The organism is Serratia sp. 22278, assembly GCF_052045405.1.
Lineage (GTDB): Bacteria > Pseudomonadota > Gammaproteobacteria > Enterobacterales > Enterobacteriaceae > Serratia > Serratia marcescens.
On the sequence record NZ_JBQEOW010000011.1, the window covers coordinates 1 to 112797 of the forward strand.

The window sequence follows — 112797 nt, forward strand, 5'->3', positions numbered from 1 at the left end:
GATCTGATCGGCTTTACCACCACGGACGATCGCAACGCCTTTCTCAGCTGCCTGTCAGTCGAGTTCCTGCTGGAGATACAGCCGCCGCGCCCGCGCCAGGGCAACCGCCTGGGCATCGATCCGGTCGCCTATCAGTCCGCTCAGCGGCAGCACGCCGCCGCGCCGAGTGGCGACGCATTGGAGGGGCCGTTGCTGGCGGCGCTGCTGCAAGGTATCGGTCTCGACGATCTGCAACCGCAGCCGCACTTTGACGAACAACAGATCCGCCTGGCCGGTCGCCTGCTGAGCCTGTTCTCGCAAGGCACCGTCGCCCTACTCTCATCCCGCTCGATCCTCAAGCGCGGCGTGAAGGCCGAGATGACCATGATCCTCGACGAAGCCAACAACCCGTTCAAGCTGCTGCCTTCGGGAAAAACGGTGCTGATGCAGATGTTCGGCAGCCAAATGCCGGGCTTTATGTCGCCGGAGCAGGCGGTGCGCGACGCGCTGATCGACCTGCAGGCGCACCAGCTGGGGATGATCGCCGGTATTCGCGCCATCATCGCCGCCATGCTGCAGTCGTTCAACCCGGAGCGCCTCGAAGAGGAAGCGCGCAAGGAAGGCGTGGCGCCGCGCCTGTCGCTGCCCGCCAACCGCAAGGCTGCGCTGTGGGACTACTTCGTGAAGAACTATCAGCAAACCTCCGGCGAGATCGAGGACGATTTCCACACCCTGTTTGGCGAAGCTTTCCTGCACGCCTATGACGTTGAAGTGAATCAATACAAAGACTCACAGACCAAACCGGACGCGTAATGAATATCACCATAGCCTCTACTTCCAACCAGGGCGGCCGCGCCTCCAACCAGGATCAGACCGGCGAGGTGCTCGGCAACCGCGCCGCCTGCTTCGTGGTGTGCGACGGCATCGCCGGTTTTCCGGGCGGCGATATCGCCGCCAAACTGGCGCGCGACACCATTTTGCAAAACTTTGACGGCGAAAAGCACCTGAACGCCCAGAGCATTCGTCAGCACATCACGCGCGCCAACGCCGCCATCCACCAGCAGCAGCGGCAGTCGGACGAATACAGCAAGATGGGCACCACGCTGGTCAGTCTGTTTATCGATCGCGATTACCAGCTGGCCTACTGGGCGCACGCCGGCGACAGCCGCCTGTACCTGTTCCGCCGCGGCTACCTGCATGCCGTCACCACCGACCACAGCCTGATCCAACAGATGCAGGACGCCGGCTATCAGACCAACGGCATCAACAGCAACCTGCTGTATTTCGCGCTGGGGCTCAACGAAGAGCGCGACGCCACCTACAGCGACGTGCTGCAGCTGGAGGACGGCGACGTTTTCCTGCTGTGCACCGACGGCTTCTGGCACAGCTTCAGCCAGGCCGAACTGGAACAGTCGCTGCATATGGTCAACTCCCCCAGCGAGTGGATCGCCCTGATGCAACAGGCATGGAAGAAAAACAATAACAGCGATAACTACAGCGCTATCGCCGTCTGGATTGGCTCACCGCAGGAAACCACCCTGCTGCATTCGCTGGCGGATGCGGAGCGGTTTCTGAGCCGCGACTGAGCAGCGCACATTCACAGCAAGGTTCACTATGAAATATTGGATGCCAGGGCTCGTTGCCCTGATGGCGGTACCGACCGCGCAGGCGATGAACTATCGCCTGGTTTACTCCCCCAGCCAGAAGCTGGAAGTGTTTATCGATGACGTCAAAAACAGCAATCCGGCAAGCTGGTGCGGCAAAAGCATCCCGCTGCGTATCGTCTCGGCGCAAAGCCAGGATCCGGCGGTGCTGAACGACTTTCTGCCGCGCGTCGGCAATCTGTTGGAAAAGCAGTGTCCGAAAGCCGGCCACCTGCCCTGGACGCTGACCGACAAGCGCGGAGAGAAACTGGCCAGCGGCGAAGCCGCCAAAGCGCGCGGCTGGAAACCGGTGGTCAAACAAGAGGCCTCCGAGCCGCCGGAAACCCCACCGCAACCGGCGATCCCTGCGGCGGTGGCCGTGACGTCTCCGCAGGCGGACAGCGCGCCGGCTCAGCGTTTCAGCCTGCCGCAGGGCTGCCACTTCCGCACCTACTGGCGTGACGAGGCCAACGGCGGCGCGCTGTTCATTCCCGCCGGCGCTGCGCTGCGCTGCGGCGAGGACGGCTGGCTGCAGGGCCGCAGCGCGGTCACGTTGCAACAAGGCGGCCAAACCCTCTCGCCGACGCTGTGGTTCCTGCAAGGTTACCCGCTGGCGCAGGTTAACGGCGGCGATCGCGCGCTGACCGTCGTCAGCGCCAACGCCCAACGTCTGGTTCTGGGCGGCAACCCGCAGGCGCCGGGCAGCTTCCTGCTGCTGAGCTTCGAACCGAAGCTGCACGCCTGGGTGTTCAACGGTGAAGCGATCGTTGAAATGCCGCGCGTCGACGCCGCCGATGAGAACAAGATCAAACAGCGCGTGCAGCAGGCGCAAACCGCCTGGCAGCCGCTGCTGAGCGCCCCCGCCCCGCTGACTTTCAAGCTGGTGGAAAAGCTGGCCACAGACCGCGTTGATCCCGCCAGCGGCAGCTACCTGTCGGTTAACGGCGCCCCTCACTGATTATAAGGAAAGCCTGTGAAATCATTAGCAAGCATGCTGCAAGGCCAGTCGATCGGCGCGGCCATCACCACCGTCGAAAACGATATCAAGGCGAAACCGGCGGATGCCGACCTGCGCGCCGCGCTGGTGCAACTGCTGTGCCTGAGCGGCAACTGGACGCGCGCCAACGCGCAGCTGAAATCCTGGCAGGCGCTGAAACCGATCGCCCAACCGACCACGCTGCTGCTGATGCAGTCAGTCAACGCCGAGCTGCAACGCCAGGCGGTGTTTGCCGGCACGGCCGCGCCGGCGCTGCTGCGGCAGGATCAGCCTTGGCTGAAACTGATGGTTCAGGCGCTGCATCAGGATGCGCAAGGGGCGGCCGAACAGGCCCAGGCGCTGCGTGATGAAGCGCTGGAGGCCGCCCCGGCCGGCGCCGGGCGGTTAACGCTGGCCGAAGGCGAACAAGAACGGCAGCTGCGTTTCGACTGGCTGACCGACGGTGACGGCCGCCTCGGGCCGGTATGCGAACTGGCGCTGAACGGCGTTTACTACTGGCTGCCGTTTGCCGACATCGCCGCGATCCAGTTCCAGGCGCCGCAGAGCGCCATCGACCTGGTGTGGAGCCATGCGCTGGTGCGCCTGACCGATGGCCGCGAACAGGTGTGTCAACTGCCCGCCCGTTACCCGCTGGCAGAAGGCAGCGACGACGCGCTGCTGCTCGGCAAGCGCACCGAATGGCAACCGCTGGGCGACGGCACCCACTATGCGGGGCTGGGCCTGAAAACCTGGCTCAGCGAAAGCGATGAATTCCCACTGCACAGCCTGCGGCAGCTGAGCTTCGACGCGAGCGCCTGACCATGAACGATAAGCGCCCACCCCACTACGACGGCAGCGATCTACGCCACCAGGGCTATCGCTATCGTCAGGACAGCGAACGCCTGACCTCGCGCGACAAAATGCAGCCGGTGCTGCTCGATATGCTGACCGACGACGAACCGCAGAAAAAGCAGGAGGCGCAGGCGCGCAACCTGGTGTCGCACAGCGAGCTGCGCCGCCGGGTATTGCGCGATCTGCAGTGGCTGTTCAACTGCGTCAACAGCGAATCCAATCTGGATCTCGGCGATTTTCCGCAGGTGCGGCGCTCCACCCTGAATTACGGCATCGCCTCGCTGGCGGGCAAGCGCATGTCGGACATCGAATGGCTCGACATTCAGCGCGCGCTGACCGAATCCATTCTGCATTTCGAGCCGCGTATTTTGCCCGAGGGGCTGCAGGTGCGCTGCATCTCGGATACCGGCTCGCTGGAGCTGCACAACGTGCTGTCGATCGAAATCAAGGGCCGCCTGTGGTGCGTGCCCTATCCGCTGGAGTTTCTGTTCCGTACCGACGTGGATCTGGAAAATGGCCACTTCGATCTGAAAGACATAGGGTAAGGCGATGGACAGTAAACTGTTAGATTATTACAACCGCGAGCTGGCCTATCTGCGTGAGATGGGCGCCGAGTTCGCCGAACAGTACCCGAAGGTTGCGGGCCGCCTCGGCATGCGCGGCATCGACGTGGCGGACCCTTATATCGAGCGCCTGATGGAAGGCTTTGCCTTCCTCACCTCGCGCGTGCAGCTGAAAATGGACGCCGAGTTCCCGCGCTTTTCTCAGCGCTTGCTGGAGATCATCTACCCCAACTACCTGTCACCGACGCCGTCGATGGCGATCGCCGAGCTGCAGCCGGACAGCAGCAAAGGCGACATCAGCAACGGCTTCGTGGTGCCGCGCGGTACCATGATGGACAGCCAGACGCTGAAGAAAAGCGGCATCACCTGCAGTTACACCACGGCGCATGACGTCACGCTGCAGCCGGTGCGCATCGCCGGCGTCGAGCTGGGCGGCATTCCGGCCGATATCCCGCTGGCCTCGCTGGGGCTGCAGCACAGCGGCTGCGTCAGCGCGCTGCGCATTCGTCTTGAGTGCTACGAAAGCGTGACGCTCAACAATCTGCAGCTGGATCAATTGATGTTTTACCTGGCCGGGCCGGACATGCAGGCGCAGCAGCTGCTGGAGTTGCTGATGCAGCACAGCGTCGGGCTTGTCTGCCAAACGGTGGAGGCTCAGCCGCAGCGGCGGGCGCTGGCGTTGGACGGGCTGCGACAGGAGGGCTTCGCTGCCGATCAGGCGCTGCTGCCCAACGATCTGCGCAACTTCGAAGGCTACCGGCTGCTGCAGGAGTATTTCGCCTTCCCGGCGCGCTTCCAGTTCTTCAGCGTCAACGGCCTGCGTCCGCTGCTGCAGAGCGTGCGCGAAGGGAAAAAGGGGCTGCGCCAGTTCGAGATCGTGGTGCTGCTGGATCGACACGACGCCGCGCTGGAACGGGTGGTCGACGCCGCCCATTTGGCGCTGCACTGCACGCCGGTGATCAACCTGTTTCCGAAGGTCGCCGAACGCATCGCGATCAACGAAAAAAACCACGAATACCATCTGGTGGTCGACAATATCCGGCCGCTGGATTACGAAGTGTTTTCAGTGCAGCGGCTCGGCGGCAGCGCCAGCGAAAAACGCTACGAGCAAGAGTTTCGGCCGTTTTACAGCACCCTGAGCGCGGACGACGGCAACTATGGCGCCTACTTCTCGCTGCGGCGCGAACAGCGCACGCTGTCGGAGCACGCCCGCCGCTACGGCACCCGCACCGGCTACGCCGGTTCGGAAGTGTTCGTGTCGCTGGTGGACGAGCGGCAATCGCCGTGGCACAGCGATCTGAAATACCTCACCGCCGACGTGCTGTGCACCAGCCGCGACCTGCCATTGATGTTGCTGCAGCAGGATCAGGGCAACTTCGTGATGCCCGATTCGATCCCGATTAAGCAGGTCTCGCTGCGCAAAGGCCCCACCCCGCCACGCCCGGCGCTGGCCGAAGGGATGATCACCTGGCGGTTGATCAGTCAGCTGCAGCTGAATTACCTCAGCATGATGGACGGCGATCCGGAACAGGGCGCCGCCAGCCTGCGCCAGCTGCTGGGGCTGTACGGCAACCTGAGCGAGCCGGCGATCGCCAAACAGATCCAGGGCGTGCGCCACTGCAACCTGCGGCCGGTCTATCGGCGAGTGCCTGAACCCGGCCCCATCGTATTCGCGCGCGGCATCGCCATCGATCTGACGGTCGATGAGCAGGCGTTCTCCGGCAACAGCCCTTACCTGCTCGGCAGCGTGCTGGAGCGCCTGTTCTCGCGCCTGGTGGCGATGAACACCTTCACCGAGATGACGCTCTCCAGCCAGCAGCGCGGCGAGATCGCCCACTGGCAGGCGCGCATGGGCAAAAGGACGCTGATATGAGCGCGGAGATGATCGCCACCGAACTGGCGCCGCCGCAGATCAACGCGCTGTATCGCCTGCCGGACGACTTCTGGCCGCGGCTGCGCAGCGCGCCTTACAAGCACGATCTGTTTCAGCTGCTGCGCCGCATCGACGCCCAGGGCGGCCAGCCCTACCTGCTGGGGCGCGCGCCGCTGCCGCGCCACGAGATGCTGCGCCTGGGCCAGGAGCCGTCGCTATCGTTCGCGCCCTCCACGCTGGCGCAGGTGACGCCGCGCGCCAACGGCCCGCTGCACGACGTTTCGATCTTCAGTTTCGGCCTGTTCGGCCCCAACGGGCCGCTGCCGCTGCACCTGACCGAATACGTGCGCGAACGGGTATACCACCATCAGGACACCACCCTGCTGGCGTTCACCAACCTGTTCCATCACCGCCTGACGCTGCTGTTTTATCGCGCCTGGGCCGACGCACAGCCGACGGTATCGCTGGATCGCCCGGACAACCGGCGCTTCGACGAGTACCTGTCGAGCCTGATCGGCATCGGCCAGCCGGCGCAGCAGGAACGCGACAGCATCAACGCCCACGCCAAGCATTTTATGGCCGGTCATCTGATTCGCCACAGCCGCGATCCGGAAGGCCTGAGCAAAATTTTGCAGCAGTATTTCAAGGTGCCGGTGCGCATCGTCGAAAACGTGCCGCACTGGCTGCGGGTGGAGCCGCGCGAGCAGGCGCGGCTCAAGGCCGGGCGCGGTGCGCCGCGGCTCGGCGAGTCGGCCTTTCTCGGCATCGCGGTGCGCGATATTCAGCACAAATTCCGCATCGAGCTGGGGCCGATGCCGCAGCAGGACTATGACCGTTTCTTGCCGGGCGCAGACCTGTGCCGGCAACTGCGCGACTGGGTGCGCCAATATCTGGGCATCGAGTTCGTCTGGGAAGTGCGCCTGATCCTGGCGAAGGAACAGGCGCACGGCATCCAGCTCGGCGGCGCGCAGCGATTGGGCCTGAGCAGTTGGCTGGCCAACCATCGGCGACAGCGCGATCTCGACGATCTGATCTTCAGCCCTGAACCGCTGGAAAATCCGTTCTGACCCTATTTCGGCCGACGCCCCGCGGCGTCAGGCCACCCTGAGACCTGAGGAAAACCATGTCTGAAATCAGCCGCTCGGTATTATTTGGCAAACTGGATAGCCTGTTATTCACCTCTCTGGAAAGTGCGACGGCGTTTTGCAAGCTGCGCGGTAACCCCTACGTCGAATTGGCGCACTGGCTGCATCAGCTGATGCAATCGCCGGACGGCGATCTGCAGCAGATCGTTCGCCACTTCGCGTTGGACGAGGCGCAGCTGGCGCGCGACATCGTCGAGGCGCTCGATCGCCTGCCGCGCGGCGCCAGCGCCATCTCCGATCTGTCCGAGCACATCGACAGCGCGGTAGAGCGCGCCTGGGTCTATGGCTCATTGAAATTCGGCGCGTCGCGCATCCGCGGCGGCCACCTGCTGCTCGGCATTCTGAAAACCTACAGCCTGCGCCATCTGCTGAAGGCCATTTCCCCGCAGTTCGAGCGCATCAACGCCGATCTGTTGATGGAGCAGTTCGCCGCCATTACCGCTCACTCGGCGGAAAACGCCCAGGATGCGCCGGCGGAAAGCCACGCCGAGAACGCATCCGGCGCGGCGCGCAGCGGTGAAAGCGTGCTGGCGCAGTATGCCCAGGATCTGACCGCCAGAGCGCGTGACGGCGAGATCGACCCGGTGGCCGGCCGCGATGAGGAGATCCGGCAAATCATCGATATCCTGATGCGCCGCCGCCAGAACAACCCGCTGCTGACCGGCGAGGCCGGCGTCGGCAAAACCGCGGTGGTGGAAGGCCTGGCGCTGCGCATCGTGGCCGGCGACGTGCCGCCGCAGCTGCGCGACGTGAAGCTGTGCCTGCTGGACATCGGCATGCTGCAGGCCGGCGCCGGCGTTAAGGGTGAGTTTGAAAAACGGCTGCAGGCGGTGATCGACGAAGTGCAGTCCAGCCCGACGCCAATCATCCTGTTTATCGACGAAATTCACACCCTGATCGGCGCCGGCGGCGCCCAGGGCACCGGCGACGCGGCCAACCTGCTGAAACCGGCGCTGGCGCGCGGCCAACTGCGCACCATTGGCGCCACCACCTGGTCGGAATACAAGAAATACATCGAGAAAGACCCGGCGCTCACCCGCCGTTTCCAGGTGGTGCAGGTACACGAACCGAGCGAAGACAAAGCGCTGTTGATGCTGCGCAGTACCGTCAGCCCGCTGGAGCAACACCACCGCGTGCTGCTGCTGGATGAAGCGGTGGACGCCGCGGTGCGGCTGTCCCATCGCTATATTCCAGCCCGCCAGTTGCCGGACAAGGCGGTAGCGCTGCTGGATACCGCCTGTGCGCGCGTGGCGGTCAGCCAACACGCCGAGCCCGCCCAGGTCGAAGACTGCCGCCACCGCATCGATGCGCTGCAGATCGAATTGGATATCGCCCGCCGCGAAGCCAAGGTCGGCATTGGCGATCCCCTGCGCCCGCAGGAGATTGAAACCCAGCTGACCGCGCTGCGCCAGGAGTTGGAACAGCTGACCGACCGCTGGCAGCAGGAGCTGGCGCTGATCCAAGAGATCATCACGCTGCGCGCGCAGTTGCACCGGCAGGAAGCGGAGCCTGCCGGCGAAGAAACGGAGGCGGCCCCTGACGCCGACGCGCTGCGCACCCAGCTGGGCGAACTGCAGCAGCAGCTGAGCGCGCTGCAGGGTGAAGCGCCGCTGATCTTCGCCGCCGTCGACGCCAACATCGTGGCGGCGGTGGTGGCCGACTGGACCGGCATCCCGCTGGGCCGCATGGTGAAAAACGAGATTGAAGCGGTGCTGCAGCTCTCCGACACCCTGAATCAGCGCGTGATCGGCCAACGCCATGCGCTGGATCTGATCGCCCGCCGGGTGCGCACTTCGCGGGCGCGGCTGGACGATCCGAACAAGCCGGTCGGGGTGTTCCTGCTGGCCGGGCCATCCGGCGTCGGCAAGACCGAAACCGCGCTGGCGCTGGCGGAAACCCTGTACGGCGGCGAGCAGAACGTCATCACCATCAACATGAGCGAATTCCAGGAGTCGCACACCGTTTCGACGCTGAAAGGCGCGCCCCCCGGCTATGTCGGCTACGGCGAAGGCGGCGTGCTGACCGAGGCGGTGCGCCGCCGTCCATACAGCGTGGTGCTGTTGGACGAGATCGAGAAGGCGCACCCGGACGTGCATGAAATCTTCTTCCAGGTGTTCGACAAGGGCTGGATGGAGGACGGCGAAGGCCGCCATATCGATTTCCGCAACACCATCATCATCCTGACCTCCAACGTCGGCACCGATCTGATCGCCGGGCTGTGCAGCGATCCGGAGCTGCTGCCGGAGCCGGAGGCGCTGAGCGGCGCGCTGCGCCAGCCGCTGCTGTCGGTGTTTCCGGCCGCCTTGCTCGGCCGTCTGCTGGTGGTGCCGTATTACCCGCTGACCGACGCCACGCTGGGCAACATCGTGCGCCTGCAGCTGGGCCGCATCCAGCGTCGCCTGGCGGAGAATCACGACATCGTCTGCACCTTCGACGACGCGGTCATCGAGCAGATCGTCAGCCGCTGCACCGAAGTGGAGTCCGGCGGCCGCATGGTCGACGCCATCCTGACCAACACCCTGCTGCCGCAGATCAGCCACACCCTGCTGACCGGCAGCGCCAACGACCAGCGCTATCGCCAGCTGCACATCGCGCTGCAGAACCACGAATTCATTTGTCAATTTCAGGCATAACGCCGCGGCCGCCGAGACGGCGGCCCTTTGAATACAGAGAGTCATCACTATGTCGGGAACCGGGATAACCAAACCGAATTCGAACAGCCTGCCGAGCGGCTATCGATTCAACGAATTCGAGATCCAGGAAGCGATCGGCGAAGGCGGCTTCGGCATCGTCTACCGCGCCTACGATCACCAACTGGAACGCACCATCGCCATCAAGGAGTACATGCCGACCTCGCTGGCGAAACGCAACGACGATCTCAGCATCGGGCTGCGCGGCGAGCGCTTCGGCAAAACCTTCCAGGCCGGGCTGAACAGCTTTATTCAGGAGGCGCGTCTGCTGGCGCGCTTCTCGCATCCCGGCCTGCTGCACGTGTTGCGCTTCTGGGAAGAGAACGGCACCGCCTACATGGGCACCCAGTTTTACAGCGGCACCACGCTGAAAAACCTGCAGGCGCAGCAGCCGGAGAAAATCGACGAGGCGTGGATCCGTCGGCTGCTGCCGCCGCTGTTCAGCGCCATCAACACCATCCATCAGGAAGGCTACCTGCACCGCGACATTTCGCTGGATAACATCCAAATCCAGGAGAGCCAGCTGCCGGTGTTGCTGGACTTTGGATCGGCGCGCAAAGAGATCGGCAACCTGTCGGACGAAACGGAGATCATGCTCAAACCGGGCTTCGCGCCGATCGAGCAGTACACCGAGAACAGCGACGGCGAACAGGGGCCGTGGACCGATATCTACGCGCTGGGCGCCGTGCTGCACACGCTGATCGTCGGTTCGCCGCCGCCGGTCAGCGTGGTGCGCAGCATCGAAGACAGCTACCAGCCGCTGGCCGAGCGCCGCCCCGCCGGCTACTCGCCGGAGCTGTTGCGCACCGTCGATCGCGCGCTGGCGCTGAAGCCGGAAGACCGCCCGCAGACCATCGATGAAATGGCCGAGCTGTTGCATCTGCCGATCGCCGATGAAAACGAAATCATCAGCACCCCGGCCGCCGCGCCGGAGAACTTGCTGGTCGCCGCCAACCCGGCTGCCGCTGCGGCCGCCGCCGGCGCCGTTACCGCACGCGGCACCCAATTCTCGCGCCCGATGATGGCCGGCGCCGGCGTCGCCGCGTTGCTGGTGATCGGCGCGATCGCCTGGCTGAGCGGCGGCAAGGACGATGCCCAGGCCGTCGCCCAAAACACCGTGGCGTCACCGGCACAGAAAACCCTGACGGAGCAACCGAGCGCGCCGCAAACCGCGCAGCCTGCAGCGGCGGAACCTGAAAAAGCGGCGCCACCACCGCAGCCGGTGGCGCTGGTGTACTTCAAACTGCAGCCGGGTGAGCAGGTCAGCCTCGACGGCAAGCCGCAGCAGGTGACGCCGGGCGAAAACGGCTTCGCCAGCCTGAACCTGGCGCCGGGCCGTTATCAGTTGGAGATCCGCCACAACGATCGGCTGCGCCGCCAACAGCTCAGCATCGACACCGCCGGCACCTGGCTGGTCAACCCGGCCACCGCCGGCTGATGCCGGATTTGAAGCCCGCCGTGGCGGGTTTCTCCCTATTTCATGAGACTGACGCATGCGTCAATCACAGAGGACGTTCTCATGTTGGATCGCATTATTGCGCACACGCCGCTGGGCCAGGAGCAACTGCTGTTCCGCTCGCTGGACGGCATCGAAGCGCTTTCCACTCCTTTCGACTTCCATATTGAATTGCTGAGCACCGACGCGCGGCTCGATCGCAAAGCGCTGCTCGGCCAACCGCTGACGCTGGAGATCCCGACCCAGGGCTTTCTCAGCGCCCCGCGCTACCTGAACGGCAAGATCACCACCATCGCCGTCAGCAGCGAAGAGATCGGCGGCACGCGCTACGCGGTGTATAACCTGCACGTGCAGCCGGATCTGTGGCCGATGACCAAAGACCGCAACTTCCGCATCTTCCAGGAACAGACGGTGCCGCAGATCGTCAAGACCCTGCTGGCGGAGCACAACGTGCAGCTGGAAGATCAGCTGACCGGCGACTATCGCCTGTGGGGCTACTGCGTGCAGTACAACGAAAGCAGCTTCAACTTCATCAGCCGCCTGATGGAGCTGGAGGGCATCTATTACTATTTCAAACACGAGATGGGCAAACACACGCTGGTGCTCGGGGATGCGCCCCACCACCACCAGCCCTATCCCGGCTACGAGATGATCCCCTACCACCTGACGCCGTCCGGCGGCAGCACCAGCGAGGAAGGCATCAGCCAGTGGACGTTGTCCGATCGCGTCACGCCGGGCATCTACAGCTTGGACGACTACGATTTTCGCAAACCAAACGCCTGGCTGTTCCAGGCGCGGCAAAATCCGGTTTCGCCGACGCCGGGGCAGATCGACGTTTACGACTGGCCAGGCCGCTACACCGAGCATCAGCAGGGGGAGTTCTACGCCCGCGTGCGCCAGGAGGCCTGGCAGGCCGAGCATCAGCAGATCCGGGGCACCGCCACCGCGTTGGGCATCGCTCCCGGCAGCACCTTTACGTTGTATAACGCCCCGCACGCCGACGACAACCGCGAGTACCTGACGCTGCAGGCCAACTACCATCTGAAAGAGAACCGCTACGCCAGCGGCGACGATCAGAGCAGTGAACACCGCATTGACTTCACCGTGCTGCCGGCGGACGTGCCCTGGCACCCGCCGCAGCAGGCCAGCTGGCCGAAAACCCACGGGCCGCAGACCGCCCGGGTGGTCGGTCCGGCCGGCGAATCGATCTGGACCGATAAATACGGCCGCATCAAGGTGAAATTCCACTGGGATCGCTTCGGGCCGAAAGACGACGGCAGCTCCTGCTGGGTGCGTGTCTCCAGCGCCTGGGCCGGCCAGGGCTACGGCGGCGTGCAGATCCCGCGCGTCAACGACGAAGTGGTGGTGGACTTTATCAACGGCGATCCGGATCGGCCGATCGTCACCGGGCGCGTCTATAACGAAGCCAGCATGCCGCCGTGGGCGCTGCCGGCCGCCGCCACCCAGATGGGCTTTATGAGCCGCACCAAGGACGGCACAGCCGACAACGCCAACGCCCTGCGTTTCGAAGACAAGGCCGGCGCCGAACAGGTGTGGATCCAGGCGGAACGCAACATGGACACCCAGGTGAAAAACGATGAAAGCCACACCATCGCTAACGACCACACGCATCTGGTGGGCGGTAACCAGATCAAACGGGTGGTGCTCAATCAGGCGACCGGCGTCAAAGGCGAATCCTCCGCGCTGACCGGCAAAACGCGCAGCGACGCCGTAGTCAACGCATTTACCCTCGGCTCCGGCGAATCGCTGCGGCTGGAGTGCGGCGAAAGCGTGATCGAGCTACTGGCGAACGGCCAAATCAACATCACCGGCACCAGCTTCAATATCACGGTGAAAGAGGACGGGGAGATCAACACCGGCGGCCAGCTGGATCTCAACCAGCCTGGCGGCGCCGCGCGCACCGCCGCACCGGGTGGCGGCCATCAGGCGACAATCCAGAGCGCCGTCGATCAGCTGTTCCCGAAATCCTGATGCCGACGCGGCCCTGCGCCGCGTCCTTTCCCCCTGATTACTTGCAAGGACATCCATGGATTACCTTTTCCAGGAAGGCTATTTCACCCTACCCGCCATCGCCTGGCAGGACTGCACGGTCAATATTCTCAAAAACCCGCAAACCGGCGCCTCGCTGGTCATCACCCGCGGCATCATTCCACAAGGTGCCACGCTGGAGGACGAATTCGAGAAGCAGTGGCAAGCACTGCTGCCACAGATCAGCGATTTGCAACAGTCGCCGCGCCGGCGCATCAGCGCCGGGCCGCAGGGCCATCTCAAGGCGATTGAAGTCACCAGTCGCTTTATCCGCGCCGGACACCACCATCATCAGCATCAGTTGACGGTGCAGCCGGACGAGAGCCAGACGTTACTGATCGTCACCTATGCCGCCATGCGCCCCTTCACCCCCGAGGATGACGCTCACTGGCAGCAGGTGAAAGCGTCGCTGGTCTTGACCGAACACAGTGAACGATAGCCATGGCTGAGATCTGGGCAGCAAGAAAGGATGACGAACTGATCCACACCAGCGCGTTGGCGGACATCGCCAGCGCCGTCGCGGAAGTCGCGGTATATGCGGTAGCGACCGCCGCCGTGTCCGCAGCAGCCGCCGCCGCAGCGCCGGCATTGGCAGGGGTGGCGGTGCTCGGCGCAGCGGCGACGGCGGCCTCCGGCTGCGTCGGCGCCGGGCTAATCGTCGGTTTTGTCACCAGCCTGACCGGCGTCGGAGAACATATCAGCAACGGCTGCGACGCCGTGGCCAACTGGCTCTTCCCGCCTTCCGTCTCCGGCGTCATTCTCACGGGCTCCCCCAACGTCTTCACCAACGCCAAACCGGCGGCACGCGCCGCCGGTCGCTTACTCACGCCCGCAGAGATCAAAGCGTTACCGGCGCCACAGCCGCCGCAAAGCTTCTGGGATTATGGCGCCGAGCTGCTGGCCGCCGGCGGTAATATCCTCTCGCAGCTATGGCAGCCCGGTGTCGCCGGCCCCAGCCAGCCCAGCCAACCGCTGGAAGAAGATAAAATCAGCTGCGACAAACACCCGCTTCCGCAATACCTGGCGGAAGGCTCCCGTAAAGTATTTATCAACGGCCAACCGGCCGTACGCAGCAATGACCGTTCAACCTGCGAGGCGAAAGTCTCGACCGACGTCTCCAAAAATGTGCAGATCGGCGGCGGCACGGCGGTGGTACGCGACATCAAGAGCGGCAAGCTGCCGGGTATCGGTTTGGCGCTGACCGTGCTGCCGCTGCTGCTCGGTAATCCGGCCAAGCTGGTTAAGAACCTGCCTTGCATGATCGGCGGCGGTCTGGCGGCGGCGGGCGTTAACGCCCTCGGCGAAGCGATCCACGCCGCCTTTAACCCGGTGCATGCCGCCACCGGCGCCAAGGTATTGAACGGCGAAGAAGATCTGGACCTGTTGCTGCCGGCGCGCTTTCCGCTGGTCTGGCAGCGCAATTACAACAGCCGCAATGGCTATCAGGGACTGTTTGGCCACGGCTGGCGCACGCCTTTTGAAATTTGGGTCGATCTTAACGACCGGGACGGCGTCGTTGAGTGTTGCCTGCATGATGAAACCGGTCGTGAGCTACGCTTCCCGCTGCCTGAGGTGAACCAGCCGAGCTTCAGCGCCGGTGAAGGGCTGATGTTCCGCCGCGGTGAAGAGGGACAGCTGCTGATCGCCGACACCGACGGCAGCGTCTGGCGCCTGTTCGTGCCGCTGCCGCAGAACCCTTCCCGCCTGCGGCTAGTGTCGTTGAGCGATGAGTACGATAACGCGCTGCTGCTGAACTACGACGAACGACAGCGCCTGAGCAGTATCACCGATAGCGCCGGCGCCATGACATTGCGGCTGGAATACGGCGATCCGCGCTTCGACGATCGCGTCACCGCCTTGCGGCATAACGACGAAGCACGCGTACGCTACCGTTATGACGACGGCGGCGATCTGCATCAGGTGATCGACGCCGGCGGCTTGGTCACGCGTGAATTTCACTATAACGCCCAACATCTGTTGACCCGCCACCAACAGGCCGGTGGGCCCAGCTTCGAGTATCGCTGGGCGATGTTCGACGACTGGCGCGTGGTGGAACACCGCGACAGCGCCGGCGGCGGCTGCACAATCGACTACGATTTGGCCACCGGGTTAACGACGGTCACCGAGTATGACGGCTTGCGGCACCAGCACCGCTGGAACGCCCAACGGCTGATCGTCGAATATACCGACGAGCGTGGTGAGGTCTGGCATTATCAATGGAATGACGAAGACATGCTGATCGCCACGCGCGATCCGCTCGGCCACGGCTGGCATTTCCGCTACGATGAAGCCGGCAATCTGGTCGAGGAAGAGGATCCGCTCGGCCATATTCGCCTCACCGGTTGGCTACCGCAGCGCGCGCTGCCGATCAGCGTCAAGGAGCCCAACGGCGCCACACAGCATTTCTACTACGACGAGCGCCATGCCTTGATTGCCGAGATCGATGCGCTCGGCCATACCCAGCGCTACCTGCGCGATGGCTATGGCCAGGTGGTGCAAGCCGTCGACGCCAACGGCGGCATCAGCCATTTCGCTTATGATGAGCACGGGCAATTATTGCGCGCCCGCGATTGCTCCGGCAAACAAACCCTCTACAAATATACGGCTCAAGGCTGGCTCAGCGAGGTAACCGACGCCGCCGGCGAACGCGTTCATTACCGCTACGATGCCGCCGGTCGCCTGACACAGCTGCAGCGCGCCGAGGGCTGGCAAGAGACGCTGAGCTGGAACGCGCAGGGCCAGTTGGATCGCTATCAGGGGGCCAATGGGCGCCTGACGCATTATCGCTATGACGCAGCCGGCCGCCTGCTGGCCACGCGCAATCCGCTCGATGGCGAGGTGGTGCGCCACTACGACGCCCGCGGCAGATTAACGGCGCTGCGCAACGAGAATGCCGAAAGCTACCTGTTCCATTGGACGGCCTGCAACTTGTTGCAGGAAGAAATCGGATTGGACGGCGTCAGCACCCGTTATCGTTACGACGAATGCCGCCGGGTCGTCGAGCGCCGCTTCGCCGCCAATACCTCCGCCTCCTTCTCGCACTATTTCAGCCATGACGCCGCCGGCCAACTGGTGAGCAAACAAACGCCCGATGGAGAAACCCGCTACCGCTACAGCCCGATCGGCCAACTGCTGCATGCCGCCAGTGACCGCGGCAACGCATGGCATGACGAGCCGACAACGGCTCAGAGCGAGGTCAGTTTTGACTATGACTTGCTGGGGCGGGTAACCCGTGAACAAGGTGCCAACGGTACGCTGCGCTATGATTACGATCCGATGGGTAACCGCACGCAAACCACATTGCCCGACGGACGCGCGCTGCGCGCGCTGTACTATGGCAGCGGCCACCTGCTGCAGCTGGCGCTGGACGATATCACCCTCAGCGAGTTCGAACGCGACAATCTGCACCGCGAGCTGAGCCGTACGCAGGGTCGCCTGACCAGCCGAGTGCATTATGACCGGCTGGGGCGCAAAGACCGGCGGGAGATCTTCAATGACAACCGCCAGCGCCCGGCGCCGGCCAGCAGCTCGCGCCAATGGACCTACGACTATCAAAACAACCTGACGCGCGAAGAACACAACGCCAACCCGTTCTCCTACCAGCGTTATCAGTACGATGCCTCCGGTCGATTGCTGAACCGGGACGGCACGCTGCCGGATACCGAGCGCTACCGGTACGATCCGGCATCCAACCTGCTGGATGAGGGGCAATTCCGCCAGCGGCACAACCGCGTACTGCATTATCAGGGCGTTGATTATCGGTACGATGTCTTTGGCCGCACGGTGGAAAAACGCAAAGGCCACTACCGTTGGCAATATCTCTACGACGCCGATCATCGCCTCTGCGAGGTGGTGCGCTACAGCCAGCATCGCAGCGAAGCACAGCAGCATGTGCAGTTCCACTATGATCCGCTCGGGCGGCGCACGCAAAAGCGGGTGTGGCAGCAAAGTCAGGATCTGCGCCAACCGGCCGGCAAATGCCAAACCACCACGTTTTTGTGGGAAGGTTTCCGGCTGCTGCAGGAAACTCGCGACGGCATGCCCCTCACCTATGTCTATGCCGATCAGGGCAGCTATGAACCTTTGGCGCGCATCGACGGCCACGCGCCGGCCCAAGTATTTTACTTCCACACGGCGCCGAACGGCGAACCGGAAAGCCTGACCGACAGCGACGGAACGCTGCGCTGGCAGAGCCACAGCAGCGCCTGGGGCCGCATAAAGTATGAGGAAAATCAGCAAGATCTGGATTACTCCCAAAACCTGCGCCTGCAGGGTCAATACCTGGATCGGGAAACGGGATTGCACTACAATTTGTTCCGCTATTACGATCCGGATATCGGCAGATTTACCCAGCACGATCCGATAGGTTTGGCCGGCGGGATCAACCTGTACCAATACGCGCCGAACTCGCTGGGTTGGGTGGATCCGTTGGGGTTGAGTTGCGGCAATTCCTGGAATAATTTTCAATCGAAGTCGAAAGGTGTTTTTGCATCCAGAAGCCAGGCATCTAAAGCTTATAATCTGTGGAAAAAACAAGATTGGGCGGCCTTAGAAAAATTCATGGGGCATGGCTCATGGCCTCCCAATAGAGGTTTTGTACAAGCAACGCCTACTACTCTTATGCCTGGAGCAAAAATTGATAGATACGGTGGCTGGACAAATAATGGCGTATTCAACGACCGAGGTACCTTTGTCTCTCCTGCTGGAGCCTCTTTTGGCAGCCGGGCATTACCGTTAGATACACTGGAAAAACCGTATCGAGTATATGAGGTGGTTAAACCAATCCAAGCAGATATGGGGCCTGCTATACCGTGGTTTAACCAAGCTGGTGGAGGAACACAATTTGAACTGTCCAAATCCATCAGTCAACTTCTTGCAGAAGGCCGAATCCGGCCAATTTGAGGAATTATGAGCGAAAAATACGTTAGCGTGAAGAAAGATAAGCAACTGTTTGATGGTAACGAAGAGCAGTTTCGCTTATTTAAAAAAGAAGTATCCATCCCTAACTCTAACGAAAAAGTACTTTATGATAACAGCTCTGCGATACCCATATGGGATATAGATGAAAACATCAGGAAGGCGATCGCAGAAAAAATAAGCGGAATAAAAGTCATAGAGTACCCATATGACCCAATACCTTCATATAAAAATGAAAATCTGGATATCTATGTTCAACCAGTAGAGTCGGACATGCACAAAAAAAGAATAACAATAATCACGGCGACGGGTGAATCACAACCAGCAAGATATAAGATAAAGTTGCTGGGTTTCATTTTTCACTAGCATTCTATTAAGTTCGCTTACTGCAAACAATAGATTTTATAAAAAACCTTAAACATACATTCTATGATATAGACATGGAATAATTATTCTTATGACTTTTCCTCTTTTAAATGAGTCTTTAAATACCCCATCAAAAGGCTCCCAAAGAGCCTTTTGATACGCTACCGCGCCGTTAGCCCCCTCACCACTTCTTCACCGTCTGGTAAATATCGAGGTCGAAATAGCCGTCGGCTTCGCAGTCGTTGAGATAGTGCTCATAGCTCACCCCCTCAACCGGCTGGTAGCCGCTGGCCGGCAGCAGCTTCTGATAGAACTCGCCCCACACCCGCTCGAAATCGCCATCGCTGATGCGCACGTGGTAGACCGCATACTGCCCGGCGGGCAGCGTCTGCACGGTAACGCCCTCGCTGCCCGCCGGCAGCGCGAAATCGTCCGCCACGCTCATCACCACGTCGGCGCGCAGCTTTTCCGGCGCCACTTCCGCCGGATCGTCCCAATACAGCACTAGCCATTTGCCAAACGGCACGCCGTGGCGCTGCCGCCATGCCAGCAGTTGCTGCGAGCCCTGCGGGATCGTCTGCGGATACGGCCCCACGACTCTGACACCCACCACCCTCTCCGCCGCCTTATCGATAATCCTCACGCTCATCGCCCTTATCCTCTTTCGTTATCTCAGGCGCCGATTTCGGTGCGCACATCCAGCAGCTCGGGGAAAAAGGTCAGATCCAATGCCTTTTTCAGGAAGCTGACGCCGCTGGAACCGCCGGTGCCCGACTTAAAGCCGATGATCCGCTCCACCGTTTTCATATGGCGGAAACGCCACAGGTGAAAACTCTCTTCGATATCCACCAGCTTCTCCGCCATTTCATAGGCTTCCCAGTAGGTCTGCGGGTTGTCGTAGATCACTTTAAACGCCGGCAGCAGATCCGGGTTGCGCTGGTAGGGCTGCGTCCAGTCGCGCTTGAGGCACTCCTGCGGGATCGGCAGGCCGTGGCGCGCCAGGTACAGCAAGTATTCGTCGTACAGGCTCGGCGCTTCGAGGATTGCCTTCAGCGCGGCGTGCTTTTCCGCGTCGTTGCTGAACACCGCCAGCATCGCCGCATTCTTGTTGCCGAGCAGGAACTCGATCGACCGGTATTGGTGCGACTGGAAGCCCGATGAGCTGCCCAGCACGTCGCGAAACTCGACGTACTCCGACGGCGTCAGCGTTTCCAGCACCGCCCACTGCTCGAACAGCAGCCGCTGGATCTGTTTAACGCGCGCGAGGATTTTGAAACAGTGGCTGAGTTTGTCCTGCTGCACCAGCCGCAACGCCGCCTGCAGCTCGTGCAGCATCAGTTTCATCCACAGTTCGGAGGTTTGATGCTGTATCACGAACAGCATTTCGTCATGATGCGGCGGGTTGGAGAGCGGGTGCTGGCAGTCCAGCAGTTGGTCCAGGCACAGGTAGTCGCCATAGCTCATGCGTTTGGAAAAATCGGTGACAATCGCGCTTTCTAATTCCCGTTTGTTCATCTGTGATCTCCGTTGCGCCCAGCGCCCCATCGGCCTGGAACGTGCCGCAAAGAGAAAACAATAGTACAGAACCCGCCGCCCCGAAGGGCGATAAACGAGAGATGCTTCGCAGATCTCACTCATCTGCGTTAACACAGTGCCCCCACCCCCGCTGTTGTTTAGTAAACAACACGGCTGCCGCCTGACGACTCTCACAAATGCGCAATCCCATGCGCGCGGCGCCCCGGTTGCGGCTTGCCTGCGGCCGGCTTCCCTTATAGATTGCAGGCTAACGGCAGGCAGCAAGGTATCGGCAAATGGCAAATATTCGTGATGTGGCGCGGTTGGCCGGCGTGTCCATCAGCAGCGTGTCGAACCTGCTGAACAATCGCAGCCACCAGATGAGCGCGCAGACCCGTGAGCGCATCGAACGGGCGATGGAAACCCTGGGATACCGGCCGGCCCGAGCGGCGGCGCCCGCGCCGCAGGCGAAGATCATCGGCCTGCTGCTGCCGTCGATCGTCAACCCGAGCTTTTCGGCGCTGGCGCATGCGGTCGACGGCGCGGCGCGGGCTCACCGTTACCGCGTCTTGCTCGGCAACGCCTACCGCCAGGAACAGGAAGAAGCCGCGTTTATCGACGATATGTTCCTGCACGGCGTGCGCGGCATCATCGTGGCGGCGAGCGACATTCGCCAGACTCATTTTGTTCGGGCCGCCGAGCGAGGCATGAAGATTGTCAGCTACGACAGCCCGTTCGCCGAGCCGATGGCCACCGATACCCGGTTGTTCGACAGCGTGTCGATGGACAATATCGCCGCCGGGCGCCTGGCCGCGCAGCACCTGCTCGAGCGCGGCTGCCGACACATCGTGTTCGCCACCGAAGCGACGCTGACCGTCGGGCGCAGCCACAAGATCGACGGTTTTCTGAGCGCGCTGGGGCACAGCCTAAGCGAACGCCAACGGGTGATCGAAGGCAAAGCCACCAGCGCCTACGGCGACACGGAAATGTTCGAATTGGGGCTGACGCTGGCGCCGCGCGTTCTCGCGTTGGCGCCGCGCCCGGACGGCATCGTGGCGATTAACGATGCGTTGGGCATCGGCCTGATGGTGGGCCTGCGCGCCGCCAGCGTCCAGGTGCCCGCAGAGATCTCGGTGATCGGCATCGACAATATCGCGCTGGCCGGCCTGGCCGAACCGGGGTTGACGTCGATTGGCCCGCCGCTGGCGGAGATGGCGCAGCTGATGGTCGAACGCCTGATCGGCCGCATCAACAATGATTCGAAACCGCCCGGCGAGTTTCTCTTTCCGCCGACGGTCATCAGCCGGCGCTCGGTCAAAGCCGCCGGTTAATACGGTAAAAACGACTTTCCCAGACGATGCGCAGTCGGCATCGTCCGGATCGCCACAGCTAAAAGCAGAAAAAATAGAATCGTCGCAATAAATAAACGGCGCGACGCTTTTATGCACGCAACGTTGTTATTCAGCTCTCCGCTCATGGCTTTGGGCCGGGACGCTATTATTCCGATTAACCACATGGGAAAAACCATGATGAAAAAAACAATGCCAAAGGATATTGAACGCAGCGCCATCAGGAAATTGACGCTGCATATTGTGCCCCTCATGATATTGTTGTATTTCCTGGCCTTTCTCGACCGCAACAATATGGCCTACGCCGCCAAAGCGCTGGAAGATAATTTGGGATTGACCGCCTCGGCTTTCGGCTTCGCCTCCGGAATTTTCTTTATCGGCTATTTCCTGTTTGAAATACCCAGCAACGCCGGCACCATTAAATTTGGCCCGCGCATCTGGTTCGCCAGAATATTAATTTCCTGGGGCATCTTCGCGACCCTGCTCGGTTTTGTGCGCACGCCGCTGGAGCTGTATATTTGCCGTTTTATGCTGGGCGTGTGCGAAGCCGGTTTCTTTCCCTCGGTGGTGTATTACTTCACGGTCTTCTTCCCGGAAAAGTACCGCACTAAAATTCTCGGCATGTTTATCATCGTCCAGCCGCTGTCCAACGCCGTCGGCTCGCCGATTTCCGGCTTTATTCTCAATATTCAGCATGACTGGTTCGGATTCGCCCCCTGGCAGTTGCTGTTCATCCTCGAAGGGTTGCCGCCGATCGTCATCGGCCTGCTGATCCCGTTCCTGATCAAGAACTCGCCCAAGGATGTCGGTTATCTGAACGTGGAGGAAAAGGCCTGGCTGATGAGCAACGCCGGCCGCTCCAAATCCGGCTCTAAAATCACGCTGGCCGACTTCCTGAAAGGGATTAAAAACAAGAAATACCTGCTCTACGCGCTGCTCAACTTCGGCATGGTGTGCGGCATTTACGGCTTCGGCACCTGGCTGCCGTCGATCATCAGCGCCCTCTCCGGCGGCGATATCTTCCGCGTCAGCCTGCTGGCGCTCATTCCCTACGGCCTGGCTGCGCTGTTGGTGTATCCGTGGAGCCTGTGGGCCAGCAAAACCAAAAAACTCGGCGTGTTTGCCGGCCTCAGCATGGTGGTCGCCGCCATCGGCCTGATGGGGGCGGTGACGTTTTTTAAATACGACCCGCTCGTCGCGCTGTCGTTCCTATGCATCGCCGCCATCGGCATCTACACCGCCGTGCCGCCGTTTTTATCCATGCCCGCCAATATCTCCACCGGCGCGGCCGCGGCCGCCGGGCTGGCGGTGGTCAGCTGCATCGGCAATATCGGCGGTTTCGTCGCCCCCTATGCGGTGGGCGTGCTGAACGATCTGACCGGCAGCAGCGCGCCGGGGCTGTTTTTCCTGGCCTCGTGCCTGCTGGCCACCGGGCTGATCTGCATTTTCTACTGCGCCAAACAGCGTGAAGGCGTCATCAATTCTTAACGAACCAATAAGGAGTCAATCATGGGCGATCTTGCGGGCAAAAAGGTCTTTATCACCGGGGCGGAACAGGGCATCGGCCGCGCCACCGCGGAGCGGCTGATCAAGGCCGGGTGCGACATCTATTTTCACTATCACAGCGACGAAAGCGGCCCCAAGGCGCTGGTGGCGCTGGCCCATTCACTCGGACAAAAGGCCGCCTACGGCTACGCCGATCTCATCGACACCGACGAAACGCAGCGCTGCGTCTCGGCCGGCGCCGAGTTTCTCGGCGGCATCGATATCCTGATCAATAACGTCGGCGGCATCGTCGGGCGCAAATGGCTGGGCGAGATCGACCGCGCCTTCTGGCAAACCGTGATCGACGTGAACATGACCACCATGCTGAACGTCACCCAGAGCGCGCTGCCGCATCTGAAAGCGGCGCCGGACGGCGCCAGCATCGTTAACCTGGCCTCACAGGCGGGCCGCGCCGGCGGGCACTCCGGCTCGCTGGTCTATTCCGCCACCAAGGGCGCGGTACTCACCTGGACGCGCTCGCTGGCGGCGGAGCTGGGCGAGCACGGCATCCGGGTGAATGCGGTCGCGCCCGGCCTGATCCTCGGCACCCGTTTCCACAATCGCCACACTACCCAGGCATCGGCGGAGGAAACCGTTCGCGCCATCCCGCTGGGCCGCGCAGGCGCACCGGACGACGTGGCGCGCGCCATCGCCTTCCTGGCGGCGGAATACGACGGCTTCATCTCCGGCTCGACTCTCGACATCAACGGCGGCATCTACCGCATGTAATTCAGCTGCGGGCGGCGCGCTTGCCGCCCGCCCATTCAGGAATCGCTTTATGATCAAATCCGCCATCACTCACCCGTCGCTGCTTGCCGCGCTGGCGCAATGCGGGCATAAAACCCAGGTGTTGATCGCCGACGGCAACTACGCCTGCGTGACCCACGCGCCGAAAGACGCCACCGTGGTCTATCTGAACCTGGCGCCCGGCACGCTCGCCGCCCCGCCGATCCTGGAAAAACTGCTGGCCTGCATCAACGTGGAAAGCGCGGCGCTGATGGCCTGCCCGCCGGACTTCACCAACACCATCGAAGCCGAATACCGGCAGCTGCTGCCAGAGCATTGCCCGATAGAATACCTGCCGCGCGAGGCATTTTACGCCGCGGTCAAATCGGATCGGACGCTGCTGGTGATCGCCTCCGGCGAACAACGCCGTTTCGCCAACCTGCTGCTGACGGTGGCGCCGGTGGTGTGAAAGAGGTAGAGGGTGTGAGGGGTAAAATGAGGGGGCCAGCCCCCTCATGCCGTTACAGGTCAACGACCCACTTCTCCAGCTCCCCCGCACGTTCCGCATCGATATAGCTGGTGGCCCAGCCAAACAGGTAAGCGAAGGCGAAAATGCCCACCGTCGACGACACCAGCGTCGGCGCGAAAAACGCGGCGATAGCGGAAAGCGTATACCCTGCGCCGATCGACAACCCGAGCGCTTCGAGCTGGTTGCGGAACGCTTTCCAGTTGCCGGTAGAGAAACCTTCAATCGCGGCGTTTACCAGATCCGCGCCTTTGATCGCCCAGTCCACCCCGGTGAAGACCTTGCCCAATACCCGCGCATTGCGGGCATACTGTTCCGCATCGATCATTTTCAGCCAGGCGACAATCGCCGCTTTGTCCTGCGCCTTGAGCTTTTTGTTCAGGCCCTTCGTCAATTGCTCGTAGGTTTTCTCCGCATCTTGCACGTTGCGGATATATTTTCCTTGAATTCCCGCCTCCAAATCCTTGGCGAGTTTGGCGTATTTCGCGCCGATCTTTTCCGCGATATCTTTATTGATACCTGCGGCCAGGCTGACGCCATCCTTGATGGCTTTTAATTCCGCATTTTGATATTCGACGAACTCCTTAACGATCGTTTTTACCGAGCCGGGCGATTTTACCGGCTTGCCGTTGGCATATTTCACCTCCATGGCATTCAGGTTATCCCCTCTCACCACGGCGATAAACGCGGGCCGGTTCTTATTGGCCTTATAGTAGAGGTTGTAGGTCGCCACTCCGTCTTGCTTTTCCACCTTCAAATGATGAAAACCGTAGTAACTCCCGGTCGTGCGGGTCGTCGAGAATTCGCCGGTTTTGCCGTTGCCATGCCAGCCGCTGACGGGCCGATCGCGATGCGAGTCTGTCACGAAACTGCCTAACGAAGAGGCGCCGATCTGCCCGGCATTCAGGCCATTGTTGCCGCCTTTACCAGGGGGTGAGGGCTTGCGCGCATGGCCGGTTTCGATATCCCCGATCGCCACTGTCACCCCCTTGGCGTTGACCCCCATCACCAGCCCCCCCAGGCCAATGTGCTTCGCCTGATCGGCCGTCAAACCGGTGGCGGAAAGGCTCAGCGTGCCGGATGGGCTGACGCTTTCAATATGCAATTTCGCATCCGGGTTAATTCTGCGCGCCGCCTTAATCACCGCCTCCAGTTTCATGCGCAGCGCCGGATCGTTTTGGATCGCCGCTATCTGTTGCTGTTCCGGGCTGTTGCCAACGCCGGCACCGCCGCGATCGCGATCGCCGGAATGGCCTTTATCGCCGCCCCCCGGCTCAGGGCCCGTACCGCGTTCAGAACTCCAGTTAGTTCCATCTCCTTTACCGCCATAATTAAATCCAGGCATATGCTTTCATCCTTATTTCGTTTTATTTTTAAGATGCCGATATTCTCGTTTAACGCGGATTGACACGCGCATTATCCCTATCGGCAAACCGTTTTTAGCTGCCCGTCATTTATAAAAAGCCGCAGAAATAAGGACAACGGATGGCGGCTGTCTGGTCGGTGAAACAAATAGGATCGCGTCTGCATAACCTGAATATATCGCCGCGGGTCACGCCTGGATGGCTGCGACCTGTTCAGAAGTCATTGGCACACGCCGTGAATTGCAATTACAATCATCGCACTTGCAACTTAAAAGGAATGCTCCGCATGTCGCCTCAACGTATAACAATGCCTGCCGCCTCCGCCAGGACCAGAACTCTGGCCGAAGCCTGTATCCGCAAGATGGCCTCCGTCAGCCAGAACGCCGGCGCGTCGCTTCCCTCTTCCACCGCTTGGACGGCGGAAGCCTTGAGCGAACTCAACGCCAGCGGCGACATCTGGCTTATCGACGGCAGAAGGCGCGCCGAGCCGCCGAGTTCCCGCTACGCCACCGCCTGGCCGCTCTGGTTTGGCCATCAATCAGAGCGTTATGAGAAGCCGTTGTTTTACTGCGTCAACACGCCCTCGGTGGACATGCTCCGCGGGCTTGAGCCGGAAACCAATCGCAAGGGGATTTTCATCAGCGATGCAGATACCGGCAGTGCCGATTTGCCGAAAGGCGTTCAGGCCTGGTTCCCGCTTCAGCTCACGGCCATGCCGGGCTGGTTGCCTTTCGATCCGGCCAATGCAAGAGAAACCGGCGCGATACTCCATCACGCCCTGCGCGCGCTCTATCTGGAGGGAACGAGGAAGATGGTGTATCTCGCGACCAACGCAGACAATGGCCCCCTCTCTTCAGGGGAGCCGTTTGTCGCAGAACAGGCGTTCAAGGGGATGTATCGTGTCGCGGCGGCGGCGGACTCGCCGTTGCAGGTTCGCCTGTGCGGCGCCGGCCGTGCGCTCGCCCGCGTTCAGCAGGCGGCTGAGGTGTTGAAAAATTGGGGTATCGCGGCCGAAATCTGGAGCTGCCCCAGCTACACGCGGTTGGCGCAGGACGCCGAACTCGCCGACATGCAGCGCCAGGACAGCGGCGGCGAATGCCATCTGAAAACGTGTCTGGGCGCCGGGAATGCCCCCGTCGTCGCCGTCACCGACTATTCGCATCTGCTCGCCAACCAGCTCAAGCGGTTCATTCCCGCACGCTTTGCCGCGGTGGGCTCAGATTCACGGGTGCGCGGCGAAATCTACTACCCGCAGGCGGAATGGATTGCGCTCTGCGCCCTCAAACTGCTGGCCGACGAGCAGAAAATCCCTTCGGCGCTGATCGCCGATGCGCTGCGCGTTCTGCACATCACGCCCGATGCCTGATCATTCTCTGGCCAGCTGCATCGCATTGTTCAACGCGTCGGAGAAGCGTGCGATCTCTTCTTCGCTGAACTGGTTGAGAAAGTGGGTGTTGACCACCGAACGGTAGATCTCCCACATCTTTTTCCGCAGGGCCTTGCCTTCCTCGGTGATAGTCGCGAAGGAGGCCCGGCGATCGTCATCCGATCGAAAACGCGTGACCAGCCGCTCTTTTTCCAGGCGATCCATCAGGCGGGTCAGGTTGTAACGCTCAATCACCAACACGTCCGCCAGCTCATGCATGCGGCGTGTGCCGTTTTCCCCGCTTTCCAATCCCCATAACACGTCATACCAGGCGTAAACCGGCAGCCCCGCTTCCGACAACTTCGCCTCTATCTTTCTGATCATCGCCCGATGCGCGCGCACAAAGGAGAACCACAGGTCGGGTTGTTTATCTGTCATGTCATTTTTCTCGTCAAAACCGGTGAGTTGCAATTGCAATTGTAAAGGGATAGAGTGGCTTTCGCCATTGTTGCATTTGCAATTATTGCACTTGCAACTCACTAAATCCCTGTATCGCTCAGCGCCTTATCAGGTAAGTACATTTGGAGCCTTTATGAACCAACCCGCGGTAAAAGCAGATCTTGACCCACAGGAGACGGCTGAATGGCTTGAGGCATTTGAAGGTGTCACTGACATCGACGGCCGTGAACGCGCGCATTTTTTGTTGGAAAGAATGGCCGAAGCCGATCAGCGAAAACACGGTGATTTCTTCAGCCTGGTCACCACGCCCTACGTGAATACGATCCCGGCCTATAAGCAACCGACGTATCCCGGCGATCTGGCCGCTGAAGCGCGCATCAATGCGTTTATTCGCTGGAACGCCATGGCGATGGTGCTGCGCGCCGGCAAACATTCCAACGTCGGCGGGCATATCGCCACCTATCAGTCGGCCGCGGTGCTTTACGATGTGGGATTCACGCACTTTTTCCGCGGGCGCACCGATGAGTTTGCCGGCGACATGGTGTATATCCAGGGCCACTCCGCCCCCGGCATTTATGGCCGCGCCTATCTCGAAGGCCGCATCGACGAGGAACTGCTCGACAACTTTCGCCGCGAATCCACACGCCGCGGCCTCTCCTCCTACCCGCACCCGCGGCTGATGCCGGATTTCTGGCAATATCCCACCGTTTCGATGGGGCTGGGGCCGCTGACCGCCGCCTACCAGGCGCGCTACATGCGCTATCTGGAATACCGCGAACTGAAACCGCACCAGGGGAGAAAGGTATGGGCGTTTCTCGGCGACGGCGAGATGGATCAGCCGGAATCACTGGCGGCGATTGCGCTGGGCGGGCGAGAAAAACTCGATAACCTGATCTTCGTCGTGAACTGCAACCTGCAACGGCTGGATGGCCCCGTGCGCGGCAACGGCAAGATTATTCAGGAGCTGGAAGGCACCTTCAAAGCCGCCGGCTGGCAGGTGATCAAGGTAATTTGGGGCAGCGGCTGGGACAAACTGCTGCAAAAAGACCGCTCCGGATTGCTGATGCAGCGCATGATGGAGTGCGTCGACGGCGATTACCAAACCTTCAAGTCGCAAAGCGGCGCCTATGTGCGGGAGCATTTCTTCGGCAAGTACCCGGAATTGCTCGAGCTGGTCGCCGACCTGAGCGACGATGAGATCTGGGCGCTGCACCGCGGCGGCCACGATCCGCAAAAGGTGTACGCCGCCTACCATCAGGCGGTGCATACCACGGGCAGACCGACGGTGGTGCTGGCCAAAACCGTCAAAGGGTTTGGCATGGGGGAAGCCGGTGAAGGGCAGAACATCAACCACCAGCTGAAAAAAATGAGCCAGGATGCGGTGAAAGCCTTCCGCGACCGTTTAGGGCTGACCATCTCCGACGCCCAACTGGCAGAGATCCCTTACCTGAAGCCCGAACCCGACAGCGCGGCGGCGAAGTACATCACCGCGACGCGCACCGCGCTGGGCGGCTACATCCCTGCCCGCTTCGGCCAATCCACTCCGCTGGCGATACCGGAACTATCGCGCTTCGACGGCCTCCTGAAAGGCAGCGGCGAACGCAACATGTCGACCACCATGGCTTTCGTCAATATCCTCGGCGTGCTGCTCAAAGACGCCAACATCGGCAAACTGATCGTGCCCATCGTGCCGGACGAGTCGCGCACGTTCGGCATGGAAGGCCTGTTCCGCCAGATTGGCATCCATTCCTGGCTCGGCCAGCTGTATACCCCGCAAGACGCCGGGCAGCTCAGCTACTACAAAGAGGCCAAAGACGGCCAGATTTTGCAGGAAGGCATCAACGAATCCGGCGCAATATCGACCTGGATCGCCGCCGGCACCGCCTACAGCAACCACGATGTCGCAACGATCCCGTTCTATATCTTCTACTCCATGTTCGGGCTGCAGCGGGTGGGCGATCTCGCCTGGGCGGCGGCCGACGCGCGCACCAAGGGTTTCCTGCTCGGCGCCACCTCCGGCAGAACCACCCTGATGGGCGAAGGCTTGCAGCATGACGACGGCCACAGCCACGTGCTGTCTTCGGTGATCCCCAGCTGCGTCTCCTACGATCCGACCTATGCCTATGAACTCGCGGTGATCGTCCAGAGCGGCATGCGCAGAATGTTCGTTGAACAAGAGGATATTTACTACTACATCACCTTGCTCAACGAGGGCTACCCGCAGCCGTCGATGCCGGCGGGCGTGGAGGACGGGATTATCCAGGGCGCCTATTTGCTCAAACGGAACGAAGCGGCAAACCAAGAGAGCCCGCGCGCTCAACTGGTCGCCAGCGGCGCCATCATGCGCGAGGCGCTGGCGGCGGCGGAGCTGTTGGCGGCGGACTTTGGCGTCGCCAGCGATATCTGGAGCGCCACCAGCCTGAGCGAGCTGCGCCGCAACGGCATGGCGGCCGAACGCTGGAACCTGCTGCATCCGGAAGATCCGCCGAAAGTTCCTTATATTCAGAGCCTGCTGGCGGCGCATCCCGGCCCGGTGGTGGTGGTAACGGACTATATGAAGATCGTCGGCGATCAGATCAAACCGTTCTTGCCCGACCGCGCCTTTATCGCCTTGGGCACCGACGGCTTTGGCCGCTCGGACACCCGCGAGGCGCTGCGTGAGTTCTTCGAGGTCAATCGCCATTTCATCGCGCTCGCCGCCCTGAAGCTGCTGGCTGACGAAGGCCGTATCGCCCGCAGCGAGGTCAATCGCGCCATGGTACTGTATGGCATCGCCCCCGATAAGCCGGATCCGGCGACGGTGAAGTAACACTCGGCCTACCCACGCCGCCGGTTGTCACCCGCGGCGTTTTTCTTCCTTCGATTCAGCGGTGCGCGGCGCCCGCTCCCCCAGCCGCGCCACCGGGATATCCGCCAGCCGGGTGGTGTAGGCCGGCGACAGCATGTCGCGCTTCATTTGCCACGGCTTGACGATCCCCTGCCCGGCGAACCATACGCGCCCGCGCCCTTCCTGATTCAGGCGATCGAGAGTCGCCATCAGCCGTTCGCTGTTGCGGCGCGGCGGGCAGTCGTCGAACAGGTCGATCTGCGCCATGGCGGCGGCGCTGAAATCCCCCAGCACCACGCCGCCCTTCAGGTAACGCCGCCCTTCCTGCCAGATGCTCTCCAGCGCGCGCACCGCCATGGCGATGATGTCGCGGCTGTCGTTGCTCGGCGTTTGCAGCCGGGCGGTGCCCATATTGCTGTAATACCCTTCGCCCGCCGAATGCGGGCTGGTTTTGATAAACACCGAGACGTTGCGGCAGTAGCGCTTTTCCTGCCGCAGCTTTTCGGCGGCGCGTTCGGCGTAGCTGCAGATCGCCTCGCGCATGTGCGGATAATGCGTCAACCGCTGGCCGAACGAACGGGAACAGATGATCTGCTCTTTCGCCGCCGCCTCATCTTCCCACTGCAGGCACGATTCGCCGCGCAGCTCGCGTATCGTGCGCTCCAGCACTACGCTGAAGGTTTTACGCGCCAGCCGGGTATCGCAGTCCGCCAGCTGTAGCGCGGTGTGAATACCCATCGCCTGCAGCTGGCGAGTCAGGCGCCGCCCCACGCCCCACACCTCTTCCACCGGAAGCAGCGCCAGCAGTTTACGCTGGCGCACCGGATCGGATAAATCCACCACGCCGCCGGTGCCGCGCCATTTCTTGGCAGCGAAGTTGGCCAGCTTGGCCAGCGTTTTGCTCGGCGCAATGCCGACCCCGACCGTCAAATGCAGCTCGCGCCGGATGCGATCGCGCACCCGCTGGCCGAACGGCTCCAGCGCCTCGCAGTGGGCCACACCGTCCAGCCGCAGAAAGGCTTCGTCCAGCGAATAAATCTCCACCGCCGGCGCCATCTCCTCCAGCGTGTCCATCACCCGGCGGGACATATCGGCGTACAGCGCGTAGTTGGAGGAGAACACCGCAACGTTGCGACGGCGCATCTCCTCTTTGATTTTGAAATAAGGCGCGCCCATCGGCACGCCCAACGCCTTCGCCTCGGCGCTGCGGGCGATCACGCAGCCGTCGTTGTTGGACAGCACTATCACCGGTCGCCCCCGCAGGTCGGGCCGGAAAATGGTCTCGCAGGAAGCGTAGAAGCTGTTGACGTCTACCAGGGCGAACATGGTTACAGCGCCGCGTAGACGATAAAGGTCACCACGCCGAAGATCTCCAGCTGCGCTTCGTCGTCGAACACGATCGGCGCGTAGGCGGGGTTCATCGGCAACAGCCGCACGTCGGGGTGACGCTGCAGTTTTTTGACGGTGAATTCGCCATCCACCGCGGCGATCACGATATTGCCATGCTCCGGCGTCAGGGCGCTGTCGACAATCAGCAGATCGCCATCCTGAATATTGCCGTCGATCATCGACTCGCCGCTGGCGCGCACGAAATAGGTGGCGTTGGGGTGCCGCACCAACAGCTTGCCGATGTCCAGCCGGCCTTCGACATAGTCCTGCGCCGGGGAAGGAAAGCCGCAGGCCACGCGATCGGCAAACAGCGGTAACGTTAGGGGTTCACCTGGTGAAAAAGCATACAACCTTGAATTGCTCAGCATAATCATAACCAAACTGTATATTTATACAGTTAAGCATAAACAAAACGCGAACGCGTGCAACCCCCAATCCCCCTGCGGATCGCGCTTTCCCGCGTAATATAATAATTTTCTGAGCGATTTTTCCTGCAGCTTTTGGCGTTCTTCACGTGTGTTTGCACACATGATATCCACCAAAACTGTGGATAATGCGGCACTCAGACCGTTGGCGTATCGATGGGCAGGATGAGTGAGGGATTGTCATTGCGAACGGCGCCGACGGCGGGCGATACCGGTTGCCAGACGAAATCCTCTGCCTGCAGGCTGTACACGTCAGCCTGCATTTGACCAGAGGGCGGGACTAAGCGGGTGTCGAGCCAGTCGCGCGCGGCCGTCGGTCTCTGCTGCGTACAGCGCCGCAAAGAACAGCGGCAGGCCTTGCCTCAGCAAGAGCCCACGGGAGGAACGGCGGACGGCCTTACAAAATGACGCCAATAAAATTGCGACTGGCAATGGCATCAATGGGACGGCCAGAGACGAAAGTCAGTACGTTATGCCAGGAGCTTGGGATAACCCGACAAACGCTGTACCGCCACATTTCCCCTGATGGTCCACTGCGAGCTGACGGTATAAAGCTGCTCAACCGGGGATAATTTTAGCGGACGGAAAAATCTGGGGTTCCGGCGTAGAACCCCGAATAAGGAATAATCCTTAATTCATTTCCGGATTATTAATTCCATCTAAAACCTCTCGGCAATATTCTTTTTTATAGGCTTCATCATTACTTAATGACTTAACCAAAAAATCAGCATTTTTCCAACCATTATCCCAATGCGTATCGAATCCTGACTGTTCATACTTTAATGTTCTAGTTAATGAGTCTTTTATTTGTTTTTTATATTTATCAATTTTCTCATTGGTTGCCCCACAAACATCATGTGCAACACGAGCATTTGAGCCAGAAAAACCTATTGCTGAAATTGCCATCGCTTCATTTGATTTGTCGAAATCATTCGCATATGCCACAGCATTAGATAAAGCGAATATGACAAGAGCAGGTATGATTTTTTTGTATGAAATCATCTTTCACCTCTAACTCATTGATTGTTCATGGGGTCAGTTTGGATATCGAAAATTATTGTACATTAAGGCTGCTTTTTAATCAGTCTCAACTTCTTTATAGAAGGCCTGAATGCGACAAACTTGGGAAGTACTGTAGCCTGTCGCGTCTGCTGTTTCTCGGATGCTCAGTTTCTTAATCTGTCGGTAGTACAGGACTTTCTGATGTCGTTCCTGATCTGCCTGCTTTCCCCGGTATCTACCCAACGTATGCGCCCGTTCAATTCCCTGCTTTTGCCGTTGGCGGCGACTCAACCAGTCCTTATGTGACATCGCGGCCATCAGGTCGATTAGCATGTTATTGATGGCGGTTATTACTGCACGGGTGATCGGGTCCGCCTGTGAAGGATCTTTCTCTGACAGCGCCTGCCATGAGGTAGGGACATCCAGGCTGACAATCCGTAACTCATGCTGCTCAATCTGCTTTTTCAACGTCATCCAGTCACTGTTGCTGAGACGGGTCAGGCGGTCTATCTGCTCAACCAGCAAAATATCAGTTACCGTTTGGGGGCGGCATACTTCCGCATCAGTCTCCAGCAGAGCGCCGATGAGGACAGGCTCCAACCCCAGCGTCTATTCCTTTGCCCGGATACGGCCGTCATTCACCTGGATCTGCACCGGCAGTCCGGCATCATACGCGGCCTGATACCCGCCGGCGACCTGCAGCGCGTCACCTTCCAGCTTTATGAACGTTCCGTCCGCGCGCCACGCACGAAATAAGTGGCATTAGGATGCCGCACCAGCAGTTTGCCGATATCCAGCCGGCTCTCGACATAGTCCTGAGCCGGGGAGGGAAAACCGCAGGCCACGCGATCGGCAAACAGCGGTAACGTCAGGGGCTCACCTGGTGAAAAAGCATACAACCTTGAATTGCTCAGCATAATCATAACCAAACTGTATATTTATACAGTAAAGCATAAACAAAACGCGAACGCGTGCAACCCCCTATCCCCCTGCGGATCGCGCTTTGTCGCGTAATATAATAATTTTCTGAGCGATTTTTTTTTACGCCTGCTAAGTGTTTCACTGCCCCTTGCACACACGTTATCCACCAAAACTGTGGATAACCTGCAGGGCGTGATTCCCTACGCGAGTGGGATCAGAATCCTGTATAATCCCCACACCTGCTAATAAGAATTCATCCTCGTCGGCGCCTCGTCACCGACGGTCACGAGAACGTTATGAACAAGCACCTACTCCTCGCAGAAACCGACGATATCAAACAGGAATGCCTGTCGCGCCACGCGGTCTGGCAGCGCACCGATCTGGCACAGGTGCATCAGGATTGGCTGGCGGAAGAAGTGCCGGTCGCCCTGGTGTACAACGGCATTTCCCACGTGGTGATGATGGCGACGCCGAAAGATCTGGCGGCCTTCGCCATCGGTTTTTCGCTGTCCGAAGGCATCATCGCCTCCCCCGACGACATCTACGACATCCGCCAGCAACCGGCCTGCAACGGCATTGAAGTGCATGTGGAACTCTCGAGCCGCCGCTTTATGCAGCTGAAAGAGAAGCGCCGCAGCCTGGCCGGCCGCACCGGCTGCGGCGTCTGCGGGGTCGAGCAGCTGCAGGAGGTTGCTCAGCCCATCGCGCCGCTGCCTTTCACGCAACGTTTCGATTTGGCGCTGCTCGACCGGGCATTGGCGCAGCTGCAGGACGTGCAAACGGTGGGTAAACTGACCGGCTGCACCCACGCGGCGGCCTGGATCCAGCCGGACGGCGCGCTCAGCGGCGGATGTGAAGACGTCGGCCGCCACGTGGCGCTCGATAAGCTGCTGGGCTACCGCAGCCAACAGGCGTGGCTGCAGGGTGCGGCGCTCGTGTCGAGCCGCGCCAGCTATGAAATGGTGCAAAAATCCGCCATGTGCGGCGTCGAGATCCTGTTCGCCGTTTCCGCCGCCACCCGCCTGGCGGTGGAGGTGGCCGAGCGCAGCAACCTGACGCTGGTGGGCTTCAGCAAGCCGGGGCGCGCCACCGTCTATACGCACCCGCAGCGGCTCTGGCAATCGACAACGGCGGCCTAACGCCGCCGGATAAGAATCGACTATTCTCAATAGCAGGACACCAGGAAGCATCCACGTCATGATAATTCGCCCGCACCAGAACTGGTTTTTTCGCCTGTTCGCCTGGCACGGTTCCGTGCTGTCAAAGATCACCTTTCGTCTGTCGCTGAACGTGCTGATGTCGATAGTGGCGGTGATCAGCTACCAATGGTACGAACAGCTCGGCGTGCATTTAACCATCGCGCCGTTCAGCCTGCTGGGCATCGCCATCGCGATTTTTCTCGGCTTTCGCAATAATGCCGGCTACAGCCGCTTTGTCGAAGCGCGCAACCTGTGGGGCTCGTTGCTGATTACCGAGCGATCCCTGCTGCGACAGATCAAAAGCCTGCTGCCGGACGAACCGGCGGTGCAGCAAAAGGTCGCCAAGCTGCTGATCGCCTTCAGCTGGAGCCTGAAGCATCAACTGCGCGCCACCGATCCCACCGCCGATCTGTACCACAATCTCAGCAGCAAAGAGCTGGCCGAGGTGATCGCCAGCCCGATGCCGACCAACCGCATCCTGCTGATGCTGGGCCAGGAGATCGGCAAGCTGCGCCGACAGGGGCTGCTGAGCGACATCACTTTCGAACTGCTCGACAACAAGCTGAGCGAACTGTCCCACGCCCTCGGCGGCTGCGAACGGCTCGCCAGCACGCCGGTGCCGTTCGCCTATACCCTGATCCTGCAGCGCACCGTTTACCTGTTCTGCAGCCTGTTGCCTTTTGCCCTGGTGACCGACCTGCATTACATGACACCGTTTGTTTCGGTGTTCATTTCCTATACCTTCTTATCCTGGGACTCACTGGCCGAAGAGCTGGAGGATCCGTTTGGCGTGTCGGCCAACCATCTGCCGTTAAACGCCATCTGCAACACCATCGAGCGCAACCTGCTGGAAATGAATGACCAAAGCCCGCTGCCGCCGCCGATGAAACCCGACGAGCACTTTAATTTGATCTGAGCTATTTCACCCGAACACACTGGAGCCGAATGCAATGAATGCAAATACCCCCCTGCCGCAAGCCGTATTCACGCCGGTGACGCGCCATGCCATCTTTATCGTCGCCACCCTGTCGCCCGTTCCCGCCCATCTGGCGGCGGTGCGCGCCTGGTGCGGCGACATCGCCGCCGTGGTGCGTTCGGTCGGCAAACGCGCGCCGGCGGGCAACCTCACCTGCGTCTGCGGCTTCGGCTCCGAGGCCTGGGATACGCTGTTCGGCGCACCGCGCCCTCGCCAGCTGCATCCGTTCAGCCCGATCGGCAGCGGGGAACGCGTCGCCGTCGCCACGCCTGGCGACATCCTGCTGCATATCCGCGCCGATGAAATGGATCTGTGTTTTGAACTGGCCTCTCAGTTGACCGCCAAGCTCGGCGACGCCGTGACGGTGATCGAGGAGGTGCACGGCTTCCGTTACTTCGATCAGCGCGCCATGATCGGCTTCGTCGACGGCACGGAGAACCCGGAAGGGCACGAAGCCTTCGACTACACGGTGATCGGCGACGAAGACGCGGCGTTCAGCGGCGGCAGCTATGTGCTGGTGCAGAAATACCTGCACGACATGCAGGGCTGGAATTCGCTCAGCGTGGAAACGCAGGAGAAGATCATCGGCCGCCATAAGCAGTCCAACATCGAGCTGGATGAAGCGGTCAAACCGTCGTCGTCGCACAGTTCGCTGACCACCATCACCGACGAGCAAGGCAACGAGGTGAAAATTCTGCGCGACAACATGCCGTTCGGCCGCCCCGGCCTGCGCGAGTTCGGCACCTACTTTATCGGCTATGCGCGCTCCCCGCAGCCGATCGAGCAGATGCTGGAAAACATGTTTATCGGCCGCCCGGCCGGCAACTACGATCGGCTGCTCGATTTTAGCCGCGCGGTGACCGGCACCCTGTTCTTCGTGCCTTCCGCCCCGCTGCTGGAAGCGCTGGCCGATCGCAGCGGCGCCGAACTGCACTGATTGGCCGAAATGCGGGGCCGCAGCGATCAGCCTTAGGTTATCCTGCGGCCCTGCGCGTCGATCACCGGCTCGCCGTCTTCTTTGCTGAAGGCGCCGCGCTGCGGATCCGGCAGAATCTCCAACACCGCCTCCGACGGACGGCATAGGCGCGTGCCAAGCGGCGTCACCACGATGGGGCGATTGATCAGGATCGGCTGTTGCACCATGAAGTCGATCAGTTGTTCGTCGCTCCAGGCGCTGTCGTCCAGCTGCAGCTCGGCGTAAGGCTCGACGTTTTTTCGCAACAACGCGCGCGGCGGCATGTTCATGTCGGCCAGCAACGCAATCAACCGTTCGCGGCTGGGAGGCGTTTCCAGATACAGAATCACCTCCGGCTCAACGCCGCTGTTGCGGATCAGCGCCAACGTATTGCGCGACGTGCCGCAGGCCGGGTTGTGATAAATCTTGATACTGCTCATGACGGTTTCTCCGGTTAGGATAAAACGGACAGCCGCAGCGCCAGCGCTGCCAGGGTGACGAACAGAATTGGCAGCGTCATCACCAGTCCTGCGCGGAAATAATAGCCCCAGGTAATGACGATGTTTTTCCTTGCCAACACATGCAGCCACAGCAACGTGGCCAGGCTGCCGATCGGGGTGATTTTAGGGCCGAGATCGCTGCCGATGACGTTAGCGTAAATCATCGCCTGCCTGATGACGCCTTCCGCGCCGCTGCCGTCGATCGACAGCGCCCCCACCAGCACCGTCGGCATGTTATTCATGACGGAAGAGAGAAACGCACTCAGGAAGCCGGTGCCGAGCGTCGCCGCCCACAGCCCCTGCCGCGCCAGCGCATCCAGCACACCGGACAGCAGATCGGTCAAGCCGGCATTGCGCAGCCCATAGACCACCAGATACATGCCCAGCGAGAAAATCACGATCTGCCAGGGCGCCCCGCGCAGCACTTTACCGGTATCGATCGCCCGCCCGCGTTTCGCAACCGCCAGCAGCACCAGCGCGCCGCTGGCGGCGACCAAACTCACCGGCACGCCGAGCGGTTCCAGGGCGAAAAAGCCAATCAGCAACAGCGCCAATACCGCCCAACCGGCTCGAAACGTCGCGCGATCGCGAATCGCTTCCCGCGGCACCGGTAAACGCGTCAGCGCATAGCCCGGCGGAATATCCTTGCGGAAGAACAGATGCAACATCACCAGCGTCGCCGCCACGGCGACGAGGTTGACCGGCACCATCACCGCCGCATACTCCGTAAAGCCCAAGTGAAAGAAATCCGCCGAAACGATATTCACCAGGTTGGACACCACCAGCGGCAGGCTGGCGGTATCGGCGATAAAGCCCGCCGCCATGACGAAAGCCAGCACCGCAGCAGGACGAAAACCGAGCGCCGACAGCATGGCGATCACGATCGGCGTGAGGATTAACGCGGCGCCATCATTGGCGAACAGCGCCGCCACAGCCGCGCCCAACAGGAGCATATAGGTAAACAGCCAGCGGCCCCTGCCGTTGCCCCAGCGCGCGACGTGCAAGGCGGCCCAGGCAAAAAAGCCACTTTCATCCAGCAACAGGCTGATGATGATGACGGCGATAAAGGTCGCAGTCGCATTCCAGACTATCTGCCATACCACGGGGATGTCGCCGACGTGCACCACGCCGCTCAATAATGCCAATCCCGCCCCGATCGACGCACTCCAGCCAATACCCAGCCCCTTCGGTTGCCAGATGACCAAGATCAACGTCAGAATAAAGATCGCCCCTGCCACTATCATCGCTGTCCTTCCGCCCCTTTAAGTTTACATATTCGATTTTTCATATGTGTTTGCGTAAATTTTTTACCGTTACGGGCAACCTTTCGCCACGCGTTGCGCTAACTCCGTCATCTGTTCTGGCCGGCACTGATAAGCCTGCTCAATAATCGCCGCCGCCCAGGCCGGCATATGCGGCGACAGGCGATAATGTATCCATTTACCATCGCGCCGATCGAGCAGCAGCCCGCTTTCACGCAGCATCGCCAGATGCCTTGAAATCTTGGGTTGCGGCAGCGCCAGTGCGCCCGACAGCTCGCACACGCACAGTTCACCGGCGTGGCGCAACAGCAGCACCAAGGTCAGACGCGTCTCGTCAGACAGGTTTTTAAACAGCTTCAGCGGCGTCAATGACGGCATGTCACACTCCCGTTAACCTTTCTCTTCACCACAACTCGCTCGTGAAGATACCAGCTTCACATTCGAAAAAACAAATATAAAATGCAAAACGTTGCCCTCCTCACCGAGACATATACTTATCTTTATGCCGTTCTTGCAGGAAGGAGGTACCATGCCGCTCACATTCAAACGTTCGGAAAGGCTCTCCATCGGCACCGAAATAGAGTTACAGCTGGTCGATGCCGAACACTACGATCTTACGGATCGAGCCGATCGGGTGGTCGGCGCGGTCGGCGACCGCCGGCGCGTCAAGCATGAGCTCACCAAATCGATGGTGGAACTGAACAGCTCGGTGCACCACGATCTCGATGAGCTGCACACCGAGCTGCGCGCCCTGACCCATACCGTCCGACGCAGCGCGCAGCGCCTGGGCTGTGACGTCTGCGGCGGTGGCCGCCACCTGAGCAACGACTGGCGCAAGCAGGTCATCAGCGACAACGCGCGCTACAGGCAGCTGGCCAGCCGTTTTGGCTATCTCTCCAAGCTGGCCTGCGTGTTCGGCCAACACATTCACCTCGGCGTCAACGACGGGGACGAAGCGATGTACCTGTGCCATGCGCTGACGCCCTACTTTCCGCAGTTGATCGCGCTCAGCGCCTCGTCGCCGCTGTATCAAGGGGTCGACACGTGCTTTGCCAGTTCCCGCTTCAGCGCCCAGAACTCCTTCCCCAACTACGGATGCCTGGAACACATCTACAGCTGGCATGAATTCAACGCCTACTACGAACGGTTGAATGCCGCCGGCGTGATTGAAAGCGTCAAGGATATTTACTGGGATGCGCGGCCAAAACCGGAGCTGGGCACGGTGGAGATCCGCATCTGCGATACGCCGCTGCGCCTCACCCACGCCGTGCTGCTGGTCGGCTACTGCCGCCTGCTGGCCGATTTTCTGTTGCAGCGCCGTTCGCCGATCGCGCCGGAATACGATGCCTTCACCAATTACAACAAGATCAACGCCTATCGCAGCGGCTTTGCCGCCGAATACGTCGATCCCGCGACGCTGCGCCGCAGCAGCCTGACCGCCCACATCCTGCACACTCTCGAAGCGCTGAGCGGTTTTGCCGAGCGGCGGGAGGATCGTGCCCTGCTGCAGGCCGTCGAGCGCCATGTCCGCCAGGGCATCAGCGATTCGGAGCATATCCGCCAGATGTTGCACAACGGCCTGCCGCAAGCTCAGGTGATCAAGCGCCTGTGCGATGAGCTGTTGCAGCCTGCAAGTTAAGTTTCGGCTATCGATTCCATACGCCAAAGCCGCTGTTCATTATGTGCTCTTTCGCTACAATCGTGAGCACTGACATTCACCGTATCGAGGACACCATGTACAACTTCTCCCGCTATCAGGCAAAAGAACTGGCGCTGGCTTACATGAGCGGCAAAAAACACGATCTGTCGCCGCAGGAATTTTTGCAGCAACTGAAAAGCAGCGAGCGATCGTTTGAGCATCTGCTGAAACACGGCAGCGAAATGCCGCGTGACGTGCTGGTTAAAAGCTTCTGAACAGCCGGTTGCCGGCCATTTTCCCTCTACGCCGCCGGTGGCGAGCCTGACAGGCCCGCGCATTCCCGGCCGTTCATTCCCCGTTCCTCATCCTGCCTCGTTTCGTCCCCACAGGCGAAAACCCCGTAAATTCGTACCCAGAGGCGAATTATTGACATATTCGTATCCAGGTGCGAATTTATAGTTATCTCTCCACAAACAATGGAACGCGCCATGCCGACGCCAATCAGCGTAATCAGCGGCGATCTGGTCGATTCCCGCCGATCAGACACCGTCAACTACCTCAATGGGCTGCATAACCTGCTCGATCGACTGCGGCGTGACGGGCGGCTGCATCAGGTGGAAATCTTTCGCGGCGATGCCTTCCAGGCGCAGGCCGCCCCGGAGGACGGGCTGTTGCTGGCGGTGTACATTCGCCTCGCGCTGCGAGCGATGGGCGCCGCGCACTGGGATGCGCGCATCGCCGTCGGGCTGGGCAGCCAACGGCCCGACGCCGCCGGTTACGGCAGCGCCTTTATCAACTCCGGCAGCGCGCTGGACGCCATGGCAAAAAATTGCCGGCTGGCTCTGAAAACCGACAACGATCGGACAAACGCCATTGTCAGCGATCTGCTGCCGATGTTAGATCATGTGATTGGCCGCCTGTCACAGGCCGAAGCGCGCATCGTTCAGGCGAGAATGTTCGCCGACAGCGGCGCCGCCGTGGCGGACCAGCTGCAAAAAGCCGCCTCCACGGTCTCCGCCGCGCTGAAACGCGCGGCCTACGAGGAAATCATGCGGTTTATTCACGCCATTAACAGGATCGTCTGACCATGGATCTGACCTATGCGCCTTTGCTGGCCTGGCTGTTGCTCGTCCATCTGCTGGCGGATTTTCCGCTGCAGCCGCTGAGTTGGGTGGAAGATAAAATTCGGCATCGCGCGCGTTCGCGTTTTCTGGTGTTGCACGCGTTGCTGCACGGGGTGCTGGCCGCCTGGGCGGTGGCCGGTTTCGGCCTGCTGCATGGCGGGCTTTCTTCACTGCAGGTGCTGGCCAGCCTGCTGGTCATCGCCGTCAGCCACTACCTGATCGATTTGCTGAAAGTCACCGCGATGAACCGCCTGAGCCCGGCCCGCAGTTTCCTGCTCGATCAGGGATTGCATCTGGCGGTGATCGCCTTGCTGTGGCTGGGGCTAACGCCGAACGCCGGTGAACTGCTCGCCGCGCTGGGGCGGCAGCTGGGGCGTTGGCAAACCGGGCTGGTGCTGGTGGCCTACAGCCTGATTTATCTGCCGATGAGCCTGCTGATCGGGCAACTGCTGGCGCACTGGACGCCGCAAATGCCGCCTTCGGCCAAGGCCGACAACGACTCGCTGCTGCGCGCGGGCAAACAGATTGGCTATCTGGAGAGAACGCTGATCCTGACCTTCGTGCTGCTGGGGCAAATCCCGGCGATCGGCTTTTTGCTGGCGGCCAAATCTATCTTCCGTTTCGGCGATCTGCGCCAGAGCGACGATAAGATGCGTACCGAGTATGTGCTGCTCGGCACGTTGTTTTCCTTCACGCTGACCATCATGCTCGGCCTGCTGGTCAACAAACTGCTGTAGCGGTGCAGGGGCGAAGAATTTCGCCCCTGGAGCGAACGCCGAGGCGGCTTACAGCCACTCGCCGAAGCGGCGGATATAGAAACGCTTCATCAACTGGGCGACCACGCAGTAGCTGACCAGCGTAGCGGCCAACCACGGGAAGTATTCCCACGGCAGCGGCTGCAGGCCAACCAGGGCACCGAGCGGCGAGAACGGAATATAGATGCCGAGCGCCATCACCAACCCGGTGGTCAGCAACACCGGCAGCGCCGCGGTGCTCTGAATGAACGGGATCTTCTGGGTGCGCAGCATATGCACCACCAGCGTTTGCGACAGCAGCCCCTCAATGAACCAGCCGGACTGGAACAGCGCCTGGTGTTCTACGCTGTTGGCGGCGAAGACGTACCACATCAGCGCATAGGTCGTAATATCGAAGATCGACGAGGTCGGCCCAATCCACAGCATAAAGCGCCCGATGTTTTTGGAATCCCACTTGCGCGGCTTGCGCAGGAACTCTTTGTCCATCTTGTCCCACGGCAGCGACAGCTGGGAAATGTCGTACATCAGGTTTTGAATCAACAGGTGGATCGCCAGCATCGGCAGGAACGGGATGAAAGCGCTCGCCACCAGCACCGAGAACACGTTGCCGAAGTTGGAGCTGGCGGTCATGTTCAGGTACTTGATGATATTGCCGAAGGTTTCGCGCCCTTTGATCACCCCCTCTTCCAGCACCATCAGGTTCTTTTCCAACAGGATGATGTCCGCCGATTCCTTGGCGATGTCGGTGCCGGTGTCGACCGAGATGCCGACGTCGGCGTCGCGCAGCGCCGGCGCATCGTTGATGCCGTCGCCGAGGAAGCCGACGGTATGGCCGTTGCTCTGCAACATTTTCAGCACCCGCGATTTCTGCAGCGGCGTCAGCTTGGTGAAGACCGTACGCTGTTCCACTTCGCGCGCCAGCTCTTCGTCATCCATCTGTTCAATCTGCAGCCCGGAGAGCGGCTCGCCCGGCTCCAGGCCGACATCGCGGCAAATCTTACAGGTGATCACCGGGTTGTCGCCGGTCAGCACCTTCACCGTCACACCGTTTTCCTGCAGCGCGGCGATCGCCTGCTGCGCGCTCTCCTTCGGCGGGTCAAGGAAAGTCAGCAGCCCTTGCACCACCATGTCGCGCTCGTCGGCCACGCTCAACGGTTCGGTTGGGCGCTTCGCATCCAGCTCGCGCGTCGCCAGCACCAGCACGCGGAAACCGTCTTCGTTATACTCGCGGGCCAGCGCCTGCAGCGCCGCACGGCGCGCGTCGTCCAGTTCCAGCGTTTTGTCGCCTTCGCGCACGTGAGTGGCGATCTCAAGCATCTCCTCTACCGCGCCCTTACAGATCAGCTGCTGCTTGCCATTTTCGTCCGCCACCACGATCGACAAACGGCGGCGCACGAAATCGAACGGCAGCTCATCCACCTTGCTGAAACGGCCCAGGGCTTCGATCCCCGGTTTGCCGCGCCCGAAACGGATCACCGCCTGGTCCATCAGGTTCTTCATGCCGCTCTGATGGAAGCTGTTCAGCCAGGCCAGGTGCAACACCTCGTTATCCCTGGCGCCAGTGACGTCGATGTGGTGCTCGAGAATGATGCGATCTTGGGTCAGGGTGCCGGTCTTGTCGGTGCAGAGCACGTCCATGGCGCCGAAGTTCTGAATGGCGTTCAGGCGCTTCACCACCACCTTGCGGCGCGACATGGCGATCGCCCCTTTCGCCAGGTTGGAGCTGACGATCATCGGCAGCATTTCCGGCGTCAGACCGACCGCCACCGCCAGTGCGAACAGCGCCGCCTCGCTCCAGTCGCCTTTGGTGAAACCGTTGATCAGCAACACCACCGGCACCATCACCAGCATGAAGCGAATCAGCAGCCAGCTGACGCTGTTCACCCCGCGATCGAACGCGGTTTGCGCCCGCGAACCGACGATCGACTTGGCCAGCGAGCCGAAGTAAGTGCGCCCGCCGGTCGCCACCACCACCGCCGTAGCGGTGCCGCTGGCGACGTTGGTGCCCATCAGACAGATGTTAGACAGCTCAAGCAGCGCGTTCTCGCTGGATACTTCCCCTTCGCTCGACTTCTGCGCCACGTTGCCCATGGCATCGTATTTCTCGATAGGGATCGCTTCGCCGGTCAAAATCGCCTGGCTGATGAACAGATCGCGCGAGGCGATGAGACGCACGTCGGCCGGCACCATGTCGCCGGCGGAGAGCTGAATGATATCCCCCGGCACCAGTTCGCGGATCGGCACTTCCAGCGTCAGCGGATGCGCGCTGTAGCTGCTGCGGCGCAGCACCGTGGCGGTGGTGCGTACCATCGACTTCAACGCTTCCGCCGCTTTGTTGGTGCGGTATTCCTGCCAAAAACGCAGCAGCCCGCTCAGCGTGACCATGGTCAGGATGATAATGACGCCGGTGAGTTCAGTTTCTTCACCGTTCTGGCGCGGCAGCCAATAATCGGTAAAGAAACTGATCGCAGCCAGCACCATCAGTACGAAGATAAACGGGTTGTTGAAGGCCTTGATCAGCTGAATCAAGGCATGCGGCGCCTTGTCGTGGGCGACCTGGTTGGCGCCGAACTGCTCCAGCCGCTCATCGGCGTCGTCCTGGGTCAAGCCGTTGCGGTTGCACTTCAGGTTCGCCAGCGTTTGGGCGATGCTGTTGGTCGCCTCTTGCGCAATGGCGTAGGCCGCCGCATCTTTATCACGGCGACGCATTCTTTCATTAATCTGAGTCATAACGCTATTCTCTTATTTTCTTTCTACGCACAGGGATATCCCGCCCGATAAACAGGTGACTCTGCGCAGAGTGGAATTTTTAATTAGCGTGACTAAATGGCGGAATTACCCTGTCAGCCACGCAAGAATCATTTCCCTTCCGGGGTCATCGTCCATAACGCCTCCTTAATGCCCCACGTTATTCAAGGTGCTCATGAATAAAACCGAACATATAATCAAGTTAATCAATATTTATATTATTATTCAGACTGGTAATTCGGACGCGACGCGCCAGCGAACGGCACTCACGCTTTTTTCCAGACTGACGCGGCAAACAATACCTTCGATTTCTTTTTGCGCGGCCGGAGTGGCGGTAATTTCCGCGCACACTTCCAATTGCCCCGGACTGGAAATATCGGCGCTGCGCAAGGATTGCAGCCGCAAGGCGACGCCGTTTAGCGCCTGCAAGATCAGGGTGCGCACCAGAATTTCGTCCTGCTCGCCGCAGGTCACCTGAATGCGGTAGCACAATTCCAGATCGGTCGCCTGCTGATGCGGCTGCAGATTGATGCGCTGCGCGGCTTCGCGCAGCAGGATATTGGCGCACAGGATCACCAGCGTAGCGACCACCGCATCCCAATGCTGGCCCAGGCCGCACAGGACGCCAATCCCCGCCGAACACCACAGCGTGGCGGCGGTGTTGAGGCCGCGAATGTTCAGCCCTTCACGCATGATAACGCCGGCGCCGAGGAAACCGATACCGGATACGATCTGCGCGGCCACCCGGCCGGCGCTGGCCGGATCGGTGGACATGGCGCTGAGAATAAAGACCGCTGCACCGGTCGCCACCAGCGCATTGGTGCGCAGGCCAGCCATGCGCTGGCGCCACTGGCGCTCAGCGCCAATTACCGCGCCCAGGCACATCGCCAGCAATAAATTTAAAACGAAAGGAGTCATCGCCATGACTGTCCCCTTAATAACCGCAGGAGATAAAATCATGTGCTGTTTAGCACACGCGAAAGCGCGCTGAAAATAAATCAGCGAATCAGCGTGTCGTGCCTGGAGGGAAAAGGCTGTGGCTGCAAAATACCATAATAACGTCCAACTCGATTCACCTGAAACCGTCAGGCATCAGGAAACGTTTATTACTCGGGTATGCACAGCTCAGAAATAACTGGAGAGGGGTGCTGCCCGCCGATAACGGCAAGCAACAAATCAGAAGAGAATTGGTCAGCTTGCCTTATTTGTTTTATTACAACTACAACTGTCCAATTGGGTTTCTCCACCGAAATTTTGGCTGAGTATAGTGACGTCGGATAATGAAGTAAAGGCTAATTTATTAAACGAAAAATAAACTGGAATACGGCGATGATATTTCGATGTCACAAATAGAAGATGGCGACATTGGGCGCCGACACCGCCTTCCGGCCGCTGCATCAGGCCCTATGGGACAAAGCGCTGACCGCCAATTTCAGCGCGCAGCCTTTCGCCGGCATCGCGGCCCACAGCCTGCGCGCCACACTGGCCGACGGCCGCACGTTCGACGTTGCGCCTTAGCAAGGTCGCCGGCAGTGGGCTACGCTAGGCTATATTTCCGACGACCCGCAAGGAGTGGCCGATGACGCCTCTGATCCACACTCTGCTCGACGAAATTTGGCAAAGCCTGGGGCAGCGCCCCGCCCCCGCCGACCGGCTAACCGTAAGCGGCACCGGCGCATTGCCTTCGGCGTTTCCCGTGACCGAATTGGCTACCGCCGCCTGGGGCGCCGCCGGTTTGGCCTGCGCCGAGTTGCTTCGCCGCGAGGCGGCCGACGCGCCGCAGGTCTGGATCGATCAACGCCTGGCCTCGCTCTGGTTCGGCTGGACGCTGCGTCCGCTGGGGTGGACGCTGCCTGCGGCCTGGGATGCACTGGCCGGCGACTATGCGACGGCGGATGGCTGGATACGCCTGCATACCAATGCGCCGCACCATCGGCGAGCGGTGGAGCAGGTGCTGGGTTCGGCATCGGATAAAGGCACGCTGGCGGAACGCGTGCTGGGCTGGAAAAAAAGCGAGCTGGAGGAAGCGGTGATCGAGGCCGGCGGCTGCGCGGCCCAAATGCGCTCGGCGGCCGCGTGGCGACAACATATTCAGGGCAAAAGCGTGGCGCTCGAACCGCTGATCCACGCCTCGCTGCAGCCGGAAGCGCCACCGCCGGGCTGGGCGCTACCCGTCGCCCGGCCGCTGCACGGCGTGCGGGTGCTGGACCTGACGCGCATTCTCGCCGGGCCGATCGCCACGCGTTTTCTTGCCGGTTTGGGCGCCGACGTGCTGCGCATCGATCCCTACGGTTGGGATGAGCCTGGCGTTGAACATGAAGTCATGCTGGGCAAACGCAGCACGCGCCTCAACCTGACCAATGCGCACGATCGCCATACGTTTGAACATCTGCTGAGAAACACCGACGTGATCGTGCACGGCTACCGTGCCGGTGCGCTGGAGAAGTTGGGCTATGGCGCGGAGGAAAGACGCGCGCTGGCGCCGGGCCTGATAGACGTCTGCCTGAATGCCTACGGCTGGAGCGGGCCGTGGCGCACCCGGCGCGGTTTCGACAGCCTGGTACAGATGAGCTGTGGGTTGGCGGAGGCGGGCATGGTTTGGCGCAGCGCCAGTTTGCCGGTGCCGTTGCCGGTACAGGCGCTGGATCACGCCACCGGCTATTTGATGGCGGCGGCGGTGCTGACCGGTATGGCGCAGCGCCTGAGCCGCGGCACCGGCTACCACGCGCGGCTGTCGCTGGCGCGCACGGCGCAGTTGCTGCTGGCGCATCCCTGTTCGGCAGACTACCGGCCGGAACCGCTGGCACCGGCCGGAACCGCCGACGAGAACCCGGAAACGGAATTGACTTACTGGGGGGCCGCGCAACGCCTGCGCGCCCCGTTAAGCCTGCAGGGCACGGCGCTGCAATGGGCGCTGCCGGCGACTACGCTCGGCACCTCGCAACCGGAATGGCTACGCCGCTAAATCGCCGCCAACTGTTGCTGCAGCCACTGCAGCAAGCGGGTGACCGCCGGCGTCAACCCGGCGGTCTGCGGCCACACCAGATAAACGTCGTCATCGCTCAGACGACGGGGCGCGGCCAACGCCACCAGTCTCCCCGCGTCGAGAGCATCCTGGACCAGCAGCTTTTTCGCCAACGCGATGCCAAACCCTTGCTCCGCCGCGCGAATCAACAATCCGGCATCGTTGAACAACGCCTGTTGCCGCCCGCATAACGGCCGCCCCTGCGCGTTGAACCAGTCGCGCCAGGGACTGACGTCGTGCTCGAGCAACGGAATATCGCCACCGTTCTCGAACGCCGCCCCCCATTCTCGCGCCATATCCGGCGAAGCGACAGGCAGCACGTCACCCGACGCGATGCGCTGCGCCTGCAGCCCCGCCCATTGACCGCTGCCGATGCGGATCGCCGCATCGAACCCTCGCTGCGACAGATCCTGCAGCGCCAGCGACGCATCGATATCCAGCGCAATATCGGCGCAGGCCTCATGAAAAGCAGGCAGACGCGGCAACAGCCAATAATGGGCAAAAGACGGCAACACGCTGATGCGCAGCGTCTGGCTTGTCGCCGCACGCCGGGCGCGGGCGACGCCCTGCTGCAGCGCCTGCAGCGCCGGTTCCACCGCCGCCAGCATCTCTTTCCCGGCCGCATTCAGGCGCACGCCGCGCCCGCGCCGTTCAAACAGCGGATAGCCGACCGCCTGCTCCAGCAGCTGAATTTGCTGGCTGACCGCACCGTGCGTCAAATGCACCTGTTCCGCCGTAGCGCGCAAATTTTCCAACCTGGCGGCGATCGCAAAGGTCGGCAAGACATGCAGGGGAATGCGTTCATTCATCATTGGTTAACCAGGCTATCCAAAAAGGTTATTTTTCATCGATTTTGACCGGCAGGCAAATGTTCTATGTTTACCCCATCATCCCTGACGCTTTCGGAGCCACCATGCACCCACGTTTACAACAGGATCTCGCGCAGTTTCCGCAGATCCTCGACCACACCCGCCAGTTGGCGGAAGATTTCCTGACCGGGCTGCAGCAACGCTCGGTCTGCCCGCCGCTCGAGCATCAGCAGCTGCAACCGGGCGACGATCGACTAGATGAAAACGGCGAAGGCGCCCTGGCGGCGCTGGAGCGTTTTTGGCAACGTTATCAGGCCGGCATTTCCGCCAGCGCCGGCCCGCGTTATTTCGGCTTCGTCACCGGCGGCGGCACCCCGGCGGCGGTCGCAGCGGACTGGCTGGTTAGCGTGACAGACCAAAATAGCTTGCTCAGCCATGATACCATCGCAGCCACGATCGAGCTGGCGGCCGTGACGCAGTTGAAATCCCTGCTGGGCCTGCCGGAAACGTTCAGCGGCAGCCTGGTCAGCGGCGCGACCATGGCCAATTTCACCGGGCTGGCCATTGGCCGGCAGTGGCTGGGACAACAGCACGGCGTGGATATCGCCCAACAGGGCCTGGCGGCGCTGGGTTCCATCCGGGTATTGTCGGCCAATCCACATTCCAGCAGCGTGAAGGCGCTCAGCATGCTCGGTATCGGCCGCGAGGCGCTGACGACCGTCGCCAGCCTGCCGGAGTCTGAAGCCATGGATATGGAAGCACTGGAACGGCAGCTCGCCGCCGGCGCCGGCCAGCCAACGTTGGTACTGGCCAGCGCCGGTACGGTCAACACCGTCGCTTTCGACGACCTGCCGCGTCTGCTGGCGCTGCGGGAGCGTTATCCGTTTTGGCTGCATGTCGATGCGGCATTTGGCGGCGTGGCGGCCTGCTCGCCGCTCTACGCTCCAAGACTTGAGGGCTGGCAGCATGCCGATTCCATCACTGTCGACGCGCACAAATGGCTGAACGTGCCTTATGACAGCGCGATCCAATTTACCCGCCATTTGGATCTGCAAATGCAGGTATTTCAGAACCATTCGGCCTACCTGGAAGCACCGACATTGCGGCCAGACAACTATCTGCATCTGACGCCGGAAAATTCGCGCCGCTTCCGCGCCCTGCCGCTTTGGCTGACGCTGAAAGCCTATGGCCGCAGCGGCATACGGGATATCGTCGAGCGCAACGTCCGATTGGCGCAGGCGCTGGGGGCGGCGCTGGCATCCGATGACGGTTTCCAGCTGCTGGCGCCGGTGAATTTGAACGTGGTGTGCTTCGCACTCAGCCATCCACAGGGCGACAGCGAGGCGGCGCGCGATCGCTTTCTCGAGCGCCTGAGCCGGCACGGCGTGGTGCGCTGCACCCCTACGCGCTATAACGGTCAGCCGGGGATCCGCGCCGCGCTGGTCAACTGGATGACGGAGGAACAGGACATCCGGCTGGCGTTGGACTCGCTGCGCCATTGCCTGGCGGAAACGGCCTAGCGCGCGCGGCGTATTACCCGAGTTGGAAGGCCAGCAAACGCCGTTCTTGCCGCCCGTCATCGCCGATGTTATCCGGCGACAGCCAGGCGGCAAACGCCGCGCGCCGCGCCGGCCATTCCCCGTCGACGATCGACAGCCAGTCGGTGTCGCGCGTGCGTCCTTTGACGACGACGGCCTGGCGGAACGTGCCTTCATAGCGGAAACCCAAGCGCTCGGCGGCCTGGCGTGAAGGCAGATTGAGGCTATCGCATTTCCATTCGCAGCGCCGGTAGCCAAGATCGTCGAACAGATGCCGCAGCATCAGGAAAATCGCCTCGCTGCCCAGCGCGCTGCGCTTCATCAGCGGCGACCAGTTGATGGTGCCCAGTTCGGCCACGCCGTTGGCAGGATCGATGCGCAAAAAAGCGCAGCTTCCCACCGCGCACCCGTTTGACTGATCGATCACTACCATCGTGTTTCTGTCAGCGCTGGACGCCTGAGCCTGAAGATAACGCTGGAAATCTGCGAGCGACTGCGGCCGTTCCCAAAACAGATAAGTCCAGTCGCGATCGTCCTCGGCGGATTGATAAGCCTGATAAAGCGCCTCCCCCCAGCGCGCGAGGTTAAGCGGTTCGAGGCGGCAAAACCGCCCTTGCAACGGCGAGTGCCCGGGCATGCCTGCCGGCTGCCAATGAGGGAGGGCTTCGCCTATCGGCTGCCCATACTGATTCCGTCTCACCGCGACATCCTGTTTTTGAAAGGTGGAGAGGCAAGTTAAAACCAACGCGAGCCAGAGACAACTCCGACCTGCCATTCCTCCCCTGCGGATCGGGCCGCAGGATGATAGTTTAGAGAAATCACTGAATCACCGTTAAACATTCACGAAAACTATTTCATGTAAAATAAATATCCAGATAACTCATTGTAAAACGGTGATTTATAGCAACAAATAAGCTACACATTCCGGCCATAATGTTAACTTTCGTTTGCCGTTATGATAAAAAAAGAAGTGCTAATCATTAGCATGGAAAGCAGAAAAACACCATAACTTAATGATTTTTAAATAAAAAAAACGAAAAACACCAGATGGAGCGTTTTTTGTCCACTCAAAAAATGCGCTGAAAGACGTCAAAAAAACGACACATGAATTTTTTTTAAGACTTTTCCTAGCAAACTAAAATTTTGTTTCGTGACATGATGAACAGATTCGCGGCAAGCAATGCAGACAGGCACGGGCGCCAAGCGCAGATCAGGCTCAACATGCCGAAGCTGGACGAGCAGCAGATCGCTCTGACTTAAGCCAAACTTATAGATTCATGCAATTAATAAGTTTAGTATGAAAATATCATTGAGTGACGCCGTGTTTATTGATAGAACACTCGCTACACTGAATTATTGCTCCATTTTGCCTTTCGGCTTTTTAGGCTTTTTCTCATATTACCGCAGTAAAACGGATTTAAGTGGGGGTGCGATATGCCAACGATTATCATGGATTCATGTAGCTATACCAGATTGGGGTTAACCGACTATCTGACTTCGCATGGCGTGAAGAAGCGCCATATTAATGCCATCGAGGACATTGACAGCCTGCATGAAAAATGCAGCAAGTTGAATCCGAGCCTGGTGTTTATTAACGAGGACTGCTTCATCCACGAAGCAAACGCCACCGAGCGAATAAAACGGGTCATTTCACTGCACCCGGATACGTTATTCTTCATCTTCATGGCCATTACCAACGTACATTTCGACGATTATTTATATGTTCGCAAGAACGTCATCATATCGTCAAAATCCATCAAGCCAGAGACTATGAATCAGCTACTTAGTCACTATCTCGAGAGAACGTCTCTGCGTACGGAGAAATCCTCTCTGGATCAAACGCCGGTAACGCTGAGCCAGACTGAATCAAACATGTTACGCATGTGGATGTCCGGTCAAGGCACCATCCAGATATCAGACCAGATGCAAATAAAGGCCAAAACGGTCTCTTCCCACAAGGGAAACATCAAGCGGAAAATAAAAACGCACAACAAGCAGATCATTTATCACGTTGTTCGTTTGACCGATACATTGACCAGTGGAATATTCGTCAATAGCCGCTGAACCACAGAGAACGCCCCCGCTCTGTTTTACCAGCCGTTAAATACCCGGTGATAATGTCATCTGGATAGCCGCCGCTGGAACCACAAAAAAATACCTGCTGCGTTATCCCCCGCTAGCGCAACGGGTATTTTTTTGCCGTCGATAAAAAAAATCTTACCGCAATGAAATAATCTCAAAATGGACAATTTCATTAGCAAATTAATGAGATTAGCCTAAGTTACTGTCCGTGCTCGCGACAGGGCTCCACAAACGTGCCGTCACGGCTGTCGATTTCATTAAAAAACCAGACGCCCGCCGGATAGTCGTCAAGAGAAACCAGATACATGGTGCCTTCGTTGAACACCTCTACGGCCAGAATGACGCCTTCACGCCGCGGGCCGCCGTCTGTTTTTACCGTCACTCGATCGTTAACCTGCATACCCTTCTCCATTATTTGCGATTGCCGTCAGTGTATTACAAAACCGGAGGTGATGGACACCGCTCCAGCCCTGCCGGCCTCTGCTATCAGCGTAGCAGCCGCCTGGATTTTCACTTTCTTAACGGTTTGGCCGCAGAATCTTAAGCCGGTCTCGCGTAGCCTGTCTTCAGGCGTTTCCCCCCCAGAGAAGCGCTCGCAAATGAAGAAGTAACAAGGAACTTTTGCCCGCAGACTTGCGGGCTTTTTTTTGCGCACCGCTGAATTGCAGGCATAAAAAAACCCGCCGCGGCGGGTTTTTCTCAATCAGCGCCAGGCGCCAATTAGATAGCGGTAACGTTAGCCGCAGATGGACCTTTCGCACCGTTCTCGATAGAGAACTGTACGTTCTGGCCTTCAGCCAGGGTCTTGAAGCCTTGATCCTGGATAGCAGAGAAGTGTACGAATACGTCTTTGCTGCCGTCTGCTGGGGTGATGAAACCAAAACCTTTAGCTTCGTTGAACCACTTCACTTGACCTTTGATCATGTTAGACATGTCTAATTTCCTTCAATAATAAATGTAAGCCGCCATGGGCGAGGTAGCCGGTCATCAGTTACTTATGGAGGCACTGGAAAGGAAATTCGTCAGAGAAGGGCTATCCGGGATAACGCTTTAAATTTGAACTACTTTACTCAAAATGTCGTGCATAAATAGGTCTGTACCACAGGCCGACATCATTAACTCATGAGCGAGCGGCAATAGCAACCTTTTTCGCCGCAATGGGGCGCTAATCTCGGCTAAACGCACAGGAATTGACCCTGTCTGCCGATAGGGCCGCCGCCTGACTCGCCCGTAACGCCCAAGGCAAATGATAGTAATTCTCGTTCTGCTGTTTTATAGTTGCCTGACGAAATCATTCAGGGAGATTCACCATGCCGAGATGGCTTACATTACCGGCTGTCAGTACCGCCGCCCTGCTGGCCTTTGCCGCTTACAGCGCTCCGCAGAGTGCACTGGAGCTCAATTATCAAGCCCCCGACCCCAGCATGGCTCCCGCGCCCAAGCCGCCTGCCTCCTCTGAGCCGGCCCCCAAAACGGGAAAACCGCCGATCGCCTGGACAGAGGCGAGAGATAAAAGCGGTTTTCGCGTCGATATTGAGTGCGATCATCCTGGCTGCAGCAAACCGCGCGCCAAACCTTATCCCGCGTATGAAGGCCCGGTGAAGAAAACCGATCGCCGCCGCCAGTCTGATCCTTATTCCACCAATCAGGATCCCGATTACAACATTCAGTTGGGCTATGAGTGGTAGTGGCGCTTTCGGAGTAATGCCTATATCAGCCTCCTTTGCCGCTGCATAGAATATGCCTCAGTTCACCACTCCTCCTGGTGTTGAACACAACAAGCTGTGTTGCAAATCTTTATGCGCCTCCCTATAGGCGCTTTTTTTTTGGGGCCTATCCCTCAAAGCGTCTTCCGATTACAGATTGCTCTCATTGCCCCACAAAGTGATGAATGTCACAAATACGCCTCCTTGCCATTCTTATTCGGAGGTAACGTTCATGGCCACAGGATCCCTTGCCCTCCTGGCCGTCTTGGCCGGCATTGCGGGCTTCGCCCTCTACAAGCATTTAAAATCTCAGAAAAAAAGCACACTCGTCCGCCCGCACGATCGGTAACCGACAACGCGCTTTCACCGCGAAGGCCCGGCACATCGCACGCCGCGCCTTCGCGGGCTGTCATGCTTTCATCACAAAATTGTCACATTATGGCCATATGATGATTCGCGTTTATCCGCTCTGGCTTAACACCAAGGATTTCGCCCATGACCATAATTAAAGCTGCAAACCATCAGGAAGCAGAAAAACTCATCCGCGCCGGCACCGCCAAGAAAATCGAACTGGCCTACGATATCGGCAGCGACGACTTCTTCCAGCTTGCCAGCCTGTGGTGCGATAAAGGCGCCAAAATCTCCAAAGGAAAAGAACACTTCATCGTCTCGTTGAAAGGGTTCCGCATCCCGCCTAACGATTAATGCCCTGCCGCCCATCGCGGCGGCTTCGCCCCTTCCTCGCAAAACCGCTCTATTCAACCACGCGCGCCTCATTCGATTTCGCTAAGCTAACAGCAGACTTTATTGCGGACGTTTCGTCTGATAATCACGTCCGCCACGATGAGGAGAGTAACCATGTCAACAAATGCAGCGCTGCCCGACACGATGAAAGCGATTGAAATCAGCCAACCGGGCGCTCCCGACGTTCTGGTCGTTACCGAACGCCCGGTGCCCGTTCCGCAAGCGGGCGAACTGCTGGTGAAAATCGCCGCCGCCGGCGTTAACCGCCCCGACGTGCTGCAGCGCCAGGGGAACTATGCCCCGCCGCCCGGCGCCTCGGATATCCCCGGCCTGGAAATTGCCGGCGAAGTAGTGGCCATCGGTGAAGGCGTGACCCACTTCGCGCTCGGCGATCGGGTTTGCGCCCTTATCGCCGGCGGTGGCTATGCGGAATACTGCACCGTGCATGAAAGCAATGCGTTGCCGGTGCCGGCGGGGCTGAGCCTGACCGAGGCCGCCGCGCTGCCGGAAACCTTCTTCACCGTCTGGGTCAACGTGTTCCAGCGCGGTCATCTCAAAGCCGGCGAAACCGTGTTGATCCATGGCGGCACCTCCGGCATCGGCACGGTCGCCACCATGCTGGCGAAGGCCTTCTGCGCCCAGGTGATCACCACCGTCGGCTCCGAAGAGAAACGTCAGGCCAGCCTGGCGCTGGGCGCCGACGTGGCGATTAATTACCGCAGCGAAGACTTTGTCGCACGCACCAAAGACGCCACCAACGGTAAAGGCGCCGACGTCATCGTCGACCTGATCGCCGGCGATTATGTCGCCAAAAACTATCAGGCCGCAGCGATGGAAGGCCGCATCGTGCAAATCGGCACGCAAAACGGCGTGGTGAAAGAGCTCAATCTGATGCCGCTGCTGCTGAAACGCCTGACCCATACCGGGTCGACGTTACGCTCGCGCAGCGTGGCGGACAAAGCGCAGATTGCCGCCGATCTGCGCGAAAAGGTTTGGCCGCTGCTGGAGCGCGGCGTGCTGAAACCGCAAATTTTTAAAACCTTCCCGCTTGAGCAGGCCGCCGCCGCGCATACGCTGATGGAGTCCAGCGAGCACATCGGCAAGATCATGCTGACGTTCTGAGCCTATTCCCCGCGGCCGGTGCTGCGGGGAAACCGATGCCGCACTCAGGGAATGATGCCGCGGCGGCGGAACTCATCGAACAGCGAGAAAAACATGGCTTCGGTTTCGACAAACTGGTGGAAACCGAAGCGCCGCGCCTTGCTGCCATCCGCGAACATGTCATAGTCCCAGGAAAAGACGAAATCGGCGAAACGCCAGCCGGCCACCGCGCGATAGTCCGGTTCGGCCAATTGGTGCCGCTGCGCCAACTCCCGCCACAGCGACGCTTTGTCCGCCATCATGCTCTCCAGCGGCATCGGCAGCGGCGGCGCACATTCCAGCCCAAAGTAAGCGGCGATTTTCGGCCACATCTCGCTCCAGCGAAACAGATCGCCGTTGTTGATATTAAACGCCTGATTGGCCGCCGCCGGCTCGGTCGCCGCCCACAGCGTGGCGCGCGCCAACAGCCCGGCGTCGGTCATTTCCAGCAGGCTGTGGTAAGCGCCCGGTTTACCCGGGAAGCGCAACGGCAGCCCGAGCGCTTTGCTGATCGAGGCGTAAACCGCGATGCTTAACGCCAGATTCATCGGATTGCCGAGGGAGAAGCCCCCCACCACGCTTGGACGGATGGCGCTCCAACGCCAGCGCTTGCCGGCCTGCCGCTGCGCCAGATACTGCTGCTGCGCCACGTTAAACTCCGGCGGCATATGCCCGGCGTCGCTTTCGCGCGCCGGCGTTTTAAACGGCCCCAAATGCGCGCCATACACCTTATAGCCCTGCATCAGGCTGATATGTTCCAACGCCGGCGCGACCGGCTCCAGCTCCTCGACGACGTGTTGCAGCATCTGCAGGTTCGGCGCCACCAGCCCCGCCCAGTCCGGCGCATCCTGATAGGCGGCATAGAAAACGTGGCTAATCGCGCTCAGCGGCCGCAGCGCGTCGCGCGTCGCCGCCGCATCCAGCAGATCAACCTGAAGGTGGCGCACTCCCGGCGCCGATTGCCCACCCCGCCGCGAGACGCCCACCACTGGCCAGCCCTGTCCGGCCAGTTCCTCAATCAATCGGCGCCCAATCACGCCATTGGCGCCGATCACCAATGCCTGCCGCTTTGCATTCATCTTGTCACTCCTCGGGTTATCGATGCCCTGAGTGTCATTGATTAGTAATGCTTGCGGTAGAAGAGACTTTCCACTAACACTTATAAGAAAAATCTAGAGGCAAGATCGACATGGATAAGCTGAACGCCATGAAAACCTTTATGCGGGTGGCGGAGCTGGGCAGCCTGTCGGCCGCCGCTCGCGATCTGCGTTTGACGCAGCCGGCGGTCAGTCAGCAAATCGCCGGTCTGGAGCAGCAACTCGGGGCCCAACTGCTGTTTCGCAGCACCCGGGCGGTCACCCTGACCGATGCCGGCAGCAGTTATTATCAGCGCCTCAAACCGATTCTGGCGGCGGTCGACGAAGCGGAAGAAGCGCTGCGCGGCCAGCGCCACCAGTTACAGGGCAATCTGCGCATTCATGCCCCGACCGGGTTCGGGCAGTTGCACGTCACGCCGCTGGCCATCGCTTTCCAGCAACGTCATCCGAGCCTCGCCATCGAGCTGCTGCTGGACGATCGTCGCGCCGACGTGATCGGCGAAGGCATCGACGTAGCGCTGCGTTTCGGTGAACTGCATGCGCCCGGCATGGTGGCGAAACGTTTGGGCGAGCTGCAACGCCTGCTGGTGGCGTCACCGGCCTATCTGGACAAACATGGCACGCCCCGTTCGCCGGCGGAGCTGGCTAAACATGCGCACATTCGTTACAGCGGTTTGAACGACGGCGATACGCTCACTCTGTTCGGGCCGCACGGCCCCGAGATGGTTGCAGTGCGGCCCACGTTCCGCGCCAACAATACGCTATCGCTGCTGGCCGCCATTGAGGCTGGAGCCGGTATCGGCGGCGCCCAACGACCGTTAATCGCCGAGCAGCTGGCGACGGGGGCGCTGGTGCCCGTTTTGCCGGAATACCGCTACCCGCCCATGGCGCTGCACGCGGTCTATCCCGCCTTACGTTTTATTCCGGAGAAAGTGCGCGCCTGGGTGGCGCATCTGCAGCAGGCGTTGACGGCGATCGAGGGAATTAGCGGAGTGAAGGCTCCCGGCCAGGCGCCGGGAGCCTAATCATTATTTGAACAGTTTACCGACCATATCGCCCAGCTCGTTGCTGTCTTGCTGAACTTCACCGTTTGGTGAGGCGGCATCCGCGACCGTTGGCAAGAACTGCGCAATGGTGCTGGACGCCTGTGCCGGATCGATGCCCAGCTTTTCAGCCAGTTGGTTGATGGCGTCGCTACCCAACGCCTGCTGCACATGGTCGCCGGTAATCGACTGATTTTCACCATTGCCGAGCCAGGAACCGACGATATCGCCGAACTGCCCCTGACGGAACTTGTCCAAAATGGCCTGCAGGCCGCCTTGTTGCTCGACCCACTGCATAATGGCGATGTAGTCGATACCTTTACCACCGTTGGCGCCGCCGCCCAGAATGTTACCCAATACGCTATCGAACAGACCCATGATATTCCCCTTTCAGCGGGTACGGCCCGCGCCGCACCGCCGGATTGATTTCACGAAAAAGGGCCGCCGCGGCGACCCTGTTGAGCAACGGCTGCTTAGCCTTTGATCTTCCTGTAGACAAAAAGCACCACCAGAGCACCGATTACCGCCACCACAAAGCTGCCCAGGTTAAAACCGTCAACGCGGCCCATACCGAAGAAGGTGCTGATATAGCCGCCGACGACGGCGCCCACGATCCCCAATATAACGGTCACAATAAAGCCGCCGCCGTCTTTGCCCGGCATAATCCACTTGGCCAGGATACCGGCGATTAAACCAAAAATGATCCAGGAAATGATGCCCATCTTTACTCTCCCTATTACCTTTTGCCTAACAGAAATCCTATTACCAGGCCCACGACGGCGCCGGCGCCTATCCCCGCCCAAGGGTTATCCTTAAGGCAGGCACATGATTGCTCGAGCGCTGCTTTTACACCGCTGCTCACTTCGCAGGCGGTGGTTTTCACGTAGTCGCTCGGTTGCTCAACACCGTTTAGATCGTCATTTTCATATGACATGTCAAACCCTTACAGACCAACTCTCTGAGAATTTCGTCACATGTTTCGCGCCAGGCGCCGTCCGCTCCGCGATCTTGCTCTGGGCAATCTGCCCGCTGCCGCTCAATGCGGAGGCGTCCGGCGGCAAACGCACAACTTCACACTATGACTATAGTAAAAAATCAGCGGTTTACCCATTTCCGTCCGTCTGAATTTCACCATACAAAAAACGATCTGATTTCATCCCGCTGTCATCTTGCAAGGCTAAACTTTAAACACATCCTCCTGGAGGAAACGCCAATGTTCAATGCCCCCATAGTCCTGATCCTCGCGCTACTGTACGCACTGGCCGCCGCTTGGGACGGTTCCGCGGCGTTACTGTTTCATTGAGGTTACATAGCCGTTGTCACTTTTGCGATGCGCTTAATTGTGTCTTTATTTTTCAATTTCGCCAGCCGGTTGAAATAGCGGAAAATATCCCCTCCTCCCTCGGTAAAAATCCTATTTCGCTTCGTTTTTCGCCTGCGTTTAAATAAAGCGTAAAAAAAGCATTAATGGAAAATCCTGTTTAGCACAAAATATTCTATCATCTTCCTTATGGAAATTTGGGTTAAGGTCCCATTGGGAAAGAAAAGGAATAACAGGAAAAATGCTTTCTAACCAACGCTTTGAGCGCGAATTCTTGCGCCCTCGTTATTGGTTGTTGTGGATAGGACTGGGAATACTCTATCTCTTGGTATTACTGCCCTACCCGCTCATTTATCGGCTCGGACACGGCCTTGGCAGAATAGCCATGCGCCTAATGAAACGCCGGGTAAAAATAGCGCGCCGCAATTTAGAACTCTGCTTCCCCGCGATGCCCGCCGCCGAGCGCGAGGCGCTGATCGTCAAAAATTTTGAGTCCGTCGGCATGGGGCTGTTCGAAGTCGGCATGGCCTGGTTCTGGCCCGACTGGCGCATCGCCCGCTGGTTCAAGGTGAGCGGCATGGAAAACATGCGGTTGGCGCGTCAGGACGGCAAAGGCGTTCTGCTGATCGGTCTGCATTTCCTGACGCTGGAACTGGGCGCGCGCATTTTCGGCATGCAAAACCCCGGCATCGGCGTGCACCGCCCGCACAACAACAAGCTGATGGAATGGGTACAGACCCGCGGCCGGCTGCGCTCGAATAAATTCATGATCGATCGTAAAGATATCAAAGGCATGATCCGCAACCTGAAACAGGGCGAAATCCTGTGGTACGCGCCGGATCACGATTATGGGCCGCAAAGTAGCGTATTCACACCGTTCTTCGCCGTGGAAAATGCCGCCACGACCACCGGCACCTTTATCCTAGCGCGCATGGGGCGGCCGTCGATCGTGCCTTTCGTGCCGCGCCGCCGGCCAAACGCTCAGGGCTATGAGCTGATCGTGCAGCCGCCGTTGACGGACTTCCCGCTGGATGATGAAACGCGCGCGGCGGCCATGATGAACCGCGTGGTGGAAGAACAGGTGCTGCTGGCCCCCGACCAATACATGTGGCTGCACCGCCGCTTTAAAACCCGCCCACCCGGCGAACCGTCGCTGTATTGATCCCTTCGCGCCTTTGCCCGTCCTACCGGCGGCGAAGGCGCTCACCTCGCACGAGCATTCTACGTCAGGGGGACTACACTAATAAGTCACCGACGGCAATTATTGCCGCCAGCAATCATTTCTTCCCGCCCGAGGGCCGGTCGTTGCCTGTCGGGCCACAACCGAGGTCAATGTCATGCTGGTACAACCCTATTTGTTCTTCAGCGGCAACTGTGAGCAAGCGATTAACTTCTATGTACAGCAGTTGAATGCCAAAATTGAAATGGTCATGCGCTTCAAAGACATGCCCGAAGAAGCCCGCCAAGGCGGGCCGGCGGACGTCAATCCTGAAGCGATCATGCATGCGCGCCTGCTGATCGGCGACGGCGTACTGATGGCCTCCGACGGCTGTCCGCAAGATGACAGCGGCGGTGCTTCCCACAAAGGTTTCTCGCTGTCGCTGAACCCCAGCGATGCGGAACAAGGACGCAAACTGTTCGACAATCTGGCGCAGGGCGGCCAGGTGACGATGCCTTACCAAGCCACCTTCTGGGCCAAAGGTTTTGGCATGCTGACCGACAAATTCGGCGTCAACTGGATGATCAACGTCGAATAACCCCGCATGGCGCCGCTAGCTGTAGCGGTGCCAGTCATACGCCGCTTTGGCGAACAGCACGAACAGCAGCGCCAACAGCGCCAATCCCAACCGCCAATAGGGCGACCGGCGGCGGCGCCAGGCGAAGTACATCATCACCGCCAGCGTTCCCAGCGTAAGGGGGTAATACACCGCCAGCGTCAGTAAAGCGATAATGATGTAATCAGACATTGCTCTTTCACTCCGAGGTGCTCACACCGCCGCTGATGCGGGCTGCGATCGACCTTTCGCCTTATCGCCTCGTTAAAGGCTAGAGGTCTGGCGCATTTATGCATAAAATATAAGATTGCTCTTAACTCAAACTGAATAGTAATCACACAACAAGGGTGACATGACTCAGCAGCAACCCATACAGGATGCCGTGCCGGCGCGCAGCGTTAAAAGCTCCCCATTATTATTTCAGGCCGGCGTGTTTGTCATCATCGTTGCCGCCACGCTGATCCTCTTTAACAGCTGGCAAATCTGGAACGCACACCAGCGCGATCTGCGCAGCGCCGAGCATGAATCCGCCAACCTCGCCCGCTCGCTGGCGCAGCATGCCGACGATACTTTCATGCAGGTGGACGGCAATCTGCTCGATCTGACCGAACGTCTCCAGAACGACGGATTGGGGCCCTCGCAATTGACCCGGCTGCAGCGGGTGATGCAAACGCAGGTCGGCAACCTGCCGCAGCTGCATGGGCTGTTTCTCTACGATGCGCGCGGCCGCTGGCTGGCGACCTCCTCGGGCAAATTCATCAAGAACGCCAACAATGCCGATCGCGATTACTTCATATACCATCAAAACCGCGACGACGGCGGCCTGTACATCGGCAAGGTGATCCGCAGCCGCACCACCGGCGATCTGATCATTCCCGTTTCGCGGCGTTTCAACAACCCGGACGGCAGCTTTGGCGGCGTGGTGCTGGCGACGTTGTACATCGATTATTTCCGCCAGTTTTACGACAGCTTCGCCCTCAACACCGACGCCTCACTGAACCTGCTGCTGGCGGACGGCACCATCCTTTACCGCCGCCCTTACTCGGCGGCGTCGATCGGTAAAAACATCGCCAAGGGCGTGCTGTTCAGCGAAATTTTGCCGCATTCGGAATTCGGTAACGCCACCATCACCTCGCTGTACGATAAAGTAGAGCGCATCTACGGCTATTCGCGGGTCAACCGCTTTCCGCTGGTGATCGCCGCCGGGCTGTCGAAACGCGACGCGCTGGCGGACTGGCGCACCGACGCCGGGCTGTTCGCCGCCGGCGGCCTCTCGCTGCTGGTGATCCTGTTGGCGATGGGCATGGTGCTGCTGCGGCAAATCAAGCACAGCATGCAAACCGAAGCTGAGCTGATGCGTACCCGCGATCAGTTGACCAGCATCAACCAGATGCTCGAAGAGCTGGCGCTGCTGGACGGCCTGACCGGGCTGGCCAACCGCCGCCAGTTTGATATCGCGCTGAAGAACGAGCTGGCGCGGGCTTCGCGCAACTACCGCAGCGTGGCGCTGCTGATGCTGGATATCGACTATTTCAAACAGTACAACGACAGCTATGGCCACGTCGCCGGTGACCAATGCCTGCAGCAGATCGGCCAAACGCTCAAAGGGTTGGCGTGCCGCAGCAACGACGTTCTGGCGCGTTACGGCGGCGAAGAGATGGGGATTATCCTGCCGGATACCGACGTCCAGGGCGCACTGATTTTCGCCGAACGCGTCATCAACGCGGTGCGCGATCTGAAAATTCCGCATCAGGGTAATCCGCACGGCATCGTCACCATCAGCATCGGTATCTGCGCCAAAGTGCCGCATATGTATAACGATACGCCGATCAGCTTTATCAATGAGGCGGACAGTGCGTTGTATCAGGCCAAGAAAAAAGGCAAAAACTGCATTTACGGCGCTTAATCATTAATCGGGCCACCAAAATTTGGCGGCCCGATTTATTACTAACCCAAATGAAATAATTCCCCTCCGCAACATTATTTCCCCGGTTTACCCTGCGCTCTGGATAAAATAACGCCAATAATAAGCGCAATATTTATTTCTATTAAAATTCAATGAGATAAAAAACTCGCCATTCCGCAGACAATTCGTGCCATTTTTGATTATTCGTGCCTACACGTAGCTCCGTTTAGCCCTCGTTTACTTTTCATTGGTATTGCCGGTGATACTCTTATCAGGACTATTCTCTATATCAGGAAGCCATCGCACGCTTCGGCGCACTGCGCCCTGCTGATACATCCATAATAGAACCCACAAATTTCACGTTGCAATTGGGCGGCCTGTTGACGCCGCTCCAGCCAGCCACGGCGCAAGCCAGTGCAGCCAACCACGCGGCAACCTGAAAGCGGGAATAAAGCGATATAGATTTGCGAGGAGATCTCATGCCTACTGGCGATATTATGCGTGAACAGGCCGTCCTGACGCTGCCGTTGCGACAATGGGCGGCAGCGGAAGCATCCAGCGCGGTCAGCGAACTGGAACAGGGCAAGGTGCTGTTTCTGCCCGAGCTGGCCTTCACTCTATCTGAGCAGGAAATGCCGCTGCTGGATCCGACGTTGGTCGATCCGAAGCGCAAAAACATCAGCTATCAACCGCTGTCCGGCAAACTGAGCGGCGTCGCCGTCGCGGAACGCCGGCAACAGGTTCAGCAACTGCTGGAGCGCTATTATCAATCTTGCCGCCAGCTGATCGCCGGGCTGTTGCCCGAGTATCAGGAGGCGCTGCACCACCCCACCGGCAGCCTGCGTTTGCACCCGGTTTCCGCCTGGCGGGCGACCAGTTCCTGGCGCAAAGACGACAGCCGCCTGCACGTTGACGCTTTCCCGTCGCGCCCGAACTACGGCGAACGCATTCTGCGCATTTTCACCAACATCAACCCGCACGGCGAGCGTCGCCAATGGCGCGTCGGCGAGCCGTTTCCTGAACTTGCGCAACGCTTTATGCCGCGCCTCGCGCGCTATTCCGCCTTCAGCAGCTGGCTGCAGCACCAGGTGCGCATCACCAAAACCCGGCGCAGCCATTATGACCACCTGATGCTGCAGTTGCATGACGCCATGAAGGCCGACGGTGATTATCAGCAACGGGGTCCGCAGCTGGCGCTGGAATTCCCGCCGGGCAGCAGCTGGATTTGCTTCTCGGATCAAACGCCGCACGCCGCGATGGGCGGCCAGTTTATGTTGGAACAGACCTTCCTGTTGCCGGTGAACAAGATGCAGGATCCGCAGCGTTCGCCGCTGAAAGTGTTGGAACAGCTGCGCGGGCAGCCGCTGATCTGAATGACTCGCCGCCGCCGGGATGCCGGCGGCGGCGAAACGCGCATTATGCCTCGAAGTCCCCTTGCTGGCGCGCCACCAGCGTCAGGATGCTGTACAGCGCCACCGGTTGCTGCTCCTGATTCAACACCTGAACATCCCACACCACCACGCCGTGCGGCCGATCTTCGGCGGTTTTTTGCGGCTTGCGGATTTTCTTTTTGCAGGTCAGCCGCACCTGAATGGTGTCGCCGATCTTCACCGGTTCGATAAAGCGCAGATTCTCCATGCCATAGTTGGCGATCACCGGCCCGACGGCGGCGTCGACAAACAGCCCAGCCGCGGCGGACACCACAAAGTAACCGTGCGCCACCCGCTCGCCGAACAGCGAATCGGCAGCGCCGATCTTGTCCATGTGCGCGTAAAAGTGGTCGCCGCTCAGGCAGGCGAAGTTGACGATATCCGCTTCGGTCACGGTGCGGCGCGCGGTCAACAGGCTGTCGCCCAGCTGCAGCTGCTCGAAGTATTTCCGGAACGGGTGCACCGGGTGTTCGGCGACCGGCGCGCCGCGCACCCATTCGCCGCCGATGGCCGCCAGCATCGCCGGGCTGCCCTGGATCGCCGTGCGCTGCATATAGTGCTTCACCGCGCGCAGTCCACCCAGCTCTTCACCGCCGCCGGCGCGCCCCGGGCCGCCGTGCACCAGCATCGGCAGCGGCGAACCGTGGCCGGTGGACTCCGCCGCCGCCTGTTCATCCAAAATCAACATGCGGCCATGGGCGCACGCCGCCGCGCGAATGAATCGCTTGGCCAATGCCGGATCGGCGGTCACCAGCGATCCCGCCAGGCTGCCCTGCCCCAGCAACGCCAACGCGATCGCCTGCTCGGTATCCGCATACGGCATCAGCGTCGCCACCGGGCCGAAGGCCTCAGTGCCGTGCACCGGCTGATGGGTGAACGGATCGGCGCAATACAGCAGGGTCGGCGGATAAAACGCCCCGCCGCGCGCGCCGTCGCCCATGACTTCCAGCTTATCCAGCGACGCGCCGCACAGCGGTTCGCAGCCGTTGCGCAGCAGGAACTCCACCTTGCTTTGCACATCATCACGCTGCTCGTGGCTGACCAGCGCCCCCATGCGCACCTGCTCCAACTGCGGGTCGCCCACCGTCACTCCCGCCAGACGCTGCAACAAGGCCTGACGTACCGCCGCCACCTGCGCCGCCGGCACGATGATGCGGCGGATCGCGGTGCATTTCTGCCCCGCCTTGGCAGTCATTTCACGGCACACTTCTTTGATAAACAGCGCAAATTCCGGCATCTCCGGCGTCACGTCTTCCGCCAGCACGCAGCAGTTGAGCGAATCCGCCTCCATGGTGAACGCGATCGATTTTTCCAACAGGCGCGGATGCGCCCGCAGCCGCTGCCCGGTCTGCGCCGAGCCGGTAAAGGTCACCGCATCCTGGTAATCCAGGTGCGCAAACATGTCGCCGACGCCGCCGCATACCAACTGCAGCGCCCCTTCCGGCACCAGCCCGCTGTCGACAATCAGCCTGACCATCGCCTGCGTCAGTTGCGCGGTGGCGGTGGCCGGCTTGATGATGGCCGGCATGCCCGCCAGCCAGGTCGGCGCCAGTTTTTCCAGCATGCCCCAGCAAGGGAAGTTGAAGGCGTTGATATGCAGCGCCACGCCGGGGCGCGAGGTCAATACGTGGCGGGCGGCGAACTGCGCCTGCTTCGACAGCGGGATCAGCTCATCTTCCGGCCACAGCGTATCATCCGGCAGATCGCGGCCGGCCATGCCGGCATAGGCGAACAGCGTGGCGATGCCGCCTTCGATATCGACCCAGCCGTCGCCGCGCGTCGCGCCGGTTTGATAGGAAATCTGATACAGCGCCTCTTTATGCGCCAGCAGGTGTTTCGCCACCGCTTTCAGCATCTGGGCGCGCTGCTGGAATGTCATGTGCGCCAGCGCCGGGCCGCCGTGGCTGCGCGCATAGCTCAGGCTCGCCGCTAACGGCAGGCCGTCGGAGCAGACCTGGTACAACGCTTCGCCGGTCACGGCGTGACGGATCTCGCGCGCCTCTCCCTGCCCGTACACCCAGGCGCCAGAAAGATAACTGTGTAACTGCTGCATGTGCCCTCCGGAATTCATAAATTTTCACCATACAGCTTAATTACGTATCACATAAATGCCAGTAGACGCCAAACTCAATTTTAACAAAAAAAGAACAAGAAGCGCTTTCAAGCCGATTTTCCGGCGTTAATACGGAGTCATTGCTTTTATTTATTAAATAAAATCAAATAATTAACACAAACACTTGTGAGTGAGCTCGCAAAACCACATAAATCTCGTTTGATCTTTTTGTTATCAGTTTGTAGCCTTATGGTTAGTTAAAGTGATTCACATTTTTATATTTAATGTGAAAAATACGAATCACCAAGAGGCAAGCATGACAACTGACGCACAGTATCAGCAGCATTTCGACGACAAGATCGCGGCGGATATCGCCATTGAGGCCAAAGACTGGATGCCGGACGCCTATCGTCAGAACCTGATTCGGCAAATCGGCCAACACGCCCACTCGGAAGTCATCGGCATGCTGCCGGAAGCCAACTGGCTGACGCGCGCCCCCACGCTGCGCCGTAAAGCGGTGCTGCTGGCCAAAGTGCAGGATGAGGCCGGCCACGGTCTGTACCTCTACAGCGCCGCCGAGACCCTCGGCTGTTCGCGCCAGGACATCTACCAAAAGATGCTCGACGGCAAGATGAAGTACTCCTCTATCTTCAATTACCCCACGCTCAACTGGGCGGATATCGGCGTGATCGGCTGGCTGGTCGACGGCGCCGCCATCGTCAACCAGGTGGCGCTGTGCCGCGCGTCCTACGGCCCCTATGCGCGGGCGATGGTGAAGATCTGCAAAGAGGAAAGCTTCCACCAGCGCCAGGGCTACGAGGCGGTAATGGCGATGGCCAACGGCAGCGACACGCAGCGCGCCATGCTGCAGGACGCCATCGATCGCTTCTGGTGGCCGGTGCTGATGATGTTCGGCCCGAGCGACGCCGACTCCCCCCACAGCGCCCAGAGCATGGCGTGGAAGATCAAACGCCACAGCAACGATGAGCTGCGGCAGAAGTTCGTCGACAACACCGTACCGCAGCTGGAAGCGCTGGGCATGACGGCGCCGGATCCGGATCTGCACTGGGATGCCGCCGCCGGCCACTATCACTTCGGCGAGATCGACTGGAGCGAGCTGCATGAGGTGATCAAAGGGCGTGGCCAATGTAACCACGAACGCCTGCAGGCCAAACGCCGCGCCTGGGAAGACGGCGCCTGGGTGCGTGACGGCGCCATGGCTCACGCCGCGAAAAACGCCGCTTCCGCCGCATAGCCAACATAAGGAACCGAGATCATGAGCCACGTTGAATGGCCGCTGTATGAAGTGTTTATCCGCAGCAAACAAGGGCTGGCGCATCGCCACGTCGGCAGCCTGCACGCCGCCGACGACCAAATGGCGCTGGAAAACGCCCGCGACGCCTACACGCGCCGTAATGAAGGCTGCTCGATTTGGGTGGTGCAATCCCGCCATCTGATCGCCTCGCAGCCGGAAGACCGCGGCGCCTTCTTCGATCCGTCCGAAGACAAGATCTACCGTCATCCGACGTTTTACACCATTCCCGACGGCATCAAGAACATGTAGAGGCGACCATGACGGTTAACGATCCGCGCATCAGCTATTTGCTCCGCCAGGGCGACACGCCTTTGATCCTCGCCCAGCGTCTGTGCGCCTGGTGCGGCCACGCGCCCGAGCTGGAAATCGATCTGGCGTTGGCCAACATCGGGCTCGATCTGCTCGGCCAGGCGCGCAACTTCCTGAGCTACGCCGCCGAACTGGCCGGGCCGCCCTGCAGCGAAGACAGCCTGGCCTTCGGCCGCGACGAACGCCAGTTTCATAACCTGTTGCTGGCGGAACAGCCGAACGGCGGTTTCAACGACACGTTGGTGCGCCAGTTCCTGCTCGACGTCTACCACGTGCAGCTGCATCAGGCGTTGAGCCGCAGCGGCGATGCGCAGATCGCCGCCATCGCCGCCAAGTCATTGAAGGAGGCCGATTACCACCTGCGCTTCAGCCGCGGCTGGATGATCCGCCTCGGCGACGGCAACGACATCAGCCACCGCAAGATCCAGCAGTCGCTGGATAACCTGTGGCGCTTCACCGCCGAGCTGTTCCACGCCGACGCGCTGGAGCTTGAGCTGGCGGAACAGGGCATCGCCGTCGATCCACGCCAGCTGCAGGCTCCCTGGCAAGCGCAGGTGGAGGAGACGCTGCGCCAGGCGACGTTGACGCTGCCCGCCGAGCAGGCGTTCCGGCACGGCGGCAAACAAGGCCGACACAGTGAACACCTCGGCCCGCTGCTGGCGGAGATGCAGTTCCTGCAACGCGCCTATCCAAACGGCCAATGGTAGGAGGCTGCGATGAACGTCACTCGTTTGCAACCCGCTGAAATCCCGCAGATTTGGCACTGTCTGCAACAGATCAGCGATCCCGAGCTGCCGGTGCTGTCCATCACCGATTTGGGCATGGTGCGCGACGTGGCCCGCGACGGCAGCGGCTGGCGCGTGACCTTCACCCCAACCTATTCCGGCTGCCCGGCCACCGAATTTCTGCTCAACGCCATTGAGCAGCGGCTGACGGCCGCCGGCTTCAGCCCGGTGCAGGTGGACATCCGTCTCAGCCCGGCCTGGACCACTGATTGGATGAACGCCGACGCCCGCGAGCGGCTGCGGCAATACGGCGTAGCGCCGCCGCAGGGCCACACCTGCGATCGGCTGCATGCCCACGGCCCGGTAGCCTGCCCACGCTGCGGCAGCACCCACAGCGAGAAGATCAGCGAGTTCGGCTCCACCGCCTGTAAAGCGCTGTACCGCTGTTGCGACTGCCGGGAACCGTTCGACTATTTCAAATGCATATAGGAGCGCTGACACCATGACGGTCTTTCATCGCCTGAGCGTCGCCGCCATCGAGCGCGAAACGCCGGACGCCGTAGCCATCACCCTGCGGGTGCCCGAAGAGCTGCAAAACCAATACCGCTATACCCCCGGCCAGCACCTGACGCTCAAGGCGCTAGTCAACGGCGAAGAACTGCGGCGTTGCTATTCCATCTGCAGTTCGCCGCAGGAAGGCCTGCTGCAGATCGGCGTAAAAGCGATTGATCAGGGCCGTTTCTCCGGCTTCGTCAACCGCATGCTGAAAGTCGGCGATGCGCTGGAAGTGATGGTGCCGCAGGGGCGCTTCGGCTATCAGCCGCAGGCGGAGCGCCACGGCAACTACCTGGCGATCGCCGCCGGCTCCGGCATCACACCGATGCTGTCGATCATCAAGGCAACGCTGCAGTTCGAACCGGGCAGCAGTTTCACCCTGATCTACGGCAACCGCAACAGCCGTTCGATGATGTTCAAAGAGGCGCTGTCGGATCTGAAAAACCGCTACCCGCAGCGTTTTCAGCCGCTGTACCTGTTCAGCCAGGAGAGCCTCGACAGCCCGCTGCTCAGCGGCCGCATAGACCGTGAACGCCTGGCGGCGATCGGCGGCGCGCTGCTGGATTTCCGCGACTATGACCACGCCTTTATCTGCGGGCCGGAATCGATGATGGACGACGCGCAGACCGTGCTGGAGCAGGCCGGCGTACCGGCCAATCACATCCACAGCGAACGCTTCAACACCAGCGGCCTGGTCACCCGCCCGCGCCACAGCGGCGATCGCAACGCCACCCGGGTGGCGATCCTGCTCGACGGCCGCCGGTTGGATATCGAGGTCGGCGAACAGGACGACAGCATTCTCGATGCCGCGCTGCGCCAGGGCGCCGATCTGCCCTACGCCTGCAAAGGCGGCGTGTGCGCCACCTGCAAATGCCGTCTCAAGGCCGGCCAGGTGGAGATGGGCGTCAACTACAGCCTGGAGCCGGATCAGTTGGCGGCGGGCTATGTATTGAGCTGCCAGTCGTGGCCGAAAGGCGACGGCGTGGTGTTGGACTTCGACGTCTAGGAGCCGCGATGGACACCCCCTTTATTTTGCATCAGCAGCAACACCGCGTGGTCACGCTGACGCTGCATCGCCCGGAGGCGCGTAACGCCCTAAGCACGCCGTGTCTGGAACAGCTGGTTGCCCGGCTGGAGCAGGCCGACGCCGACAGCGGCGTGGGCGCCGTGGTGATCGCCGGCGCGGCGCGCTTCTTCGCCGCCGGCGCCGATCTGCGCGAACTGCAACAGCAGGATCTGCCGGCCACGCTGGCGGATCGCCGTCCGCAGCTGTGGCAACGGCTGACGCAGTTCAGCAAACCGCTGCTGGCGGCGGTGAACGGTTATGCCCTGGGCGCCGGCTGCGAGCTGGCGCTGGCCTGCGACATCGTCATCGGCGGCGAAAGCGCCCGCTTCGGCCTGCCGGAGATCACCCTCGGCCTGATGCCGGGCGCCGGGGGCACCCAGCGTCTGATCCGCTGCGTCGGCAAGGCGCGCGCCAGCCAGATGGTACTGACCGGCGAAGCCATCGACGCCCGCACCGCGCTGCAGGCCGGCCTGATCAGCGAAGTATGTGTCGATGCCCTGACGCTGGAGCGCACGCAGCAGATTGCCGATCGCATCAGCCGCCAGGCGCCGCTGGCGCTGCGCGCCGCCAAACAGGCGCTGAAACAGGCCGAGGAAATCGGCCTTAGCCAGGGGCTGGCGATTGAGCGTCAGCAATTTGTCACCCTGGCCGCCACCGACGATCGCCGCGAAGGCATCGCCGCCTTTTTCGAAAAACGTACGCCAAACTATCAGGGGCGCTGATTTATGGATAACGCATTGATTCTCAGCCATCTCGACGCCGGCGTGTTGACGCTGACCCTCAACCGGCCGGATCGGCTCAACAGCTTTAACGACGAGATGCATCGCCAGCTGAGCGAAGCGCTGACGCAAGCCGAGCGCGACGACAGCGTGCGCTGCCTGCTGATCGCCGGTGCCGGGCGCGGTTTCTGCGCCGGGCAGGATCTCAACGATCGCAACGTCAGCGCCGATCAACAGGCGCCGGATCTCGGCCTGTCGGTCGAACGTTTCTACAACCCCCTGATCCGCCGCCTGACCGCCCTGCCCAAACCGGTGGTATGCGCAGTCAACGGCGTGGCGGCCGGCGCCGGCGCCGCGCTGGCCCTGGCGTGCGATATCGTCATCGCCGCCGACAACGCCGGCTTTATTCAGTCGTTCTGCCGTCTGGGGTTGGTGCCTGATTCCGGCGGCAGTTGGTTCCTGCCGCGGCTGGCCGGCCACGCCCGCGCGATGGGCATGGCCTTGCTGGGTGACAAAATCAGCGCTCAACAGGCGCTGGAGTGGGGCATGATCTGGCAGGTGGTGCCGGCGGATGAATTGGCCGACCGCACGCAAACGCTGGCGCGCCATCTGGCCACCCAGCCGACCTACGGTTTGGGGCTAATCAAGAAAGCCATCTACAGCTCGGCCACCAACAGCCTCGATCAACAGCTCGATCTGGAACGCGATCTGCAGCGATTGGGGGGCCGCAGCGACGACTATCGCGAAGGCGTCAGCGCATTCTTCGCCAAACGCACGCCAAATTTCAGCGGGAAATAGCCATGAACGCGCCCCTTCTTAATGGCCAGGTGGCGGTGATCGGCGCCGGCACCATGGGCATCGGCATCGCCCAGGTGGCCGCCGCCGCCGGCCACCCGGTACGGCTGTTCGATATCGCGCCCGCCGCCGCCCAGCGCGCGATCGACGAACTCGCTCGCCGCCTGCGGCAGCGGGTCGACGGCGGCAAGGCCGACGCAAACGCCACCGAGGCGCTGCTGGCGCGTCTCGAACGCGCCGACTCGCTCGAGCAACTGGCCGACTGCGCGCTGGTGATTGAAGCGGTGGCGGAAAATCTGGCGATCAAGCAGAGCCTGTTCCGCGATCTGGAAGCGGTCTGCTCGCCCACGGCGCTGTTCGCCAGCAATACCTCCTCGCTGTCAATCACCGCCATCGCCGGCGCCTTGCAACACCCGGCGCGCATGGCCGGGCTGCACTTCTTCAACCCGGCGCCGCTGATGAAGCTGGTGGAGATCGTCAGCGGTCTGGAAACCGGGGCCGAGACCCTCGCCGCGCTGCAGGCCCTGGCGCAGCGCTGGGGTAAGCAGAGCGTCGTGTGCCGCTCGACGCCGGGATTCATCGTCAACCGCGTGGCGCGGCCATTCTACGCCGAAACCCTGCGCGCGCTGGAGGAACGGGTGGCCGACGCCGCCACCCTGGATGCAGTCATGCGCGACGCCGGCGGCTTCGCCATGGGCCCGCTGCAGTTGACCGACCTGATCGGCCAGGACGTCAATTACGCCGTGACCGACTCGGTGTATCAGGCCTTCTACCAGGATCCGCGCTTCACCCCCTCACTGGTGCAGCAGGAGCTGGTGGCCGCCGGACATCTCGGCCGCAAATCCGGCCGCGGCTTCTACCGCTACGACGCGCAACGCCCCGCCGCAGAGATGATCGCCTTTGCGCCGCCGGCGCAGGCCGCGCCGCCGCAACGCGTCACGCTGCACGGCGACTGGTCTTCGCTGGCCGATTTGGCGGAACTGTTGATCGAAAATGCGGGGGCGATCAAACAACCTGGCCAGACCAGCCCGTACCTCACGATCGACGACGTTACACTGATGTTAACCAATGGTAAAACCGCCGGCCAACTGGCCGACGAACGTGGAACGCCCGTGGTGCTGTTCGATCTCTGTGCCGACTATGCGCATGCCTCCGCCATCGCCATCAGCTGCGCGGCGCAAAACGACGCGCAACACAATGCCAACGCGATTCGCCTGCTGCAGTCCCTCGGCAAGCAGGTCATTCAACTGCCGGATTATCCCGGCCTGCTGACGATGCGCACTCTGGCCATGCTGGCCAACGAAGCGCTCGACGTGGTGAACAAAGGCGTCGCCGGCGCCGAAGATACCGATCTGGCGATGCTGCGCGGCGTCAACTATCCGCGCGGCCCGCTGGCCTGGGGCGCCGCACTCGGCTGGCGCCACATTCTGACGACGCTGGAAAACCTGCAACGCTATTACGGCGAAGCGCGCTATCGCCCGATGCCGCTGCTGCGCCGCTTCGCTTCCCCCGCCTCTTTCTCAGGAGCCGAACGATGAACGCCAATACGCCGCGCGCGCTGGCTCAGCGCTGCGCCGAACAGATGTTCCAGCAAGATACCTGCGCTCAGGCGATGGGGATGCATATCGACGCCGTCGACGCCGGGTACGCTCAGGTCAGCATGACCGTCGGCCCGCAGATGCTCAATGGCCACCAGACCTGCCACGGCGGCCAGCTGTTCAGCCTGGCGGACACCGCCTTCGCCTACGCCTGCAACAGCCAGGGGTTGGCGGCGGTGGCCTCCGGCTGCAGCATCGACTTCGTCCGCCCGGCGCTGGCCGGCGATCGCCTCACCGCCAGCGCGGCGGTGCGCCACCAGGGCAAAGCCACCGGGCTGTACGACGTCGAGATCGTTAACCAACTGGGCAAAACCGTCGCCTGGTTCCGTGGCCGCGCGCACCGCCTCGGTCACAGCATTTTAGGAGATCGGGCATGAATCAGGCATTTATCTGCGACGGCGTGCGCACCCCGATCGGCCGCTATGGCGGCGCGCTGGCCCAGGTGCGCGCCGACGACCTCGCCGCCCTGCCGCTGCGCGTGCTGCTGGAGCGCTATCCACAGGTGGATTGGGCGCAGCTGGACGATGTGATCCTCGGCTGCGCCAACCAGGCCGGGGAAGACAACCGCAATCTGGCGCGCATGGCGCTGCTGCTGGCCGGATTGCCGGTCGGCGTTTCCGGCACTACGGTGAACCGCCTGTGCGGTTCGGGCCTGGATGCGCTGGCGATGGCGGCGCGCAGCATCAGGGCCGGCGACGCCGGGCTGCTGCTGGCCGGCGGCGCGGAATCGATGACCCGCGCGCCGCTGGTGATGGGCAAGGCCGACAGCGCCTTCAGCCGCCAGGCACAGCTGTACGACACCACCCTCGGCTGGCGCTTCGTCAATCCGCGGATGCAGGCCGAGTTCGGCACCGATTCGATGCCGGAGACCGCCGAAAACGTCGCGGCGCAGTTCAATATCAGCCGCGCCGATCAGGACGCCTTTGCGCTGCGCAGCCAGCAGCGCGCCGCCCGGGCGCAGGCGCTGGGCCACCTGGCGCAGGAGATAGCCCCGGTCAGCCTCACCGGTAAAAAAGGCGCGGTCACCCTGTTCAGCCAGGATGAACACCCGCGCGCCGACACCACCTTCGAGCAGCTGCAGGCGCTGAAAACCCCGTTCCGTCAGCCCGGCAGCGTCACCGCCGGCAACGCCTCGGGCCTGAACGACGGCGCGGCGGCGCTGATCGTCGCCTCCGAAGCGATGGCGGCGCGCCAGGGCCTGACGCCGCGCGCACGCATCCTTGCCACCGCCACCTGCGGCGTGGAGCCGCGCCTGATGGGCATCGGTCCGCTGCCGGCCACCCGCAAGGTGCTGGAGATCGCCGGGCTGAGCCTGGCGCAGATGGACGTCATCGAACTGAACGAAGCGTTCGCCGCCCAGGCGTTGGCGGTGATGCGCCAGCTTGGCCTGCCGGACGATGCCCCGCAGGTTAACCCCAACGGCGGCGCGATCGCTCTGGGGCACCCGCTGGGCATGAGCGGCGCGCGCCTGGCGCTGGCCGCCCTGTTTGAACTGGAACGGCGAGCCGGCCGCTACGCTCTGTGCACCATGTGCATCGGCGTCGGCCAAGGCATCGCCATGATCATTGAGCGTGTCTGACCCCTGAGGCTAACCATGACAATAAATCCACAGCCCCTCGAAACGATCGAATTCGCCTCGCGCGATGAGATTGAAGCGTTGCAGTTGGCGCGTTTGAAGTGGACGCTGCACCACGCCTACGACAATGTGCCGATGTACAAACGCAAATTCGACCAGGCCGGCGTACACCCCGACGATCTTAAGCAGCTGAGCGATCTGGCGCGCTTCCCCTACACCACCAAGCAGGATCTGCGCGACAACTACCCGTTCGACACCTTCGCGGTGCCGATGGAGCAGGTGGTGCGCATCCACGCCTCCTCGGGCACCACCGGCCGCCCGACGGTGGTGGGCTACACCCAGCGCGACATCGATAACTGGGCCGATATCGTCGCCCGCTGCCTGCGCGCCGGCGGCGCCACCGCCAAAGACAAGGTGCACGTCGCCTACGGCTACGGCCTGTTCACCGGCGGCCTGGGGGCGCACTACGGCGCGGAGCGGCTCGGCGCGACGGTGATCCCGATGTCCGGCGGGCAGACGGAACGCCAGGCGCAGCTGATCCTCGACTTCAAACCCGACATCATCATGGTGACGCCGTCCTATTGCCTGACGCTGATCGACGAACTGGAACGCAAGATGGGCGGCGACGCGCGCGGCTGTTCGCTGCGGCTCGGCGTGTTCGGCGCCGAACCCTGGACCGAAGCCCTGCGCCACGAAATCGAATCCCGCATGGGCATCAAGGCGCTGGATATCTATGGCCTGTCGGAGGTGATGGGGCCGGGCGTGGCGATGGAGTGTCTGGAAAGCGGCGGCGGCCCCACCATCTGGGAAGACCACTTCCTGCCGGAGATCATCTGCCCGGAGACCGGCGTCGCCCTGCCGGACGGCGAGCACGGCGAACTGGTGTTTACCACCCTGACCAAAGAGGCGCTGCCGGTGATCCGCTACCGCACTCGCGATCTCACCCGGCTGCTGCCGGGCGACGCGCGCCAGATGCGCCGCATGGGCAAGATCACCGGCCGCTCCGACGACATGCTGATCATTCGCGGCGTCAACGTCTTCCCGTCGCAGGTGGAAGAACAGATCATGCAGTTCGAGCAGCTGTCGCCGCACTATCAGCTGCAGGTCAGCCGCAGTGGGCATCTGGACACGCTGGCGGTGCGCGTCGAACTGAAAGAATCGGCGCTCAGCCTCAGCCATCAACAGCGTTGCGATATCTGCCACCAGCTGCGCCATCACATTAAATCGATCGTGGGCGTCAGCACCGACGTCAGCATCGCCAACTGCGGCGATATTCCTCGCTCGGAAGGCAAGGCGCAGCGCGTGGTCGATCTGCGGCCGCGCTGAGGCGCGCGGCGTCACGGATGACGCCGCCCCAAATTAGGCGTAATGTTGTGGCTCATCGAAGGCTAACCCATGGAAAAATATGGAACATAAACTGGATGAGTTCATTCGCCATGCCGTCGACGCGCAGCCGATCAGCGGCACCTCGCTGATCATTTCGCTGTACGGCGACGCGCTCAGCCACCGCGGCGGCGAAGTGTGGCTCGGCAGCCTGAGCGCGCTGCTGGAGGCCTTCGGTTTCGGCGATCGTTTCGTGCGCACCTCGGTGTTCCGCCTGCAAAAAGAAGGTTGGCTGGCGGTGGAGAAAATCGGCCGCCGCAGCTTCTACCGCGTGACCGAGCAGGGAATGCGCCAGTTCCGCCACGCCGAATCGAAGATCTATCTGCGCGAGCAGCCCGCTTGGGACGGCAAGTGGGAGCTGTTGCTGCTGGAATGCGCCGAAAAAAACGCGCGCGCGCGGCTGAAAAAAGAGCTGGGCTGGCTCGGGTTCGGGCAAATCGCCAACAATCTGATGGCCGCCCCCACCCATGCGCAGACCGACGTGACGGCGCTGCTCGGCGAACTGAACGCCAGCGAGCAGGTGATCTACTTTCGCGCCGATTACCCCTATAACCGCTCCGAGCAAACCCTGCAGAAACTGGTGGCCGACTGTTGGTCGCTCAGCGACGTGGCGGCCGGCTATCACGAGTTTATCGTCTCCTTCCGGCCGCTGATGGCGCTGCTGCGCGAAGTCGACCCGGCGGCGCTGACGCCGCTGCGCTGCTTCCAGATTAAGCTATTATTGATTCACTTCTTCCGTCGCGTGGTGTTGAAAGATCCGTTGCTGCCGGACGCGCTGCTGCCCGCCCAATGGGAGGGCCAGATCGCCCGCAATCTGTGCATCAATCTCTATCAGCAGGTCGATCGCGCCGCGACGGAGTACGTCAGCGCGCTGGCGGAGACCACCATCGGCGCCCTGCCCGCGCCGGCCGCCGGCTACTATCGGCGCTTCGGCGGCCTGCCGCGCGACCCTACATATTAAGGAACTCACGCTATGCCTGTGTATCAGATTGACGGCCTGACGCCGGTCGTTGACCCCAGCAGTTACGTGCACCCGACCGCGGTGCTGATCGGCGACGTGATCGTCGGCAAGCACGTGTATATCGGCCCGAACGCCAGCCTGCGCGGCGATTTTGGCCGCCTGGTGATCTGCGACGGCGCCAACATTCAGGACAACTGCGTGATGCACGGCTTCCCGCAGCAGGACACGGTGGTGGAAGAAGACGGCCATATCGGCCACGGCGCCATCCTGCATGGCTGCCGCATTCGCCGCAACGCGATGGTGGGCATGAACGCGGTGGTGATGGACGGTGCGGAGATCGGCGAGAACACCATCGTCGGCGCGATGGCGTTCGTCAAAGCCGCGGCGGTGATCGAAGCCAACAAGCTGGTGGTCGGCAGCCCGGCGCGCGTGCTGCGCGATCTGACCGAACAGGAGCTGGCCTGGAAGATCGCCGGCACCCGCGAGTATCAGGATCTGGTGCAGCGCTGCAAATCCTCGCTGCACGAAGTGGCGCCGCTGGCCGAAATCGAACCGGGCCGCCAACGCCTGAGTTTCGGCGACCACCTGATCCCGAAAAGCCAGCTGTAGTCGCAAGGGCTGAAGGCGCGCCTCAGCCCCTCCCCCGCATTACTTCACTTCCGGCGCCTTGAGCGGCGACGGCACAGCCGCGCGGCGGCTCTGGAAGTGATAAGCCACCACCAGCAACAGGGTGAACGGAATACCGAACCACAACGTCATGCGGAAAAATTCGGTAAACGCGGTCGAGATCATCAACGCCGCCATCAGCCCGGCGCCGAGCAAGGTGGTATAAGGAAAGCCCCACATGCGAAATTTCAGGTGGGTCTGCCGATGCCGGCGGCGGAAGAACAGGTGGGTGACGAAAATCATCAGCCAGGTAAAGCAGGCGCCATACACCGAGATAGACATCATGGCGGCGAACGAGGTTTTCGGCGCCACCAGGCTCAGCACGATAGACACCACGATACCGATGCACGACATCGCCAGTGCATTGACCGGAATACCGCGCCGGCTGACGCGCCCCAACGCCGCCGGCGCCTGCCCGGCGCGCGACAGCGAGAACATCATGCGAGTGGTGATATACAGCTGGCTGTTCATTGCCGACAGCGCCGCCACCAGCACGATAAAGTTGAAAATACCGGCGGCGGCGGGCAGATGGATCACGTTCATCGCCATCAGGAACGGGCTTTCGCCGGTGCCGGACTGGTGCCAGGGCACGATGGCCAGCATCAGGGCGATCGACAGCATGTAGAAGATGAACAGCCGCACGATGGTGCCCTTGAACGCCGCCTTCACCGCAATCACCGGATTCTTCGCCTCGCCGGCGGCCACCGCGATCATTTCAATGCTCAAGTAGCTGAAGATGGACACGATCACCGCGAACCACATGCCCTTGACGCCAAACGGCATAAAGCCGCCGGCGGTCAGGTTGCGCAGGCCATAGGCCGGGTTGCCCGAGAACGCCAGAATGCCGATGCCGATCAGAATAAACGCCACGATCGCCGTCACTTTGACGGTGGACAGCGCGTATTCCACCTGGCCGAACGATTTCACGCCGATCACGTTAACAACGATCACCGCCGCCGAGAACAGCAGCACCCACGGCCAGGTCGGCGTCGCCGGGAACCAGAACTGCATGTACATGCCGATGGCGGTGACTTCGGTGCCCACCGCCAGCACCACGCAAGACCAGTAAGAATAACGCACCAGAAAACCGAACAGCGGGCCGAGATAGAATTCGGCATAGTCGCCGAACGAGCCGGGCGTCGGGTGTTCGGAGGTCATTTCCGCCAGGCTGCCCATCAGCAGCAGCGCAATGACGCCACCGATCAGGTAGCTCAGCAATACCGACGGCCCCGCCATCTGAATGGCGTAGGCGCTGCCAAGAAACAGCCCGGTGCCGATGGCGCCGCCGATCGCCAGCATCGACATCTGTCCGGCGGTAAGATGCTTGTTCAACCCGCCCTGACGGCGGGCGATATGCTCAAAATCATTCATCTGTGGCATGGCTGTGCTCCCGGGCGGAGTTAGGCGGTACGGGTGACGTCGAGAATGGCGGCGGTCACGTAGTCAATGTTGCCGGGATTGAGCCCCGGCAAGCACATGCGGCCGGGTGAGACCAGATAGATGGCGTAGCGCTGTCGCAGAGTCTGCAGCTGCGCTTCATTCAGGCCGGTATAGCTGAACATGCCGCGCTGATCGCGTATGCGCCGATGATCCAGCGAAGAACCGCCCTGCGCCAGGCCGGCGGCCAGCTGTTCACGCATTTGCTTGATGCGCACGCGCATTTCCGCCAGCTCATCGCGCCAAAGCTCGCCGAGTTCGGCATCGCCAAGCAGGGTTTCCACGATCTGGCTGCCGTGCGTCGGCGGGCAGGAATAGCTGCGGCGGATCAGCGTTTTTAACGCCCCTTTGACGTTGACGGCGTTTTCCGCATCGACGCAGCGCACCGACAGCGCGCCCAGACGCTGGCCGTACAGCGCGACGTTTTTGGAAAACGAGTTGCAGACCAAAAATGGCAGATCGGTTTTCAGCGCTTCGCGCAACGCAAAGCAGTCCTCCTCCAGCCCGTCGCCGAAGCCCTGATAGGCGATATCGAACAGCGGCAGCAGGTTACGCCGCTGCAGCACGGCGAGCGTGGCGCGCCACTGCTCCGCCGTCAGATCGGTGCCGGTCGGGTTATGGCAACAAGGATGCAACAGGACCACGCTGCCGGGCGGCAGGCTGTCCAACGCGTCGAGCATGGCGGCGAAACGCAGGCCGCCCGCCGCTTCATCAAAGTAGGGATAGGTATTCACCCGCAGCCCGGCGCCTTCGAAAATCGCCCAGTGATTGGCCCAGGTGGGATCGGACACCCAAATTTCACCGCGCGCCAGAAAGTGGCGCAAAAAATCCGCCGCCAGCTTCAACGCGCCGGAGCCGCCGACGGTCTGCACCGTGGCGATCTCGGCCGCCTGTTGTTCACCGAACAGCAGCGTCTGCACCTGGCGAGCGAACTGCGGCGAACCTTCGATCGGCGGATAACCGTGCGGGCGACGCAGCGCCAGCAACCGCTGCTCGGCGGCCGCAACCGCCTGCATCAGCGGAATATTCCCCTGTCGGTCGTAATAAAGCCCAATGCCTAAATTCACTTTTTTCGGATTGGGATCCTGCAAATAGGCTTCCATCAGCGACATAATAGGATCGGCGGCGGAAGGTGCAATCTGTTTAAACATGACGCATCCTTAACTCGTTATTGAATTAATATGAAGATTGACTTAAGAAGAAATTAAATCAGGCGATGGCGCTGACGGTAATTTCTATTTTCATTCCCGGCACCACCAATTTTTCGACAATGACCGTGGAGCGATTGGGATAAGGATAATTAAAGTATTTCCGGTAAATATCATCGAGTAATTTAACGTCATTGACGTCGGTGAGATACACGATCACCTGCAGAACCTTATCGCTGTGGCTGCCCGCCGCCTTCAGCGTCTGCGCCAGATTATCGAAGGTCAGCGTAATCTGTCGCTCCGGCGCGCCGGTGTCGATGCTGCCGTCCGCCCGCACCGGGCCGTGAGCGGTAAACAGCATGCCGCCGCCCCGGGTGGCCCAGGAAAAAGGCTGGCCGATCTCCGGCAGCCCGGTTTCTACGATCTCGCGCATGTCAGTGGTTCCCGTGGTGGTTAAGTTGGCGAAGCAGCGCGCCGTCGGCGGCGAACAACGCATCCAGAATGGTAAAATGATTGGCGCCGGGCACCGCGACCAGGTCGGCCGGCAGCCCGCGTTGACGCAGCGCCGCATGATAGTGTTGCGACTGACCTCTCAGTTCCGGCAGCTCCAATGCGCCGTAATACAGCGTAAGCGGCTTGCCGCTCGTCGGCAGGCGGCGCGCCGGGCTGAGCGTTTCAATTTGCCGCGCGCTCAGCTGCAGCGCCCGATTGACATAGCTTTGTTGCAGCGGCGCCAGCTCGAACAGGCCGCTGATGGGAAAGACAGCATCCACCAACGCATGCTGCTGCCAGAACGCCGCCAGATGCCCGCCAGCAGAATGGCCGCACAGATAAACCGGATGGGCATAGTGCGGCGGCAGGCGGCGCTGAATGGCATTCAACGCCACCCCGATCTGTCGGCATATTTCGTCAAGATCCACCGCCGGCGCGAGCGCATATTCCACCAGCACCACGTCAAAACCCAACGCCAACGGTTCGGCGGCGATAAAGGCAAAATCCGCCTTATCGCAGAATTGCCAATAGCCGCCGTGAATAAAAATTAACGTCCCCTGGTGCTGCTTTGCAGAATAGAGCCAATCAAATGTTTCGCGTTCGCCGTTGCCATAAGCAATATTATTTTCATGGCGCGTCTGTTTATAAACAGCCGCGCTGCGAGTTTGAAATGAAGTCAAAATAGCCGCTTCATTATCCACCGTGGCGCCGTTGTCATAACTCCCCGCAAGTGGTTTCATATATTAAACTTCGTTTATTATTTAAGATGTAAATTAACTATTAGCACCGCCAAAATTATTGTCAAGACGGGCGCACCAGCAATGCGCGCCCGGTAAAATAAAACCTGCAGAATAATGAAAAAGTTTAACCCATGAAACTTTTTGCGTTTATTTCCCCCGCCCGTCCGGCTGAATTTGCGGCAAGGCGCTGAGCCGTTCAAATGCATAATCCCAAAAGGCGCGCACCTTCAGCGGCATGCGTTGCGCCTGCTGCGCCACCAGCTGTACCGGCATTGGCAACGGCTCATGATCCGTCAACAGCCGCACCAGCGTACCGGCGGCCAAATCGTCCGCTACCTGATAAGAGAGCAACCGGGCGATGCCCTTGCCGGCGCGCACCGCCAGCAGTTGCGCTTCCACGTCGTTGAGCAACAGTCGGGGAGCCAATCGCACCCGTTCGCCGTTTTCCTGCGGGCCGAAGCGCCATTCGCGCAGCGACGGCCGCTGGGTGCCGACGATGGTGGCGTGCTCCGCCAGCTGCGCCGGCGATCGCGGCTCGCCGCAGCGCGCCAGGTAATCCGGGCTGGCGACCGTCATCCGGCTGACCTGCCCCAGCCGCCGCGCCACGCGGGAAGAGTCCTGCAGATGACCGATGCGCACCGCGATATCCAACCCTTCGTCAATCAGATCGAGATTGCGATCGTTCAACACCATTTCGATCTGCATCTGCGGGTAGTCATCGAGAAATGCCATCACCACCGGCGCCACGTACCGGCGGCCGAACTGCACCGGCGAGGTAACGCGCAGCAAGCCGCTCAGCTGCGCTTCTGCGGTATCCTGCACCACCGCCTGATAATCCTGCAGCAGCTGTTGCGCGCGTTCCAACAGCCGCATACCCGCTTCGGTGGGGGCCAGCCGTCGGGTGGTGCGCTCCACCAGCCGGGTGCCAAAACGCTGTTCCAGTGCGGCGATCGCCCGGGTGATCGCCGGCGCCGAACGCCGCAGTTTGCGCCCGGCCGCCGCCAGGCTGCCCTGCTGCACCACCGCCACGAAGATGGCCAACTCGTCTAGCCGATCCATAGATTCTTCCGAAAAGTGAAATTATCAATTTCCACATTGCCGTATTCCGCTCACTCAGCGCAAGAGTATGCTGACAAAAAGCACTGAGGAGAAACGCCATGTCCGCCATCACTCTCTACGGCACCCCGCTTTCCGGCCACGTTCACCGCGTAGCGTTGCTGCTGCGCATGCTGGCGCTGCCCTATGAATGGGTCGAAGCCTCGGCGGAGGTGCGGCAGAGCGCAGCCTTTCGCCGGCTCAACCCGTTAGGCCAGATCCCGGTCTTGCAGGACGGCGATCTGACGCTGGCCGACAGCAACGCCATTCTGGTCTATCTGGTGAAACGCTATGCGCCGGACAGCCACTGGCTGCCGGAACAGCCGGCCGCGGCGGCGCGAGTGCAAGCCTGGCTTTCCAAAGCCGCCGGTGAAGTTCGCTACGGCCCGGCCTCTTGCCGACTGATCGCCCAATTCGCCGTGCCGGAGGATTATCAGGCGGCGCGGGCGATCAGCGATCGTTTCCTGCCGCAGATGGAACAGCACCTGAGCGAGCGGGACTACCTGGCCACCGAACACCCCACCATCGCCGATCTGGCCTGCCACAGCTACGTGGCGGTCGCGGCTGAAGGCGGCATTTCGCTGTCGCCTTACCCTGCGATACGTCGCTGGGCGGCGCGCATCGCTGCACTGCCCGGCTACTTTGCCATGCCGGCCCTGCCGGAACCGGCGGGGAGCTGACGCCATGATCCCGCAACTGTTCCATCCCGATGAGCTGCGCGCACAGACGCTGGCCGGGTTTGGCGGCGTAGGCGGCGGCATCTACCCCGCGATGCCGGATCAGCACCGCGCGTTTTTCGCCGCGCTGCCCTACCTGTTTGTCGCCACGCTGGATGAACAAGGCTGGCCCATCGCCACCCTGTTCACCGGCCCGCCCGGATTTTTACGCACGCCGGACGACACGCATTTACGCATCAGCGCGCCGCGCCGCAGCGACGATCCCGCCCAGACGCTGTTGCTGCCCGGCAAGCCGGTCGGCGCGCTGGGGCTGGATTTCAGCAACCGGCGGCGCAACCGCGCCAACGGCGCCATCGGCCGCACCGACAAAAACCGGGTGGAAATCCTCGTTCAGCAAAGCTTCGGCAACTGCCCGCAGTACATTCAGCGCCGCGAACTCTACCCGGTGGACAGCCGGCCGCAGCCGGTTGAGCATTTGGCCGTGCTGGATGCGGCGGCGCAGGCGCTGATCCGCGCCGCGGACACCTGCTTCGTCGCCAGCTGCGCGCACCTGGCACTGCCGCAGGGCGGCGTGGATATTTCCCATCGCGGCGGCCGCCCCGGCTTTATCCATCTGGAAGGCGACACGCTGTGGATGCCGGACTTTCGCGGCAACCGCTACATGAACACGTTGGGCAATCTGCTCGCCGAACCGCGGGCGGCGCTGCTGTTCATCGATTTCGATCGCGGCGACGTGCTGCATCTGCAGGGGGAAACGCAAATCCTCTGGCAGGCGGAAGGGGATCCCGGCGTCGAAGGGGCGGAACGCTATTGGCGATTTGACGTGCGCCGCGCCTGGCGTTTTGCGGCGGCGCTGCCGTGGCGAGGGCGCAATCTGGAGTATTCGCCGGCGACGCTGGCGACCGGGGTGTGGCGCCGCTGAGCTGAAATGAAAAGCCCCGCGGCGGCGGGGCTGGATCGGAAATTACAGGCTGTGTTCGGCCGCCGATGCGGCCTGATAAAGCTGACGAAAATAATTCAACCGCGCAAAGAACAGGCGGCTTTGCTGCTCCGACATATTGCCGGCCACCTGCCCGGCGTCAATCTGCCGCCCTTGCCATTCCATCAGGGCGATGCTCGACGCCAAAAAATCCATTTCGCTGCCGTAGGCCGCGAGATGTCTGTCCACTGATTTCATCATTCGCACACTCCTTTTAATCACATCGAAAAGGGTCATATGCCTGCTCTTTCAGTATCGACCCGACGGCGGATATTTTTTGTACAGAAGATGCGCAGTGAGAAAACGGCCATCTTGTCGTCGCGTTGGCAAACGGCGGCGGCAAAGTTTGCTAGGGTAAAGGGGAGCCGTATGGAATAGACCACTCCGTTGAACTCAGCAAAGGAAGAGACTCATGAGCATCAGTATCCGCGCCACCCTCAAGGATCCAACGCTGTTCCGCGAGGCCAATTACATCGACGGGCAATGGTTGCCGGCCCAGGAAGGCCGCACGATCGCCATTCATAACCCCGCCAACGGCGAGCGGATCGGCCACGTGCCGGCCTTCGGCGCCGAAGAAACCGCTCGCGCCATCGCCGCCGCCAAAAAAGCGCTGCCCGCCTGGCGCGCGCTGACCGCCAAAGAGCGCGCCGGCAAGCTGCGGCGGCTGTTTGAGCTGATGATGGAAAATCAGGAAGATCTGGCGCGCATCATGACGGCGGAACAGGGCAAACCGCTGGCCGAAAGCCGCGGTGAAATCGCCTATGCCGCCTCCTTTATCGAATGGTTCGCCGAGGAAGGCAAGCGGGTGTATGGCGACACCATTCCACAGCCGCAGGCCGGTCGCCGCATCATCGTGCAAAAAGAGCCGATCGGCGTGTTCGCCGCCATCACCCCGTGGAACTTCCCGGCGGCGATGATCACCCGTAAAGCCGGCCCCGGCTGGGCCGCCGGCTGCACCGGGGTGATCCGCCCCGCCAGCCAAACGCCGTTCTCGGCGCTGGCGATCGCCGTGCTGGCGGAGCGCGCCGGGTTGCCCGCCGGGGTGTGCAACGTGATAACAGGCCCCAGCAAAGGCATCGGCGGTGAACTCACCGCCAACCCGGACGTGCGCAAACTCTCCTTCACCGGCAGCACCGAAGTCGGCGCGCAGCTGCTGGCCCAGTGTGCGCCCACCATCAAGAAAACCAGCATGGAGCTGGGCGGCAACGCGCCGTTTATCGTGTTTGACGACGCCGATCTGGACGCCGCCGTGGCCGGCGCGGTCGCCTCGAAATACCGCAACGCCGGCCAGACCTGCGTCTGCACCAACCGTTTTCTGGTGCAAGACGGCGTATACGATGCCTTCGCCGCCAAACTGAAAGCCGCCGTCACCAAGCTGAAAGTCGGCAACGGCCTGGATGACGGCGTCACCATCGGCCCGTTGATTAACCCGGACGCGGTGGAGAAAGTGCGCGAGCACATCGCCGACGCCGTCGAGCACGGCGCCTCGGTGCTGCTGGGCGGCAAGCCTGACGCGCTGGGCGGCAATTTCTTCAGCCCGACCATCCTGACCGACGTGCCGCGCACGGCGAAAATCTTCCGCGAGGAGACGTTCGGCCCGGTGGCGCCCCTGATCCGCTTCAGCCAGGAAGCCGACGCCGTCGAACTGGCCAACGACACGCCGTTCGGCCTGGCCGCTTACTTCTACAGCCGCAACATCGGCCGGGTGATGCGCGTGGCCGAAGCGCTGGAGTACGGCATTGTCGGCATCAACGAAGGGCTGATCTCCACCGAAGTGGCGCCGTTCGGCGGCATGAAACACTCCGGTTTGGGCCGTGAAGGCTCAAAATACGGCATCGAGGACTATCTCGAGATCAAATACCTGTGCCTTGGCGGCGTGGATGCCTGATGTGAGGGGCCCCCGCGCCTGCGGGGGCCCTGCCTGGCGTTTGCTACCTTTAGGCATCTTTCTGCGGTTAAAAGGGATTGTCTCTATGCGGCCCATCTCGGTACATCTGCCCGGTTTTTACATCGCCGGGCCGTAACCAAAGCTCAGCCCCATGCAGCCCAGGCCCAACGCCGATACTTCCAGTCCTTCGCGCCCCAACTTGCGTGTTTGCATCTTCACTCTCCCGCTGATTGATACCGGCCCCGCCTGACGCGGAGCCGCTCCGGTGTGGTGACTGTAAAACGCGACTGCCGCCATGACTATGGGGCGAAATACGCTTGGGCTTATGAGCCAGGCTCATGAATCCGTTAACCGTCGCTGGGAGCGGAGTTTTTGCGGGAACGTTCCTGCCCGAGATACTCTATACTGATGTCAGGATGCCTTACCCTTTTCGTTTAGCGTCATGTAGATGGAGCGACAGATGGCTAACTCTGAATCGACCTGCGATTCCCTTTCAATACCAGTGGCAGATTTATCCCATGACCAATAAGAAAAGCGCCGTGCTGACCCCGGCTGCAATGCTATTGCTACATCCCATGTTTGCCAGCCAGGCGCTGGCGGCAGAAAATAATAAAGAGAAAAGCGACACCCTGGTGGTGATGGCGCAACCCACCGGATTGACCGAGCTGGGATCGCCGGTGTCCGTCAGCGTGATCGACGGCCAGGACCTGCGCAACGCCGCCCCGCAGATTAACCTGTCGGAAAACCTCGGCAGCGTGCCGGGCCTGCAGCTTCAAAACCGGCAAAACTATGCGCAGGATCTGCAGCTGTCGATACGCGGGTTCGGCAGCCGTTCGATGTTCGGCGTGCGCGGCGTGCGCATGTACGTCGACGGCATTCCCGCCACCATGCCCGACGGCCAGGGACAAACCTCCAACATCGACATCAATTCCGTCGAACGCATCGAGGTGCTGCGCGGCCCCTATTCCGCGCTGTACGGCAACGCCTCGGGCGGGGTGATCAATGTTGATACGATTACCGGCACCCAGCCGCCGACGCTGGAGGCCGGCGGCTATTTCGGCAGCGACAACACCTGGCGCTACGGGGTGAAAGCGACCGGCGCCACCGGCGACGGCACCCAGGCCGGCGACGTCAACTACGCCATTTCGGGCACCCGCTTCACCACTCAGGGCTACCGCGATCACAGCGCCGCGCGGAAAAACCTCGGCAACGGCAAGCTCGGCGTGCGGCTGGACGACGTCAGCACCCTGACGCTGATGTTCAACAGCGTCTCAATCGATGCCGGCGATCCGGGCGGCCTGACCGAAGCGGAATGGAAGGAAAACCCACGCCAGGCGCCGCGCGCGGATCAATACAACACCCGCAAATCGCTCGATCAAACCCAGGCCGGCCTGCGCTATCAACGCCAGATGAGCGAGCGCGACGAACTGACGCTGACCGCTTACCACGGCGAACGCCATACCACGCAGTACCAATCGATCCCGATGGGGCCGCAGCTCAACCCCACCCACGCCGGCGGGGTGATCGTGCTGGAAAGAAAATATCAGGGCATTGACACTCGCTGGAAGCATGAGGATACTCTCGCATCGTTACCGGTAACACTGATCGGCGGTCTGGATTATGAAACCATGACCGAACGCCGCCAGGGGTTCGAAAACTTTATTCTGCGAGACGGCACAGTGGACTACGGCGAGAAAGGCGACCAGCGGCGCAACGAGAAGAACCGCATCTGGAACCTGGATCCTTACCTGCAAACCTCCTGGCAACTGACGCCACACTGGACGCTGGACGCCGGCCTGCGCTACAGCACGGTCAGCTTCGACTCGACCGATTACTACATCACGCCGCGCAACGGCGACGACAGCGGCAGCAAACGCTACCACCAGTGGCTGCCGATGGGCTCGCTCAACTACAAGATCAACCCGGCGTGGAACGTTTATCTCTCCGCCGGCCGCGGCTTTGAAACCCCGACCATCAACGAACTCTCCTACCGCCCCGACGGCCAGGCGGGCCTCAATATCGGCCTGCAGCCATCCACCAGCGACACCGTCGAACTGGGCAGCAAACTGCGCCTCGGCAACGGCCTGGTGAGCGCTGCGCTGTTCCAGACCGATACCGACAACGAGCTGGTGGTGGCAGAAAGCAGCGGCGGACGCACCAGCTACGCCAACGCCGGCAAAACCCGGCGGCGCGGCCTGGAGCTGGCGCTGGATCAGGAGTTTGCGCTGGACTGGCGGCTGCATATGGCCTGGACGCTGCTGGACGCCACCTACCGCAGCGAAATGTGCGGCAAAGCCGGCTGCACCCCCGCCGGCAATCGCCTGCCGGGCATCGCCCGCAACATGGGCTACGCCTCGCTGGCGTTTGCGCCGCCGGAAGGCTGGCACGCCGGCGCGGAACTGCGCTACATGAGCGACATTCAGGCCAATGACGCCAACAGCGCGCAGGCCCCCGCTTACACCGTGGCCGGCGTAAACGCCGGCTATCGCTTTACCTGGGATCGCTGGGCGCTGGACGTGTTCAGCCGGGTGGACAATGTTTTCGATCGCCGATACGTCGGTTCGGTGATCGTCAACGAAGGCAACGGCCGCTATTTCGAGCCGGCGCCGGGGCGCAACTGGGGTGGCGGCGCCACCTTGTCTTATCGCTTTGAATAAGGCAAAGCACCTTAAGGTTAAAAAACGGGATGGGTTTTACGTCACCCTAGCGGCTTCTCGCTGAAATAGTAGGGAGAAACCGCGTGTTTTTTCCGATTTGGCTTAATCTCTAAATCGGGGACTTTCATTTTTGGTAAGGGTATTGCTATGCAAAATAAAGCGTCACTATCGCCGCTTATCGTCATAACGGCGCTGTTTGCCGCGCTGAGCGGGCTTTATCTGCTCGGCGGCGGCATCTGGCTGGCCAAGTTGGGCGGTTCGCTGTATTACATCATCGCCGGGCTGGTGCTGCTGGCGACCTCCTGGCTGCTGTTCCGCCGCCGCGCCACCGCGCTGCTGCTGTACGCGGTATTCCTGCTGGGCACCACCATTTGGGCCCTGTGGGAAGTGGGCCCGGACTTCTGGGCGCTGACGCCGCGCCTGGACGTCACCTTCTTCTTCGGTCTGTGGCTGGTGCTGCCGTTTATCTACCGTAAGTTGGTGGCCAACGGCAAGTTCGCCTACGGCGCGCTGAGCGCGGCGCTGGCGATCACCGTCATCGCGCTGGCCTATGCCGTATTCAACGATCCGCAAGAGATCAACGGCACGCTCGACGCCGCTCAGGTACAGCCGAAAGACGCCACCGGGTCCGACTGGCCGGCCTATGGCCGCACCCAGGAAGGCACCCGTTACTCGCCGCTGAGCCAGATCAACGACAAAAACGTTGGCCAGTTGCAAGAAGCCTGGCGCTTCCAGACCGGCGATCTGAAGACCGCCAACGATCCGGGTGAGATCACCAACGAAGTCACGCCGATCAAAATCCGCGATACCCTTTACATGTGTACGCCGCACCAGAAGCTGTTTGCGCTGGATGCCGCCACCGGTAAAGAAAAGTGGAAATTTGATCCGCAGCTGAAGTACAACCCGACCTTCCAGCACATCACCTGCCGCGGCGTGTCTTACCACGAAACCGCTGCAGCCGCGGGCGCCGCCGGCGATGCCGCACCGGCGATGTGCGCACGCCGCATCATTCTGCCGGTCAACGACGGCCGTCTGTTCGCACTGGACGCCGAAACCGGTAAACCCTGCCCGGACTTCGCCAACAACGGTGAGCTGAACCTGCAGAGCAATATGCCGTATGCGACGCCGGGCCACTACGAGCCGACCTCGCCGCCGGTGATCACCGATAAAGTGATCGTCGTCGCCGGTGCCGTGACCGACAACTACTCCAACCGCGAGCCTTCCGGCGTGATCCGCGGCTTCGACGTCAACAGCGGCAAGCTGCTGTGGGCCTTCGATCCGGGCGCGAAAGATCCGAACGCCATCCCGGCGGACGAGCACCACTTCGTGCCGAACTCGCCTAACTCCTGGGCGCCTGCCGCCTATGACGCCAAGCTGGATATCGTTTACCTGCCGATGGGCGTTTCCACTCCGGACATCTGGGGCGGCGATCGCACCCCGGAAATGGAACGCTACGCCAGCGGCCTGTTGGCGCTGAACGCCTCCACCGGCAAACTGGCCTGGTTCTATCAGACCGTCCACCACGACCTGTGGGATATGGACGTGCCGGCGCAGCCGACCCTGGCGGACATTACCGACAAGAGCGGTAAAAAAGTGCCGGTCATCTACGTGCCGACCAAAACCGGCAACATCTTCGTGCTGAACCGCACCAACGGCGAACTGGTGGTGCCGGCGCCGGAGAAACCGGTACCGCAGGGCCCGGCCAAAGGCGATCGCCTGTCACCGACCCAGCCGTTCTCCGATCTGACCTTCCGTCCTGAGAAGAAACTGACCGGCGCCGACATGTGGGGCGCGACCATCTATGATCAGCTGGTCTGCCGCGTGATGTTCCACAGCCTGCGCTACGAAGGCACCTTCACCCCGCCATCCGAGCAGGGCACGCTGGTGTTCCCGGGCAACCTGGGCATGTTCGAGTGGGGCGGCCTGGCCGTCGATACCGATCGCGAAATCGCCATCGCCAACCCGATCGCGCTGCCGTTCGTCTCCAAACTGATCCCGCGCGGCCCAGGCAACCCGATTGAGCCGCCGGAAGGCGACAAAGGCGGCAGCGGCACCGAATCCGGCGTACAGCCGCAGTATGGCGTGCCGTTCGGCGTCACCCTGAACCCGTTCCTGTCACCGTTTGGTCTGCCATGCAAACAGCCGGCCTGGGGTTACATTTCCGCCGTGGATCTGAAAACCAACGACATCGTGTGGAAAAAACGCATCGGCACCGTGCGCGACAGCTCACCGTTGCCGCTGCCGTTCAAAATGGGCATGCCAATGCTGGGCGGCCCGGTGACCACCGCCGGTAACGTGTTCTTCATCGGTGCCACCGCAGACAACTACCTGCGCGCCTTCAGCGTGACCAACGGTGAAAAACTGTGGGAAGCGCGCTTGCCGGCCGGCGGCCAGGCGACGCCGATGACCTATGAGGTCAATGGCAAGCAGTACGTGCTGATCTACGCCGGCGGCCACGGTTCCTTCGGCACCAAGCTGGGCGACTACGTGGTCGCTTACGCTCTGCCCGATCAGAAGTAACTACCGCCGTTAGTACCCCGCAAAGCACGCCGCAAGGCGTGCTTTTTCTTTTTACGCCACCGCCCGATGCCACCTTGCAATACCCTTAATTTTTTCACCCCCACCATTGATAATGGTTATCATTCGCAATATTATGAATGCATGGCCCCGGCAGCGGCCTGTAATCCTTGCAATACAGCGATCGGCCGCCTGCCGGCGGCCTTATTCGGAGGCGCATGGTCGACCATACTCGGAAGCATCGAAAGAAAATTCTGCAAGCGGCGGTGAGGACGCGGCGCGCCGGTCTGCCGTTCGCGGCGGACTCCCCAGCCACCCCGCCCTTTATTACGTTGCCCCATCCGCCGAAGGCCGTGCTGGTGCACCTGGTCGGCCATGATGGCGCACAGGAGGGGCGAGAATGAACCTGCAACCCTTTACCGCCATGCTGATGTTCGCCTACGTGCTGCTGATGGTGCCGCTGCTCTACGTCATCGACAGCCGCCTGAGCGCCAGTAAACTGGTGCGCAAAGCCACGCAAAACCTCATCATCATCGCCTTGACGCTGTTGTTCTTCAGCGCGATGACGCTTTTATACTGAGTCCACCTCGCCGGTGCCCCGCGGCCGGTTACCCGGCCTCCCGGCGTTTGGCCCGCGGATATTTCCACAGCCAGCGTCCGCTGACCATGCGCCAGTAGAACAAGGCGCCGCGCACCGCCCAATCGAGGAACATCCCCAACCAGACCCCCACCACGCCCATGCCCAGTTCGATACCCAGCGCGTAGCCCGCCACCACGCGGCAGCCCCACATGCCGAGCATCGTCACCCACATGGCAAAGCGGGCGTCGCGCGCGCCTTTCAGCCCGGCGGGCAACACCCAGGAAGCGGCCCAGATCGGCATAAAGGCGGCGTTGAGCCAAATCAGGGTTTTCACCACCGTTTTCACGTCATCCTGCGAGGTATAAAACGCGGCGAATACCCCGGCCAACGGCGCCGTGCCCCAGGCGATAGCGGTCAACCCAAGGGTAGACAGCCAGAAAATATGGCGCAGCTGCCGCTCCGCCTGGCCGATCTCGCCTTTGCCGAGCCGCCGGCCGACGATAATGGTCGAAGCCGATCCCAACGCGTTGCCCGGCAGGTTGATCAACGAAGCGATGGAGAAAGCGATAAAGTTGCCGGCGATCACGTTGGTGCCCATGCCGGCGACAAACATCTGCGTCAACAGCTTGCCGCCGTTAAACAGTACCGACTCGACGCTGGCGGGAATGCCGATCCCCAACACTTCCCACAGGATGCTCATCTTGAGCGGCGTGAAATAGCTTTTCAACGTGATGTGCAGCGCCGGATTAAAGCCGATCGCCAGCACGTAGAGGATGGCGATGGCGCCGATATAGCGGGAAATCGTCAGCCCCAGCCCGGCGCCGACGAACCCCAGGCCATGCCAGCCCAGCATGCCGTAAATCAGGATGCTGCTGATGATGATATTGAGGATATTCATGCCGCCATTGATAAGCAGCGGGATCTTGGTGTTGCCCGCGCCGCGCAGGGCGCCGCTGCCGATCAACGCAATCGCCGCCGCCGGGTAGCTCCACACCGTGGTTTGCAGGTAAGAGAGCGCCAGCGCTTTCACTTCCGGCGAGGCCGCACCGGCGATCACATCAATGATAGGCTCACCCGCCAGATGAATGCCCGCCGCCAACAGCAACGCCACACCGATCATCAGGACCAGCGACTGACGCGCCGCCGCCCGCGCGCGCCGGCGATCCCGCTTGCCGAGGCTGAAGGCCACCACCACGGTGGTGCCGAGATCCACCGCGGCGAAAAAGGCGATGATCACCATGTTGAAGCTGTCCGCCAGCCCCACCCCGGCCATCGCCTCTTTGCCGAGCCAACTCACCAGAAAGGTGCTCAGCACCCCCATCAACAGAACGCAGGCGTTCTCCAGAAAGATCGGCACCGCCAGCGGCGTGATTTCGCGCCAGAACAGCACGCGGTAGCTTTTCCGTTTGGCGTACCAAGGCGTATTTTCCACGCGCTGACGCAGTGCGGCATACAGGTTCAAGGTGGGCTCGATGGATAAAAGTGAAACATCATTTCAAATGATGAGCGATAAATCGTTATCCTGCAAAGAATTTTTGGGCGCCCGTGGCGAGCGCCCGACAGGCACACCGTAGCGCTACTCCATGTAGTCTTCCTGATCGGCCTGCGCCGCCGCAATAAAGCGCGCGGTGCTGCGGCTGAGCGTGGCGCATTTGTCCGTCAGCAGCTGATCACCCTGTTGCAGAGTCAGGTAACGCGCCTGGGTGAGCGCCGGCAACTGCCGATACCCTGCCGCATGCGTATCCCAGCCGCGGTGCTGCGCTGCACGCATCGCAGTGCGTTGCAATTTCACGTCGTCCGGCACGTCGCTGCGCCCGCAGTCCACGCGCAGGAAATGCCCGCCGGCCAGCATCAGAGCGATGTGATCCAATTGCGCCTGCAGCGGCGGCGCCGGTTGATGCGCCGTCTGCTGACAACCCGCAAGCAGCAGCAACGCCGCCGCGCCGCAAAGAGACGTGCGAAACAGAGTAGACATGGTCGCTCCCGGAAACCTGTGGGTGATGCAATGATCTTAGGTGAGCGGATGCCGGGCGGCAAGGCGGGCAGCACGCTTAGCGCCGGCCGCTGCTGACCTTGGTGGCGCGGGCGGGGTTGCCGGCGACAAATTCCAGCGTGGGGGAATAGTAAAACGGCAGCCAGGCGTTATAGCCGCTCTCCCACTCCCATTTGACCGGGCAGGGCCACAGCATGTCTTCATGCAGGATGTAATAGATCCACCGCCCGGGCGGACGGCGCGGTTTGCGCATTTTCATAGCGAGTACGACGGCCTGATGACGTGCGATAAGGTGAACTGTTGCATTTTACCGCGATTTGGGTTGCGGGGACAGCCTGCGTTGCCGTGCGAAGCGTCCGCTAAACCTCACCCGGTGATTCAGCGTAAAGCCCGCCGTTTTACTGATCCAGGACATCTTTTGTATTTATCTTGCAGATATATTGATTAAAAATCATTCCTATTCAGGAGGAAGGGCCATGGTTAAGTCATTGAATGCGGCATTCACGCGCCTTTTTGATCGCCCGGACGCCGGCAAGTTGGCGCTCAGGCTGACCTTCGGCGGGCTGATGCTGTTTCACGGCGTGGCGAAGATTCAGCACGGCGTCGGTTGGATCGCCGGTGCGTTGCAGGATCACGGGCTGCCCGCCTTCATCGCCTATGGCGTGTATGTGGGGGAGATCCTGGCGCCGATACTGATCATTTTGGGGCTGTTCACCCGCCCCGCCGCGCTGGTTTACGCCTTTACGCTGGTGGTGGCGTTTTTGATGGTGGGCACCGGCAAGGTGTTCAGCGTCACCGACGTCGGCGCCTGGGGCATTGAAAACGAGCTGGTGTTCTTTATGGGCGGGCTCGCCATCCTGCTGCTGGGCAGCGGCAAATACGCGATCGCGCGCAATGAAGCCTATCGGTAAGCCGTGCAATCCATAAGGAGGTTCCTGATGGCGAACCTCCTTTTTGCACGCTTAAGGTTGGGTGAGCAGCGTGTTCGCCATGAAAGACAATAAGGCGGTCGATTCGGGGAAGGCCGCGCGATTCTCGGTAACCGCGCGATCAAACCGCCAGTTCATGATGTAAACCACGGGCGCAGTCGGATATTGATTAATAAAATCCCAATACAGTTGAATTTGCGCATGCAGTTGCTGGTCGTTCATTCCTAACGATGCCGTAGAAGGCGGTACCAACACCCACTTTTGTCCGGCTGCGCTTATCGGTGCCAGGCGATTGTAGGTACTCCACATATCCGCCACCGACCAGTTGTAGTTATCCACCCCAACCCAATCTGGCGTGCTTTTTACATTGGCCGGACACGCGGTCGCGGGCGCGCCCTGCTGTATTTCACGGATCCATTCGGCGTTGTTGGCATGTCGGTAGGACAAGATGGTGTAGACGGGGATCGCGATCCCGTACTCCTGCATGGCCTGTCGCAGGGTGCAAACATAGCTGGAGTATTGGTAAGCGTCATATTTTCCCCCGGTCTGTAAGGCAGGAACGTCGAACGGCTCATCGATAAAATAAATGGCGCCGGGCTTATATTTGGCTTCGGCGATCTTCTTGACCACCGTCCAGATGGCGTTCCAGGAACCTGCGGCCTGGCAGTTGCTGTTCGAGACCGCCCCAGGGCAGATATCGATAAACGGCGAGCCCGATACCGCCCCCGAACCAGCCTGAATGTTCACGGCGCAAGTCCCCCCGGCGCAAACGGGCAGATTGAGACTTGCCAACGTGTGCACCACATTCAGATTGGTCATACTGAAGCCGGTGCCGGTAATCGCCTTAAGCGCCTCTGTGGCGCTGAAAGACGGCGTGGCGGTTTCATAAAAGTCCAGCCAGTCATAGCCGTAATACTTGATATTGGCGTTGGGGCCCGCCGCCAGCGCATTGGCGCCGATCAGGCACCAGCACAACAGTGCGAAACGTTTCAACATACTCTTCTCCTTCAAACCCTCGTCGATGTTAGCCAAAGGTGGGCGGCAAACGGCGCCGCCAACCGGAAACACCATCGTGGCACCGGCTATCGGCGGTGGCCCGTCGTTTGCGTTGTGCTACGGCAGAACGAACACAGGTCAGATTTTAGGAATATGTCACGTCGGTTTTCTTGCTGAGCGGCAAGGAGATGCGGGTAAAAAAGAACCGTAGAGGAGCCCGGCGGGAATCGCGCTTCATAAGCTGAACCGCCGACTATCGGTCATCAACTCTCGGCCAGGCGGTATACCGGAACCTTGCGCGTGGTGCCGGTCAGGGTGTCGAAGATCTCCGTTTCCGCCGTCACGATCGCCATGCCGGTTTTTCTTAGTCTGCGCACCTCGGCGGCAATGCGCTGTATGCCGAACCAGAACAGTCCGTCCAACGCCGTGACCCGCAGCCCCTGCTCCAGCGCCAGCTTAAGTCGCTCACGCGGCGCCTTGAGCGCTTTGGCGATTTCCCGGTAAGGCAGCGCGTCTACGCCCGACGCCGAAGTGCGGTGAATACGGGTCGACAGGCCGTATTGGAAGGCCTCAGGCACGTCGCTTAAATCGCTTTTCAGGCTGTAAACGCAGCCAAAGCGCTTGCCGTTGAACACCACATTTTTTTGACTGATCGACAACTCATCGCGCAGGCCGGCAATCAGCTGCGGCGCCCGCACCAGCAATAAACGAAACGGCAATTCGAAACTGGTCACATAGTCCACGTTGAGCAGCGCAATGCGCAGACGCTGTTCCGCCCCGGCCTGCGTCTGGCGACACTCGTTCAACACCTCGCTCCACTGGCGCGCGAGCCGCGGGGCTTCATCCAGCGGCGCGAAGTGGTATTTCTCGATGTGGTAGTCGATCCTTTCATTCATGTCCGTTGGCCCCTGCGTCAGTCATCATGCCCTCAGCAAGTTACCTTACCCGCGGGCAACAGTACAACACCGCGATGAGGTCACTCGGGAAATACGGCGCTGGCTTTCGCCGGAACGGACTACGCGGTCTCGATGAACAGCATCATGCGCCGCAGTGCGTCATCCAGGGCACTGAGCCCGGCATCATCCAGACAGGCCATCAGCTGTGCGTCATAATCCGCCACCCATTGCCTCGCCTGGTCAAAAATGGGACGAGACGCCGGCATGACGCGCAGATATACCGCGCGCTTATCTTCCGGATCGGGGAAGCGCGCGACCCACCCCCGATTAACCAGTTGGGTGATCGTACGGCCTAGCGCGGTGCGATCGGTCTGCGAATGCGCTATCACCTCGCTCATGGCCACGTCGCCCGGAAAACTGTAGAGAATGCGCAACGCGCGCCACTCATGGAGGCTGAGTCCTTGCAAATCGAGTAACGCAGACAGCCGTTTTTCGCGGTGACGCACCACCTCCGTCATCCTGTAAAGCGCACCATTGGGCAATCCCATTCCCCGTCGGCCGCTATGCCTGTCTTTTTTTTCAGAACCCATACTGTTTCCAATTAGCCTCGACTTTTGCCCTGACCTGTTCAGGATAAGAGTGCCTGTAAGAGGCGGTACCCGCACGTGTTACGCCGCTGAACTGCTCGGGGAACAGGCAGTTGATGATGACTTTGCCGCCGCTGCCGCGCGCCTTGTCTTCTTCCGTCAGGTACGGCACCATCGGGAACTCACGTACGTCCGGGAAAATAAAATGATCGCGCGCGGGATGTGAGCGCGTGGCCAACGCCCAAACCACCTGATCGATATCGACAATATCAATGTCATTGCCGACCAGGATCAGTTTGGGGATCAGGTAGCCCGCATGCGAGCCGAAGACCACCTCCGCCACCTTGCCGGCAAAATCCGCCGCGGTGGTATTCATTCCGGCCAGTTTTTCGATATCGACGGAGACCACCGCCCAGCAGGTCGCCGCCTCATAGGAACACCAGACAAAGTCAACGGGCAAGGCCGCGCTCTGCAGGGTTTCCAGCAGCTGAGCTGATATCATGGTGCCCCAGATCGTATGATTTTCTTCCGGCGGCGTGCCGGCGACGCAAATCGGCAAAATGGGGTCATCGCGAAACGTTACCGCACGCACATGGAACACCGGCTGTTCATGGCCTTGCTGGTGTTGATAGCCGTGATACTCCCCCATCGGCCCTTCCAGCGCCGTCTCCGTCAGGCTGATTTCACCTTCCAGCACAATTTCCGCATTGGCCGGCACCCAGAGATCGTGGGTTTCCGCTTGGGTGAGCGTGACGCTTTTACCGAGCAGCGCGCCGACATAGTCAGGCTCACTGACGCCGGCCGGCAACGGCATCCCTGCGACCGCCACCGCGGCAGGCGGCGCCCCGAGCACCATCGCCCACGGCGTAGGTTTCCCTTCTCGGCGCCACATTTCACGGATCATGCCGATGTGCTGGGTGGGGATTGCCGGGCCGGTGAGACGATTGCGATCGAGCATCATGAGTCTGCCGACGCCCCAGCTATGCCACTTTCCGTCCGGGGATTGCACGACATGGAACCCGTAGGTGCCGAAATAGCGCCCGCCATCCCGTTCATGCAACAGCGGCACCGGGAAACGTTTCAGATCAACCTCGTCACCACGCCAAATATTCTCTTTCACCGGGCCGGTCGAGCAATAATCCGGCGCAAACGGCTCCGCCTTCACCGCCCGGCGAATCGCCGCCACAATATCCCGCGGGGAGCTTTCTGGCGGCAGCCCAAAATGGAGGGCGAGGCGAGAATAGGCATGTTCCGCAGAAGCGAGCATGCCGGCCGGCGCGCCGAGGATGCGGGCTCCCGGCATCGCGCCCGCCACATGATGAAATAGCGGAGCCGAAAGCCGTTGCTCATAGACCCGGCGGCAGACAGCCGCTATCTCCAGGTCGGCGGAAACTGCCTGATGCACGTCGACCAAATCGTTTCGGCGACGCAATTCCTCAATGAAGTGACGAAAATCCAGTGCGCAATCGAGCAAACTCATGGCAAGTCCTCCGGTTTCCAGGCGTTCAGTCCCTGCTCTTCCCATCGTTTCAGGGAATAGACTGACATTTATGTGCATGTGCACACATATTAGTGCACGGAAAATCGCGTGTAAATACACGCTATCCTGGAGACGTTGGGCATGTTGTCAGTCTGGCAAACTCTTCAAGGAATAGCGGACTCGGGCCATGCACGCCCCTGCCGGCAGACATTATCGCCGTGACGGTTTCACACCTTCAGCATGATCGGCATAGCACTGGGCTTGCCGCAAGCGCCGCGCCGGGTTCAAGCACAACATGGCTCACAAAATGAAGAACATAATCGCAAAATGCTATTCGTTGATATTGCACGGGTTATAATGCGGAAAAGGATCTCTGCCAACGCAAACCGGTTTCAGATCGAACGGTTTACAAGCATTAGCGAAAGAAAAGGATTTTGATTCGATGGGGAACAACGAGGGGTAAAGTGGCGGAGAGAGGGGGATTTGAACCCCCGGTAGAGTTGCCCCTACTCCAGTTTTCGAGACTGGTCCGTTCAGCCGCTCCGGCATCTCTCCTGACAACGCTTGCTATCATGCCCGCTTTTGCGGCATTTTTACAGCATTAGCATACCGCTGAACGTTCAAGTGACGACTTTACGAGCAACCTGATGATTAAATGGCCGTGGAAAGCGACTCAACCCTCTCAACCCCAGGCAGACATCGAGGCCCAGTGGCAGGACGCGCTGGCGATCCCGCTGCTCTCGCCGCTGAATGAGCAGGAGCGGCAGCGGCTGGTGGCCGTCGCCGGGCAGATCTTGCAGCAAAAGCGCATCGTGCCGCTGCAGGGGCTGCAGCTCACCTCGCAAATGCAGGCGCGCATCGCCCTGCTGTTCGCCTTGCCGGTGCTGGAACTCGGCGCGGAGTGTCTCGACGGCTTCAACGAAATTCTGCTCTACCCCACCCCGTTCGTGGTGGAAGACGAATGGCAGGACGAGATCGGTCTGGTGCACTCGGGGCCGGTGGTGCAGTCGGGCCAAAGCTGGGAACAGGGGCCGATCGTGCTCAACTGGCAAGACGTGCAGGACTCTTTCGACCTTTCCGGTTTCAATCTGGTGATCCACGAAGCGGTGCACAAGCTGGATATGCGCAACGGCGGCGTCGCCACCGGCGTGCCGCCGATCCCGCTGCGCGAGGTGGCCGCCTGGGAACATGATCTGCACGCCGCGATGGAAAGCCTGCAGGACGAGATCGACATGGTCGGCGAAGAGGCCGCCAGCATGGATGCCTACGCCGCCACCGATGCGGCCGAGTGCTTCGCCGTGCTGTCGGAGTATTTCTTCAGCGCTCCCGAACTGCTGGCCGAACGCTTCCCGGCGCTGTATCAGCACTTTTGCCGCTTCTACCGCCAGGATCCGCTGGCGCGCCTGCTGCGCGGCCAGGCGGAAAACGACGCGCAATGGGCGGATTGACGAGCTTATTGCTCAGATACCGAGCAGTCGCACCGCCCGGGGAAATTTAGCGTTGACACACCCGGGGCCGCTGGATATCATGCGCCCCGTTCACACGATTCCTCTGTAGTTCAGTCGGTAGAACGGCGGACTGTTAATCCGTATGTCACTGGTTCGAGTCCAGTCAGAGGAGCCATATTTAGAGAAGCCCGCTTAAGGAAACTTAAGCGGGCTTTTTGCTGTCGGGCGTTTACAGCCCGCGTTGTTCCATCAGCAGCGCCAGATCGACCAAGCGGTTGGAGAAGCCCCACTCGTTGTCATACCAGGCGAGCACTTTCACCAGGTTACCGCCGATCACCAGCGTGGACAGGCCGTCGATGATCGACGAACGCGCATCGCCCCGATAGTCGCTCGACACCAGCGGTTCATCGCTGTACCCCAGGATCCCTTTCAGCGGGCCGGACGCCGCCGCCGCGCGGAAAGCGGCGTTGATCTCCTCCACCGTCGCCGGGCGTTTCAGCGTCACCGTCAGATCGACGATGGAAACCACCGGCACCGGCACCCGCAGCGAATAACCGGTCAGGCGGCCGTCCAGTTCGGGGATCACCTTGCCGAGCGCCTTGGCCGCGCCGCTGGAGTAAGGCACGATCGATTCCGCCGCCGCCCGCGCGCCGCGCAGATCTTTTTCCGGCTGATCGTGCAGCGCCTGGCTGTTAGTATAGGCATGCGTGGTATTCATCAACCCGTATTCGATGCCGAACGCCTGATGCAATACCTGCGCGGCGGGCGCCAGCCCGTTGGTGGTGCAGCTGCCGTTGCTGACCACCTTATGCAGAGCCGGATCGTAGAGGTGATCGTTAACCCCCATCACCAGCGTGATGTCGTCATTCTTAGCCGGCGCCGAGATAATCACCCGCTTGGCGCCGCCGTGCGTGATGTGCACTTCCGCCTTGGCCTTGTCGGTAAAGAAGCCCGTCGCTTCGATCACCACGTCAACGCCCGCGTTGCGCCAGGGGATCTCGGCGGGATCGCGCTGCGAAAACACCTGAATCGGCCGGCCGTCCAGCAGCAGCTGGTTGTCGCCGGCTTCCACCCTGGCCGCCAGCGTGCCGGAAAGCGTGTCGTATTTCAGCAGGTGCGCCAGCGTCTTGCTGTCCGTCAGATCGTTGATCGCCACCACTTCAAAATCGCTGCGCCCCAGCGCCGCGCGCAGCACGTTGCGCCCGATCCTGCCGAAGCCGTTAATGCCTACTCTCACCATGATGCACTCCTCGTTTTTGGGCTTTGCCTAAAATCTAGCGCCGACCAGAAACGGCGTAAATGACGTTTACCAATCAATTTACGCCAAATTGCGCGCATGAAAGCGCTCGCGGTATTCGCTCGGGGTCAATTGCAGTTTGCGTTCAAACACCCGCCGCAGGTTAAGGCCGTTGCCGAAGCCGGTGGCTAAGGCAATCTGCTCGATGCCTTCCGCGCTCTGTTCGAGGCGCTGCCTGGCGGTATGCAACCGCCCCTCTTCGACGAATTTGGCGGGAGAAATGCCCGTCTCGCGGGTGAACACCCGGGTAAAGTTGCGCGGGCTCATCGCCACGCGCTCGGCCAACCGATCGACGCTGAGATCGTCGGCGAGGTTTTCCAGGATCCAGGATTGCAGGTCACGGATCGGCCCCGGCGATTTGGCCTGGTTGAGCGGATAGCGGCTGAACTGCGCCTGCCCGCCGGGGCGACGCAGAAACATCACCAGATCCTGCGCCACTTCGCGCGCCTGCACGAAGCCGTAATCATCCTCCACCAGCGCCAGCGTCAGATCGAAGCCGGAGCTGACGCCGCCGGAGGTCCAGATCGGCCCGTCCTGCACGTAGATTGGGCCGTTTTCGACCTGCACTCGCGGGAAGCGCGCCTGCAGCGTCTCCGCCAGCCGCCAGTGGGTGGTCGCCCGCCGCCCGTCCAGCAACCCAGCTTCGGCCAGCAGCAGAGCCCCGCCGCAAACCGAAGCGATACGGCGCGCCTGCGGCGCCGCGCGACGCAGCCAATCGGCGACCAGGGCGCCCTCTTCTTCGGTCGCCCCCTTGCCGGCGACGATCACGGTATCGCGCGGCTGGGCCGGATCGAGATCCGCCAGGCGATGATCGGCCAACAGGCTCAGCCCGGACAGGCCGTGCACCACCCGGTGAGATTGCGTGGTGGCGACCGCGATCTGATACAGCGGCGTCTCGGCAGGGCTCAGGCGATTAGCCTGCATCAGGATATCGGCGATGCCCGCCGCTTCGAACAGCATGCCCCCTTCAGGGACGATAATCAGGAATGAGTGCATGGCGATAATATAAATAACAATCAAAACAGGCCAGGCGACCACTGTATAAGAAAAGCCCCGTCGGTTCACCCTGCGGGCATAAAAAAGCCCGCCGATAATCACCGGCGGGCCAGGAAGGAACGGCCATCAAGCCTGCGGCAGGTGCGCCCCGCCGGCGCGCGCCAATTGCGCCAACAGCGCCGTTTGAAACGCCTCATCGTGCACCGCCGCGTGAGGTTCAAGCCGCTGCTGGTGGTGCCAATAGCCGCCGGACGCCAGGGCCTGCGGTTCATCGCTGGTCACCAACCACGCCTGCGTCACATGCCCCAGCGCCAGATCGTCGGGCGCGTCCGCGCCGCCCATTTTGGTCGGCACCCAACCGGGATCGACCGCGCTGCTGATCACGTCAGGCCACAGGCGCGCCACGGCGGCGGCCAGCGCGGTGACGAACAGCTTGCTGTCCGAATAAGAACCGGCAGCGCCGCCAAGCCAATCCACGCCGTTCAGTTCCGCCATGCCGTCAAAATGCATGCTGCTGCTCAGGTAGACGACACGCTTGGGGCGTTCGATCAGGGCCGTCAGCAGGTAGGGCGCCATGACGTTCACCGGCATCACCTGCGGCCCGGTAAACATGCCGGCATTGTGGATCACCGCGTCCGGGCGGCCGAGGCGATTGACCTGCTCGGCAAGCTGCCGGATCTGCTGCACATCGGACAGATCGCCGATCGCCGCCTGCGCGCCCCGATCCAGCAAATCGCGCACCGCGGCCAAACGGCCAGGCTCACGCGCATGCAGGATCACCTGATGCCCTTCGTCCAACAGCGTTTGCGCGGCGGCGCGGCCCAGCCCGTCAACCGAGCCGGTAATGAAAATGCGTGACATGCCACTCCTCCGTTTAGCGCCAGCCGAGCGCCGGCGCGACATGGGTTAAAATCGATTCGATGACGTGCGCGTTGTAATCCACGCCCAGTTGGTTAGGCACGGTCAGCAGCAAGGTATCCGCTTCGGCGATGGCCTCGTCCTGCGCCAGCTGCTTGATCAACACGTCCGGCTCGGCGGCATAGCTGCGGCCGAAAATCGCTCGGGTCTGCGCGTCGATATACCCCAGCTGATCGCCCTCCTTGCCGCCGCCGCCGAAGTAGTTGCGATCCCGCTGATCCACCAGCGCGAAGATGCTGCGGCTCACGGAAACCCGCGGCTCGCGCGCATGGCCCGCCTCTTGCCAGGCCGCGCGATAGGCGCGGATCTGCTTGGCCTGCTGGATGTGGAAGGGCTCGCCGGTCTCGTCGTTCTTGAGCGTCGAGCTTTGCAGATGCATGCCCAGCTTCGCCGCCCAGACAGCGGTGGCGTTCGAACCGGCGCCCCACCAGATGCGATCGCGCAGCCCGGCGGAAAACGGCTCCGGCCGCAGCAGCCCTGGCGGATTCGGGAACATCGGCTGCGGATTGGGTTCGGCGAACCCTTCACCGCGCAGCGCTTCCAGGAACACTTCGGTATGGCGGCGGGCCATGTCCGCGTCGGTCTCGCCGTCGGCCGGGGCATAGCCGAAATAGCGCCAGCCGTCGATCACCTGCTCCGGCGAACCGCGGCTGATGCCGAGCTGCAGCCGCCCGCCGGCGATCAGATCCGCCGCGCCGGCGTCCTCCACCATGTACAGCGGGTTTTCATAACGCATGTCGATCACGCCGGTGCCGATCTCGATGCGTTGGGTTTTGGCGCCAATGGCGGCCAACAGCGGGAACGGCGATCCCAGCTGGCGCGCGAAGTGGTGCACGCGAAAATAGGCGCCGTCCGCCCCCAGATCTTCGGCGGCGACCGCCAGATCGATGGACTGCAGCAGCGCATCCGCTGCGGAACGGGTGCCGGACTGGGCGGAAGGCGACCAGTGGCCAAACGAGAGAAAACCAATTTTTTTCATCGGGCATCATCCTCAGAGGCAAAACATGGGCCTACAGTGACAAAAACCGCGCGCTCTGCGCCAGCAAAATCGCCCCCGATCGCACTAAACGAACCGATTGCCGCCGCGCCGCCCGGCGATTGTAATCAAAAAACAAATGTCGTATAACAAGCAGCTCCGAGGGGTGTCCTGTTACGGGCTGAGATGGCGCAAGCCGAACCCTTTGAACCTGATCTGGGTCATGCCAGCGAAGGGACGGTTAGGCAACAACGCGATCACCCGTTGCCTGTTCATACCCCAGCGTGCCCGGATCTCCACTGACTCAAGGAGGTCCCATGTCCATCACTACCCTGTTCGAAAGCGGTCTTTACGGCCGGCTGCGCCACCATGCCGGCAGCCACTGGCAAGATTACGTCGATCATCCGTTTCTGCAGCAGCTGGCCGCCGGCACCTTGCCTGAACGCGCTTTTCGCCGCTACCTGACCCAGGACTATCTGTTTCTGCTGCACTTCGCCCGCGCCTACGCGCTGCTGGTCAGCAAGCTGCACACCCTGCCGGAGATGCGCGCCGCCACCGCCTCGCTCAACGGCATCGTCGCCGAACTGCCGCTGCACGTGGCCTACTGCGCCGAATGGGGGTTGAACGAAGCGCAGATCGCCGCCCAGCCGGAAGCGGCGGAAACCATGAACTACACCCGTTACGTGCTGGATATCGGCCATGCCGGCGACGCCCTCGATCTGCTGGCCGGCCTGCTGCCCTGCGTGGCCGGCTATGCCGAAATCGGCCTGCGGCTGCTGCACGATCCCGCCACTCAGATGGAGGGCAATCCTTACGCCTCCTGGATCCGCAACTACGGCGACGAGGGCTATCTGGCCGGCGTGCGCGCCGCCATCGAACTGCTGGAAACCGTTGGTCAGCAGCGCGGCGCACAGGGCCGCTTCACCGAGCTGGCGCAGATTTTCACCACCGCCACCCAGCTGGAGTCGGCATTTTGGCAAATGGGGCTGAACGCCTCATGACCTCCCCGCGTCTCCCGCCTGGCATCCAGGTGCGGGATCTCAGCCTGCATTTCGGTCAGCAAATCGTCTTCGACCGGCTGAGCTTCGACATCGCCGGCGGCAGCTTCGTCGCCCTGCTCGGCGCCAGCGGCGCCGGCAAAACCAGCCTGCTGAAGATCATCGCCGGCCTGGCGCAGGCCAGTTCGGGTACGGTGATCGGCAGCGACGGTTTGCCGATCGCCGGGCGCATCGCCTACATGGGGCAAAAAGACCTGCTCTACCCGTGGCTGACCGTCGAAGAGAACGTCGCCCTCGGCTCGCGGCTGCGCGGCGAGACGCCGGACCGGGCGTGGGTGGCGCATCTGCTGGAGCGCGTAGGCCTGGCCGCGCATGGCCACAGCCTGCCCGCCGCGCTGTCCGGCGGCATGCGCCAGCGCGCCGCCATCGCCCGCACGCTCTACGAACGCCAGCCGATCGTACTGATGGACGAACCCTTTTCCGCGCTGGACGCCATCACCCGCGCCGAGATCCAGAGCCTGGCCGCCGAGCTGCTGGCGCAAAATACCGTGCTGTTGATCACCCACGATCCGATGGAAGCCTGCCGCCTGAGCCACCGGTTGCTGGTGCTGTCTCCCTGGCCGCTGGGCCTCGACGATACTCACCGCATCAGCGGGCTACCGCCACGCGCGCCGGATGACGCCGGCCTGCTGAAAAGCCAGGCCGAGCTGCTGCAGCAACTGGTGAGGGCGGCGCAATGAATATCGCCAAAGAGCGTGGACTCACCCGCCTGCGGCGCGGGCTGACGGTGTTTGCCGGCCTGCTGCTGCTGTGGTGGCTGGCGGCGCAAAGCGGCATTCCGGCCTTTCTGCTGCCCACGCCGGGCGCGGTGGCGCAGGCGCTGTGGGACGGGCGCGGCTATCTCGCCTGGCACACGCTGGTCACCGCTTCGGAGATCGTCAGCGGGCTGGTGCTCGGCGTGCTGCTCGGCGCGGCGCTGGCGCTGTGCATGATTTTCTCGCCGCGCCTGCAACGCTGGCTGATGCCGCTGGTGCTCACCAGCCAGGCGATACCGGTGTTCGCCCTGGCCCCGCTGCTGGTGCTGTGGTTCGGCTTCGGCATGAGCGCCAAGGTGGCGATGGCGGTGCTGGTGATTTTCTTCCCGGTGGTGTCGGCCTTTTTCGACGGGCTGCGCCGGGTCAACAACGACTATCTCGATCTGGCGCGCACGATGCGCGCTTCGCGCTGGGCGCAGCTGCGGCACGTGCGGCTGATGGCGGCGCTGCCGGCCTTCGGCTCCGGCCTGCGCATGGCCGCCGCGGTCGCGCCGATCGGCGCCATCATCGGCGAATGGGTCGGCTCGGCCGAAGGGCTGGGCTACGTGATGCTGAACGCCAACGCGCGCATGCAGACCGACGTCTGCTTCGCCGCGCTGTTTATTTTGGTGCTGATGACCGTGCTGCTGTGGGCCGCGGTGGATGCGCTGCTGCGGCGCCTGATCGCCTGGGCGCCGGAAAACGACTGATGATTGCAACCATAACCAGGGATAAAGGAACGACCATGATCAAACAAACCGTTTGCGGGCTGCTGCTGGGCGCCGCCATCACCGGCCAGGCCGGCGCGGCCGAAAAGCTGACGCTGGTGCTCGACTGGTACATCAACCCGGATCACGCGCCGATTATGGTGGCCGAGCAGATCGGCGCCTTCAAGGCCGCAGGGCTGGACGTCAAGATCGTGCCGCCGTCCGATCCGGCGCTGCCGCCGCGGCTGGTGGCCGCCAAACAGGCCGACCTTGCCATCACCTATCAACCGCAGCTGCATTTCTTCGCCGATCAGGGCCTGCCGCTGATGCGCGTCGGCACGCTGATCAACACGCCGTTGAATACGGTGATCGCGCTGGATAAAAACATCACGTCGCCGGCAGATCTCAAGGGCAAAACGGTGGGTTACTCGGTCAGCGGCATCGAACAGGCGACGCTGGCCACCATGGTCGAACACGAACACCTCAAGCCGCAGGACATCAAGCTCATCAACGTCAACTTCCAGCTGACCAGCGCCCTGCTGGCGGGCCAGGTCGATGCGGTGATCGGCGGCTACCGCAACATCGAAGCGCTGGAGCTGAAGCTGCAGGGTAAAGAACCGGTGGTGTTCAACGTCGAAGATTACGGCGTGCCGGCCTATGACGAGCTGATCATCGTCGCCAACCGCGATGCGGTGAACGAGCCGAAAATCCGCAAGTTCCTCGCCGCGTTGCAGCAAGGCAGCGACTACCTGCATGCGCACCCGCAGGACACCTGGCTGGCATTCGCCAAGGCGCACCCGGAGCTGAATACCGAGCTGAACAAACAGGCGTGGCAAGCCAGCCTGCCGCTGTTCGCGCGCGATCCGGCCAGGCTGGATCGCGCCCGCTACCAGGCTTACGAACAGTTCCTGTTCGACAACAAGCTGATCAAGAAAATCACCCCGGTGGAACAGTACGCGGTGGAGCTCGACTGATCATGCCGAGGCGGCCGGCGGCGCCACCGTCACCTCGCCCTGGCCACTGCGCTGCAAGGCCGCCTTCACCAACCCGTTGGCCTTGCAGCGTTCGATAAACGCGTTCACGTAGGCGGCGCCCTGCGTTTTTTGCCGCGGCACCGCCATCGCCTGGCGGATAGCGGTAAAATGCCCGTCCAGCACCCGGTAGCCGGGATGGGCGGCCGCGGCGGCCAACAGCGGTTGACGCACGCCGGCCGCCGCCTCCAGCCCCCGTTCGAAAAACAGCGCGATCGCCTCGGCGGAGGTTGCCGCCCGCACCAGCTGCGCCTGCTGCAGCGTGCGCGATAAAAACAGATCGTACGCCGCCCCCTGGCCGACCGCGATGCGCACCTCCGGCCGGTCGAGCTGCTCCACCTCAAAGTAAGGCGCGTCGTTCGCCACCAGGTAAGTCCCCTCGATGATCACGTAGGGTTCGCTGAAAGCGATTTGCGCCGCGCGCACCGGCTCGATAGCCATAAACGCCAGGTTCCAGGCGCCGCTGTCCAGGTCGGCGAACACCTTGCCCGCCGCGTCATAGGTGACCAGTTCGAGCGCCACGCCCAGTTCGCGAGCCAACGCGGCGGCCAGCTCCACCGAAGCGCCTTGCGGTTTACCGCCGGCCCCGGCCTGCGCCAGCACCGGATTGCCGTAGTTGATCGCCGCGCGCAACACGCCTTGCGGGGCCAGATCGTCGAGTACCGCTGCGGGGATTGTCTGCATACTTCCTCCTGAATGGCTGATGGGCGCACCGTCCGGCGCTCATTAAGCGTAGAGCGAAACCTCCGACCAGCAAGCTTTCGCCGCCGCGGCCGCCGTCGGCGTGATTAACGTCACACTATTGTCATAAAAATGTACAATAGCCGCCGTTCGTCGGCCGTAGCGGGAGATCGCGCGTTGTTCCGCCGCCGGCAATAGGCTATACCCTTCACTTTTCGCGCCGCGGCACGGTCGGCGGCGCAGACCAGGGCAGCAACGTTTTTTTCCAATCAGACAAGGTTTGGCGGATGGTTTTAGCAGTCGTTTCGTTTGTTCTCTTTTTGGCGTCGATTTTGATTTATCGCACCCGGGCCGCCGCCAACCGCTGGTGGTTCGCCATTTTGCTGACGCTGCTCGGCAGCTATCTGGTGCTGAACGTCATCCTGATCGCCAGCAACTACTTTACCGGCGACGGCATCACCGATGCGGTGATCTACACCGTCACCAGCAGCCTCAAAGGCGCGGGCATCAGCAAATACGTGCTGCCGTTCATCGGCCTGCTGGCGGCGTTGGGGCTTATCTTCGCGGTGCTGGCCCGCAGCCTGCTGCGCCGCAAAGCCAAAGGCAGCAGCGTGGCCTACAGCCTCGTCGCCGTGCTGCTGGCGCTGTTTTCGGTCGGCACCACCCCGGCATTTCAGGACATCTCGCTGCTGGTCAAAAGCCAGATCGTCGGCGATACCGCCGATTTCACCACCTACTACAAAGCGCCGAAAAAAACCGTACAGGGCAAGCGGCCGAACCTGGTGTACATCTATGCCGAGAGCCTGGAACGCACCTACTTCGATACCGAGCTGTTTCCCGGCCTGACCGACGAGCTGAACGCCCTGCGCGCGGACAGCATCGATTTCAGCAATACCCAGCAATTGCCGGGCACCGGCTACACCATCGCCGGCATGGTCGCCTCACAGTGCGGCATTCCGCTGTTCGCGCCCTTCGACGGCAACGCCTCCAGCGCGGTCTCCACCTTCTACCCGGAGAACGTCTGCCTGGGCGACGTGCTGAAGGCCGCCGGCTACAGCAACTATTTCTATCAGGGCGCCGAGCTGGCGTTCGCCGGTAAAGACACCTTCCTGAAATCCCACGGCTTCGACCACGTTTACGGCTTCAAAGAGCTGCGCGATCAGGTCGCCGATCCGAGCTACAAAAACGACTGGGGCTGGTACGACGACAGCGTGCTGGACGTGGTGTACGGCAAGTTCGTCGAGCTGTCCAAACAGCGCCAGCCGTTCTCGCTGTTCACCCTGACCGTCGATACCCATCACCCGGACGGTTTTATCTCCGCCGGCTGCAGCAAGAAAAGCTACGCCTGGCAGAACAAGGAAAACCGCTCGCTGAGCGCGGTAGCCTGCAGCCAGCAACACATCGCCGCGCTGATCGACAAAATCAAACGCTCGCCCTATTTCAGCAACACCGTGATCGTGGTGTCCTCCGATCATCTGGCGATGAACAACACCGCCTACGACATCCTGACCAAACAGAAGCGCCGCAATCTGTTCTTCATCATCGACGGCACCCGGCCGCTGGCGGAACAGCGCAACGAGAAACGCAGCACGCTGGACAACGGCGCCACGGTGCTGGACGTGATGGGCGGCGACAACTACATCGGCCTTGGCCGCAGCAGCCTGTCGGCGCCGTCGCTGTCTACGGTGTTCCTGAATATCGAAGAGAAGATCAATGGCTGGAAACCGGCGGTGATCAACCAGTGGGGCCTGCCGAACCGCATCAGCGACTACAGCGTGGATACGCGCCAGCGCAGCTTCAGCTTCTCCGGCGTCACCTACAAGGTGCCGTTCATCCTGCGGGTGGGCGATAACCGCATCGAACCGATGTTCAACGTCTACCTCTCCACCCCGCTGCGCAAACAGCTGGCCGGACTGGGGGCGGGGGAGAAATTCGTCTGGGTCGATAAATGCTACGAGATCGGCCGGGTCTGGGCGCCGCAGCTGGCGCTGAGCACCGACATCTGCGTGGCCTCCGGCACCCTCGCCTCGCCGCCGCAGATCGCGCAGGCCAGCGGCGAACGCTTCAACGGCAAGGTGAACTTCACCGGCCCGGCGGCGGACAGCGTCGCCGATTACCAAAACGCCGTCGCCCGCCTGCAGGTGGACGACGCGGCGGTGAAATACCGGGCGGACGCCATCGAGTTCATGCTGCCCGGCATGCCGGAACAGGTGAAGGCCATCACCGGCGTCTCCGCCGTCGAGGAATGGGGCCGCTGGTCCGACGCCAATCTGGCGCCGGCGGTCGACATCGATTACGTCGACCCGCTGCCGAAAAGCTTCGATCTGGTGCTGCGCGCCCGCGCCTACGGCAACAACGTCGGCGAACCGATTTCGGTGCGCGTCGGCGACGAAGAGCGCTTTGTGTCGCTCGGCGAACAGGACAGCACCGTCACCCTGCGCTTCGATAACCCGCGCGGCGCGCAGAAGATCAGCATTACCCCGCCGGCGCCGACCGAGCCGAAAGAGAACGCCAGCGGCGGCTTCACGCCGAAGAAGCTGGGCATCGGCCTGGTGTCGCTGAAGGTCGAAGCGGCCGCTCCCGCCTCCTGATCTCTCCGCCTTCACGGGCGCGGTAATTTCTTTGCCGCGCCCGTCATTTCAACCAAGCTTTTACGCCCTTCTTCGGCTAACCTGTGACGGTGAAACGCCGCCAATCCCGCCAGAGCCGGGACATCGAAGGAGAAAGTATGAGCTATGCCCCACCTCGCAGCGGCCTCAGCGCCGATCAGGCACTCGATCAACTGGAAGCCCTGTATGACGCCGCGGTAGACGCGCTGCGGCAGGCGGTCAGTGACTTTATCAGCCACGGCACCCTGCCGGATGCGCAAGCGCGCGCCGCCGGACTGTTCGTGTATCCCGAACTGCGCGTCAGCTGGGACGGGCAGCAATCCGGCCCGAGCAAAACCCGCGCCTTCGGCCGCTTTACCCATCCCGGCAGCTACAGCACCACCGTGACCCGGCCGCAGCTGTTCCGCCACTATCTGGCCGAACAGCTGGCGATGCTGGAACACGACTACGCCGCCCATATCGAAGTGGCGCCGTCGCAGCAGGAGATCCCGTTCCCTTATGTCATCGACGGCTCCAGCCTGGCGCTCGATCGTTCAATGAGCGCCGGCATCGCGCAGCATTTCCCCACCACCGAGCTGGCGCAGATCGGTGACGAGACCGCCGACGGCCTGTACCACGCCACCGACAACCATTTCCCGCTGTCGCATTTCGATGCGCTGCGCGCGGATTTCTCGCTGGCGCGTCTGCGACACTACACCGGCACGCCGGTGGAGCATTTCCAGCCGTTCGTGCTGTTCACCAACTACACCCGCTATGTGGATGAGTTCGTGCGCTGGGCCTGCGCCCAGATCGCCGATCCGGCCAGCCCGTACATCGCGCTCTCCAGCGCCGGC

106 protein-coding genes, 2 tRNA genes, 2 pseudogenes and 1 riboswitch (1 of these 111 only partly in view) are annotated in these 112797 nt (G+C 61.2%); of the genes and pseudogenes, 66 read left to right on the top strand and 44 right to left on the bottom strand.

Going from position 1 to position 112797, the window contains the following annotated elements; genetic code table 11:
- The 13 genes from tagH to ACTJJ6_RS18370 all read left to right on the top strand — a co-directional run.
- Positions 1–792: type VI secretion system-associated FHA domain protein TagH (tagH, locus tag ACTJJ6_RS18310; protein WP_440827420.1), on the top strand; the 792-nt coding region annotated here is incomplete at its 5' end.
- The gene (locus tag ACTJJ6_RS18315; RefSeq protein WP_015378289.1) at positions 792–1565 is read left to right on the top strand and encodes a PP2C family protein-serine/threonine phosphatase; all 774 of its coding nucleotides are present in this window, start codon (positions 792–794) and stop codon (positions 1563–1565) included. The genes tagH and ACTJJ6_RS18315, both read left to right, overlap by 1 nt.
- 28 nt (positions 1566–1593) lie before the next feature.
- Positions 1594–2580, top strand: coding sequence for a type VI secretion system-associated protein (locus ACTJJ6_RS18320; protein WP_440803271.1), 987 nt, complete (start codon positions 1594–1596; stop codon positions 2578–2580).
- Positions 2581–2595: 15 nt separating this feature from the next.
- On the top strand, positions 2596–3417 hold the full coding sequence (locus tag ACTJJ6_RS18325) for a type VI secretion system accessory protein TagJ (protein WP_265094711.1): 822 nt from the start codon (positions 2596–2598) through the stop codon (positions 3415–3417).
- Positions 3418–3419: 2 nt separating this feature from the next.
- Positions 3420–3995, top strand: coding sequence for a type VI secretion system baseplate subunit TssE (locus ACTJJ6_RS18330; RefSeq protein ID WP_049299094.1), 576 nt, complete (start codon positions 3420–3422; stop codon positions 3993–3995).
- A gap of 4 nt (positions 3996–3999) precedes the next feature.
- The gene (gene tssF, locus ACTJJ6_RS18335; protein WP_049188373.1) at positions 4000–5886 is read left to right on the top strand and encodes a type VI secretion system baseplate subunit TssF; all 1887 of its coding nucleotides are present in this window, start codon (positions 4000–4002) and stop codon (positions 5884–5886) included.
- Positions 5883–6953, top strand: coding sequence for a type VI secretion system baseplate subunit TssG (tssG, locus tag ACTJJ6_RS18340; protein WP_143778252.1), 1071 nt, complete (start codon positions 5883–5885; stop codon positions 6951–6953). The genes tssF and tssG overlap by 4 nt, the downstream gene beginning before the upstream one ends.
- 56 nt (positions 6954–7009) lie before the next feature.
- Complete coding sequence (gene tssH / locus ACTJJ6_RS18345; protein WP_143778253.1) at positions 7010–9664, top strand: type VI secretion system ATPase TssH; 2655 nt, start codon at positions 7010–7012, stop codon at positions 9662–9664.
- A 49-nt stretch (positions 9665–9713) separates the two neighbouring features.
- A complete protein-coding gene (locus tag ACTJJ6_RS18350) occupies positions 9714–11159 on the top strand; it encodes a serine/threonine protein kinase (RefSeq protein ID WP_193842866.1) in 1446 nt (481 codons plus the stop codon).
- A gap of 81 nt (positions 11160–11240) precedes the next feature.
- Positions 11241–13169, top strand: coding sequence for a type VI secretion system Vgr family protein (locus tag ACTJJ6_RS18355; protein ID WP_193842867.1), 1929 nt, complete (start codon positions 11241–11243; stop codon positions 13167–13169).
- A 55-nt stretch (positions 13170–13224) separates the two neighbouring features.
- Complete coding sequence (locus tag ACTJJ6_RS18360; RefSeq protein WP_016927243.1) at positions 13225–13665, top strand: DcrB-related protein; 441 nt, start codon at positions 13225–13227, stop codon at positions 13663–13665.
- A 2-nt stretch (positions 13666–13667) separates the two neighbouring features.
- Positions 13668–18128 carry a glycohydrolase toxin TNT-related protein gene (locus ACTJJ6_RS18365; protein ID WP_049299087.1) on the top strand — a complete coding sequence of 1487 codons (4461 nt, stop codon included), beginning with the start codon at positions 13668–13670 and terminating at the stop codon, positions 18126–18128.
- Between the two features lie 6 nt (positions 18129–18134).
- Positions 18135–18509, top strand: coding sequence for a hypothetical protein (locus tag ACTJJ6_RS18370; RefSeq protein ID WP_016927241.1), 375 nt, complete (start codon positions 18135–18137; stop codon positions 18507–18509).
- A 181-nt stretch (positions 18510–18690) separates the two neighbouring features.
- Here the strand turns inward: ACTJJ6_RS18370 and sbmC are convergent, their stop codons facing one another.
- Positions 18691–19158 carry a DNA gyrase inhibitor SbmC gene (gene sbmC / locus ACTJJ6_RS18375; RefSeq protein ID WP_049299086.1) on the bottom strand — a complete coding sequence of 156 codons (468 nt, stop codon included), beginning with the start codon at positions 19156–19158 and terminating at the stop codon, positions 18691–18693.
- 23 nt (positions 19159–19181) lie between these two features.
- Positions 19182–20024 (bottom strand): tryptophan 2,3-dioxygenase, encoded by an 843-nt coding sequence (gene kynA / locus ACTJJ6_RS18380; RefSeq protein ID WP_197817587.1) that lies wholly within the window; start codon positions 20022–20024, stop codon positions 19182–19184.
- Between the two features lie 296 nt (positions 20025–20320).
- On the opposite strand from kynA, the gene ACTJJ6_RS18385 reads away from it, so the two are divergent.
- The 4 genes from ACTJJ6_RS18385 to ACTJJ6_RS18400 all read left to right on the top strand — a co-directional run bounded on the left by ACTJJ6_RS18385 (position 20321) and on the right by ACTJJ6_RS18400 (position 24113).
- On the top strand, positions 20321–21355 hold the full coding sequence (locus tag ACTJJ6_RS18385; protein WP_049299084.1) for a LacI family DNA-binding transcriptional regulator: 1035 nt from the start codon (positions 20321–20323) through the stop codon (positions 21353–21355).
- 270 nt (positions 21356–21625) lie between these two features.
- Positions 21626–22861, top strand: coding sequence for an MFS transporter (locus tag ACTJJ6_RS18390; RefSeq protein WP_016927236.1), 1236 nt, complete (start codon positions 21626–21628; stop codon positions 22859–22861).
- A 21-nt stretch (positions 22862–22882) separates the two neighbouring features.
- Positions 22883–23647, top strand: coding sequence for an SDR family NAD(P)-dependent oxidoreductase (locus tag ACTJJ6_RS18395; protein ID WP_440803277.1), 765 nt, complete (start codon positions 22883–22885; stop codon positions 23645–23647).
- A 49-nt stretch (positions 23648–23696) separates the two neighbouring features.
- Positions 23697–24113 carry an RbsD/FucU domain-containing protein gene (locus ACTJJ6_RS18400; RefSeq protein WP_440803279.1) on the top strand — a complete coding sequence of 139 codons (417 nt, stop codon included), beginning with the start codon at positions 23697–23699 and terminating at the stop codon, positions 24111–24113.
- Positions 24114–24165: 52 nt separating this feature from the next.
- Here ACTJJ6_RS18400 and ACTJJ6_RS18405 read toward each other — a convergent pair whose 3' ends face one another.
- Positions 24166–25515: a colicin-like pore-forming protein gene (locus ACTJJ6_RS18405; RefSeq protein ID WP_049299081.1), complete on the bottom strand. Its 1350-nt coding sequence runs from the start codon at positions 25513–25515 to the stop codon at positions 24166–24168.
- 305 nt (positions 25516–25820) lie between these two features.
- Between ACTJJ6_RS18405 and ACTJJ6_RS18410 the strand changes: the two genes are divergently transcribed.
- Positions 25821–26900, top strand: coding sequence for a transketolase-like TK C-terminal-containing protein (locus tag ACTJJ6_RS18410; RefSeq protein WP_164053861.1), 1080 nt, complete (start codon positions 25821–25823; stop codon positions 26898–26900).
- Here the strand turns inward: ACTJJ6_RS18410 and ACTJJ6_RS18415 are convergent, their stop codons facing one another.
- Positions 26901–27338: a MarR family winged helix-turn-helix transcriptional regulator gene (locus tag ACTJJ6_RS18415; RefSeq protein WP_028128123.1), complete on the bottom strand. Its 438-nt coding sequence runs from the start codon at positions 27336–27338 to the stop codon at positions 26901–26903. It lies immediately after the preceding gene.
- A gap of 154 nt (positions 27339–27492) precedes the next feature.
- Between ACTJJ6_RS18415 and aceE the strand changes: the two genes are divergently transcribed.
- Positions 27493–30168, top strand: a complete 2676-nt coding sequence (aceE, locus tag ACTJJ6_RS18420; RefSeq protein WP_079449865.1) for a pyruvate dehydrogenase (acetyl-transferring), homodimeric type — start codon at positions 27493–27495, stop codon at positions 30166–30168.
- Positions 30169–30195: 27 nt separating this feature from the next.
- On the opposite strand, the gene umuC is transcribed toward aceE, so the two are convergent.
- From umuC to ACTJJ6_RS18450, 6 genes and pseudogenes are all read right to left on the bottom strand, one after another.
- Entirely contained in the window at positions 30196–31512 is a 1317-nt protein-coding gene (umuC, locus tag ACTJJ6_RS18425; protein WP_049299075.1) for a translesion error-prone DNA polymerase V subunit UmuC, read from the bottom strand.
- A gap of 2 nt (positions 31513–31514) precedes the next feature.
- Positions 31515–31949 (bottom strand): translesion error-prone DNA polymerase V autoproteolytic subunit, encoded by a 435-nt coding sequence (umuD, locus tag ACTJJ6_RS18430; RefSeq protein WP_047574693.1) that lies wholly within the window; start codon positions 31947–31949, stop codon positions 31515–31517.
- Positions 31950–32137: 188 nt separating this feature from the next.
- Positions 32138–32317: pseudogene (locus ACTJJ6_RS18435) on the bottom strand (SOS response-associated peptidase family protein); the annotation flags it as partial.
- A 313-nt stretch (positions 32318–32630) separates the two neighbouring features.
- Complete coding sequence (locus tag ACTJJ6_RS18440; RefSeq protein ID WP_126502249.1) at positions 32631–33002, bottom strand: hypothetical protein; 372 nt, start codon at positions 33000–33002, stop codon at positions 32631–32633.
- Between the two features lie 75 nt (positions 33003–33077).
- Positions 33078–33587: a recombinase family protein gene (locus ACTJJ6_RS18445; RefSeq protein WP_239664309.1), complete on the bottom strand. Its 510-nt coding sequence runs from the start codon at positions 33585–33587 to the stop codon at positions 33078–33080.
- 152 nt (positions 33588–33739) lie between these two features.
- Positions 33740–33925: pseudogene (locus ACTJJ6_RS18450) on the bottom strand (DNA polymerase V); the annotation flags it as partial.
- A gap of 294 nt (positions 33926–34219) precedes the next feature.
- Between ACTJJ6_RS18450 and fdhD the strand changes: the two are divergent.
- The 3 genes from fdhD to ACTJJ6_RS18465 are packed head-to-tail and all read left to right on the top strand — an operon-like array spanning position 34220 to position 37035.
- Positions 34220–35062, top strand: coding sequence for a formate dehydrogenase accessory sulfurtransferase FdhD (fdhD, locus tag ACTJJ6_RS18455; RefSeq protein ID WP_337060947.1), 843 nt, complete (start codon positions 34220–34222; stop codon positions 35060–35062).
- A gap of 58 nt (positions 35063–35120) precedes the next feature.
- Positions 35121–36038, top strand: a complete 918-nt coding sequence (locus ACTJJ6_RS18460; protein WP_016927223.1) for a bestrophin family protein — start codon at positions 35121–35123, stop codon at positions 36036–36038.
- Between the two features lie 34 nt (positions 36039–36072).
- Positions 36073–37035: a Dyp-type peroxidase gene (locus ACTJJ6_RS18465; protein WP_016927222.1), complete on the top strand. Its 963-nt coding sequence runs from the start codon at positions 36073–36075 to the stop codon at positions 37033–37035.
- A 32-nt stretch (positions 37036–37067) separates the two neighbouring features.
- On the opposite strand, the gene arsC is transcribed toward ACTJJ6_RS18465, so the two are convergent.
- From arsC to ACTJJ6_RS18480, 3 genes are all read right to left on the bottom strand, one after another.
- Positions 37068–37493 carry a glutaredoxin-dependent arsenate reductase gene (arsC, locus tag ACTJJ6_RS18470; protein WP_016927221.1) on the bottom strand — a complete coding sequence of 142 codons (426 nt, stop codon included), beginning with the start codon at positions 37491–37493 and terminating at the stop codon, positions 37068–37070.
- A 14-nt stretch (positions 37494–37507) separates the two neighbouring features.
- On the bottom strand, positions 37508–38797 hold the full coding sequence (locus ACTJJ6_RS18475; protein ID WP_049300279.1) for an arsenic transporter: 1290 nt from the start codon (positions 38795–38797) through the stop codon (positions 37508–37510).
- A 69-nt stretch (positions 38798–38866) separates the two neighbouring features.
- Complete coding sequence (locus ACTJJ6_RS18480; RefSeq protein ID WP_049300280.1) at positions 38867–39193, bottom strand: metalloregulator ArsR/SmtB family transcription factor; 327 nt, start codon at positions 39191–39193, stop codon at positions 38867–38869.
- Between the two features lie 151 nt (positions 39194–39344).
- Between ACTJJ6_RS18480 and ACTJJ6_RS18485 the strand changes: the two genes are divergently transcribed.
- The 4 genes from ACTJJ6_RS18485 (at position 39345) to ACTJJ6_RS18500 (ending at position 42315) form a co-directional block, all read left to right on the top strand.
- Positions 39345–40454, top strand: coding sequence for a YbdK family carboxylate-amine ligase (locus ACTJJ6_RS18485; RefSeq protein WP_440803285.1), 1110 nt, complete (start codon positions 39345–39347; stop codon positions 40452–40454).
- A 95-nt stretch (positions 40455–40549) separates the two neighbouring features.
- Positions 40550–40729 (top strand): hypothetical protein, encoded by a 180-nt coding sequence (locus ACTJJ6_RS18490; protein ID WP_004935085.1) that lies wholly within the window; start codon positions 40550–40552, stop codon positions 40727–40729.
- A gap of 213 nt (positions 40730–40942) precedes the next feature.
- Positions 40943–41539 carry a hypothetical protein gene (locus tag ACTJJ6_RS18495; RefSeq protein WP_015378329.1) on the top strand — a complete coding sequence of 199 codons (597 nt, stop codon included), beginning with the start codon at positions 40943–40945 and terminating at the stop codon, positions 41537–41539.
- A gap of 2 nt (positions 41540–41541) precedes the next feature.
- Positions 41542–42315 carry a DUF3307 domain-containing protein gene (locus ACTJJ6_RS18500; protein WP_016927216.1) on the top strand — a complete coding sequence of 258 codons (774 nt, stop codon included), beginning with the start codon at positions 41542–41544 and terminating at the stop codon, positions 42313–42315.
- 48 nt (positions 42316–42363) lie between these two features.
- On the opposite strand, the gene mgtA is transcribed toward ACTJJ6_RS18500, so the two are convergent.
- Positions 42364–45063, bottom strand: coding sequence for a magnesium-translocating P-type ATPase (gene mgtA, locus ACTJJ6_RS18505; RefSeq protein WP_164053007.1), 2700 nt, complete (start codon positions 45061–45063; stop codon positions 42364–42366).
- A 243-nt stretch (positions 45064–45306) separates the two neighbouring features.
- Entirely contained in the window at positions 45307–46005 is a 699-nt protein-coding gene (locus ACTJJ6_RS18510; protein ID WP_028128127.1) for an MgtC family protein, read from the bottom strand.
- Between the two features lie 432 nt (positions 46006–46437).
- On the opposite strand from ACTJJ6_RS18510, the gene ACTJJ6_RS18515 reads away from it, so the two are divergent.
- Together ACTJJ6_RS18515 and ACTJJ6_RS18520 are read left to right on the top strand one after the other, a co-directional pair.
- Positions 46438–46599 carry a hypothetical protein gene (locus tag ACTJJ6_RS18515; RefSeq protein WP_176062997.1) on the top strand — a complete coding sequence of 54 codons (162 nt, stop codon included), beginning with the start codon at positions 46438–46440 and terminating at the stop codon, positions 46597–46599.
- A gap of 61 nt (positions 46600–46660) precedes the next feature.
- Entirely contained in the window at positions 46661–48046 is a 1386-nt protein-coding gene (locus ACTJJ6_RS18520; protein WP_143778263.1) for a CoA transferase, read from the top strand.
- Here the strand turns inward: ACTJJ6_RS18520 and ACTJJ6_RS18525 are convergent.
- On the bottom strand, positions 48043–48918 hold the full coding sequence (locus tag ACTJJ6_RS18525) for a LysR substrate-binding domain-containing protein (protein WP_016927211.1): 876 nt from the start codon (positions 48916–48918) through the stop codon (positions 48043–48045). The genes ACTJJ6_RS18520 and ACTJJ6_RS18525 overlap by 4 nt on opposite strands.
- Before the next feature lie 101 nt (positions 48919–49019).
- Between ACTJJ6_RS18525 and ACTJJ6_RS18530 the strand changes: the two genes are divergently transcribed.
- Positions 49020–50435 carry a pyridoxal phosphate-dependent decarboxylase family protein gene (locus tag ACTJJ6_RS18530; RefSeq protein WP_151254660.1) on the top strand — a complete coding sequence of 472 codons (1416 nt, stop codon included), beginning with the start codon at positions 49020–49022 and terminating at the stop codon, positions 50433–50435.
- A 13-nt stretch (positions 50436–50448) separates the two neighbouring features.
- Here ACTJJ6_RS18530 and ACTJJ6_RS18535 read toward each other — a convergent pair whose 3' ends face one another.
- A complete protein-coding gene (locus tag ACTJJ6_RS18535) occupies positions 50449–51090 on the bottom strand; it encodes a GNAT family N-acetyltransferase (RefSeq protein ID WP_440803350.1) in 642 nt (213 codons plus the stop codon).
- Positions 51091–51887: 797 nt separating this feature from the next.
- Between ACTJJ6_RS18535 and rcsA the strand changes: the two genes are divergently transcribed.
- Complete coding sequence (gene rcsA / locus ACTJJ6_RS18540) at positions 51888–52517, top strand: transcriptional regulator RcsA (RefSeq protein ID WP_004935115.1); 630 nt, start codon at positions 51888–51890, stop codon at positions 52515–52517.
- Positions 52518–52734: 217 nt separating this feature from the next.
- Here rcsA and dsrB read toward each other — a convergent pair whose 3' ends face one another.
- Together dsrB and cspE are read right to left on the bottom strand one after the other, a co-directional pair.
- Positions 52735–52935, bottom strand: a complete 201-nt coding sequence (gene dsrB, locus ACTJJ6_RS18545) for a protein DsrB (RefSeq protein ID WP_004935117.1) — start codon at positions 52933–52935, stop codon at positions 52735–52737.
- 320 nt (positions 52936–53255) lie between these two features.
- A complete protein-coding gene (gene cspE, locus ACTJJ6_RS18550; protein ID WP_004935122.1) occupies positions 53256–53468 on the bottom strand; it encodes a transcription antiterminator/RNA stability regulator CspE in 213 nt (70 codons plus the stop codon).
- A 377-nt stretch (positions 53469–53845) separates the two neighbouring features.
- Here cspE and ACTJJ6_RS18555 point away from each other — a divergent pair, with 377 nt between their 5' ends.
- The 3 genes from ACTJJ6_RS18555 (at position 53846) to ACTJJ6_RS18565 (ending at position 56107) form a co-directional block, all read left to right on the top strand.
- Positions 53846–54223 carry a hypothetical protein gene (locus tag ACTJJ6_RS18555; RefSeq protein ID WP_033639980.1) on the top strand — a complete coding sequence of 126 codons (378 nt, stop codon included), beginning with the start codon at positions 53846–53848 and terminating at the stop codon, positions 54221–54223.
- Positions 54224–54736: 513 nt separating this feature from the next.
- A complete protein-coding gene (locus ACTJJ6_RS18560) occupies positions 54737–54946 on the top strand; it encodes a hypothetical protein (RefSeq protein ID WP_004935132.1) in 210 nt (69 codons plus the stop codon).
- Positions 54947–55099: 153 nt separating this feature from the next.
- Positions 55100–56107, top strand: a complete 1008-nt coding sequence (locus ACTJJ6_RS18565; RefSeq protein WP_028128134.1) for an NAD(P)H-quinone oxidoreductase — start codon at positions 55100–55102, stop codon at positions 56105–56107.
- A 44-nt stretch (positions 56108–56151) separates the two neighbouring features.
- On the opposite strand, the gene ACTJJ6_RS18570 is transcribed toward ACTJJ6_RS18565, so the two are convergent.
- Complete coding sequence (locus ACTJJ6_RS18570; protein ID WP_440803291.1) at positions 56152–57204, bottom strand: SDR family oxidoreductase; 1053 nt, start codon at positions 57202–57204, stop codon at positions 56152–56154.
- A gap of 110 nt (positions 57205–57314) precedes the next feature.
- Here ACTJJ6_RS18570 and ACTJJ6_RS18575 point away from each other — a divergent pair, with 110 nt between their 5' ends.
- Positions 57315–58247 (top strand): LysR family transcriptional regulator, encoded by a 933-nt coding sequence (locus ACTJJ6_RS18575; RefSeq protein ID WP_033639977.1) that lies wholly within the window; start codon positions 57315–57317, stop codon positions 58245–58247.
- A 3-nt stretch (positions 58248–58250) separates the two neighbouring features.
- Here the strand turns inward: ACTJJ6_RS18575 and ACTJJ6_RS18580 are convergent, their stop codons facing one another.
- The 3 genes from ACTJJ6_RS18580 to ACTJJ6_RS18590 form a co-directional block, all read right to left on the bottom strand.
- The gene (locus ACTJJ6_RS18580) at positions 58251–58643 is read right to left on the bottom strand and encodes a YidB family protein (protein WP_016927203.1); all 393 of its coding nucleotides are present in this window, start codon (positions 58641–58643) and stop codon (positions 58251–58253) included.
- Between the two features lie 95 nt (positions 58644–58738).
- Positions 58739–58987 carry a GlsB/YeaQ/YmgE family stress response membrane protein gene (locus ACTJJ6_RS18585; protein ID WP_004935146.1) on the bottom strand — a complete coding sequence of 83 codons (249 nt, stop codon included), beginning with the start codon at positions 58985–58987 and terminating at the stop codon, positions 58739–58741.
- Positions 58988–59001: 14 nt separating this feature from the next.
- Positions 59002–59199: a glycine zipper domain-containing protein gene (locus ACTJJ6_RS18590; RefSeq protein ID WP_004935148.1), complete on the bottom strand. Its 198-nt coding sequence runs from the start codon at positions 59197–59199 to the stop codon at positions 59002–59004.
- A 628-nt stretch (positions 59200–59827) separates the two neighbouring features.
- On the opposite strand from ACTJJ6_RS18590, the gene ACTJJ6_RS18595 reads away from it, so the two are divergent.
- Together ACTJJ6_RS18595 and yjdN are read left to right on the top strand one after the other, a co-directional pair.
- A complete protein-coding gene (locus ACTJJ6_RS18595; RefSeq protein ID WP_049300288.1) occupies positions 59828–60748 on the top strand; it encodes a Kdo(2)-lipid IV(A) acyltransferase in 921 nt (306 codons plus the stop codon).
- Between the two features lie 175 nt (positions 60749–60923).
- Complete coding sequence (gene yjdN / locus ACTJJ6_RS18600; RefSeq protein WP_440803294.1) at positions 60924–61343, top strand: VOC family metalloprotein YjdN; 420 nt, start codon at positions 60924–60926, stop codon at positions 61341–61343.
- 15 nt (positions 61344–61358) lie between these two features.
- Here the strand turns inward: yjdN and ACTJJ6_RS18605 are convergent, their stop codons facing one another.
- Positions 61359–61553: a hypothetical protein gene (locus tag ACTJJ6_RS18605; protein WP_049240706.1), complete on the bottom strand. Its 195-nt coding sequence runs from the start codon at positions 61551–61553 to the stop codon at positions 61359–61361.
- 160 nt (positions 61554–61713) lie between these two features.
- Here ACTJJ6_RS18605 and ACTJJ6_RS18610 point away from each other — a divergent pair, with 160 nt between their 5' ends.
- Both ACTJJ6_RS18610 and ACTJJ6_RS18615 read left to right on the top strand, forming a co-directional pair.
- A complete protein-coding gene (locus ACTJJ6_RS18610) occupies positions 61714–63267 on the top strand; it encodes a sensor domain-containing diguanylate cyclase (protein ID WP_033639975.1) in 1554 nt (517 codons plus the stop codon).
- Positions 63268–63746: 479 nt separating this feature from the next.
- Positions 63747–64640: a Kdo hydroxylase family protein gene (locus ACTJJ6_RS18615; RefSeq protein WP_028128136.1), complete on the top strand. Its 894-nt coding sequence runs from the start codon at positions 63747–63749 to the stop codon at positions 64638–64640.
- 43 nt (positions 64641–64683) lie between these two features.
- Here the strand turns inward: ACTJJ6_RS18615 and paaZ are convergent, their stop codons facing one another.
- Positions 64684–66750: a phenylacetic acid degradation bifunctional protein PaaZ gene (gene paaZ, locus ACTJJ6_RS18620; RefSeq protein ID WP_440803297.1), complete on the bottom strand. Its 2067-nt coding sequence runs from the start codon at positions 66748–66750 to the stop codon at positions 64684–64686.
- 316 nt (positions 66751–67066) lie between these two features.
- Here paaZ and paaA point away from each other — a divergent pair, with 316 nt between their 5' ends.
- From paaA to paaY, 13 genes are all read left to right on the top strand, one after another.
- Positions 67067–68005 (top strand): 1,2-phenylacetyl-CoA epoxidase subunit PaaA, encoded by a 939-nt coding sequence (gene paaA / locus ACTJJ6_RS18625; RefSeq protein ID WP_049300290.1) that lies wholly within the window; start codon positions 67067–67069, stop codon positions 68003–68005.
- A 21-nt stretch (positions 68006–68026) separates the two neighbouring features.
- On the top strand, positions 68027–68314 hold the full coding sequence (paaB, locus tag ACTJJ6_RS18630; protein ID WP_004935173.1) for a 1,2-phenylacetyl-CoA epoxidase subunit PaaB: 288 nt from the start codon (positions 68027–68029) through the stop codon (positions 68312–68314).
- An 8-nt stretch (positions 68315–68322) separates the two neighbouring features.
- Complete coding sequence (gene paaC, locus ACTJJ6_RS18635) at positions 68323–69081, top strand: 1,2-phenylacetyl-CoA epoxidase subunit PaaC (protein ID WP_016927195.1); 759 nt, start codon at positions 68323–68325, stop codon at positions 69079–69081.
- 9 nt (positions 69082–69090) lie between these two features.
- Positions 69091–69588, top strand: coding sequence for a 1,2-phenylacetyl-CoA epoxidase subunit PaaD (gene paaD, locus ACTJJ6_RS18640; protein ID WP_049300291.1), 498 nt, complete (start codon positions 69091–69093; stop codon positions 69586–69588).
- A 13-nt stretch (positions 69589–69601) separates the two neighbouring features.
- Positions 69602–70660 carry a 1,2-phenylacetyl-CoA epoxidase subunit PaaE gene (paaE, locus tag ACTJJ6_RS18645; protein WP_049300292.1) on the top strand — a complete coding sequence of 353 codons (1059 nt, stop codon included), beginning with the start codon at positions 69602–69604 and terminating at the stop codon, positions 70658–70660.
- 8 nt (positions 70661–70668) lie between these two features.
- Entirely contained in the window at positions 70669–71442 is a 774-nt protein-coding gene (gene paaF / locus ACTJJ6_RS18650; RefSeq protein ID WP_193842881.1) for a 2,3-dehydroadipyl-CoA hydratase PaaF, read from the top strand.
- Between the two features lie 3 nt (positions 71443–71445).
- Positions 71446–72237, top strand: coding sequence for a 2-(1,2-epoxy-1,2-dihydrophenyl)acetyl-CoA isomerase PaaG (paaG, locus tag ACTJJ6_RS18655; protein ID WP_015378353.1), 792 nt, complete (start codon positions 71446–71448; stop codon positions 72235–72237).
- Positions 72238–72239: 2 nt separating this feature from the next.
- On the top strand, positions 72240–73772 hold the full coding sequence (locus tag ACTJJ6_RS18660) for a 3-hydroxyacyl-CoA dehydrogenase (protein WP_193842882.1): 1533 nt from the start codon (positions 72240–72242) through the stop codon (positions 73770–73772).
- On the top strand, positions 73769–74209 hold the full coding sequence (gene paaI, locus ACTJJ6_RS18665) for a hydroxyphenylacetyl-CoA thioesterase PaaI (RefSeq protein WP_079449876.1): 441 nt from the start codon (positions 73769–73771) through the stop codon (positions 74207–74209). The genes ACTJJ6_RS18660 and paaI overlap by 4 nt, the downstream gene beginning before the upstream one ends.
- A complete protein-coding gene (gene pcaF, locus ACTJJ6_RS18670) occupies positions 74206–75411 on the top strand; it encodes a 3-oxoadipyl-CoA thiolase (RefSeq protein WP_097101777.1) in 1206 nt (401 codons plus the stop codon). Before paaI ends, pcaF begins: the two co-directional genes overlap by 4 nt.
- Positions 75412–75426: 15 nt before the next feature.
- Complete coding sequence (gene paaK, locus ACTJJ6_RS18675) at positions 75427–76734, top strand: phenylacetate--CoA ligase PaaK (protein ID WP_004935199.1); 1308 nt, start codon at positions 75427–75429, stop codon at positions 76732–76734.
- 79 nt (positions 76735–76813) lie between these two features.
- Positions 76814–77752 (top strand): phenylacetic acid degradation operon negative regulatory protein PaaX, encoded by a 939-nt coding sequence (gene paaX, locus ACTJJ6_RS18680; protein ID WP_016927187.1) that lies wholly within the window; start codon positions 76814–76816, stop codon positions 77750–77752.
- Between the two features lie 12 nt (positions 77753–77764).
- Entirely contained in the window at positions 77765–78361 is a 597-nt protein-coding gene (gene paaY, locus ACTJJ6_RS18685) for a phenylacetic acid degradation protein PaaY (RefSeq protein WP_016927186.1), read from the top strand.
- 39 nt (positions 78362–78400) lie between these two features.
- Here paaY and ACTJJ6_RS18690 read toward each other — a convergent pair whose 3' ends face one another.
- From ACTJJ6_RS18690 to ACTJJ6_RS18710, 5 genes are all read right to left on the bottom strand, one after another.
- The gene (locus ACTJJ6_RS18690; protein WP_440803303.1) at positions 78401–79798 is read right to left on the bottom strand and encodes an amino acid permease; all 1398 of its coding nucleotides are present in this window, start codon (positions 79796–79798) and stop codon (positions 78401–78403) included.
- A 20-nt stretch (positions 79799–79818) separates the two neighbouring features.
- The gene (locus ACTJJ6_RS18695; RefSeq protein WP_164053018.1) at positions 79819–81006 is read right to left on the bottom strand and encodes an amino acid aminotransferase; all 1188 of its coding nucleotides are present in this window, start codon (positions 81004–81006) and stop codon (positions 79819–79821) included.
- 58 nt (positions 81007–81064) lie between these two features.
- On the bottom strand, positions 81065–81436 hold the full coding sequence (locus tag ACTJJ6_RS18700) for a RidA family protein (RefSeq protein ID WP_033639957.1): 372 nt from the start codon (positions 81434–81436) through the stop codon (positions 81065–81067).
- Between the two features lies 1 nt (position 81437).
- Positions 81438–82235, bottom strand: coding sequence for an alpha/beta hydrolase (locus tag ACTJJ6_RS18705; RefSeq protein WP_193842885.1), 798 nt, complete (start codon positions 82233–82235; stop codon positions 81438–81440).
- A 147-nt stretch (positions 82236–82382) separates the two neighbouring features.
- Entirely contained in the window at positions 82383–83294 is a 912-nt protein-coding gene (locus tag ACTJJ6_RS18710; protein ID WP_115436221.1) for a LysR family transcriptional regulator, read from the bottom strand.
- Between the two features lie 98 nt (positions 83295–83392).
- Between ACTJJ6_RS18710 and ACTJJ6_RS18715 the strand changes: the two genes are divergently transcribed.
- Both ACTJJ6_RS18715 and ACTJJ6_RS18720 read left to right on the top strand, forming a co-directional pair.
- On the top strand, positions 83393–84010 hold the full coding sequence (locus ACTJJ6_RS18715; RefSeq protein WP_440803306.1) for a glutathione S-transferase family protein: 618 nt from the start codon (positions 83393–83395) through the stop codon (positions 84008–84010).
- 4 nt (positions 84011–84014) lie between these two features.
- Complete coding sequence (locus ACTJJ6_RS18720; RefSeq protein ID WP_440803308.1) at positions 84015–84929, top strand: pyridoxamine 5'-phosphate oxidase family protein; 915 nt, start codon at positions 84015–84017, stop codon at positions 84927–84929.
- Positions 84930–84971: 42 nt separating this feature from the next.
- Here ACTJJ6_RS18720 and ACTJJ6_RS18725 read toward each other — a convergent pair whose 3' ends face one another.
- On the bottom strand, positions 84972–85187 hold the full coding sequence (locus ACTJJ6_RS18725) for a glycogen synthase (protein ID WP_004935234.1): 216 nt from the start codon (positions 85185–85187) through the stop codon (positions 84972–84974).
- 211 nt (positions 85188–85398) lie between these two features.
- On the opposite strand from ACTJJ6_RS18725, the gene gabD reads away from it, so the two are divergent.
- The 4 genes from gabD (at position 85399) to ACTJJ6_RS18745 (ending at position 92628) form a co-directional block, all read left to right on the top strand.
- A complete protein-coding gene (gene gabD / locus ACTJJ6_RS18730; protein ID WP_440803310.1) occupies positions 85399–86874 on the top strand; it encodes an NADP-dependent succinate-semialdehyde dehydrogenase in 1476 nt (491 codons plus the stop codon).
- A gap of 518 nt (positions 86875–87392) precedes the next feature.
- Positions 87393–89531, top strand: a complete 2139-nt coding sequence (gene pqqU, locus ACTJJ6_RS18735; protein WP_172962810.1) for a TonB-dependent receptor PqqU — start codon at positions 87393–87395, stop codon at positions 89529–89531.
- 147 nt (positions 89532–89678) lie between these two features.
- Positions 89679–92051, top strand: coding sequence for a glucose/quinate/shikimate family membrane-bound PQQ-dependent dehydrogenase (locus ACTJJ6_RS18740; RefSeq protein WP_197817580.1), 2373 nt, complete (start codon positions 89679–89681; stop codon positions 92049–92051).
- Positions 92052–92448: 397 nt separating this feature from the next.
- A complete protein-coding gene (locus ACTJJ6_RS18745; RefSeq protein WP_015378373.1) occupies positions 92449–92628 on the top strand; it encodes a hypothetical protein in 180 nt (59 codons plus the stop codon).
- A gap of 28 nt (positions 92629–92656) precedes the next feature.
- On the opposite strand, the gene ACTJJ6_RS18750 is transcribed toward ACTJJ6_RS18745, so the two are convergent.
- The 3 genes from ACTJJ6_RS18750 to ACTJJ6_RS18760 all read right to left on the bottom strand — a co-directional run bounded on the left by ACTJJ6_RS18750 (position 92657) and on the right by ACTJJ6_RS18760 (position 94880).
- A complete protein-coding gene (locus tag ACTJJ6_RS18750; RefSeq protein ID WP_049300304.1) occupies positions 92657–94090 on the bottom strand; it encodes an EmmdR/YeeO family multidrug/toxin efflux MATE transporter in 1434 nt (477 codons plus the stop codon).
- Positions 94091–94204: 114 nt separating this feature from the next.
- Positions 94205–94603, bottom strand: a complete 399-nt coding sequence (gene gspS / locus ACTJJ6_RS18755; protein ID WP_016927171.1) for a type II secretion system pilot lipoprotein GspS — start codon at positions 94601–94603, stop codon at positions 94205–94207.
- Positions 94604–94679: 76 nt separating this feature from the next.
- Complete coding sequence (locus tag ACTJJ6_RS18760) at positions 94680–94880, bottom strand: hypothetical protein (protein WP_016927170.1); 201 nt, start codon at positions 94878–94880, stop codon at positions 94680–94682.
- Positions 94881–95097: 217 nt separating this feature from the next.
- On the opposite strand from ACTJJ6_RS18760, the gene ACTJJ6_RS18765 reads away from it, so the two are divergent.
- Positions 95098–95532 carry a DoxX family protein gene (locus tag ACTJJ6_RS18765; RefSeq protein ID WP_016927169.1) on the top strand — a complete coding sequence of 145 codons (435 nt, stop codon included), beginning with the start codon at positions 95098–95100 and terminating at the stop codon, positions 95530–95532.
- A gap of 51 nt (positions 95533–95583) precedes the next feature.
- On the opposite strand, the gene ACTJJ6_RS18770 is transcribed toward ACTJJ6_RS18765, so the two are convergent.
- From ACTJJ6_RS18770 to ACTJJ6_RS18790, 5 genes are all read right to left on the bottom strand, one after another.
- A complete protein-coding gene (locus ACTJJ6_RS18770; RefSeq protein ID WP_440803314.1) occupies positions 95584–96546 on the bottom strand; it encodes a hypothetical protein in 963 nt (320 codons plus the stop codon).
- Between the two features lie 263 nt (positions 96547–96809).
- On the bottom strand, positions 96810–97442 hold the full coding sequence (locus ACTJJ6_RS18775) for a helix-turn-helix domain-containing protein (protein WP_016927167.1): 633 nt from the start codon (positions 97440–97442) through the stop codon (positions 96810–96812).
- 119 nt (positions 97443–97561) lie between these two features.
- Complete coding sequence (locus ACTJJ6_RS18780; RefSeq protein WP_151254653.1) at positions 97562–98032, bottom strand: MarR family winged helix-turn-helix transcriptional regulator; 471 nt, start codon at positions 98030–98032, stop codon at positions 97562–97564.
- Positions 98022–99509 carry a UbiD family decarboxylase gene (locus tag ACTJJ6_RS18785; protein WP_440803317.1) on the bottom strand — a complete coding sequence of 496 codons (1488 nt, stop codon included), beginning with the start codon at positions 99507–99509 and terminating at the stop codon, positions 98022–98024. The genes ACTJJ6_RS18780 and ACTJJ6_RS18785 overlap by 11 nt, the downstream gene beginning before the upstream one ends.
- Before the next feature lie 465 nt (positions 99510–99974).
- Positions 99975–100064, bottom strand: a tRNA-Ser gene (locus ACTJJ6_RS18790).
- A gap of 92 nt (positions 100065–100156) precedes the next feature.
- On the opposite strand from ACTJJ6_RS18790, the gene mtfA reads away from it, so the two are divergent.
- Together mtfA and ACTJJ6_RS18800 are read left to right on the top strand one after the other, a co-directional pair.
- On the top strand, positions 100157–100957 hold the full coding sequence (gene mtfA, locus ACTJJ6_RS18795; protein ID WP_048795162.1) for a DgsA anti-repressor MtfA: 801 nt from the start codon (positions 100157–100159) through the stop codon (positions 100955–100957).
- 99 nt (positions 100958–101056) lie between these two features.
- Positions 101057–101132 (top strand) — tRNA-Asn (locus ACTJJ6_RS18800).
- A gap of 54 nt (positions 101133–101186) precedes the next feature.
- Here ACTJJ6_RS18800 and gap read toward each other — a convergent pair.
- The 4 genes from gap to ACTJJ6_RS18820 form a co-directional block, all read right to left on the bottom strand.
- Positions 101187–102197, bottom strand: coding sequence for a type I glyceraldehyde-3-phosphate dehydrogenase (gene gap, locus ACTJJ6_RS18805; RefSeq protein WP_261104769.1), 1011 nt, complete (start codon positions 102195–102197; stop codon positions 101187–101189).
- Between the two features lie 78 nt (positions 102198–102275).
- A complete protein-coding gene (locus ACTJJ6_RS18810; RefSeq protein WP_028128346.1) occupies positions 102276–103250 on the bottom strand; it encodes a GlxA family transcriptional regulator in 975 nt (324 codons plus the stop codon).
- 126 nt (positions 103251–103376) lie between these two features.
- Positions 103377–104111 (bottom strand): SDR family NAD(P)-dependent oxidoreductase, encoded by a 735-nt coding sequence (locus tag ACTJJ6_RS18815; protein ID WP_397609186.1) that lies wholly within the window; start codon positions 104109–104111, stop codon positions 103377–103379.
- Between the two features lie 13 nt (positions 104112–104124).
- Complete coding sequence (locus tag ACTJJ6_RS18820; RefSeq protein ID WP_234212951.1) at positions 104125–105147, bottom strand: LLM class flavin-dependent oxidoreductase; 1023 nt, start codon at positions 105145–105147, stop codon at positions 104125–104127.
- Positions 105148–105296: 149 nt separating this feature from the next.
- Positions 105297–105399: riboswitch (TPP riboswitch) on the top strand.
- A 62-nt stretch (positions 105400–105461) separates the two neighbouring features.
- Between ACTJJ6_RS18820 and ACTJJ6_RS18825 the strand changes: the two genes are divergently transcribed.
- Genes ACTJJ6_RS18825 through ACTJJ6_RS18840 form a run of 4 tightly spaced genes read left to right on the top strand, consistent with a single transcriptional unit; the run spans position 105462 to position 108617 of the window.
- Positions 105462–106145, top strand: a complete 684-nt coding sequence (locus ACTJJ6_RS18825) for a TenA family protein (RefSeq protein ID WP_274872182.1) — start codon at positions 105462–105464, stop codon at positions 106143–106145.
- Positions 106142–106882: an ABC transporter ATP-binding protein gene (locus ACTJJ6_RS18830; protein WP_440803321.1), complete on the top strand. Its 741-nt coding sequence runs from the start codon at positions 106142–106144 to the stop codon at positions 106880–106882. Before ACTJJ6_RS18825 ends, ACTJJ6_RS18830 begins: the two co-directional genes overlap by 4 nt.
- The gene (locus ACTJJ6_RS18835; protein WP_049299639.1) at positions 106879–107646 is read left to right on the top strand and encodes an ABC transporter permease; all 768 of its coding nucleotides are present in this window, start codon (positions 106879–106881) and stop codon (positions 107644–107646) included. The genes ACTJJ6_RS18830 and ACTJJ6_RS18835 overlap by 4 nt, the downstream gene beginning before the upstream one ends.
- A gap of 35 nt (positions 107647–107681) precedes the next feature.
- The gene (locus tag ACTJJ6_RS18840) at positions 107682–108617 is read left to right on the top strand and encodes an ABC transporter substrate-binding protein (protein WP_440803323.1); all 936 of its coding nucleotides are present in this window, start codon (positions 107682–107684) and stop codon (positions 108615–108617) included.
- On the opposite strand, the gene ACTJJ6_RS18845 is transcribed toward ACTJJ6_RS18840, so the two are convergent.
- Complete coding sequence (locus ACTJJ6_RS18845; protein WP_440803324.1) at positions 108618–109358, bottom strand: transporter substrate-binding domain-containing protein; 741 nt, start codon at positions 109356–109358, stop codon at positions 108618–108620.
- A 284-nt stretch (positions 109359–109642) separates the two neighbouring features.
- Here ACTJJ6_RS18845 and opgB point away from each other — a divergent pair, with 284 nt between their 5' ends.
- A complete protein-coding gene (gene opgB, locus ACTJJ6_RS18850; RefSeq protein WP_440803325.1) occupies positions 109643–111946 on the top strand; it encodes a phosphatidylglycerol--membrane-oligosaccharide glycerophosphotransferase in 2304 nt (767 codons plus the stop codon).
- 137 nt (positions 111947–112083) lie between these two features.
- Positions 112084–112797: the start of an AMP nucleosidase gene (locus tag ACTJJ6_RS18855; RefSeq protein ID WP_015378406.1), read on the top strand. The gene runs 750 nt beyond the window's last position; 714 of the gene's 1464 nt are visible here — the first part of the coding sequence; its start codon is at positions 112084–112086; its stop codon lies off the right edge, out of view.

Bases quoted from the DNA above. Each gene is read 5' to 3' on its own strand.
- ACTJJ6_RS18315 (WP_015378289.1), top strand. From the start codon at position 792: ATGAATATCACCATAGCCTCTACTTCCAACCAGGGCGGCCGCGCCTCC.
- ACTJJ6_RS18320 (WP_440803271.1), top strand. From the start codon at position 1,594: ATGAAATATTGGATGCCAGGGCTCGTTGCCCTGATGGCGGTACCGACC.
- ACTJJ6_RS18330 (WP_049299094.1), top strand. From the start codon at position 3,420: ATGAACGATAAGCGCCCACCCCACTACGACGGCAGCGATCTACGCCAC.
- tssF (WP_049188373.1), top strand. From the start codon at position 4,000: ATGGACAGTAAACTGTTAGATTATTACAACCGCGAGCTGGCCTATCTG.
- tssG (WP_143778252.1), top strand. From the start codon at position 5,883: ATGAGCGCGGAGATGATCGCCACCGAACTGGCGCCGCCGCAGATCAAC.
- tssH (WP_143778253.1), top strand. From the start codon at position 7,010: ATGTCTGAAATCAGCCGCTCGGTATTATTTGGCAAACTGGATAGCCTG.
- ACTJJ6_RS18350 (WP_193842866.1), top strand. From the start codon at position 9,714: ATGTCGGGAACCGGGATAACCAAACCGAATTCGAACAGCCTGCCGAGC.
- ACTJJ6_RS18355 (WP_193842867.1), top strand. From the start codon at position 11,241: ATGTTGGATCGCATTATTGCGCACACGCCGCTGGGCCAGGAGCAACTG.
- ACTJJ6_RS18360 (WP_016927243.1), top strand. From the start codon at position 13,225: ATGGATTACCTTTTCCAGGAAGGCTATTTCACCCTACCCGCCATCGCC.
- ACTJJ6_RS18365 (WP_049299087.1), top strand. From the start codon at position 13,668: ATGGCTGAGATCTGGGCAGCAAGAAAGGATGACGAACTGATCCACACC.
- ACTJJ6_RS18370 (WP_016927241.1), top strand. From the start codon at position 18,135: ATGAGCGAAAAATACGTTAGCGTGAAGAAAGATAAGCAACTGTTTGAT.
- sbmC (WP_049299086.1), bottom strand. From the start codon at position 19,158: ATGAGCGTGAGGATTATCGATAAGGCGGCGGAGAGGGTGGTGGGTGTC.
- kynA (WP_197817587.1), bottom strand. From the start codon at position 20,024: ATGAACAAACGGGAATTAGAAAGCGCGATTGTCACCGATTTTTCCAAA.
- ACTJJ6_RS18385 (WP_049299084.1), top strand. From the start codon at position 20,321: ATGGCAAATATTCGTGATGTGGCGCGGTTGGCCGGCGTGTCCATCAGC.
- ACTJJ6_RS18390 (WP_016927236.1), top strand. From the start codon at position 21,626: ATGATATTGTTGTATTTCCTGGCCTTTCTCGACCGCAACAATATGGCC.
- ACTJJ6_RS18395 (WP_440803277.1), top strand. From the start codon at position 22,883: ATGGGCGATCTTGCGGGCAAAAAGGTCTTTATCACCGGGGCGGAACAG.
- ACTJJ6_RS18400 (WP_440803279.1), top strand. From the start codon at position 23,697: ATGATCAAATCCGCCATCACTCACCCGTCGCTGCTTGCCGCGCTGGCG.
- ACTJJ6_RS18405 (WP_049299081.1), bottom strand. From the start codon at position 25,515: ATGCCTGGATTTAATTATGGCGGTAAAGGAGATGGAACTAACTGGAGT.
- ACTJJ6_RS18410 (WP_164053861.1), top strand. From the start codon at position 25,821: ATGTCGCCTCAACGTATAACAATGCCTGCCGCCTCCGCCAGGACCAGA.
- ACTJJ6_RS18415 (WP_028128123.1), bottom strand. From the start codon at position 27,338: ATGACAGATAAACAACCCGACCTGTGGTTCTCCTTTGTGCGCGCGCAT.
- aceE (WP_079449865.1), top strand. From the start codon at position 27,493: ATGAACCAACCCGCGGTAAAAGCAGATCTTGACCCACAGGAGACGGCT.
- umuC (WP_049299075.1), bottom strand. From the start codon at position 31,512: ATGTTCGCCCTGGTAGACGTCAACAGCTTCTACGCTTCCTGCGAGACC.
- umuD (WP_047574693.1), bottom strand. From the start codon at position 31,949: ATGATTATGCTGAGCAATTCAAGGTTGTATGCTTTTTCACCAGGTGAA.
- ACTJJ6_RS18440 (WP_126502249.1), bottom strand. From the start codon at position 33,002: ATGATTTCATACAAAAAAATCATACCTGCTCTTGTCATATTCGCTTTA.
- fdhD (WP_337060947.1), top strand. From the start codon at position 34,220: ATGAACAAGCACCTACTCCTCGCAGAAACCGACGATATCAAACAGGAA.
- ACTJJ6_RS18460 (WP_016927223.1), top strand. From the start codon at position 35,121: ATGATAATTCGCCCGCACCAGAACTGGTTTTTTCGCCTGTTCGCCTGG.
- ACTJJ6_RS18465 (WP_016927222.1), top strand. From the start codon at position 36,073: ATGAATGCAAATACCCCCCTGCCGCAAGCCGTATTCACGCCGGTGACG.
- arsC (WP_016927221.1), bottom strand. From the start codon at position 37,493: ATGAGCAGTATCAAGATTTATCACAACCCGGCCTGCGGCACGTCGCGC.
- ACTJJ6_RS18475 (WP_049300279.1), bottom strand. From the start codon at position 38,797: ATGATAGTGGCAGGGGCGATCTTTATTCTGACGTTGATCTTGGTCATC.
- ACTJJ6_RS18480 (WP_049300280.1), bottom strand. From the start codon at position 39,193: ATGCCGTCATTGACGCCGCTGAAGCTGTTTAAAAACCTGTCTGACGAG.
- ACTJJ6_RS18485 (WP_440803285.1), top strand. From the start codon at position 39,345: ATGCCGCTCACATTCAAACGTTCGGAAAGGCTCTCCATCGGCACCGAA.
- ACTJJ6_RS18490 (WP_004935085.1), top strand. From the start codon at position 40,550: ATGTACAACTTCTCCCGCTATCAGGCAAAAGAACTGGCGCTGGCTTAC.
- ACTJJ6_RS18495 (WP_015378329.1), top strand. From the start codon at position 40,943: ATGCCGACGCCAATCAGCGTAATCAGCGGCGATCTGGTCGATTCCCGC.
- ACTJJ6_RS18500 (WP_016927216.1), top strand. From the start codon at position 41,542: ATGGATCTGACCTATGCGCCTTTGCTGGCCTGGCTGTTGCTCGTCCAT.
- mgtA (WP_164053007.1), bottom strand. From the start codon at position 45,063: ATGACTCAGATTAATGAAAGAATGCGTCGCCGTGATAAAGATGCGGCG.
- ACTJJ6_RS18510 (WP_028128127.1), bottom strand. From the start codon at position 46,005: ATGGCGATGACTCCTTTCGTTTTAAATTTATTGCTGGCGATGTGCCTG.
- ACTJJ6_RS18515 (WP_176062997.1), top strand. From the start codon at position 46,438: ATGGCGACATTGGGCGCCGACACCGCCTTCCGGCCGCTGCATCAGGCC.
- ACTJJ6_RS18520 (WP_143778263.1), top strand. From the start codon at position 46,661: ATGACGCCTCTGATCCACACTCTGCTCGACGAAATTTGGCAAAGCCTG.
- ACTJJ6_RS18525 (WP_016927211.1), bottom strand. From the start codon at position 48,918: ATGATGAATGAACGCATTCCCCTGCATGTCTTGCCGACCTTTGCGATC.
- ACTJJ6_RS18530 (WP_151254660.1), top strand. From the start codon at position 49,020: ATGCACCCACGTTTACAACAGGATCTCGCGCAGTTTCCGCAGATCCTC.
- ACTJJ6_RS18535 (WP_440803350.1), bottom strand. From the start codon at position 51,090: ATGCCCGGGCACTCGCCGTTGCAAGGGCGGTTTTGCCGCCTCGAACCG.
- rcsA (WP_004935115.1), top strand. From the start codon at position 51,888: ATGCCAACGATTATCATGGATTCATGTAGCTATACCAGATTGGGGTTA.
- dsrB (WP_004935117.1), bottom strand. From the start codon at position 52,935: ATGCAGGTTAACGATCGAGTGACGGTAAAAACAGACGGCGGCCCGCGG.
- cspE (WP_004935122.1), bottom strand. From the start codon at position 53,468: ATGTCTAACATGATCAAAGGTCAAGTGAAGTGGTTCAACGAAGCTAAA.
- ACTJJ6_RS18555 (WP_033639980.1), top strand. From the start codon at position 53,846: ATGCCGAGATGGCTTACATTACCGGCTGTCAGTACCGCCGCCCTGCTG.
- ACTJJ6_RS18560 (WP_004935132.1), top strand. From the start codon at position 54,737: ATGACCATAATTAAAGCTGCAAACCATCAGGAAGCAGAAAAACTCATC.
- ACTJJ6_RS18565 (WP_028128134.1), top strand. From the start codon at position 55,100: ATGTCAACAAATGCAGCGCTGCCCGACACGATGAAAGCGATTGAAATC.
- ACTJJ6_RS18570 (WP_440803291.1), bottom strand. From the start codon at position 57,204: ATGAATGCAAAGCGGCAGGCATTGGTGATCGGCGCCAATGGCGTGATT.
- ACTJJ6_RS18575 (WP_033639977.1), top strand. From the start codon at position 57,315: ATGGATAAGCTGAACGCCATGAAAACCTTTATGCGGGTGGCGGAGCTG.
- ACTJJ6_RS18580 (WP_016927203.1), bottom strand. From the start codon at position 58,643: ATGGGTCTGTTCGATAGCGTATTGGGTAACATTCTGGGCGGCGGCGCC.
- ACTJJ6_RS18585 (WP_004935146.1), bottom strand. From the start codon at position 58,987: ATGGGCATCATTTCCTGGATCATTTTTGGTTTAATCGCCGGTATCCTG.
- ACTJJ6_RS18590 (WP_004935148.1), bottom strand. From the start codon at position 59,199: ATGTCATATGAAAATGACGATCTAAACGGTGTTGAGCAACCGAGCGAC.
- ACTJJ6_RS18595 (WP_049300288.1), top strand. From the start codon at position 59,828: ATGCTTTCTAACCAACGCTTTGAGCGCGAATTCTTGCGCCCTCGTTAT.
- yjdN (WP_440803294.1), top strand. From the start codon at position 60,924: ATGCTGGTACAACCCTATTTGTTCTTCAGCGGCAACTGTGAGCAAGCG.
- ACTJJ6_RS18605 (WP_049240706.1), bottom strand. From the start codon at position 61,553: ATGTCTGATTACATCATTATCGCTTTACTGACGCTGGCGGTGTATTAC.
- ACTJJ6_RS18610 (WP_033639975.1), top strand. From the start codon at position 61,714: ATGACTCAGCAGCAACCCATACAGGATGCCGTGCCGGCGCGCAGCGTT.
- ACTJJ6_RS18615 (WP_028128136.1), top strand. From the start codon at position 63,747: ATGCCTACTGGCGATATTATGCGTGAACAGGCCGTCCTGACGCTGCCG.
- paaZ (WP_440803297.1), bottom strand. From the start codon at position 66,750: ATGCAGCAGTTACACAGTTATCTTTCTGGCGCCTGGGTGTACGGGCAG.
- paaA (WP_049300290.1), top strand. From the start codon at position 67,067: ATGACAACTGACGCACAGTATCAGCAGCATTTCGACGACAAGATCGCG.
- paaB (WP_004935173.1), top strand. From the start codon at position 68,027: ATGAGCCACGTTGAATGGCCGCTGTATGAAGTGTTTATCCGCAGCAAA.
- paaC (WP_016927195.1), top strand. From the start codon at position 68,323: ATGACGGTTAACGATCCGCGCATCAGCTATTTGCTCCGCCAGGGCGAC.
- paaD (WP_049300291.1), top strand. From the start codon at position 69,091: ATGAACGTCACTCGTTTGCAACCCGCTGAAATCCCGCAGATTTGGCAC.
- paaE (WP_049300292.1), top strand. From the start codon at position 69,602: ATGACGGTCTTTCATCGCCTGAGCGTCGCCGCCATCGAGCGCGAAACG.
- paaF (WP_193842881.1), top strand. From the start codon at position 70,669: ATGGACACCCCCTTTATTTTGCATCAGCAGCAACACCGCGTGGTCACG.
- paaG (WP_015378353.1), top strand. From the start codon at position 71,446: ATGGATAACGCATTGATTCTCAGCCATCTCGACGCCGGCGTGTTGACG.
- ACTJJ6_RS18660 (WP_193842882.1), top strand. From the start codon at position 72,240: ATGAACGCGCCCCTTCTTAATGGCCAGGTGGCGGTGATCGGCGCCGGC.
- paaI (WP_079449876.1), top strand. From the start codon at position 73,769: ATGAACGCCAATACGCCGCGCGCGCTGGCTCAGCGCTGCGCCGAACAG.
- pcaF (WP_097101777.1), top strand. From the start codon at position 74,206: ATGAATCAGGCATTTATCTGCGACGGCGTGCGCACCCCGATCGGCCGC.
- paaK (WP_004935199.1), top strand. From the start codon at position 75,427: ATGACAATAAATCCACAGCCCCTCGAAACGATCGAATTCGCCTCGCGC.
- paaX (WP_016927187.1), top strand. From the start codon at position 76,814: ATGGAACATAAACTGGATGAGTTCATTCGCCATGCCGTCGACGCGCAG.
- paaY (WP_016927186.1), top strand. From the start codon at position 77,765: ATGCCTGTGTATCAGATTGACGGCCTGACGCCGGTCGTTGACCCCAGC.
- ACTJJ6_RS18690 (WP_440803303.1), bottom strand. From the start codon at position 79,798: ATGCCACAGATGAATGATTTTGAGCATATCGCCCGCCGTCAGGGCGGG.
- ACTJJ6_RS18695 (WP_164053018.1), bottom strand. From the start codon at position 81,006: ATGTTTAAACAGATTGCACCTTCCGCCGCCGATCCTATTATGTCGCTG.
- ACTJJ6_RS18700 (WP_033639957.1), bottom strand. From the start codon at position 81,436: ATGCGCGAGATCGTAGAAACCGGGCTGCCGGAGATCGGCCAGCCTTTT.
- ACTJJ6_RS18705 (WP_193842885.1), bottom strand. From the start codon at position 82,235: ATGAAACCACTTGCGGGGAGTTATGACAACGGCGCCACGGTGGATAAT.
- ACTJJ6_RS18710 (WP_115436221.1), bottom strand. From the start codon at position 83,294: ATGGATCGGCTAGACGAGTTGGCCATCTTCGTGGCGGTGGTGCAGCAG.
- ACTJJ6_RS18715 (WP_440803306.1), top strand. From the start codon at position 83,393: ATGTCCGCCATCACTCTCTACGGCACCCCGCTTTCCGGCCACGTTCAC.
- ACTJJ6_RS18720 (WP_440803308.1), top strand. From the start codon at position 84,015: ATGATCCCGCAACTGTTCCATCCCGATGAGCTGCGCGCACAGACGCTG.
- ACTJJ6_RS18725 (WP_004935234.1), bottom strand. From the start codon at position 85,187: ATGATGAAATCAGTGGACAGACATCTCGCGGCCTACGGCAGCGAAATG.
- gabD (WP_440803310.1), top strand. From the start codon at position 85,399: ATGAGCATCAGTATCCGCGCCACCCTCAAGGATCCAACGCTGTTCCGC.
- pqqU (WP_172962810.1), top strand. From the start codon at position 87,393: ATGACCAATAAGAAAAGCGCCGTGCTGACCCCGGCTGCAATGCTATTG.
- ACTJJ6_RS18740 (WP_197817580.1), top strand. From the start codon at position 89,679: ATGCAAAATAAAGCGTCACTATCGCCGCTTATCGTCATAACGGCGCTG.
- ACTJJ6_RS18745 (WP_015378373.1), top strand. From the start codon at position 92,449: ATGAACCTGCAACCCTTTACCGCCATGCTGATGTTCGCCTACGTGCTG.
- gspS (WP_016927171.1), bottom strand. From the start codon at position 94,603: ATGTCTACTCTGTTTCGCACGTCTCTTTGCGGCGCGGCGGCGTTGCTG.
- ACTJJ6_RS18760 (WP_016927170.1), bottom strand. From the start codon at position 94,880: ATGAAAATGCGCAAACCGCGCCGTCCGCCCGGGCGGTGGATCTATTAC.
- ACTJJ6_RS18765 (WP_016927169.1), top strand. From the start codon at position 95,098: ATGGTTAAGTCATTGAATGCGGCATTCACGCGCCTTTTTGATCGCCCG.
- ACTJJ6_RS18770 (WP_440803314.1), bottom strand. From the start codon at position 96,546: ATGTTGAAACGTTTCGCACTGTTGTGCTGGTGCCTGATCGGCGCCAAT.
- ACTJJ6_RS18775 (WP_016927167.1), bottom strand. From the start codon at position 97,442: ATGAATGAAAGGATCGACTACCACATCGAGAAATACCACTTCGCGCCG.
- ACTJJ6_RS18780 (WP_151254653.1), bottom strand. From the start codon at position 98,032: ATGGGTTCTGAAAAAAAAGACAGGCATAGCGGCCGACGGGGAATGGGA.
- ACTJJ6_RS18785 (WP_440803317.1), bottom strand. From the start codon at position 99,509: ATGAGTTTGCTCGATTGCGCACTGGATTTTCGTCACTTCATTGAGGAA.
- mtfA (WP_048795162.1), top strand. From the start codon at position 100,157: ATGATTAAATGGCCGTGGAAAGCGACTCAACCCTCTCAACCCCAGGCA.
- gap (WP_261104769.1), bottom strand. From the start codon at position 102,197: ATGGTGAGAGTAGGCATTAACGGCTTCGGCAGGATCGGGCGCAACGTG.
- ACTJJ6_RS18810 (WP_028128346.1), bottom strand. From the start codon at position 103,250: ATGCACTCATTCCTGATTATCGTCCCTGAAGGGGGCATGCTGTTCGAA.
- ACTJJ6_RS18815 (WP_397609186.1), bottom strand. From the start codon at position 104,111: ATGTCACGCATTTTCATTACCGGCTCGGTTGACGGGCTGGGCCGCGCC.
- ACTJJ6_RS18820 (WP_234212951.1), bottom strand. From the start codon at position 105,147: ATGAAAAAAATTGGTTTTCTCTCGTTTGGCCACTGGTCGCCTTCCGCC.
- ACTJJ6_RS18825 (WP_274872182.1), top strand. From the start codon at position 105,462: ATGTCCATCACTACCCTGTTCGAAAGCGGTCTTTACGGCCGGCTGCGC.
- ACTJJ6_RS18830 (WP_440803321.1), top strand. From the start codon at position 106,142: ATGACCTCCCCGCGTCTCCCGCCTGGCATCCAGGTGCGGGATCTCAGC.
- ACTJJ6_RS18835 (WP_049299639.1), top strand. From the start codon at position 106,879: ATGAATATCGCCAAAGAGCGTGGACTCACCCGCCTGCGGCGCGGGCTG.
- ACTJJ6_RS18840 (WP_440803323.1), top strand. From the start codon at position 107,682: ATGATCAAACAAACCGTTTGCGGGCTGCTGCTGGGCGCCGCCATCACC.
- ACTJJ6_RS18845 (WP_440803324.1), bottom strand. From the start codon at position 109,358: ATGCAGACAATCCCCGCAGCGGTACTCGACGATCTGGCCCCGCAAGGC.
- opgB (WP_440803325.1), top strand. From the start codon at position 109,643: ATGGTTTTAGCAGTCGTTTCGTTTGTTCTCTTTTTGGCGTCGATTTTG.